At 35.5% G+C, this 115343-nt stretch carries 102 protein-coding genes, 1 pseudogene and 3 riboswitches (2 of these 106 only partly in view); of the genes and pseudogenes, 93 read left to right on the top strand and 10 right to left on the bottom strand.

Translation table 11 applies throughout. From position 1 onward, the window contains the following. The 5 genes from hisA to DFR80_RS01120 all read left to right on the top strand — a co-directional run. On the top strand, positions 1 to 357 hold the end of the coding sequence (hisA, locus tag DFR80_RS01140) for a 1-(5-phosphoribosyl)-5-[(5-phosphoribosylamino)methylideneamino]imidazole-4-carboxamide isomerase (RefSeq protein ID WP_114488981.1). Its footprint begins 372 nt before the window's first position; the window shows 357 of its 729 coding nt (coding positions 373-729); its start codon lies off the left edge, out of view; it ends in the stop codon at positions 355 to 357. Beyond that, positions 350 to 1123 (top strand): imidazole glycerol phosphate synthase subunit HisF, encoded by a 774-nt coding sequence (gene hisF, locus DFR80_RS01135; protein ID WP_114488980.1) that lies wholly within the window; start codon positions 350 to 352, stop codon positions 1121 to 1123. The genes hisA and hisF overlap by 8 nt, the downstream gene beginning before the upstream one ends. Positions 1124 to 1199: 76 nt before the next feature. Next, positions 1200 to 1889, top strand: a complete 690-nt coding sequence (gene hisIE, locus DFR80_RS01130; RefSeq protein ID WP_114488979.1) for a bifunctional phosphoribosyl-AMP cyclohydrolase/phosphoribosyl-ATP diphosphatase HisIE — start codon at positions 1200 to 1202, stop codon at positions 1887 to 1889. 235 nt (positions 1890 to 2124) lie between these two features. After that, positions 2125 to 3627: a GGDEF domain-containing protein gene (locus DFR80_RS01125; RefSeq protein WP_114488978.1), complete on the top strand. Its 1503-nt coding sequence runs from the start codon at positions 2125 to 2127 to the stop codon at positions 3625 to 3627. Between the two features lie 48 nt (positions 3628 to 3675). Beyond that, positions 3676 to 4920, top strand: a complete 1245-nt coding sequence (locus DFR80_RS01120) for an anaerobic sulfatase maturase (RefSeq protein ID WP_114488977.1) — start codon at positions 3676 to 3678, stop codon at positions 4918 to 4920. Between the two features lie 158 nt (positions 4921 to 5078). Here DFR80_RS01120 and DFR80_RS01115 read toward each other — a convergent pair whose 3' ends face one another. Next, complete coding sequence (locus DFR80_RS01115; RefSeq protein WP_114488976.1) at positions 5079 to 6833, bottom strand: glycoside hydrolase family 2 protein; 1755 nt, start codon at positions 6831 to 6833, stop codon at positions 5079 to 5081. Positions 6834 to 7107: 274 nt separating this feature from the next. Here DFR80_RS01115 and DFR80_RS01110 point away from each other — a divergent pair, with 274 nt between their 5' ends. The 24 genes from DFR80_RS01110 (at position 7108) to DFR80_RS00995 (ending at position 35653) form a co-directional block, all read left to right on the top strand. After that, a complete protein-coding gene (locus tag DFR80_RS01110) occupies positions 7108 to 8004 on the top strand; it encodes an AraC family transcriptional regulator (RefSeq protein WP_114488975.1) in 897 nt (298 codons plus the stop codon). A gap of 219 nt (positions 8005 to 8223) precedes the next feature. Beyond that, entirely contained in the window at positions 8224 to 8664 is a 441-nt protein-coding gene (locus tag DFR80_RS01105; protein ID WP_114488974.1) for a cupin domain-containing protein, read from the top strand. Between the two features lie 26 nt (positions 8665 to 8690). Further along, positions 8691 to 9215, top strand: a complete 525-nt coding sequence (locus DFR80_RS01100; RefSeq protein WP_199505746.1) for a cyclophilin-like fold protein — start codon at positions 8691 to 8693, stop codon at positions 9213 to 9215. 192 nt (positions 9216 to 9407) lie between these two features. Then, on the top strand, positions 9408 to 10271 hold the full coding sequence (locus DFR80_RS01095) for an aldo/keto reductase (RefSeq protein WP_114488973.1): 864 nt from the start codon (positions 9408 to 9410) through the stop codon (positions 10269 to 10271). 462 nt (positions 10272 to 10733) lie between these two features. Beyond that, a complete protein-coding gene (locus DFR80_RS01090; RefSeq protein ID WP_114488972.1) occupies positions 10734 to 11456 on the top strand; it encodes an aldo/keto reductase in 723 nt (240 codons plus the stop codon). A gap of 156 nt (positions 11457 to 11612) precedes the next feature. Beyond that, positions 11613 to 12485 carry a LysR family transcriptional regulator gene (locus DFR80_RS01085; RefSeq protein WP_114488971.1) on the top strand — a complete coding sequence of 291 codons (873 nt, stop codon included), beginning with the start codon at positions 11613 to 11615 and terminating at the stop codon, positions 12483 to 12485. 163 nt (positions 12486 to 12648) lie between these two features. Beyond that, complete coding sequence (locus DFR80_RS01080) at positions 12649 to 13689, top strand: LacI family DNA-binding transcriptional regulator (protein WP_114488970.1); 1041 nt, start codon at positions 12649 to 12651, stop codon at positions 13687 to 13689. A gap of 85 nt (positions 13690 to 13774) precedes the next feature. Beyond that, complete coding sequence (locus DFR80_RS01075; protein WP_114488969.1) at positions 13775 to 15730, top strand: glycoside hydrolase family 127 protein; 1956 nt, start codon at positions 13775 to 13777, stop codon at positions 15728 to 15730. Between the two features lie 112 nt (positions 15731 to 15842). Further along, the gene (locus DFR80_RS01070) at positions 15843 to 17093 is read left to right on the top strand and encodes an ABC transporter substrate-binding protein (protein ID WP_114488968.1); all 1251 of its coding nucleotides are present in this window, start codon (positions 15843 to 15845) and stop codon (positions 17091 to 17093) included. A gap of 80 nt (positions 17094 to 17173) precedes the next feature. Continuing rightward, positions 17174 to 18061, top strand: a complete 888-nt coding sequence (locus DFR80_RS01065; protein ID WP_114488967.1) for a carbohydrate ABC transporter permease — start codon at positions 17174 to 17176, stop codon at positions 18059 to 18061. A gap of 26 nt (positions 18062 to 18087) precedes the next feature. Beyond that, the gene (locus DFR80_RS01060; protein ID WP_076544873.1) at positions 18088 to 18924 is read left to right on the top strand and encodes a carbohydrate ABC transporter permease; all 837 of its coding nucleotides are present in this window, start codon (positions 18088 to 18090) and stop codon (positions 18922 to 18924) included. Positions 18925 to 19186: 262 nt separating this feature from the next. Then, entirely contained in the window at positions 19187 to 19948 is a 762-nt protein-coding gene (locus DFR80_RS01055; RefSeq protein ID WP_114488966.1) for a carboxymuconolactone decarboxylase family protein, read from the top strand. Between the two features lie 31 nt (positions 19949 to 19979). Next, positions 19980 to 20966: an aldo/keto reductase gene (locus DFR80_RS01050; protein ID WP_114488965.1), complete on the top strand. Its 987-nt coding sequence runs from the start codon at positions 19980 to 19982 to the stop codon at positions 20964 to 20966. A 49-nt stretch (positions 20967 to 21015) separates the two neighbouring features. Further along, positions 21016 to 21420 carry a MerR family transcriptional regulator gene (locus DFR80_RS01045; protein WP_114488964.1) on the top strand — a complete coding sequence of 135 codons (405 nt, stop codon included), beginning with the start codon at positions 21016 to 21018 and terminating at the stop codon, positions 21418 to 21420. 95 nt (positions 21421 to 21515) lie between these two features. Beyond that, a complete protein-coding gene (locus DFR80_RS01040; RefSeq protein WP_199505745.1) occupies positions 21516 to 22382 on the top strand; it encodes an NAD-dependent epimerase/dehydratase family protein in 867 nt (288 codons plus the stop codon). Positions 22383 to 22840: 458 nt separating this feature from the next. Beyond that, on the top strand, positions 22841 to 24889 hold the full coding sequence (locus DFR80_RS01035) for an ABC transporter substrate-binding protein (protein ID WP_114488963.1): 2049 nt from the start codon (positions 22841 to 22843) through the stop codon (positions 24887 to 24889). Between the two features lie 114 nt (positions 24890 to 25003). Beyond that, a complete protein-coding gene (locus DFR80_RS01030) occupies positions 25004 to 25999 on the top strand; it encodes an ABC transporter permease (RefSeq protein WP_114488962.1) in 996 nt (331 codons plus the stop codon). An 18-nt stretch (positions 26000 to 26017) separates the two neighbouring features. Further along, positions 26018 to 27124 (top strand): ABC transporter permease, encoded by a 1107-nt coding sequence (locus DFR80_RS01025; RefSeq protein ID WP_233493651.1) that lies wholly within the window; start codon positions 26018 to 26020, stop codon positions 27122 to 27124. Positions 27125 to 27138: 14 nt separating this feature from the next. Further along, positions 27139 to 28170 carry an ABC transporter ATP-binding protein gene (locus DFR80_RS01020; protein ID WP_114488961.1) on the top strand — a complete coding sequence of 344 codons (1032 nt, stop codon included), beginning with the start codon at positions 27139 to 27141 and terminating at the stop codon, positions 28168 to 28170. Further along, on the top strand, positions 28170 to 29144 hold the full coding sequence (locus DFR80_RS01015) for an ABC transporter ATP-binding protein (protein WP_114488960.1): 975 nt from the start codon (positions 28170 to 28172) through the stop codon (positions 29142 to 29144). Before DFR80_RS01020 ends, DFR80_RS01015 begins: the two co-directional genes overlap by 1 nt. A gap of 93 nt (positions 29145 to 29237) precedes the next feature. After that, entirely contained in the window at positions 29238 to 31439 is a 2202-nt protein-coding gene (locus DFR80_RS01010; protein WP_114488959.1) for an alpha-galactosidase, read from the top strand. Positions 31440 to 31602: 163 nt separating this feature from the next. Beyond that, positions 31603 to 32646: a LacI family DNA-binding transcriptional regulator gene (locus DFR80_RS01005; protein WP_114488958.1), complete on the top strand. Its 1044-nt coding sequence runs from the start codon at positions 31603 to 31605 to the stop codon at positions 32644 to 32646. A 64-nt stretch (positions 32647 to 32710) separates the two neighbouring features. Further along, on the top strand, positions 32711 to 33841 hold the full coding sequence (locus tag DFR80_RS01000; protein WP_369862540.1) for an alpha-amylase family glycosyl hydrolase: 1131 nt from the start codon (positions 32711 to 32713) through the stop codon (positions 33839 to 33841). A 117-nt stretch (positions 33842 to 33958) separates the two neighbouring features. Further along, positions 33959 to 35653, top strand: coding sequence for an AAA family ATPase (locus tag DFR80_RS00995; RefSeq protein ID WP_114488956.1), 1695 nt, complete (start codon positions 33959 to 33961; stop codon positions 35651 to 35653). Positions 35654 to 35715: 62 nt separating this feature from the next. Here DFR80_RS00995 and DFR80_RS15325 read toward each other — a convergent pair whose 3' ends face one another. From DFR80_RS15325 to DFR80_RS00985, 3 genes are all read right to left on the bottom strand, one after another. Further along, positions 35716 to 36150 carry a hypothetical protein gene (locus DFR80_RS15325; protein ID WP_233493650.1) on the bottom strand — a complete coding sequence of 145 codons (435 nt, stop codon included), beginning with the start codon at positions 36148 to 36150 and terminating at the stop codon, positions 35716 to 35718. 14 nt (positions 36151 to 36164) lie between these two features. Next, positions 36165 to 36599: a hypothetical protein gene (locus DFR80_RS15320; protein ID WP_233493649.1), complete on the bottom strand. Its 435-nt coding sequence runs from the start codon at positions 36597 to 36599 to the stop codon at positions 36165 to 36167. A gap of 141 nt (positions 36600 to 36740) precedes the next feature. Then, the gene (locus DFR80_RS00985) at positions 36741 to 37892 is read right to left on the bottom strand and encodes a sorbosone dehydrogenase family protein (protein ID WP_114488955.1); all 1152 of its coding nucleotides are present in this window, start codon (positions 37890 to 37892) and stop codon (positions 36741 to 36743) included. Positions 37893 to 38092: 200 nt separating this feature from the next. Between DFR80_RS00985 and DFR80_RS00980 the strand changes: the two genes are divergently transcribed. From DFR80_RS00980 to DFR80_RS00950, 7 genes are all read left to right on the top strand, one after another. Then, positions 38093 to 39106, top strand: coding sequence for a GGDEF domain-containing protein (locus tag DFR80_RS00980; protein ID WP_158537665.1), 1014 nt, complete (start codon positions 38093 to 38095; stop codon positions 39104 to 39106). Then, on the top strand, positions 39084 to 39683 hold the full coding sequence (locus DFR80_RS00975; protein WP_114488953.1) for an HD-GYP domain-containing protein: 600 nt from the start codon (positions 39084 to 39086) through the stop codon (positions 39681 to 39683). The genes DFR80_RS00980 and DFR80_RS00975 overlap by 23 nt, the downstream gene beginning before the upstream one ends. 148 nt (positions 39684 to 39831) lie before the next feature. Then, the gene (locus tag DFR80_RS00970; RefSeq protein ID WP_158537664.1) at positions 39832 to 40422 is read left to right on the top strand and encodes a TetR/AcrR family transcriptional regulator; all 591 of its coding nucleotides are present in this window, start codon (positions 39832 to 39834) and stop codon (positions 40420 to 40422) included. A gap of 10 nt (positions 40423 to 40432) precedes the next feature. Then, positions 40433 to 41203, top strand: a complete 771-nt coding sequence (locus tag DFR80_RS00965) for an outer membrane lipoprotein-sorting protein (protein WP_158537663.1) — start codon at positions 40433 to 40435, stop codon at positions 41201 to 41203. A 38-nt stretch (positions 41204 to 41241) separates the two neighbouring features. After that, entirely contained in the window at positions 41242 to 42336 is a 1095-nt protein-coding gene (locus DFR80_RS00960; RefSeq protein ID WP_114488950.1) for a DUF1302 family protein, read from the top strand. 17 nt (positions 42337 to 42353) lie between these two features. Further along, positions 42354 to 44633 carry an RND family transporter gene (locus DFR80_RS00955; protein ID WP_114488949.1) on the top strand — a complete coding sequence of 760 codons (2280 nt, stop codon included), beginning with the start codon at positions 42354 to 42356 and terminating at the stop codon, positions 44631 to 44633. 227 nt (positions 44634 to 44860) lie between these two features. Beyond that, positions 44861 to 45742: a glycine betaine ABC transporter substrate-binding protein gene (locus DFR80_RS00950; protein WP_114488948.1), complete on the top strand. Its 882-nt coding sequence runs from the start codon at positions 44861 to 44863 to the stop codon at positions 45740 to 45742. 78 nt (positions 45743 to 45820) lie between these two features. On the opposite strand, the gene DFR80_RS00945 is transcribed toward DFR80_RS00950, so the two are convergent. Then, entirely contained in the window at positions 45821 to 46153 is a 333-nt protein-coding gene (locus DFR80_RS00945; protein ID WP_114488947.1) for a P-II family nitrogen regulator, read from the bottom strand. A 241-nt stretch (positions 46154 to 46394) separates the two neighbouring features. Here DFR80_RS00945 and DFR80_RS00940 point away from each other — a divergent pair, with 241 nt between their 5' ends. The 3 genes from DFR80_RS00940 (at position 46395) to DFR80_RS00930 (ending at position 49553) form a co-directional block, all read left to right on the top strand. Further along, a complete protein-coding gene (locus DFR80_RS00940) occupies positions 46395 to 47726 on the top strand; it encodes an ABC transporter substrate-binding protein (protein WP_114488946.1) in 1332 nt (443 codons plus the stop codon). A 76-nt stretch (positions 47727 to 47802) separates the two neighbouring features. Then, positions 47803 to 48690, top strand: coding sequence for a carbohydrate ABC transporter permease (locus DFR80_RS00935; RefSeq protein ID WP_114488945.1), 888 nt, complete (start codon positions 47803 to 47805; stop codon positions 48688 to 48690). A gap of 17 nt (positions 48691 to 48707) precedes the next feature. Next, positions 48708 to 49553 carry a carbohydrate ABC transporter permease gene (locus tag DFR80_RS00930; RefSeq protein ID WP_073157220.1) on the top strand — a complete coding sequence of 282 codons (846 nt, stop codon included), beginning with the start codon at positions 48708 to 48710 and terminating at the stop codon, positions 49551 to 49553. A 40-nt stretch (positions 49554 to 49593) separates the two neighbouring features. Here DFR80_RS00930 and DFR80_RS00925 read toward each other — a convergent pair whose 3' ends face one another. After that, positions 49594 to 50058 carry a PTS sugar transporter subunit IIA gene (locus DFR80_RS00925; RefSeq protein WP_114488944.1) on the bottom strand — a complete coding sequence of 155 codons (465 nt, stop codon included), beginning with the start codon at positions 50056 to 50058 and terminating at the stop codon, positions 49594 to 49596. A 258-nt stretch (positions 50059 to 50316) separates the two neighbouring features. Between DFR80_RS00925 and DFR80_RS00920 the strand changes: the two genes are divergently transcribed. The 20 genes from DFR80_RS00920 (at position 50317) to DFR80_RS15245 (ending at position 71410) form a co-directional block, all read left to right on the top strand. Continuing rightward, the gene (locus DFR80_RS00920) at positions 50317 to 51075 is read left to right on the top strand and encodes an ABC transporter ATP-binding protein (RefSeq protein WP_114488943.1); all 759 of its coding nucleotides are present in this window, start codon (positions 50317 to 50319) and stop codon (positions 51073 to 51075) included. Between the two features lie 12 nt (positions 51076 to 51087). Further along, positions 51088 to 51786, top strand: a complete 699-nt coding sequence (locus DFR80_RS00915) for an ABC transporter ATP-binding protein (RefSeq protein ID WP_114488942.1) — start codon at positions 51088 to 51090, stop codon at positions 51784 to 51786. Positions 51787 to 51790: 4 nt separating this feature from the next. Continuing rightward, on the top strand, positions 51791 to 52651 hold the full coding sequence (locus DFR80_RS00910) for a branched-chain amino acid ABC transporter permease (protein WP_114488941.1): 861 nt from the start codon (positions 51791 to 51793) through the stop codon (positions 52649 to 52651). Positions 52652 to 52655: 4 nt separating this feature from the next. Then, a complete protein-coding gene (locus DFR80_RS00905) occupies positions 52656 to 53609 on the top strand; it encodes a branched-chain amino acid ABC transporter permease (protein WP_114488940.1) in 954 nt (317 codons plus the stop codon). Positions 53610 to 53679: 70 nt separating this feature from the next. Continuing rightward, the gene (locus DFR80_RS00900) at positions 53680 to 54897 is read left to right on the top strand and encodes an ABC transporter substrate-binding protein (RefSeq protein WP_114488939.1); all 1218 of its coding nucleotides are present in this window, start codon (positions 53680 to 53682) and stop codon (positions 54895 to 54897) included. Between the two features lie 81 nt (positions 54898 to 54978). Beyond that, a riboswitch (purine riboswitch) is annotated at positions 54979 to 55079 on the top strand. 285 nt (positions 55080 to 55364) lie between these two features. Further along, positions 55365 to 56636 (top strand): phosphoribosylamine--glycine ligase, encoded by a 1272-nt coding sequence (purD, locus tag DFR80_RS00895; protein WP_114488938.1) that lies wholly within the window; start codon positions 55365 to 55367, stop codon positions 56634 to 56636. A 99-nt stretch (positions 56637 to 56735) separates the two neighbouring features. Next, positions 56736 to 57899, top strand: a complete 1164-nt coding sequence (locus DFR80_RS00890) for a 5-(carboxyamino)imidazole ribonucleotide synthase (RefSeq protein WP_114488937.1) — start codon at positions 56736 to 56738, stop codon at positions 57897 to 57899. Between the two features lie 46 nt (positions 57900 to 57945). Continuing rightward, positions 57946 to 58476 (top strand): 5-(carboxyamino)imidazole ribonucleotide mutase, encoded by a 531-nt coding sequence (gene purE, locus DFR80_RS00885; RefSeq protein ID WP_114488936.1) that lies wholly within the window; start codon positions 57946 to 57948, stop codon positions 58474 to 58476. Next, complete coding sequence (gene purB / locus DFR80_RS00880) at positions 58466 to 59875, top strand: adenylosuccinate lyase (RefSeq protein WP_114488935.1); 1410 nt, start codon at positions 58466 to 58468, stop codon at positions 59873 to 59875. The genes purE and purB overlap by 11 nt, the downstream gene beginning before the upstream one ends. A gap of 5 nt (positions 59876 to 59880) precedes the next feature. Beyond that, positions 59881 to 60600, top strand: coding sequence for a phosphoribosylaminoimidazolesuccinocarboxamide synthase (gene purC / locus DFR80_RS00875; protein WP_076545462.1), 720 nt, complete (start codon positions 59881 to 59883; stop codon positions 60598 to 60600). Positions 60601 to 60618: 18 nt separating this feature from the next. Next, on the top strand, positions 60619 to 62097 hold the full coding sequence (gene purF, locus DFR80_RS00870) for an amidophosphoribosyltransferase (protein ID WP_076545463.1): 1479 nt from the start codon (positions 60619 to 60621) through the stop codon (positions 62095 to 62097). Positions 62098 to 62099: 2 nt separating this feature from the next. Next, positions 62100 to 63134 carry a phosphoribosylformylglycinamidine cyclo-ligase gene (gene purM / locus DFR80_RS00865; RefSeq protein ID WP_114488934.1) on the top strand — a complete coding sequence of 345 codons (1035 nt, stop codon included), beginning with the start codon at positions 62100 to 62102 and terminating at the stop codon, positions 63132 to 63134. Positions 63135 to 63147: 13 nt separating this feature from the next. Beyond that, positions 63148 to 63762, top strand: a complete 615-nt coding sequence (gene purN, locus DFR80_RS00860) for a phosphoribosylglycinamide formyltransferase (protein WP_076545465.1) — start codon at positions 63148 to 63150, stop codon at positions 63760 to 63762. Between the two features lie 2 nt (positions 63763 to 63764). Further along, the gene (gene purH, locus DFR80_RS00855; RefSeq protein WP_114488933.1) at positions 63765 to 65342 is read left to right on the top strand and encodes a bifunctional phosphoribosylaminoimidazolecarboxamide formyltransferase/IMP cyclohydrolase; all 1578 of its coding nucleotides are present in this window, start codon (positions 63765 to 63767) and stop codon (positions 65340 to 65342) included. A gap of 312 nt (positions 65343 to 65654) precedes the next feature. Beyond that, a riboswitch (cyclic di-GMP riboswitch) is annotated at positions 65655 to 65745 on the top strand. Between the two features lie 120 nt (positions 65746 to 65865). Continuing rightward, positions 65866 to 67026, top strand: a complete 1161-nt coding sequence (locus tag DFR80_RS00850) for a sensor domain-containing diguanylate cyclase (protein WP_114488932.1) — start codon at positions 65866 to 65868, stop codon at positions 67024 to 67026. A 320-nt stretch (positions 67027 to 67346) separates the two neighbouring features. Continuing rightward, positions 67347 to 67709 carry a response regulator gene (locus tag DFR80_RS00845; RefSeq protein ID WP_076545468.1) on the top strand — a complete coding sequence of 121 codons (363 nt, stop codon included), beginning with the start codon at positions 67347 to 67349 and terminating at the stop codon, positions 67707 to 67709. A 521-nt stretch (positions 67710 to 68230) separates the two neighbouring features. Beyond that, the gene (locus DFR80_RS00840; protein ID WP_076545469.1) at positions 68231 to 68908 is read left to right on the top strand and encodes a DtxR family transcriptional regulator; all 678 of its coding nucleotides are present in this window, start codon (positions 68231 to 68233) and stop codon (positions 68906 to 68908) included. Positions 68909 to 68913: 5 nt separating this feature from the next. After that, positions 68914 to 69144, top strand: coding sequence for a FeoA family protein (locus DFR80_RS00835; RefSeq protein WP_084566176.1), 231 nt, complete (start codon positions 68914 to 68916; stop codon positions 69142 to 69144). Next, positions 69144 to 71192: a ferrous iron transport protein B gene (gene feoB, locus DFR80_RS00830; RefSeq protein WP_114488931.1), complete on the top strand. Its 2049-nt coding sequence runs from the start codon at positions 69144 to 69146 to the stop codon at positions 71190 to 71192. Before DFR80_RS00835 ends, feoB begins: the two co-directional genes overlap by 1 nt. Positions 71193 to 71236: 44 nt before the next feature. Beyond that, entirely contained in the window at positions 71237 to 71410 is a 174-nt protein-coding gene (locus tag DFR80_RS15245; RefSeq protein WP_199505744.1) for a hypothetical protein, read from the top strand. A 109-nt stretch (positions 71411 to 71519) separates the two neighbouring features. Here DFR80_RS15245 and DFR80_RS00825 read toward each other — a convergent pair whose 3' ends face one another. The 3 genes from DFR80_RS00825 to DFR80_RS00815 all read right to left on the bottom strand — a co-directional run bounded on the left by DFR80_RS00825 (position 71520) and on the right by DFR80_RS00815 (position 75541). After that, positions 71520 to 72959, bottom strand: a complete 1440-nt coding sequence (locus tag DFR80_RS00825) for a carbon starvation protein A (RefSeq protein ID WP_114488930.1) — start codon at positions 72957 to 72959, stop codon at positions 71520 to 71522. Between the two features lie 108 nt (positions 72960 to 73067). Further along, positions 73068 to 73835, bottom strand: coding sequence for a LytTR family DNA-binding domain-containing protein (locus DFR80_RS00820; protein WP_114489023.1), 768 nt, complete (start codon positions 73833 to 73835; stop codon positions 73068 to 73070). Continuing rightward, positions 73835 to 75541, bottom strand: a complete 1707-nt coding sequence (locus tag DFR80_RS00815; RefSeq protein ID WP_076545473.1) for a LytS/YhcK type 5TM receptor domain-containing protein — start codon at positions 75539 to 75541, stop codon at positions 73835 to 73837. Before DFR80_RS00815 ends, DFR80_RS00820 begins: the two co-directional genes overlap by 1 nt. A gap of 261 nt (positions 75542 to 75802) precedes the next feature. On the opposite strand from DFR80_RS00815, the gene DFR80_RS00810 reads away from it, so the two are divergent. From DFR80_RS00810 to phoU, 28 genes are all read left to right on the top strand, one after another. Further along, positions 75803 to 76684 carry a cation diffusion facilitator family transporter gene (locus DFR80_RS00810; RefSeq protein WP_114488929.1) on the top strand — a complete coding sequence of 294 codons (882 nt, stop codon included), beginning with the start codon at positions 75803 to 75805 and terminating at the stop codon, positions 76682 to 76684. Positions 76685 to 76727: 43 nt separating this feature from the next. Next, a complete protein-coding gene (locus DFR80_RS00805) occupies positions 76728 to 78569 on the top strand; it encodes an HD domain-containing phosphohydrolase (RefSeq protein ID WP_114488928.1) in 1842 nt (613 codons plus the stop codon). A gap of 232 nt (positions 78570 to 78801) precedes the next feature. Continuing rightward, positions 78802 to 79851, top strand: a complete 1050-nt coding sequence (gene corA / locus DFR80_RS00800; RefSeq protein WP_076545476.1) for a magnesium/cobalt transporter CorA — start codon at positions 78802 to 78804, stop codon at positions 79849 to 79851. Then, the gene (locus DFR80_RS00795) at positions 79842 to 83591 is read left to right on the top strand and encodes a DUF445 family protein (protein ID WP_114488927.1); all 3750 of its coding nucleotides are present in this window, start codon (positions 79842 to 79844) and stop codon (positions 83589 to 83591) included. The genes corA and DFR80_RS00795 overlap by 10 nt, the downstream gene beginning before the upstream one ends. Before the next feature lie 23 nt (positions 83592 to 83614). Then, the gene (locus tag DFR80_RS00790) at positions 83615 to 84535 is read left to right on the top strand and encodes a metal ABC transporter solute-binding protein, Zn/Mn family (RefSeq protein ID WP_233493648.1); all 921 of its coding nucleotides are present in this window, start codon (positions 83615 to 83617) and stop codon (positions 84533 to 84535) included. After that, a complete protein-coding gene (locus DFR80_RS00785; protein WP_076545478.1) occupies positions 84535 to 85308 on the top strand; it encodes a metal ABC transporter ATP-binding protein in 774 nt (257 codons plus the stop codon). The genes DFR80_RS00790 and DFR80_RS00785 overlap by 1 nt, the downstream gene beginning before the upstream one ends. Then, positions 85301 to 86107, top strand: coding sequence for a metal ABC transporter permease (locus tag DFR80_RS00780; RefSeq protein WP_114488926.1), 807 nt, complete (start codon positions 85301 to 85303; stop codon positions 86105 to 86107). The genes DFR80_RS00785 and DFR80_RS00780 overlap by 8 nt, the downstream gene beginning before the upstream one ends. 163 nt (positions 86108 to 86270) lie before the next feature. After that, a riboswitch (cobalamin riboswitch) is annotated at positions 86271 to 86459 on the top strand. Between the two features lie 285 nt (positions 86460 to 86744). Further along, complete coding sequence (locus DFR80_RS00775) at positions 86745 to 88793, top strand: ribonucleoside triphosphate reductase (RefSeq protein ID WP_114488925.1); 2049 nt, start codon at positions 86745 to 86747, stop codon at positions 88791 to 88793. After that, positions 88794 to 89492: an anaerobic ribonucleoside-triphosphate reductase activating protein gene (locus DFR80_RS00770; RefSeq protein ID WP_114488924.1), complete on the top strand. Its 699-nt coding sequence runs from the start codon at positions 88794 to 88796 to the stop codon at positions 89490 to 89492. A 94-nt stretch (positions 89493 to 89586) separates the two neighbouring features. Continuing rightward, positions 89587 to 89718, top strand: a complete 132-nt coding sequence (nrdD, locus tag DFR80_RS00765; RefSeq protein WP_076545482.1) for an anaerobic ribonucleoside-triphosphate reductase — start codon at positions 89587 to 89589, stop codon at positions 89716 to 89718. A gap of 195 nt (positions 89719 to 89913) precedes the next feature. After that, positions 89914 to 92448 carry a diguanylate cyclase gene (locus DFR80_RS00760; RefSeq protein WP_114488923.1) on the top strand — a complete coding sequence of 845 codons (2535 nt, stop codon included), beginning with the start codon at positions 89914 to 89916 and terminating at the stop codon, positions 92446 to 92448. A gap of 142 nt (positions 92449 to 92590) precedes the next feature. Further along, a complete protein-coding gene (locus DFR80_RS00755; RefSeq protein ID WP_073157311.1) occupies positions 92591 to 92794 on the top strand; it encodes a cold shock domain-containing protein in 204 nt (67 codons plus the stop codon). A 279-nt stretch (positions 92795 to 93073) separates the two neighbouring features. Continuing rightward, positions 93074 to 94504 carry an alpha-amylase gene (locus tag DFR80_RS00750; RefSeq protein ID WP_076545484.1) on the top strand — a complete coding sequence of 477 codons (1431 nt, stop codon included), beginning with the start codon at positions 93074 to 93076 and terminating at the stop codon, positions 94502 to 94504. A gap of 2 nt (positions 94505 to 94506) precedes the next feature. After that, entirely contained in the window at positions 94507 to 95139 is a 633-nt protein-coding gene (locus tag DFR80_RS00745) for a nucleotidyltransferase family protein (RefSeq protein WP_114488922.1), read from the top strand. 45 nt (positions 95140 to 95184) lie between these two features. Next, positions 95185 to 95535 carry a winged helix-turn-helix domain-containing protein gene (locus tag DFR80_RS00740; RefSeq protein WP_114488921.1) on the top strand — a complete coding sequence of 117 codons (351 nt, stop codon included), beginning with the start codon at positions 95185 to 95187 and terminating at the stop codon, positions 95533 to 95535. Between the two features lie 145 nt (positions 95536 to 95680). Next, entirely contained in the window at positions 95681 to 96712 is a 1032-nt protein-coding gene (locus DFR80_RS00735) for an ABC transporter substrate-binding protein (RefSeq protein WP_114488920.1), read from the top strand. Beyond that, positions 96713 to 97738: an iron ABC transporter permease gene (locus tag DFR80_RS00730; protein WP_114488919.1), complete on the top strand. Its 1026-nt coding sequence runs from the start codon at positions 96713 to 96715 to the stop codon at positions 97736 to 97738. Continuing rightward, positions 97738 to 98517, top strand: a complete 780-nt coding sequence (locus DFR80_RS00725; protein ID WP_076545488.1) for an ABC transporter ATP-binding protein — start codon at positions 97738 to 97740, stop codon at positions 98515 to 98517. The genes DFR80_RS00730 and DFR80_RS00725 overlap by 1 nt, the downstream gene beginning before the upstream one ends. Before the next feature lie 75 nt (positions 98518 to 98592). Continuing rightward, entirely contained in the window at positions 98593 to 99369 is a 777-nt protein-coding gene (locus DFR80_RS00720; protein WP_076545489.1) for an XdhC family protein, read from the top strand. Then, positions 99369 to 99683, top strand: coding sequence for an XdhC family protein (locus DFR80_RS00715; protein WP_076545490.1), 315 nt, complete (start codon positions 99369 to 99371; stop codon positions 99681 to 99683). Before DFR80_RS00720 ends, DFR80_RS00715 begins: the two co-directional genes overlap by 1 nt. 133 nt (positions 99684 to 99816) lie before the next feature. Further along, positions 99817 to 100590 carry a gamma-glutamyl-gamma-aminobutyrate hydrolase family protein gene (locus tag DFR80_RS00710; protein ID WP_076545491.1) on the top strand — a complete coding sequence of 258 codons (774 nt, stop codon included), beginning with the start codon at positions 99817 to 99819 and terminating at the stop codon, positions 100588 to 100590. A gap of 33 nt (positions 100591 to 100623) precedes the next feature. Beyond that, positions 100624 to 102168 (top strand): ABC transporter substrate-binding protein, encoded by a 1545-nt coding sequence (locus DFR80_RS00705; protein ID WP_076545492.1) that lies wholly within the window; start codon positions 100624 to 100626, stop codon positions 102166 to 102168. Between the two features lie 122 nt (positions 102169 to 102290). Then, positions 102291 to 103229 carry an ABC transporter permease gene (locus DFR80_RS00700; RefSeq protein WP_076545493.1) on the top strand — a complete coding sequence of 313 codons (939 nt, stop codon included), beginning with the start codon at positions 102291 to 102293 and terminating at the stop codon, positions 103227 to 103229. 229 nt (positions 103230 to 103458) lie between these two features. Then, on the top strand, positions 103459 to 104283 hold the full coding sequence (locus DFR80_RS00695) for an ABC transporter permease (RefSeq protein ID WP_233493641.1): 825 nt from the start codon (positions 103459 to 103461) through the stop codon (positions 104281 to 104283). Between the two features lie 62 nt (positions 104284 to 104345). Continuing rightward, the gene (locus tag DFR80_RS00690; protein WP_114488918.1) at positions 104346 to 105074 is read left to right on the top strand and encodes an AzlC family ABC transporter permease; all 729 of its coding nucleotides are present in this window, start codon (positions 104346 to 104348) and stop codon (positions 105072 to 105074) included. Further along, the gene (locus DFR80_RS00685; RefSeq protein ID WP_114488917.1) at positions 105061 to 105384 is read left to right on the top strand and encodes an AzlD domain-containing protein; all 324 of its coding nucleotides are present in this window, start codon (positions 105061 to 105063) and stop codon (positions 105382 to 105384) included. Before DFR80_RS00690 ends, DFR80_RS00685 begins: the two co-directional genes overlap by 14 nt. 84 nt (positions 105385 to 105468) lie before the next feature. After that, a complete protein-coding gene (locus tag DFR80_RS00680; RefSeq protein ID WP_114488916.1) occupies positions 105469 to 106506 on the top strand; it encodes a low specificity L-threonine aldolase in 1038 nt (345 codons plus the stop codon). Between the two features lie 116 nt (positions 106507 to 106622). Continuing rightward, positions 106623 to 107276 carry a phosphate signaling complex protein PhoU gene (gene phoU / locus DFR80_RS00675; RefSeq protein WP_076545497.1) on the top strand — a complete coding sequence of 218 codons (654 nt, stop codon included), beginning with the start codon at positions 106623 to 106625 and terminating at the stop codon, positions 107274 to 107276. A 138-nt stretch (positions 107277 to 107414) separates the two neighbouring features. Here the strand turns inward: phoU and DFR80_RS00670 are convergent, their stop codons facing one another. Further along, positions 107415 to 108323 (bottom strand): P1 family peptidase, encoded by a 909-nt coding sequence (locus tag DFR80_RS00670; protein ID WP_114488915.1) that lies wholly within the window; start codon positions 108321 to 108323, stop codon positions 107415 to 107417. Between the two features lie 161 nt (positions 108324 to 108484). Between DFR80_RS00670 and DFR80_RS00665 the strand changes: the two genes are divergently transcribed. The 6 genes and pseudogenes from DFR80_RS00665 to DFR80_RS00640 form a co-directional block, all read left to right on the top strand. Further along, the gene (locus DFR80_RS00665; protein WP_114488914.1) at positions 108485 to 109999 is read left to right on the top strand and encodes a bifunctional UDP-sugar hydrolase/5'-nucleotidase; all 1515 of its coding nucleotides are present in this window, start codon (positions 108485 to 108487) and stop codon (positions 109997 to 109999) included. 296 nt (positions 110000 to 110295) lie between these two features. Further along, the gene (locus tag DFR80_RS00660) at positions 110296 to 112080 is read left to right on the top strand and encodes a YgiQ family radical SAM protein (RefSeq protein WP_369862538.1); all 1785 of its coding nucleotides are present in this window, start codon (positions 110296 to 110298) and stop codon (positions 112078 to 112080) included. Positions 112081 to 112095: 15 nt separating this feature from the next. After that, positions 112096 to 112914 carry an ATP-dependent sacrificial sulfur transferase LarE gene (larE, locus tag DFR80_RS00655; protein ID WP_114488912.1) on the top strand — a complete coding sequence of 273 codons (819 nt, stop codon included), beginning with the start codon at positions 112096 to 112098 and terminating at the stop codon, positions 112912 to 112914. Next, positions 112907 to 113677 (top strand): nickel pincer cofactor biosynthesis protein LarB, encoded by a 771-nt coding sequence (gene larB / locus DFR80_RS00650; protein ID WP_114488911.1) that lies wholly within the window; start codon positions 112907 to 112909, stop codon positions 113675 to 113677. The genes larE and larB overlap by 8 nt, the downstream gene beginning before the upstream one ends. 1 nt (position 113678) lies before the next feature. Next, positions 113679 to 114970 (top strand): annotated as a pseudogene (gene larC / locus DFR80_RS00645) (nickel pincer cofactor biosynthesis protein LarC). A gap of 203 nt (positions 114971 to 115173) precedes the next feature. Further along, positions 115174 to 115343: the start of a BMP family protein gene (locus DFR80_RS00640; RefSeq protein WP_076545503.1), read on the top strand. 826 nt of this gene lie beyond the right edge of the window; 170 of the gene's 996 nt are visible here — the first part of the coding sequence; its start codon is at positions 115174 to 115176; its stop codon lies beyond the right edge, outside the window.

The following is a 115343-nucleotide window of genomic DNA, read 5'->3' as shown; positions in this document are numbered from 1 at the left end:
ATTCTGGTTAGTATTGATGCCCGGGATGGGAAAGTTGCAACTTCTGGCTGGCTGGAAGCAAGTGAAAAGGATATGCTGGATTTTGCAAAAGAGATGGAAAAATTAGGAGTAAAATACATACTATATACTGATATTGGTAGAGACGGTATGCTGAGTGGCCCGGATTTTAAGGGCCTAAAAAAATTACAGACTGAGACAGATTTAAATATTATTGCTTCTGGCGGGATAAGCTGCAATCAGGATTTATATGATCTGGCTGCAGAAAATTTTTATGGTGCGATTACCGGTCAGGCAATTTACCAGGGAAAAGTTGATTTAAAAGAAGTCTTAGCAAAGCTGGGTGAAAAAGATGCTTAAAAAGAGAATTATTCCCTGTCTTGATATTAAAGATGGTAGAGTTGTTAAAGGTGTTAATTTTGTTGATTTAATAGATGCTGGAGATCCAGTAGAGTCTGCAAAAGAATATAATGATCTGGGGGCAGATGAGCTTGTATTTTTGGATATTACAGCAACTAAAGAAAAGCGTAAGACTCTAGCAGAACTGGTGGAAAAAGTGGCTGCTCAGGTTTTTATTCCCCTTACTGTCGGTGGAGGAATAAGAACGGTAGAGGATATGCAGTTTATTCTCCGGGCTGGAGCTGATAAAGTTTCGGTTAATTCAGCTGCAGTCAAAAATCCAGAGTTGGTTAGGGAAGGTGCAAAGATATTTGGTTCTCAATGTATAGTTGGAGCTGTTGATGCAGCCAAAAAAGAAAATGGAGCAGGCTGGGAAATTTTTATTCATGGTGGAAGTAAAGAGACCGGAATTGATTTAATAGAATGGGTTAGAAGGCTGGAAGAGCTTGGTGCAGGAGAAATTCTGCTGACCAGTATCAATGCTGATGGAACTAAAGATGGTTTTGATCTGGAAATGCTTAAAGCTGTAACTGAGTCAGTTAATATACCAGTAATTGCCTCTGGTGGAGCAGGTAATATTCAGCATTTTAAAGATGTATTTACTAAAACAGGAGCAGATGCTGCTCTGGCGGCTTCTATTTTTCATTTTGGAGAAATAGCGATTAAGGATGTCAAGCAAGAGCTTGCAAAGGCAAAGATACCAGTTAGAATTGAAGCTAAGAAGTAATAGATTTTAATAGAAAAAATAATAACGGATATTAGGAGTTTTTAAAGTTGTTCAGCAGAAAGGATATGGTGGTCGAGTGTTAGAAGTAATTGATAAATTAGATGAGATTGATTTTAAATTTAATCAGCAGGGTTTAATGCCTGCTGTTGTTCAGGATTATAAAACAAAAGAGGTGCTGATGGTTGCTTATGTAAATGAAGAAACCCTTAAGCTCAGCCTGGAAAAAGAGGAAACAGTTTTCTACAGCCGCTCCCGCCAGGAAATCTGGCATAAGGGAGAAACCTCTGGTAATACTCAAAAGATTAAAGAAATATATTATGACTGTGATCAGGATACGATTCTATTTATGGTAGATCCAGCAGGACCCGCCTGCCATACAGGTAAGACTTCCTGCTTTTATCGAAAAATTGCTGAAAACAGTGGTGAAAAGAAAAAATCTCCTGCTTTAGGGCAGCAGGCTCAGAATATTAAAGATGAGTTTGAGGAAGATAAGGTTATTGATTTTCTCTATAACTTGATTTTAAGTCGAAAAGAAGAAATGCCAGAAGGATCCTATACTACCTATCTTTTTGAAGAGGGAATAGATAAAATTTTAAAAAAGGTGGGAGAAGAATCAGCAGAGGTAATAATTGCTTCTAAAAATAAACCAGATCAAGAGCTGGTTCTAGAAACTGCAGATTTAGTATATCATATGCTGGTTTTGCTGGCTGAACGAGGAATCAATCCGGCTCAGATTAGAAATGAATTAAAAAAAAGACATAAATAAAATTTATATTTAGCAGATTATAAGCTAAGATTTTCTATTTGGTTAAAATATAATTTTGCTTAATAATTGAAGGTATCAGCACCTGGATTATTTTTCAGAGCGGCTGGTACCTTACTTTTTTGGCTGCCTTTTTTCTGTTTTTATGCTATAATATAGTAAAATGATTGATTTAATTTACTTTTGTTAATTTTAAGAAGAAAAGTCGGGAAAAGTGTCATCTGTAGGAGGGGAACTGGTGGAAAAATTACTGAGTAGATTTAAGTACATAATAATAATACTTCTGGCCCTGATCATGATTTATATTTTTTCAACTCAATATACTAATATTAGAGAAGTTGTAGAGAGTAAATATAACAGTCAGCAGCAGCTGGTCGAGAAAAATATTTTGCAGACTGTCAATTATATTAATAATGCTTATAAAATTGCCGAGCAGCAGTTAAATGGGGAGATGAAGGAGTATTCTGAGCAGTTGGTGGCAAAATATCGGGAAAATCCAGAGGTAATGAACTGGGATTTAGATAGACTGCAGAATAATTTTGCTGGCTATGATATATATATTGTAAATAAAGATTTAAAAATTATAAAAACCACTTATGAGGAAGATCTGGGTCTTGACTTCTCTAAATTTGGTAGTTTTGCTACTATTTTAAGAGAAAGAATGGCAGGCGACAAGTTTGAAGTCGATAGAATTGATATTTCTACTCAGGCTGGAGAAATCAAGAAGTACAGTTATATGCCAAGTCCGGATAATCAATACTTATTTGAGCTCAGTGTTAGTATTGAAGATCAGTATCCCTCTTTTCATAGTTTGAATCTCTTTAAAGATGCTACTGCTTTAACAGAAGAATATCAGCTGGTAGAAGATATTGCTTTTTACAGTGTAGAGCCTGTTAATCACCAGGTAGCAAAACTCAGAAATAGTAAAAAGCCTTATTTAAATCCAGATGTACCTGAGTTTGAAGAAGAATTGGCAAGAGAGGCTGTGCTCAACAATTCACTTCAACAAAATTCAAAGGAGATAGCTGGTGTTCATTATAGTTATCGCTTTTTTCCGGCGTTAGTTAGTGATAAAAAAACTGAGCAGGGATGGAATTCTTATGTAGTAGGAATTGTATATAATGATCAGATTATGCGAGAAGAAATAAGCGGGCACAGAAATCTATTTGCAGTTAACATAGTTCTACTGGCAGCATTATTTGCCAGTTTTATAGCTATTGTAGTTTACTTGCTAAAGCGATTTGAACATCAGGCTTATCATGACAAACTAACTGGTTTAGCAAATAGAAAATATTTTGTAGAAGAATTTAAAAAATTAAAAGAGAAAGCTGATTTTGCTGGGAATAATATTGGACTTGTTTTTATTGATATTGATAAATTCAAAACAATTAATGACAATCATGGCCATGATATCGGAGATCAGGTTTTGAAAAATATTGCTTTTAGAATGCAAAATAATTTAAAAGAAAAAGACTTAAAAGCCAGAATGGGTGGAGACGAATTTGTTGTTGCCCTGGCTGATTTAAGTTCTAAAGATAAAATAATTAAGATAACTAAAAGACTCATCAAGGAACTTAAGAAGCCATTAATTGTGAACGGAGAAGAAATTTTTATTAATGTTAGTGCTGGTGTTAGTTTTTATCCAGATGACAGTCAGGAACTTGAAGCTTTAATTAAAGATGCCGATTCTGCTATGTATAAAGCTAAAAGAGAGAAAAAAGATATAGAGATTAGTTTTTAATATAATAGTATATTTAGTTTTAGAAAGTCTTAAATTAGGAGCTTTAAAATGTTTAGTAAATATTTCAATGTAATGGCATTTCCTGCAGGTCCAGTCTGTAATTTAGACTGTGAATACTGCTATTATCTTAAAAAAACAGAGCTATACCCAAAGATAGATGATTTTCAGATGTCAGAGGAGACTCTGGAAAAATATATTAAACAGTATCTAGAGGCTCAGCCTGGTCCGTTGGTAAATTTCGGCTGGCAGGGTGGAGAACCAACTTTAAGAGGCCTGGAGTTCTTCCAAAAAGCAGTTGAATTACAGAATAAATACGCACCTGAAGGCTGGAAAGTAGAAAATTCAATCCAGACCAATGCAGTTTTAATTAATGATCAGTGGGCACAGTTTTTAAAGGAAAATAATTTTCTGGTGGGGGTAAGTCTAGATGGACCAGCAGAACTGCATAATAAATACAGAAAAGATAAAGCTGAAAGCGATACCCATCAAAAGGTAATGGCTGGAATAGAAACACTTAAAAACTATGGTGTAGAATACAATATTCTAACAGTAGTTAATGATTTTAATGCTCAAAAACCGGAAGCTGTTTATCAATTTTTTAAAGAAATTGAAGCCGATTTTATTCAGTTTATACCGATTGTAGAAATAGATGAGAATGGAGATATAACTTCTCGATCAGTAAAAGCAGAAGATTACGGTAAATTTTTAATTAAAGTTTTTAATGAATGGCTGGATGATCTGGGTGATATTTATGTACAGATATTTGAAGAGGCAGTCTCAGCCTGGTCAGGATATGGAGCCAATCTTTGTGTTTTCAGTAAAGAATGTGGTAAGGGACCTGTAATGGAGTATAATGGAGATTTATATTCCTGTGATCATTTTGTGGAACCTGAATATAAGCTAGGAAATATTAATGAGAAAAGTATTTTAGAGATGATGAATTCTAATCAGCAGCAGGAATTTGGTAGAGCCAAAAAAGAAAATTTAAATCAAAAGTGCCTTGAATGTGAGTATTTATTTTTCTGTAATGGCGGCTGCCCTAAAAATAGGATAATTGATACAGGAGATAAAAATAAACTTAATTATCTCTGTGAGGGATATAAAATTTTCTTTGCTTATCTAGACCCCTTTATGAATAGGCTGTCCCAAATGGTAAAGCAGAGAAAGTCTCCAGGGTTGATGAAAAGAGAGATGAAGAAAATTTATCAAGAGAAATGGGATACTGGTCGAAATGATCCCTGTCCCTGTGGTAGTGGAAAGAAATATAAAAAATGCTGTTTGGAGTCTCAATAATGATTTTGAAATAAGAAAAAGTCCTCCTGATGCCATTTGAGCAAAAAGGAGGAGTTGATTGTTTTATTTATCTACTGTATAACCTGTTATTTACACTCATTACCATTTTATTTGTAAATATATTTTAAAGACTTAAGCTATCTTTATTAAAAAGACAACTATTTTTCGTCTTTGAAAATCCTTTTAACGGTTTGATAGGCTAATTTAGGTCTGCGGTACTCATCAACAATTCCTTTATTATTTTTACTCCGGGGTCTGGTGTGGAACCAGGCATTACCAGCAGTACCGGGTTCACCCGGAATACCATCTTCACTAACCCGACAGTCAGCAAACTGCCAGATTAATGTACCGACAATTTCATCCTGGTCAAGATAATAGCTGAGCAGTTCATCTAAAAGATCCTGCTGTCTTTCTTCAGTCCACTTAACCCGGCTGGGTTCGCGGAAATTATAAATTGCTCCGGCTCCAAACTCACTGATGATTATTGGTTTATCAGCACCACCATTTTTATCAATCCACTTCTTTTCCCGCTGATAATATTTCGCTGGATCATCTGAAAACCAGTCATACCAGCCGCTGTAGATATTTAAAGATACTATATCAACCAGATCAAGGCAGATATCTTTAAAGTGTTCTCGGGTGGCAAAAGTTAAAGGTCGGCTCTGATCCATTTTTTTAATCTGTTCAAACTGTTTTTTATAAATTTCTCTGCCTTCTTCAGCAGCACTTGCACATTCATTTAAAATACCCCAGACAACAATTGCAGGGTGATTAATGTGGTTTTGTACCATTTCTCTATTGCAATCCGCACACTGCTGATCAAAATTAGGGTTCAGCATCTGCTCTAAGCTTAAACCGCGGGCATGATTTTCTTCCCAGACAAAAATACCGCGTTCATCACAGAGGTCAAGAAATAATTCATCATTTGGATAATGAGAAGTACGCACAGTATTGGACTCCAGATCTTCTATCAGATCAAGGTCTTTTTTCATTAAGGAGAAAGGAATTGCCGCTCCAACCATAGGGTGATCTTCATGGCGGTTAAAACCAAGCAGTCGGATTTCTTTACCATTTAACAGCAGCCTGGTTCCATCAACTTTAATTTCACGGAATCCTACTCTATCAATCAGATCGTCGATTAATTCTCCTTTAACATTTGATTTAGGATCAGACTCATCAGCAGCTAAATAGAGTTTAGCTTTTAATAAATACAGATTGGGATTTTCAGCTGACCAGCTTTTTGCTTCTGGGAAAGCAAAATCTTTTTCTATTTTAAGCTGACTATTTGCAGCAATTTCTGCCTGCTTAAAATCTAAGTTATATTTATCTCCGAGAAGAGCTTCAATATTAATTTTTAAAGAGTTTTCAGTTAAGTTTTCTAAAACAAGAGCAACCTTAGCTTTCCATTTTTCATTTTCTTGATAGGGAATAAATTCTATTCTTTTTATATAAGCTTCATTAATTTCCTCTACAGCAGCGCTTCTAATTAAACCTCCATATGTATAGTAATCATTTGGAGTATGCAGGGCAGACTCTTTAGAAAAAGAATTGTCTACTAAAACTTTTAACTCATGTTCTCCTTTTTCAACATCTTTTAGAATACAGTCAAAAGGTGTATAGGCATTATAGTGGTGAGCTACTTTTTTACCATCAAAGTAAACATCGGCAGTATGGCTGACTCCTTTAAAAAGCAGGCGCAGGTTAGTTTTCTCAGAAAGACTAATATTTTTTCTGTAGACTCCCAGTCCTCTATATGTCAGAAAATCAGGATGGTTTTCCCAGCAGCCAGGTACATTTAATTGATAGTTATAATCTTCCGGCTGTTCCTCTTTATTATCAATAGGGGAAAAATCCCATAACCCCGAAAGTTCTTTCTGTTTTCTAAATTGATGACGATCAAATAATCTTATCATTTTAATACCTCCCAGTATAAAATTTTAAAAATATTATGCTTAATTTTACCTTAATCACATTTTAACATAAATATAAGCTTAAAATCTCCGTATTTTTTTAGTTATTAAAGAAAAATTCTGCATATTTTTAGTATTGACTGCTCTCTTTTTGTTGATTTTTTATATTTTGGAGTATAAGATAAAGATATGCTTAATCTCAGATATATTTTTTGTTATATGATAAATTTTCTGCATATATTTAGGAGGGGTTTTTATCAAAGAATTATATGATCCGATGAATGATAAATCTTTTTGGATGTTAAAGCAAAAATTTAATCAGTCATATGAGATGGAAAATAGGCATTACCACAATCATTATGAATTATATTATTTACTCAAAGGAGAGCGCTATTATTTCATTAAAGATAGGAGCTATCATGTTAAAAGTGGTGATCTGGTATTAATAAATAAAAATGCTCTTCACCATACTTCAAATGCAGATGATTTTCATCACGAAAAAATTATGATTTATTTTAAAGAAGAATATCTCAGCGGCTTATTTAATCCAGAAATGAGCATTGATTTATTCTCTATTTTTAGGAGTAACAATAATATCATTAGTTTAAATATTAAAAGTCAGGAATTGGTTAAACAGATGTTATTGAAGCTTCTGGCTGAGTACAATAGTTATAGGTCAGTTTTAGAAGAAAGCAGGCAGAATATTATTTTTAATAGAGAAGATAATAAGCAGTTTAAAGAATCTGAAAGAGAAAAATCATTTCATCTAAAAATTATGCTGGTAGAATTGCTTTATAATTTGAAAAGAATATTAAAAAAAGAGAAGAAAGACTTTAAACATACAAGCCCTCTTCATAAAACAATATCTGAGATAGCACAATATCTCGGCAAAAATTATGATAAAGATATTAGTTTAGGCTATGCTGCCGAAAAATTTTCTCTGAATTCCTGCTATTTAAGTACGAAATTCAAGGAGATAACAGGGTTTTCTTTTATCGAATATCTCAATTTAACCAGGATAAAAGAGGCAAAAGTTCTGCTTGAAAAAACTGATTTAAATATTACTCAAATTAGTCAAAAAGTAGGTTTTAATACCCTATCTCATTTTGGCAGGATCTTTAAAAAACATAATAATACAGCACCATCAAAGTACAGAAAGTTAAAGACAGATTAAATATAACTTCTTAAACGCAAATATAATACTTTATTTTATGGCTGTCCGGCAAGTAATAATTCGGACAGTTTTTTTCTATTTATTAGTTATAAAACTCATTGAAATCAAACTTGGCTGAGATTATTTTAAAAATAATTGTTGACATAGAGTTAACTCAAGGTGTTATGCTTAATTTAGTCAGCTTGAGAAAGTTTAAATTTGATAAGGAGGAATTCAATAATGAAAATTGAGAACGAAAAAGAATTTGATAAAGAGAATGTGTTTGGAAAAGGACAGGAAAATAAGATGTTTGCCAAGTATTTTGTGGGAGACTCTTTTTTGAATCCGCTAACAAATTATGAGGAAGATCCCGTATTTATAGCCAATATTACTTTTGAACCAGGTTGTAGAAACAACTGGCATATTCATCATGGAAAAAATGGTGGAGAACAAATTCTGATCTGTACTGCTGGGAGCGGTTGGTATCAGGAAGAAGGAGAAGATCCGGTAAGTCTTGAGCCTGGGATGGTAATCACTATCCCTACAGGAGTTAAAAACTGGCATGGAGCAAAGGCAGATTCCTGGTTTAGCCATCTGGCTTTTGGTGTTCCAGGAGAGGATACAGGTAATGAATGGTGTGAAGCTGTTTCTGATGAAGAATATAAGCAATTAGAAGAATAGGCAAATTCAGAAGAGGGTGATTTAAGATGATGCTAAGCCTAGAAAAATTATTATTTGTTCTGCTGCTGTCATTATCTATTGTTTTTCTGAGCGTTTTACTTAGTGGAGTTTTAAGTCAGCAGACTTATGCTCAAACAGCAGCTAAAACAGCCGTGGAACTTAGTCAGGAAAGTACTGACACAACAGCTGAGGAGGAAGAAATGGCAATGAGTATTAGAGTTGAATCAGAGGGAAAGACAATAGTTTTTAAATTAAATGATAGTTCAGCTGCAGAATCTTTTTATGAACAGCTGCCGATGACTGTTGAGGTTGAAAATTACAGTAATAATGAAAAGATTTTTTATCCAGCAAATAAACTTAATGTATCAGACACACCACTGGTCAATGCTAAAGAAGGTACTCTCGGTTATTATGCACCCTGGGGAGATGTTATCATGTTCTACAGTGATTTTGGTTCAGCTTCAGGACTATACGAACTTGGAGAGGTAGTATCTGGTGGAGAAAATATTATCTCATTATCAGGTACAATAGAAATTCATAAAAATAAATAAAATTATTCTTTAAATAATTTGACTTAGAGTTAACTTAAAGTGTTATAGTAATATTAAGGGTAGTTTTAAGAATTCTAAAATGTTTTAAAAGATAATTTACTAACTTAATATTTAACGAAAATCTTTAGAATTACTATGGAGCTGGGGCAGTTTTGCCTTCTGCTTCTAATTATATGAAAGGAGAGATTAATTATGATCTTAGAAGAAAATTATACTCTATCTAATGGAGTGGAAATTCCAAAATTAGGTTTAGGAACCTGGATGATTGATAATGACGAAGTTGCAGAGGTAGTTAAAGACGCTTTAGAAATTGGTTATCGCCATATTGATACAGCTCAGGCATATCAGAATGAAAGTGGGGTTGGTGATGGAATTAAAGAATCTGATATTGTAAGAGAAGATATCTTTGTAACTACAAAGATTGCTGCAGAATTAAAGTCATATGGTGAGGCAGCAGCTTCAATTGATGAATCACTTAAGAAAATGGGGCTTGAATATATTGATCTGATTATTATTCACAGTCCAAAACCATGGGCTGAATTTCATGGTGAAGATCATTATCTGGAAGGAAATAAGGAGGTCTGGAAAGCACTTGAAGAAGCATATCAGGCTGGAAAAGTTAAGGCAATAGGTCTTTCCAACTTTGAAAAAGTTGATGTTGAAAATATTCTGGAATACTGTACTGTAAAACCTATGGTTAATCAGGTTCTGGCTCATATTAGTAATACACCACATGATTTAATTCAGTATTCAGAGGATAATGATATACTTGTTGAAGCTTATTCACCAATGGGACACGGAGAACTATTTAAAAATGAAAAAGTTAAAGAAATGGCAGAAAAATATGATGTTTCAATCCCACAGCTGTGTATTCGTTATGGTCTGCAGCTTGGACTTTTACCTCTGCCTAAGAGCGGAAATCCAGAGCATATTAAAAGTAATGCCGAAGTTGACTTCAGCATTTCCGAAGAGGATATGGAATTTTTAAAGAATATGGAGAAAATTGAGGATTATGGAGATGCCAGTGTCTTCCCTGTATATGGAGGAGAAATGTAGTGAAAATCTTGATGCTATAACTATATAGCTATATAGCTAGAAATAAGTAAATAATATGTGCCTTCTGCTTACTCAGAATGATAAAGCAGTTTAGAACCTCGTTTCTATATTTACTATAGAGGCGGGGTTTTTTATTTTTAGATTATATATTTAGAATTTGATTATTATGATCTAATTATATTGATCTTATATGGTAAAGAAGTTTATAAATAAAAGGGGAGTTTAGAAAAAACTACTTTTTAAAAATTATTCAGAGAAGATTTTATAAAAAATTTCAAAAAAGCTTGACCTGGAGTTGACTTTAAGTGATAAAGTATTAAATAATAAGAAATTAATTTAAGATATAGCTTGACTTTGAACTAACTCAAGCTTATATAATTTTATTAAAGTTAGAAGTTAATCTAGAAAAAACCGAAATTATTACAGCTGAAGAAGAAAAAATTAAGGAAGGTGGGATTATTCATGATTTTAGAAGAAAGCTATACTTTATCTAATGGAGTTGAGATTCCAAAGTTGGGACTTGGAACCTGGTTTATCAGCAATAAGGATGCGGAGCAGGTAGTTAAAGAAGCTGTAAAAATAGGATATCGTCATATTGATACAGCTCAGGCCTACCGGAATGAAAGTGGAGTTGGAGATGGAGTTAGAAACTGTGGAGTTAAAAGGGAAGAATTATTTGTAACTACAAAACTTGATGCAGGAAAAAAGTCATATCAGGAGGCTGCCGTATCAATTGATAATATACTTGAAAACTGTTCTATTAAACCAATGGTCAATCAGATTCTGGCTCATATTAGTAATACTCCAGAAGAATTAATTCAATATACAAAGGAAAAAGATATACTTGTTGAAGCTTATTCTCCAATCGGACATGGAGAACTATTTAAAAATGAGAAAATAAAAGAGATGGCAGAAAAATATAATGTTTCAATTCCACAGCTTTGTATTCGTTATGATCTGCAGCTTGGACTTCTGCCTCTTCCCAAAAGCGAAAATCCAGAGCATATTAAAAGTAATGCAGAAGTTGATTTTACAATCTCTAAAGAAGATATGGAAATTTTAAAAAACATGGAAGCAATTGAGGATTATGGAGCTGCCAGTATAATGCCAGTCTATGGTGGAGGTTTTGATTTAAAATCAATCATTTCTTATATTTTTCAGAGAATTGCATCTATCTTTCGCTAAATTTTAATTGAGAAATAGTATTCAGAGCAGGGTTGATTGTATCAGGTAAAAAAGTGATGAAGGTAATTTTAAAAAATTGATACCGACTAAGATTTATGATATCTTAAAAAAACTACTAGATTTGACGTAACGTAAATTTTGCCTGGAGGTAAAAAGATGAAGATAAGGGTGCTTCGCTATTTTTTAACTGTAGTCAGAGAGGGGAATATTACTAGAGCAGCAGAAACTCTGCATATAACCCAGCCTACTTTAAGCAGGCAGTTAATGCAGCTGGAAGAAGAACTTGATACCCAGTTAATAATCAGAGGGAAAAGAGAAATTAAATTGACAGAAGCCGGAAGACTGCTTGTTAAAAGAGCAGAAGAAATTTTATCATTAGTTAGTAAAACTGAAAGTGAGATCACATCAGATCTGGTAACAGGTCAGGTTTCTATTGGTAGTGGGGAGTCAGTTATGACTTCTCAGGTGCTTTCTAAATTAATAAGAAAGTTTCACAGCAAATACCCAAGGGTTAAATTTGATTTATTTACCGGAAACGCCAGTGATATTAAAGAAAAAGTTGATAAAGGCCTGCTCGACATTGGTCTGTTAATTAATCCTGTAGATACTGAAAAGTATTATTCTATAGAATTAGAAGAAAAGGAAAAGTGGGGAATTCTGCTTTTAAAAGATGATCCTTTAGCTGCAAAAAAAGAGATTAAGGCAGAAGACCTAAAAGAAGCTAATTTAATTATCAGCAGGCGCTCAATCATTGAGAACAAAATGGCTAATTTTTTTGCCAGCAATTTTGCGGATCTTAATTTTATTGCTACCTATAATCTGATATATAATGCGCTGACGATGGTGGAAAGTGGTCTGGGATATGCGCTGGCCCTGGAGAGTTCAATTAAAATTGGGCAGAGTGATCAGATTTGTTTTAGGCCGCTTACTCCAGAATTAAGCTCTTCCTGTGTCTTTATCTGGAAAAATCAGCAGATCTTTAATTCGACAGCATCTGCCTTTATAAAATTGATTAAAAGTGAGTATTAGCAATCTTATTATATTAAAATTGCTAATTTAAGAATAAGCAAACAGGGAAAATTCAATTATATTTTTAGAAATATAAGTTTTTTTCAAAAAAAAAAGAAGGAATTCTTTAAATCATCACTAATATATATAATAGAGTTTATTTAATCGATTAAGGAGAATTATAATGGCAACTATAAAAGATATTGCAAAAAAGGCTGGTGTTTCTACAGCTACAGTTTCTTATGTTTTAAACGACAGTGCCCAGATAAGTAAAGAAACGAGAGAAAAGGTTCTTAAAATTGTTGATGAAATGAACTATAAAAGAAATAATATAGCTAAAAGTTTGAGGACTAATAAAACAAATACAATTGGTGTAATTGTTGAAGATATGACTGTTTTTAATTCTCCTCAAATTATAGATGGGATTAATAGATATGTTGAAGAACATGGTTTTCATATTATTTTAAGTAATTTACGCTTAAACAAAAAAATTGGCAACTCTTTTGAAAAAGCAGCCAAATATTCTGAAGAAATAAGTGAAACTATCGATGTTTTATTAACCAGACAGGTTGATGGAATTATCTATATTGGAGAACACCCAAGAGATGTTAGCGGCATAATTAAAAACATTGACAAACCGGTAGTATATACTTATTGTTATAGTTCAGAAGAAAATTCTTATTCTGTTAATTATAATGATAAGCTGGCATCATATCAGGCGACTAATTATCTAATTAATTTAGGTCACCAGAGAATTGCTGTAATTAGTGGGATGATTAATTCTAGACCTTCACACGAGAGACTGCAGGGATATCAGCAGGCTTTAATTGATAACAATTTAAATTTAGATCCAGCTTTGATCAGAACAGGGAACTGGGAATATGATACCGGCTTTAAGTTAAGTAAAGAATTATTAAAAAGCCAAAATCCTCCAACAGCAGTTTTTGCTTTTAATGATTTAATGGCAGTTGGGGTTATTGATGGTGCTCAGTCTATTGGATATAAAGTGCCGGCTGATTTATCAGTAATTGGTTTTGATAATAGAGAATTTAGTCATTTTTTCAAACCCAAGCTGACAACGATAGATCTTCCTTTAAATAAGATGGGAGAAAAAGCTACTAAAAAGCTCATAGATTTAATTAAGGAAAGAAAAATTAAAAGAAATAGCAGTAAAATAGAATGTAAGTTAATTGAAAGAGCATCAGTTAAGAAAATAAGTAAATAAGTATTGAAACTTAAATTAAAAAAGCTTTAGTTTATTGTTTTACATGTTTTATTTAATCGTTTAAATAAATTTAAGGAGGGGCTCAATGGATAATAAAGAAAATTCATTAAAAGAAATTTCTCTGAAGGACGTAAAAATTGATGATGAATTTTGGAATCAACGTTTAGAGAAAAATCGTACTGTAACTTTGGAACATCAATATCAGCAGCTTATCAAAACAGGACGATTAAAAAACTTTAAAAAGGCAGCAGGAATGGAAGCTGGAAATTTTTATGGAATGTTTTTTAATGATTCTGATGTATATAAATGGCTGGAGGCTGCAAGTTATACTCTTGCTAATATAGATGATTCAAAATTATCGAAAAGAGTAGAGAATGCAATTGAACTTATTGCAGAGGCTCAGGAAGATGATGGATATTTAAATACTTATTTTATCCTGGAAGAACCAGATAAAAAATGGACAAATCTTGGAATGATGCATGAGTTATATTGTGCTGGCCACTTATTTCAGGCAGCAGCAGCTCACTATAACTCTACAGGAAAAAAGAATCTCTTAGATGTAGCCTGTAAATTTGCTGATTTAATTGATAATAAATTTAGATTGTCTGGACATAAAGGAGTCCCTGGGCATGAAGAAATAGAATTAGCTTTAGTAGAATTATACAGAGCTACAGGAAATAAAAATTATTTAAAACTATCCGAATATTTTATAAATAATAGAGGTAAACATTACTTTAAAAAAGAAGTTGAAAACTTGAGAGATGTAGCTGGGGCAGATTTTGAACAAAATATTGAGAATTTTGATAATTTTGAGATGAGTAGATATTATCAGGAGTTCTTTCTGGATGAGAATAATAAATATGATGGAAGCTACGCCCAGGATCATTTGCCGGTTAGAGAGCAGAAAGAGGTTAAAGGTCATGCAGTGCGAGCGATGTATTTATATTCTGCAGTAACAGATATTGTGTTAGAAACAGGAAATCATTCACTTTTAAAAGCTTTAGATAATTTATGGAATAATATGACTAAAAAGAAAATGTATATTACTGGTGGTATTGGTTCTACCCATGATTATGAAGGCTTTACAGAAAATTATGATCTTCCAAATAAAAGTGCATATGCAGAATCCTGTGCAGCAGTTGGCAGTATTATGTGGAACCAGCGTCTGCTTAAAGTCAAAGGAGATGCTAAATTTGCCAGTATAATTGAAAGAACTCTTTATAATGGCTTGCTTTCAGGAGTAGCTTTAAGTGGAGATAAGTTTTTCTATGTTAATCCACTCGCCAGTGATGGAGATCACCACAGAAAGGGCTGGTTTCATGTTTCCTGTTGTCCACCAAATATTGCAAGGCTGCTTGCCTCATTAGAGAAATATATTTATCTGCAAAAAGAGGATGGTTTGTATGCTAATTTATTTATTTCAAGTGAATTAGATACCGAAATTGAGGGCCAAAAAATTACTTTAAAGCAGAGTTCAGATTTCCCCTGGGATAATAATATTAACTACACAATTAATGCAGAAAATAGTGTTAATTTTAATCTTAATGTTCGTTTTCCAGACTGGGCTGAAGAGGCTGAAGTTTTTGTTAATGGTCAAAATGAACAGGTAAAAGTGAAAAATAACTATTTAGTTATAAATAGAAAATGGAAAGATAGTGATCAGATAAAAGTAGTATTCGAAATGTTAGTTAAACAGATAAAATCTCATCCAGCAGTTAAAGAAAATAGAAATCAGGTAGCTTTAATGAGAGGGCCGTTAGTTTATTGTTTAGAAGAAGTAGACAATAATATAGACTTAGATAATATCATTATTCCAGCTGATTCTGAAATCAATGTTAAATTTGAAAAAGCACTTAACGGTTTTAATTATCTTGAGGGTGAAGCATTGATTGAAAACCAGGCTGTCTGGGAAGATAAACTTTATCTTGAAAAAAGTGAGGTAGAATATAATGAATTTAAATTTAAAGCAGTTCCTTATTATCTCTGGGATCACCGTGATCCAGGCCAAATGAGGGTCTGGTTACGAGAATATAATAAATAAGTTTTAGAAGATTATTATCAATTCTAAAACAAATAAATTTAATGGGGAGGGATAAATAACAGGTATTAAGGGTTGAGATAATTGTTGTAATAAAAACTTAAGGAGGGTAATAATGTTTAAAAGAAAAGGCAAGTTTTTAGTAACTTTAGTTGTTTTAGCTATTTTATTGGTTTCGGTTAATTTAGTAACTTTTGCGGCTGATGAATTAATTGTTGGTGTTGGTGGTTGGGCTGTAGAACCTACAAAAAGAGCACTGGAAGAACTTAATTTTACAGAAAAGACCGGTATAGAAGTGACTGTTACTACAAGACCGGGTTCACCTCCAGAATTTATTTCTCAGATGACAAGCTCAATTCTTGGTGGTCAAACCCCATATGATGTAATTGATTTAGAAGATGATGCAGCTATTAACTTTTCACGCTCAGGCTGGTTAGTGGATCTTGATCCGATTTATGACGAAGAATTCTGGGCTGACTGGACACCTGGCATGTTAGAGATGGTGGATACCTGGAATAGATATGAGGGTGAACTTTTTAGAATTCCTCATAACTATGAAACTCAATATTTCTTCTACCGCAAAGATATTTTAGAAGAAAAAGGACTGGAAGTTCCTCAAAGCTGGGAAGAAATGATAGAAGTAGGAAAAGAGCTTACTACAGATGAAATGTACGCATTCTCTGATGGTCTGGCAAAAGGCGGCTATCTGGGAGTTTATGTTTCTTATTTAACCCAGCAGGCTGGAGGAAATCCTTTTGATTTTGGACCAGAACTAAGAGAAGCTTTAAAGTTTATTCATGACATGATCTATGAGTATGAAATTTTCCCAAGTTCTGCCTTAAATAAGGACTTTGACCAGGTTAATAATGACTTTGTAAATGATAGAGTTGCTATGATGAGAATGTGGCCTTACTTCTTTGATTATCAGGAAGCACAGGAAGACTGGTACAGTGACGATAAGGTTGGAGTTGCTTTACCTCCTAAAGGACCAGAAAGTAGAAGTACTTTTGTAGCTTCCTGGGGATGGGCAATACCAAATACATCAGATAAAATTGATGCAGCTAAGACATTTATAGAATTTATGACTTCAGTCGAAAATGCACCTAAACTGGCTGAAATGAATACCTGGTTTTTAAGCCCCAGACATTCTATAATGGAGGAAATTAATGTTGAAGAAAGCAGACTTGCTTCAAACCTAAAGAAATATTCTGATGCAGGTGTAATAGCTTCACGTCCTTTCCATCCTAACTTTAGACAGGCGTCAAGTATAGTAGAAGAACTTTCTTCAGCTTATTTAACCAATCAAATATCATTAGATGAGGTAATTGAAAGAGGACAGCAGCAGATGCAGGCTCTTGAAGAATAACTTTAAATAATGATTATCCTCCCGGAGTAGATTATTTATGCTCCGGGGGATATCAATATTTTTAAGTGGGAGGGATAAAATTGTTTACGAATTACAGTAAATTAAAGAAATATTTGATTTTTGCTATTTTAGTTGGACCAGCAGTTTTACTAAGATTTTCAACTTCGTTATATCCAATTTTTAGAACAATCTATTTAAGTTTTTTTGATCATAATTTGATGGAACAGGTTCACCGTTATATTGGTCTAAATAATTATACTTCTTTACTGAATGATCAAACAATAATTGATGTCATTGGTTTTACTTTAGCCTTTATTACCATTTCGGTGATTCTGCAGTTAGTACTGGGAATGGTTGTTGCTAATTTATTAAATACCAAATTTATTGGGCGAAAAATTGTCAGGACTTTAAATCTTTTGCCCTGGGTAATCCCGGTAATTGTAAGTGGCTATGTATTTAGATGGATGCTTAATGCTGATTACGGGTTAATAACTGACTGGGTTTTCCGCTTAAGTGGAAAAGAAGTTCAATTTTTGATTGATTCTTTTCTGGCCAGAGGATCACTAATATTATTAAATGTCTGGAGAAATACTCCTTTTATGGCAATAGTCTTACTGGCTGGACTTCAAAGTATTCCTGAAGAATTATATGAAGCAGCTAAAATTGACGGGGCCAACTGGTTTCAGAGATTTTTAAATATTACTTTACCTGCAAGCAGTTCTACAATTGTAACATTAGGTCTTTTTAATATAATCTGGCAGATAGCAAATATCGATATAATTTTAGGTTTAACTCAGGGTGGACCTGGAAGTTCCACTACAGTAATTGCTTATAGAATTTATCAGCTGGGTATGCAGTGGTTTAACTGGGGTAGAGCTTCAGCGTTAAGTGTGTATCTATTATTAATTGTAGCCGTTATAAGTTTAATTGCTTTATATTTATATAGAAAATTTGAATTTACTTCATAAAATTGAAAGAATTAGGAGGACTTAAGATGAAGTCTCAGAAAACTCGTAATAAAATACTTTTGTATTTTGGAATTTCAGTTTTTGTATTTATTATACTTGTCCCCATATATTGGTTATTTTTAACAGCTTTAACCCCCAGAACACAGTTATTTAGTGTTCCTCCCAATTATTTTCCGGATTTTACTTTTGATAATTTTATTAATCTAGCATCACAGGTACCTTTTTTATCATACTTAACTAATTCCATGATATTTTCCGTTGGAGCAGTTTTGGTTTCAGTTATTTTAAGTTTTCTGGCAGCCTATGGATTTGCCAGAATTGAAATTCCCGGGAGCAATATTTTATTATTTGCCCTGGTATTAACAATGGCTATACCTGAAATTGTAACAGTTGTCCCACTATTTCAGATACTTAGAAATTTTAATATGATAGATACAATTAGAGGACTTATTTTAGTAATGGGAAGTGTATTAATTCCTTTTTCTGTCTGGGTTTTAGTTACTTTTGTTAAAAGAGTTCCAGTTGAGATCGAAGAAGCAGCAATAGTTGATGGCGCAACTTTACCACAGGTCTTATTTTATATTGTAATCCCGGCAATGAAACCTTCGTTAGTAACTGTAACAATTATTAACTTTATTAATGCCTGGAATAATCTGCTTTATCCGCTTGTTTTTAGCTCTTCAATTAAAGCAAAAACACTGACGGTTAGTATTACCGAAATTTTTCAGGCTAGAACTCCCTATGGTAGACCCTGGGAATTGATTAGTACCTTAGGTGTAACAATGGTTTTACCTATGATAATTTTAGTTTTTGTTGCACAAAAGGGAATAGTTTCGGGATTGACAAGTGGATCTCTAGATTAAGTAATATCTTGATTATAAATGAACTCTATTGTTGAAACTGGGCAATAGAGTTTTATTTTATCTTAATTATACTTTTTAAGCATTATAAACAATAACTAATAAGTATTGGTAATGATAAAGCAAAATTGTTAAAATATAATTAGATAAAAAAACTTTTGACCTGGAGTGCACTTAAGGTCTGAGAGGATTACTTAATAAATTTACTTGGCTATGGCTGCTGTAATAATTTTGACAATGTGAAACTTAATTTGGAGGTAAAAAGATGAAAATTACAGAAAAAGCAGAAAAAGAAGTTAAAAGACTTTTTGGAGAGGATTATCAGGCTGAACTTAAAAGAAAAGATCCAGAAATGATGGAGATATTTGACAATTTTGCTTTTGATGAAGTCTTGGAGTATGGAAATTTAAGTGAAGAAAAGCGAATCTTAGTAATTCTAGCAGCTTTAATCGCTGCTCAGGGTCAGGGCCAATATAAAGATATGCTGAGAGCAGCGGTCAATATTGAAGTAAGCCCGGTTAAAATTAAAGAAGTTGTTTATCATTCGACCGCCTATGTGGGAATGGCTAAAAGCTATGATTTTCTGAAAATCACGAACGAAGTTTTGGAAGCTGAAGGAATAGAACTACCTCTTGCAAAACAGTCGACTACAGATCAGGAGATAAGGTTTGATAAAGGCCTTGAAGTGCAGAAATCTATTTTTGGTGATGTTATCGATAAGATGCATCAAAACGCGCCAGAAAATCAGAAAAATATCCAGAATTATCTTTCGGCAAATTGTTTTGGAGATTATTATACCCGCAGCGGTTTGAATTTAAAAGATCGGGAAATGATAACTTTTGCTATGCTGGCTGCACTTGGCGGCTGTGAATCACAGATTAAGGGACATGTTAGAGGTAATCAGAGTGTTGGCAATGATAAAGAAACTCTTTTAAGTGTACTGAGTCAGCTTGTACCCTATATTGGTTACCCAAGAACCTTAAATGCGTTAAGCTGTGTTAATGAAATAATTCCGGAAGAGGAATAGAGAAAAAAGTTAAAAGGAAGGAGTAAATATTATGAATTATACTACAGTAGGTAGAACAGGGATTAAAGTTTCTAATTTATGTCTGGGAACAATGTCTTTTGGTGGAGATGCAGATAAAGAAACGGCAAGAGAAATGTTTAGAGCCAGTCGAGAAGCAGGGATTAACTTTTTTGATACAGCAAATGTTTATAATGGTGGTAAATCTGAAGAAATACTGGGGGAATTAATTGCTGAAGATAATCGAGATGAAATTATTTTAACCAGTAAGATGTTTTATCCCATGTCTGAGGATATTAATGCTATGGGTGCAAACAGACGTAATATTATTAGAGAGGTAGAAAATAGCCTGCAGAGGTTGGGAACAGACTATATTGATTTCTATTTTGTTCATATGTTTGATCAGAATACTCCAATTGAAGAAACTCTGGCAGCTCTTGATCAGCTGCAGCAGGATGGGAAAATATTATATCCGGCCGTAAGTAACTGGGCTGCCTGGCAGATAGCAACCTCACTGGGTATTTCAGCTAAAGAATCACTGGCTAGATTTGAGCTTATTCAACCGATGTATAACCTGGTTAAAAGACAGGCAGAAACCGAAATACTGCCTCTGGCTGAAGCTCATAATTTAGGTGTTATTTCTTACAGTCCCTTAGGTGGAGGTCTGCTGACAGGTAAATATGGTGTAGATAAAAAGCCAGCCAAAGGTAGGCTGGTGGATCAGAAACGCTATTCTGCCCGCTATCATGATCAGATAAACTATCAAGTAGCAGATAGATTTACTAAGTATGCAGCTGAAAAAGATATTAACCCTGTTACCCTCGCTGTGGCCTGGGTAAAATCTAATCCTGCAATCACTGCTCCTATAATAGGGGGCCGTAATCTTGAGCAGTTAAAAGATTCTCTGGCAGCAGCAGAATTCGAAATGTCAGCTGAAATGAGAAAAGAAATTTCTAATCTTTCCCCAACACCAGCTCCAGCTACTGATCGGGGAGAAGTATTATTTGATGAATTTGAATAGAATCCTCAGTTGGATTTTAAGTACAGCTATTTGAAAGAGGTGAAAAATAATGCAGATTTCAGAGGTTAGTCAGAGGTTAGATTTATCTAAAGACACTCTTCGGTATTATGAAAGAATTGGTCTGATTCCGGATATTAGACGTAACAGCAGTGGCAACCGTGATTATACAGAAAATGATTGTGGTTGGATAGCATTTATAAAATGTATGCGCAATGCCGGGCTTCATATTGATACTTTAAAAGAATATTTAGACCTGTACCAGCAGGGAGATACTACAATTAAAGCTCGAAAAGAATTATTAACAGAAGAGAGAAAAAAACTTGCTTCCAAGATAGACGAATTGCAGCAGACTCTGGAACGTTTGGATTATAAGATTGAGTCTTACGAAAAAGTAATCTTAGATGCAGAGGAAGAATTAATGTCAAGGGAAGAGTTTAAGGCTGCAGTTGGTTAAAATATATTAATAATTTTTAGTGAGGAATGATAAAATAAGAATAGTGTTAATATTTTAATATCATAATATTTAATTTCAGAGAAAGGGGTATTAATATGAAAGTAGTTGTTATTGGAGGAACCGGACATATTGGAACTTATCTTGTACCTGAGCTGGTAAAGGCTGGTTATGAAGTTATTAATATTACCAGAGGTCAGAGTGATCCCTATCTTCAAGATTCAGCCTGGAATAAAGTAGAGCAGGTTATTCTGGATAGAGATAAGGAAGCTGATTTTTCAGAAAAGATTGCAGCGTTCGATGCTGATATTGTTGTAGATTTAATTAATTTTCAGCTCGAGGATACAAAAGAAATGGTTAAAGCTTTAAAAGAAACAAAGCTATCTCACTATCTGTTCTGTTCATCTATCTGGGCTCACAGCAGGACAAAGATGCTGCAGGCTGATCCAAATACAGTAAAAAAAGAAGCTCTGGATGATTATGGATTAAATAAATTTTACAGCGAACAATACTTAAAAGAGCAGTACCGCCAGAATGGTTTTCCTGCCACAATTATAATGCCAGGACAGATTTCTGGACCAGGCTGGCTGATTATCAGCCCCTTTGGTAATATAGATCCAGAAGTATTTGAAAAAATAGCCAGGGGCGAAAAAATATATTTACCTAACTTTGGTATGGAAACTCTGCATCATGTTCATGCAGCAGATGTAGCTCAGATGTTTTTCAAAGCCATTACCCATAGAAATCAGGCTCTTGGAGAAAGCTTCCATGCAGTTGCTAAAGATTCTTTTACGCTATATGGTTATGCAAAGGCAATGTACGAATTTTTTGGTCAAAAAGCAGATATTGATTTTTTAGACTGGGAAAAATGGTGTGATTATATAGATGATGAAGAACAGACAGAACAGACTTATTATCACATTGCCAGAAGTGGATTTTTCTCAATTGAGAATGCCAAAAGTTAATTGATTATCAGCCCCAGTATTCTACAAGAGAGACTGTTGAACTAAGTATTAAAAGTTATCTGGAAAGAGAAGTTATTGAGATTTAACTGTTTGCACCTGGCTAAAAATAAATATTTCACAATTGGTTCTGCTGTAAATAGTATAATTTATAGTAACTAAAAAAATAAATAATTTTAATTAGATCCAGCCTTTTTTCATTAAGGGGCTGGATTTTTTTATTGCCAAAGAATGCTTAAATGGCAGTCTTTCATAAATTTTCATGAAAATAATTAAAAAAATTTCATGAAAAAAGAAGGGTTTTTCAATTAAGCCTTGAATAATAAAAATAGAGAAGCAAAAAATTATAATAATAAGTTTATAAGATTATAAGATTGCCAGAGGGAGAGTGGTAAATTTTCTGAAGATAAAAGTTTTTCAAATTCTTTAATTAAAAACTCAAAAATCTCGAGGAGGAAAAAATGTTTAATAAAAAATCATTAATCTTATTTATTTCACTAATTATTATTTTATCTACAGTAATGGTGGGAGCACAGGAAGGAAAATTTGCCGGTCAGTTTACAAAAGAAGAGATGTGGGTTCAGGAAAGTCTAGATTCTTATAATGAAGCTCCAGAATTAAAAGAACTTGTAGATGCGGGTAAATTACCTCCAGTTGAAGAACGCTTACCAGAAGTTCCGAGAGTAGTGAAGTCAAATATAATGGCCAATGGAATAGGGGAATATGGTGGTGTCTGGCGTGATACCTTTGCTGTTCCAGTAGCAAGCTGGAACTGGGGAGCACAGAAAACCCAGGGCTGGTTTGGTATTAATCAGATGGTACAGGAGTCTCTTCTAATTTCTGGTCCGATGTGGATGCTTGAACAGCCTGATCCACTGCCAAATCTAGTAACTGACTGGGAATGGTCAGAAGATGGAAAAACTTTAACTATGAATTTGTTGGAAGGTGTTAAATGGTCAGATGGTGAAGCATTTACTGCTGATGATGTATTATTTACCTATAATGATTTAATTTTAAATGACAACATACCAACCTTTGGCAGTAAAGAAGCCTGGGTATATGGTGGTCAGCAGACTGAATTGGAAAAGATAAATGATTATAAAATTAAATGGCATTTTGGTGTGGAAAGACCTGTCCATGCTTTTTATAATATGGATTACTTAGATTTTGCTGTTTCCCCAAAGCATGTCTATAAACACTTCCACCCGGACTATAATCAAGATGCCACATATGATGATTTTGTGAGTGCAACCCCACCGGATGATCTGCCTGTAGTTACCTTGGGTCCCTGGATTCCAACAAAATATGAGGCAGGACAGCAGCTGGTGATGGTTCGTAATCCTTATTACTGGCAGGTTGATGAAGAAGGAAATCAGCTTCCATATTTAAGTGAAGTTCGTTTTAATGAGGTAGAATCTGGAGATATCAGAACTATGAATTTAATTGGTGGTTCAGCAGATAGAACAAATCTGGAAAATCCTGAAACATTCAGTATGGTTAGACAGGCTTCTTTAGAAGAGGATGCACCTTTTAAAATTGAATTTGGGCCATTTGGTATTGGCTATCATATTTCAATGAATCTTTCTCGTTATTTAAGTGTGGAAAATGACCGTGATGCAGAATTAAGAGAATTATTTAGAGAAAAAGCTTTTAGAGAAGCAGTTTCTCATACAATCAGCAGAGATGCAGTTGCAAATGTTGCTTTCCCTGGCCCTTTAACTCAGGCCTGGTATGGAGGCTATCCTAGTGGTTCTTCATATTATGATGAAAATAGTGTAGTTAAATATGGATATGATCCCGAAGCTGCAAAAGAAAAATTAGCCTCACTTGGTTTTGTAGATACAAATGGAGATGGTATCTTAAATTGGCCGGCGGACAGCAAGATTGCCGGTGATGAACTGGTAATTGAAATGATGATCAATCAGGATCAACAGGCAAGTATTAATGCAGCAGAAGCAGTGCAGCCAATGTTTAGAGAAGTGGGAATTGACTTAAAAGTAAGGTTGGTATCTGCTAATAATGTGGCAACTAAAGTTGGCGGTGGAGATTTCGAAATGTACTTTAACCGACTTGACTCAGCCATTCCATTTATACAGATGGAGCTTTTTGGACCATTCAGAAATAACTCTCCTGATTGGCATTATGCAGCTTCTGAGGGTAAAAGAGATCTTCTGGGTTTTGAAAAAGAAATTCAGCAGATTATGCAGGAAGCCCGTTATGTTGCAGATGCAGCAGAACGTAAAGAAATGTTTAAGGAGATATTAAATCTATATACAGAAAATGTATATACTGTTGGCGTTTATGAGGTGAGAAGAGGTACTGGTCTGCATAAAAGAATTAGAAACTGGCAGCCTGATATTCCTCCCTATATGTATAACTGGACAATAAATAGTATCCCAGTTCAGATTTTATATGTAAATCAGGAAGATCAGCTGGAGACAATGTTTTTAGACAGTATTCCAACAGAAGAAGATTATTCAAATCGTTCCTGGCACTTGCCTTTAGACTAAAAACAATAACAATGGGGAGAGTGCAATATTCTCTCCCTCAAATTATAAACTTATTATTAAATTATAGAAAATAAATTTCAATAATTTTTCTTAAAAATTTAAGGAGGAATACAATTGATTAGTTATGTAATTAGAAGATCACTGCTTGCTATTCCAATGCTGCTCTTAGTAAGTCTAATAGCCTTTTTTATTCTCACTCTTCCACCTGGAGACTATATGACATCTTATCAAAATCAATTAACCAGTCAGGCGGGACTTACAACTGCGGAAGCAGAAGAAATGGCTGATGAAATGAGGCAGAAATATGGACTGGACCAACCGTTTTTAATTCAGTATTATAATTGGATTAAAAACATTGTTACTAATGGTGATTTTGGTTATTCATTCTTTTATTCTAAGTCTGTCTCGGCAGTTATCTGGAGCAGAATGGGTTACACACTTTTAATTGCAGGTCTCTGTCATTTTATCTCTGTTTTTGTAGGAGTTATTATTGGTATATTTTCTGCCACTCATAAATATTCTTTTGCAGACTATATCTTTACAGTTTTAGCTTTTTTAGGTGTTTCTATTCCTGCTTTTTTTCTGGCTATTTTTATGATGTATATCTTCTCATTTGAGCTTGGTATGGGGGTAGGAGGACTATTTTCAGATGAATATATTATGGCTCCCTGGAGTTTAGCTAAAGTCTGGGATTTAATTAAACACCTCTGGCTGCCGGTAATAATAGTTGGCTTTGCTGGAACCGCACGAAATATGCGGGTTATGCGTTCAAATTTATTAGATGTGCTGGGGCTTCAGTATATTCAGACTGCCAAAGCCAAGGGGCTAAAAAACAAAACAGTAGTTTATAAACATGCAGTTAAAAATGCTATAAAACCTATAGTTATGTCAATGGGCTCTGCTTTACCATTTTTAATTACCGGAGAAATGATTACCAGTATTGTGCTCGATCTACCAACAACAGGTCCTGCATTTTATAATGCTTTAGTTAATCAAGATATGTATTTAGCTGGGAGTTTTTTAATGATGATTGCTGTAATTCTTGTAATTGGTAATCTGCTGGCAGATATTGCTCTGGCCTGGGTTGATCCAAGAGTCAGGTATAACTAAAGGAGAGAGGTGTAAAAGTTGAAAAAAGAAGAAAAGAAAAAAGGAAAAAAGTATTTAAGTAATAAAGAAAAAATATGGCGCCGCTATAAAAAACATAAGCTGGGAATGATCGGTGGAACTATAGTTGTTTTACTTCTAGTTTTAAGCATTTTCGCACCGTTTTTTAGCCCTTATGATTATAAAAAACCGGATTATGAAGGGGCATATATGCCACCTCAGCCGTTAAATTTTACAGATGAAGATGAAAATTTTAGCATAGTACCTTTTACTTATGGGGTAGAACAGGGGATGGATCCTGAAACCTGGGCCAGAACATTTGAAATTAATCCAGAAGAAAAGTATAAATTAAGCTTTTTTGTGGAGGGCTGGGAATACGAACTATTTGGAATTTTTGAATCCAATATTCATCTTTTTGGTGTTGAAGAAGGTGGAACCTTTCACCCGTTTGGAACAGATAAGCTGGGAAGAGATATTTTTAGCCGGATAATTTTTGGCAGCAGGATTTCAATATTTATTGCTTTTTTTGGTTCACTTCTTTCAGCTGTTGTTGGTTCTTTAATCGGTGGAATTTCCGGATATTTCTCAGGTAAGATTGATTTATTTATTCAGAGAATCATAGAAATGTTTCAGCTTTTTCCACAGCTGCCGCTGATGATGGCTTTAAGTGCTGCTATTCCAACTACCTGGCCGCCTATTTTAATTTTTGTTGGTATAGTTATTGTTTTGTCTTTAATTCAGTGGACTTTTCTGGCTCGAGAAGTCAGAGCGATTGTTTTAAGTTATCGAGAACAGGAATTTGTTAAAGCAGCGCAGGCTTTAGGTGCCAATCACTTATACACAATCTTAAAACATGTGATCCCCAATTGTTTCAGCCATATTATTGTAGTTATGACTCTAACTATTCCCCGCTTAATTTTGGCTGAAAGCACTCTGAGTTTTTTAGGGCTTGGTATTCAGCCTCCTATGGTCAGCTGGGGTGTTCTTTTACAGGAAGCAACAAATATTCAAACAATAGGTCAGCATCCCTGGATTATGATTCCGGGAGCCTTTATATTCTTTACTGTTCTGTCAATTAACTTCTTTGGTGATGGGGTAAGAGATGCTCTGGATCCAAAGAGCAATTAAGGTGGGTGAATAATTTGAGTAAAGAAGCATTAGTAGAAGTGAAAAACTTAAAAACTTATTTTTATACAGAAGAAGGAGTAGTTAAGGCGGTAGATGGAGTCGACTATGAGATCTATCCCGGCGAAACTTTAGGAATTGTAGGAGAATCCGGCTGTGGTAAAAGTGTAACCTCTTTATCAATAATGCGGCTGGTAGAATCTCCTCCTGGGAGAATAGAAGCTGGAGAGATTAATTTTCAGGGAAAAGATTTAACAAAACTGCCTGAAAAAGAGATGAGAAAAATTCGCGGTAACGATATCTCAATGATTTTTCAGGAGCCGATGACTTCTTTAAATCCTGTTTACACTGTTGGTGATCAGATTATAGAGGCAATTATGCTCCATAAGGGTGTAGACAGAAAAGAAGCAAGGCGTCAGGCTATTGATATGCTGCAGAAGGTAGGTATTCCGCTGCCGGAACAGCGTGTAGACGAATATCCTCACCAGCTGTCAGGTGGTATGAGACAGAGGGTAATGATTGCGATGGCCTTAAGCTGTGATCCTAAATTACTGATCGCAGATGAGCCGACAACAGCACTTGATGTAACTATTCAGGCTCAGATTCTGGAGCTGATGAACTCCTTAAAAGAAAGTTATGGAATGTCAATTATGATGATTACCCATGACTTAGGAGTAATAGCTGAAGTTTCAGACAGAGTAGCAGTTATGTACGCCGGTAAGGTGGTAGAATATACAGATGTAGATACATTATTTGAAGATCCCAAACATCCTTATACCTGGGGTTTGATGAATTCAATTCCAAAGTTAGATAAAGATGTTGACAGATTAGAAGCGATTCCAGGTAGTGTACCTTCACCACTGAACTTTCCAGAAGGATGTAAGTTTAATACCCGCTGTCCTTTAGCAGAAGGTAAATGTTTTGACCAGGAGCCACCATTAGAAGAAGTGGCAGATGGACATAAAGCAAGATGCTGGAGATATAAAGAGCTGGAAGAAATTAAAAAGCGCGGAGAAAGAATTTACGAGGATCGAGGTGTTCAGAAATAATGGCTGAGAATTTATTAGAAGTTAAAAATCTTAAAAAATATTTCCCTGTCAAAGAAGGAGTTTTTAAAAGAACAGTAGCTCATGTAAAAGCTGTTGATGATATCTCCTTTGCAGTAAAAGAAGGAGAAACACTCGGCCTGGTAGGAGAATCAGGTTGTGGTAAGTCGACAACAGGTAGAACAATTCTTAGATTATTAGAGGCAACAGCTGGAGAAATAATTTTTAAAGGCCAAAACATTTTAAATCATGATCGAAAAGAAATGCGGAAGTTAAGAAAAGAAATGCAGATTATTTTTCAGGATCCCTATGCTTCACTTAATCCCCGGATGACAGTTGGTGATATAGTAGGTAAGGCTATTGATCTCCATAACTTAGCTGAAAACAAAAAAGAGAGAAATGAGATGGTGAGAGAACTTTTAGAGAAAGTTGGGCTTGGTTCAGAGTATATGCAGCGTTACCCCCATGAGTTTAGTGGTGGTCAGCGCCAGCGAATAGGAGTAGCCAGAGCTTTAGCGGTAGATCCTAAGTTGATTATAGCCGATGAGCCGGTATCTGCTCTTGATGTATCGGTTCAGGCACAGGTAGTAAACCTGCTGCAGGATTTACAGAAAGAATTTGGTTTGACCTTTCTTTTTATTGCTCATGATTTGAGTGTTGTTAAGCATATCAGTGATCGAGTAGCAGTAATGTATCTGGGAAAGATTGTAGAATTAACCAGTAAAAATGATTTATATAATAATCCCCAACATCCCTATACTCAATCATTATTATCTGCAATTCCAGAGGCTGATCCAAAGAAGAAAAAGGACAGAATAATCTTAGAGGGAGATGTACCTTCACCAGTAGATCCACCTTCTGGCTGTAGATTCCATCCCCGCTGTCCAAAAGCATTTGCTAAATGCTCAGAGCTAGAACCAGAATTTAAGGAATATGGTGATGGTCATTTTGCTGCCTGTCATTTGTTAGAAGAGTAATAAGAATTAAAAATATATAGAAATATGGTCATATTTCTATTTGCGATATAAATTAAATAAACAAAGTTATATATTTTGAGTGGAGGTTTTAAAATGTCAATCAAATATGATCAAAAAAAGAAAATATTTCATTTAAAAAATAAGGAAATAAGTTATGTAATTAAAGTACTAAAAAATGAGCAGTTGGGTCACCTCTACTGGGGTAAAAAAATTGAAAAAGCTGAGAGAATGGATCGTTATTCAAGCTCTCAACTAAGGCCCTATGAGGCATATGCGGACGAAGATGATACCGGCTTTATTTTAGAAAATATAGCCCGAGAATATCCATCTTTTGGTCAGTCTGATTTTAGAGAGCCCGCCTATCAGATAGAAGCAGAAAACGGCTCGATTATCAGCGATTTAAAATATCAGGAGCATCAAATTTATGCAGGCAAGAAAAAACTAAATGGACTACCTGCAGTTTATGTTGAGCAGAAAGAGGAAGCAGAAAGCTTAGATATAACTCTTTATGATGAAGCTTTAGATTTAGAAGTGACTCTAACTTATACAATCTTTAGAGATTATCCGATAATTACCCGCTCAGCTCACTTTAATAATAAAGGTGAGCAGAAGATTAATCTTAAGAAAGTTTTATCAATCAGTGTTGATTTTGAGAATAGAGATTTAGAACTGCTGCAGTTATCAGGTGCCTGGGGCAGAGAAAGAGATATTATCCGTCGGCCCCTGGAGCAGGGAATCACCATAATTGACAGTAAGAGAGGCGGCAGCAGCCACCAGCAGAATCCTTTTGCAGCTCTGGTAGAGCCAGAGACTGATGAGTACAGCGGAGAAGCCTATGGATTTAGCCTTGTCTATTCTGCCAATTTTATTGCTCAGGCAGAACGTAATCATTACGGAAAAACAAGAATGACTATGGGAATTAATCCCTTTAACTTTAACTGGCTGCTGGAAAAGGGACAGAGCTTTCAGACACCGGAGGTAGTGCTGAATTATTCCGATCAGGGTTTAAATAAGATGTCCCATAATTATCATCAGTTATATAGAAGTAGACTGGCCAGAGGAAAATATCGTGATCAGGAAAGACCTGTTTTAATCAACAACTGGGAAGGTACCTATTTCGATTTTGATACAGATAAAATCTTAAAAATGGCAGAAGCTGCTGCAGAAGTTGATATTGAACTCTTTGTCCTTGATGACGGCTGGTTTGGGGAAAGAAATGATGATACTTCCTCACTTGGTGATTGGTATGTAAATGAGGATAAACTGCCGGAAGGTTTGGGATATTTAGCTGAAGAAATAAATAAGCTGGGCATGGATTTTGGGCTCTGGTTTGAGCCGGAGATGATTTCTCCAGACAGCGATCTATATCGGGAGCATCCAGAATGGGCAATTCAGGTTGAGGATCGCCAATCAACACTTTCCAGACAGCAGTTAATACTGGATTTAAGCCGTAGAAAAGTTCAGGAATATATTATTGAGAGAGTTTCTACAATTTTAACTAAGGCAAATATCTCCTATGTTAAATGGGATATGAACAGGCCAATGACTGAATTTGGATCTTTAGAGCTGGAGGCCGATCATCAGCGTGAGTTAAATCACCGCTATGTTCTTGGACTATATAGAGTTTTAGAAGAAATCACATCCAGATTTCCTGAAATTTTATTTGAAAGCTGTGCTGGTGGTGGAGGCCGTTTTGATCCAGGAATGCTCTACTATATGCCCCAGACCTGGACCAGTGATGATACAGATGCTGTAGAAAGACTAAAAATCCAGTATGGGACTTCAATGGTTTATCCAGCATCAGCTATGGGAGCTCATGTTTCAGCAGTTCCCAACCATCAGGTTGAGCGAAGCACCTCTCTAAAAATGCGCTATGATGTGGCAAGTTTCGGTAACCTGGGCTATGAGCTAGATATTACAGAATTAAATAAAGAAGAAATAAAAGCTGTAAAAAGGCAGGTTAATAACTATAAGGAGATAAGAAGCTTAGTGCAGTTTGGAGACTTTTATAGACTTAAAAGTCCTTTTGAGAGTAATTTTGCCGCCTGGTCTTATGTAGGTGAGGATAAAGAAGAAATACTTGTTGGTTTTTATCAGGTTTTAGCTTCTCCAAATCCAAGAGAACAGAAGTTAAGGTTAAAAGGCTTAGATGCTGATCAGGAGTATAAGGAACTGGAAAGTGGAGAAATCTATGGTGGTGATGAACTAATGAATTATGGTATTAAAGTTCCTCATCTAAAAGGTGATTTTTCTTCCGTAGTTTGGAGATTCAAAAAATATATACCCTCTAAATAGTAATTATTCAGCCTTTGCAGAATTATATTATAAGAAATTGTGCTTTCTCTATGATATTTAGCTAAAATTAAAAGTGAACTGTGAAGGCTGAACTAAATACTATTTAATCTCTGCCTAAATAATGCTATAATGTAAATAGAGTTTGTTATAAGGAGGCTTTAAAATGGGAGTAACACTTAAAGATATTGCAGAAAAAGCGGGGGTTTCTATTTCTACAGTTTCACGTGTGATAAATGATGATCAGGAAAGTCCTGTTAATGAAGAAACTAAACAGAGAGTCTGGAAGTATGTTAAAACCTTAGGCTACAGCAAGAGCTCAAAAAGCAGTGTTAGCTCTAAAAAAACTAAGGAAATTGGTTTAATCTTTAACATGACACCTGATATTTATAATCATCCCTATTTTTCTGTGATTTTGACAGCGATAGAAAATGAAATAAAAGAACGGGGTTATGATCTGGCTTTTTCACTTTCAGAAAGTGATATCCAGAAGCGATCTACCAGACATCAAATAATTTCGTCAGATTTAGCTGGAATTATAGTTGTTAGTGATTTTATTGAAGAGGGACTTCTGAATGATTTAAAAGAAAAGTTTAAAAATCTAGTTTTTATTGATTCTTATAAAAAAGATTTATATAGAGACATAATTTTAGTGGAGAGAGAAAAAGCGGGTTATGATTTAACTCAATATTTAATAGATAAAGGACATCGAGATATAGCTTTTATTGGAGGGTCTTTTGCAGAAAAAGAAGCGCCTGATTTTTATCATGAAAAAAGGTTTTTAGGTTTTAAGAAAGCAATGAAAGCAAATAATTTAGAGTGGAAAGATGAGTGGATTATTGATGGCAGCTGGGAGAAAGAACCTGCTTATATAGCTGCCCAAGAATTATTAAAGCAAAAAGAGCTGCCGACAGCAATTTTTGCAGCAAGTGATCAAATGGCTATTGGAATCATGCGTGCTATTCACGAAGAAGGTTTAACTATTCCAGAAGATATTTCAATAATTTCTTATGATAATATTGATATGGCAGCCTATACCAATCCACCACTGACTACTATGAATATTCCTAAAACAGCGATTGGAAAGCTGGCAGTTAAGAGATTGATCGAGAGAATTGAAGGGCTGGATGAAGATTTAGATATTCCAATTAGGTTTTTTGTTTCTACTAAGTTGATAGAAAGAGATTCTGTAGCTGAACTGAAAAAATAAAATAATAATTAAACTTCAGCAAAAAAATTTATTATAATCTTGTTATTTAAAATGACTTAAGGATCTGGCCTTTAATTCTATAAAGGCTGGCTTTAGAGTTGATGCCATTAGTTTTATCAAAAAGAGAGAGTATAAAGATTTAAAGCCTGATGGAGAAGACGATCTGGCTGAAATTCATTCCCTTACCGCCAATCAGGAGGGAATACTTGACTATTTAAATGAACTAAACGAAAAGTCTTTTTCAGATTACAAAATTGTGACTGTTGCTGAAATTTATCCTGATAAAAGTGAAAGAATGAAAGAATTTGTGGGTGAAGGCGGTCCTTTTGACTTTATCTTTGATTTTAGACACACTGATTTAGTGATGAGGCCTGACAGCAGCTGGATGCAGGAAAAAGAATGGGATTTAATGAAACTAAAAAAAGTTTTTAATAAAATTCAGCAGACATATGATCAGGACAGTCGGGTGGCTCTCTTTTTAGAAAATCATGATCAGCCGCGCAGCTTGAATAAATATCTGGATGACAAAGACATTAATCGGTATTCAGCCAAAATGCTGGCAGCTTTATTTATGCTGATGCGGGGAGTTCCCTTTATTTATCAGGGACAGGAAATAGGGATGACCAATGTTAAATATGATTCGATTGAGGATTATGATGATGCAGCTTCAATCGGAAAATATAAGATGGCTTTAGAAAATGGTCATCAAAAAGATGCGGTTTTGAAAGCTGTCTGGAATAGGAGCAGAGATAACAGCAGAACTCCTATGCATTGGGATGGCAGTAAAAATGCGGGTTTTAGTTCTGGAACTCCCTGGCTTAAAGTTAATTCCAATTATAAAGAAGTTAATGTTAAAAAAGCATTAGATGAGCCTGATTCTTTATACTATTTTTATCAGAAGCTGATTAATTTAAGAAAAAAGGGTAGTTATTCAGAAACTTTAATAAATGGCAGGTACGAGCAGCTGCTGGAAAACAATCAGGATTTAATGGTCTATTTGAGAATAGGGCCAGAGAAAAAAGTGCTGGTGATTGCCAATTTTAGAGACAGGAATGTAGAGTTAAATCTGGATTATGAATTAAGGAAACTGATTTTAAGCAATTATACTGATAGTGAAAAAAGATTAAAAGTAGATCGAGATGAGATTAATTATACGTTTAGACCTTTTGAGACGCTGGTGCTGGAAGTTGAATAAAGTTAAACGTCCTTCTTTTTAAAATATGCTTATGCTATATTTTTCTTTTAACTTTCATTTAAGTTGTTGATAATATATAATAGAGTTAAGCATTAAAGAAAAAGGAGGCTGCTCAAAATGTCCAGAATACCATATGGTTTAAGCGATTTTTCTGATCTGAGAAATGAAGACTATTTTTATATTGATAAAACAAAACATATTGAGACTCTGGAGAGTTATGGTGAAAAGTATATATTTTTCTTAAGGCCGAGGAGATTTGGGAAGACACTTTTTCTATCAACTTTAGAACACTATTATGATATTCAGGAAAAAGAAAATTTTACTGAGCTTTTTGGAGACTTATATATTGGCCAGAATAAAACTAAGCTTGCCAATAATTATTATATACTTAAATTTGATTTTTCTGGGGTTGAAACTTCAGAGCCAGAAAAGATATATGATAACTTTAACCATTTAATTCTGGAAGCAATCAGTACTTTTATTAATAAATATCAAATTGAAGTTGAATATCGAGAGGCACCGGGGAGTGCAATAGCTACCCTATCAAGTTTTTTAGAAGCAGTACAATATGAAATTGACAATAAAATATATCTTTTAATAGATGAGTACGATCATTTTGCCAATGAAATTTTAAGTTTTACCTCAATAGATAGATTTGAAGATACAGTTAGCAAACAGGGATTTTTACGTAAATTTTTTGAGGTCATTAAAAAGAAAACAGGTTCAATAATTGATCGTCTTTTTGTTACCGGTGTCAGCCCGATTACCTTAGACAGTATGACCAGCGGTTTTAATATAGCTAAAAATAAGACTATGGACAGCAATTTAAATACAATGATGGGCTTTACTGAAAAAGAAGCTCGCTATTTGATTAAACAGACTCTCCCTGATTATGATCTCAACTCAATGCTGCAGAAGTTAAAGGAATACTATGACGGCTATTTATTTACTCCCCGGGCTAGTGAACGGGTTTTTAATACAGATATGCTTTTATATTATGTCAGCGAATATCTAATTGATAATACGGAACCTTCAGATTTGATTGACAGCAATATTTCGAGTGATTACTCCAAACTGCAGAATCTTTTCAGTCTTAAAGATAGAAAACAAAATTATGCTATTTTAGAAGATATTCTGGCTGGAAATGATCAGAGGGGAAAGGTAACAACAGAATTTAATCTGCAGCGGAAATTTACCAAAAAGGATTTCCTGTCTTTATTGTTTTATCTTGGATTTTTAACCATAGATCGAGAAGAAGATGGATTCATCTACTTTAGAGTTCCCAATTATGCTGTTAAAGAAATTTACTTTGACTATTTTAATTCAATTATCAGTGAGGAAACTGAATTTGATTCACTGGAGATTGAAGCTTCAGTCGTAGAAATTCTAAAAAATGGAGATATCAATCCATTTATTGAGAAAGTCGAAGCCACTCTGGCTGCACTTTCTAACAGGGATTATATTAAATTTGATGAGAAATATATTAAAGTTTTAATTTTTTCCTATCTTAATCTAACCCAGCTTTCGATAGTCAAAAGTGAGTATGAGGTAGAAGAAGGATATCTGGATTTAGCTTTACTGAGAAGAAATAAGGGAAAAGGTAATTATGATGCTTTAATAGAGCTTAAATATATTAAAGCTGCTGATTATAAAGAAAAAGGAGAAGCTTTAGTTGAGCAAAAATTAAAGGAAGCTTCTGCGCAGCTGGAGCGTTACGGTAGAGTAGCTGAGTTTAAAGATAGAAAAGACTTAAAGAAATGGGCACTGGTCTTTGCCGGTACAGATGCAGCTGCAGTAAAAGAAATTAGATAAAAAATTAAGCCTTCTTTGAAGTTATGTTTATAATTATAACTTCAAAGAAGGCTTTTTAGATATTAAAGCACATTCCCCGCAAAATATTCAACGGCCTGAATCACGGCCATTTTTTTAACTTTATTATCGTTAATTTTTTCTGATTTATAAAGTCCCAGTGCACAGTAGAGACCGGTATAGTAATGTGGATTCCAACCAGGGTTATAATATTCGGCAAATAAGCGGTGGAGATAATTGACAGTTTCCTTATAATTCTGATCCAAGTTATAAAAAAGAAAATCTAGCTTATCCTTATAATTTGCTGGAGAAAAATTATCTTTAAACTGCTGATAACTTTCTGCGATTTGAGTTTTTTCTTTATTATTTGAATCAACAAGTTTCAGGCGTTTTTGATCAATGTTTTTACTGCTAAAGTAATTTTCCAGGATACGGTAGGGAGGAATTTTCTGATAAAATGAGCTGTCTTCCAGCATAAAAAAGGTATAATAAGTGATCATATGGTGCAGATTAACTATTCCACTACCAGAAGCTGCTTTTCCAGAATTCCAAGAGCATAATAAAAGGCGTTATGAGAATTCCCATTATTAATTTCTTCGCCCAGTTTTGTATAGGTTCTTTGATTAACCGATTTTTCTTTATAGCCACTGCTGTCTGCTTCTAGATTAATAAAATGTCTTTCAGATAATCCAAGCACTACAACTCTTGCAATTTCCAGTTCTGATTCTCTGCTAAAATAATTCTTTTGCGAAAGTTCTCTCAAAAAAAGACTCATTTTGACAAAATGAAAAGACCCATAGCGCAGGCTGCATTCCATCAGCATTAATGGTATTAAATCTTCAATCAATGAGGCCAGCGAAAAACTGTTGTCGGTTTCTAATTCTTTGAGGTATTCTTTAATCTCCTTCTGGTTGTGATTAATTATCGCTTTTTTGAGTTGGGAATCCATTGTTTGTTTACTCCTTCTGATAATTAGTTTTTGACTTTATACTTATATTCTATCATATCTAATACAGAGATAAAATTCCCAACTCTCTAAGCAACATCTCTTTAGCTGTCATTAAAATTTACATCTAATTGTAATTTGTAGTTATTCTTCTAGCCTAAATCTCAAAATCTGATCATCATTTTCTCGCGGTCTACCTCGGCCATCACGATTATTGGTTAAAAAGTAAAGATAACCATCAGGGCCCACAACTGCTTTTCTAATCCGACCGTAAGTTGCACTTCCAGCCCCATCATTAAAGAGATGTTCAATACTTTCTACATTATATTCATCCTTGTCTCGATTCAGTCCTATTCGAACCAGAGATTGGCTGCCTAAAGTTCCTACATATAAATCTCCGCGATAAAAAGTCATTCCGGAAGGTGGAACAGTATCTTCCCACATAATGAGTGGATTTGCATATTCTCCATCTTCAAAATAACCAATTTTATCCGGCCAGCCGAAATTGCTTCCTGCTTCAACAACTTTGATTCGATCCTTTGCTCTTAGACCATCTTCACCAGACGGACCGTGGTCAGAAATAAAGAGATCTCCTGTTTCTGGATGCCAGGCAATTCCCTGTGGGTTGCGGTGACCTAAACTGTAGACAGGAGAGTTTCCAAATGGATTATCATCAGGAATTGTACCCTCTGGAGTAAGGCGCAGAATTTTTCCTCCCAGATTGTCTAAATCCTGTGCAATTTCGCGGTTAAAAGTTTCTCCAGTTGTAATATAGAGCATTCCATCCGGTCCAAAGGCAATACGTCCTCCATTATGGTTGTTCCCGGCAGGAATCTGATCAATGATAATTTCTTCTTCAACTGCCTGGTTCCCCTGATCGGTAAATCTAGAAACTCTATTATATAACTGGCTGTTACTGCTGGTGTAAGTATACATCAGATAAATATATGGTGTTTCTGGAAAATCTGGATGATGGACCATTCCCATTAAGCCACCTTCTCCTCGAGAATCAATATCTAATTCTAAATAAGTTTCACTTTTTAGATTTCCGTTTTCAACCTGCAGTACTCTGCCATCTCTTTCGCTAATTAAAGCTCGATTACTTTCTGGCAGAAAAACTAACTCCCAGGGGACATCAAGATTCTGCTGCCAGGCTTCAATTTCAATAGTATCCGGATTCAGTACATATTCATCTTCTACATTCTGTGGAAACTGACCGACTCTAATTTGCGCCTGAACTGAAAGTGATAAAGCAAAAATCAAGATTAGTCCGAGCAAAAACACTTTCTTTTTCATATCTATTACCTCCACATTTAGGGATTAAAAATCAAACTTTTCTTCTGTCTTAATTGTATTATTTATAGGAATTGATTTCTAAAAAGCATTTAACATTTTCAGAAGATTATTTACAGACTGTTAATTTCTAATTTACACTATCGTAATAATAGGGTGATATGATTGAGTTAAGGAATAATTTAGGAAAGGAGAAGTGGATTTTGCTTAAAGTAGGTGAGGAAATGAAATCAATAAAAGTAGGAGCTGTCTTTAGGGAAAACAGAGGAGTGACAGTGTCAGTTTCTGCCAGGACCAAAAATCTGGTAGACATTTTTAATCTCAATAATATCCAGAGTATTGTTGTACTTAAAGAAGAGCGGGCAGTCGGTCTGGTGATGCAAGACAAACTTTTTTATCGTCTGGGCAGCAGATTTGGCTATAACCTTTATATGCAGAAAAATGTGGAGGTAGTAATGGATTCAGAGCCACTTATTATAGATTTTGAAGAGTCTATTTTAAAAGTTTCAAAAATAGCGATGAAGCGCCCACAGGAAAAAATTTATGATTCAATAATAATTACTAAAAATAATAAATACTACGGCATTCTGTCGATTAAAGACCTGTTAATAGAAGTTTCAGAATTAAAGATAAAAACTGCCAGAAATGCTAATCCCTTAACTGGTTTGCCGGGTAACTTAACCATTGAATCTGAAATTAAAGAAAGAATAAAAATCGAAGAAAAGTTTTCTGTTCTTTATCTGGATCTTGATAATTTTAAAGCCTATAATGACAGTTATGGTTATCAGAAAGGTGATCAGGTAATTAATTATACAGCAAAAGTACTTAATAATTGTGCTCAAAAAATGGTGACAGACACCTTTGTTGGCCATATTGGTGGAGATGATTTTGTAATTATCACTGCTGCAGCAGATGATGAATATCTGGCAGAGTTGATTATAGAAGAATTTGACAGGGGGATTCGTAATTTTTTTAAAAACAAAGATTTACTAAGGGGTTATATAGTTTGTTTTGATCGGCAGCATCAGATAGTTAATACTCCTCTGACTTCAATTTCGATTGCAATAGTTTCAAATTGTGATGGAAAGTTAAAAAATCATCTAGAAATTAGTGACCGAGCTGCAGAATTAAAGAAAAAAGTAAAAGAAATACCGGGAAGTAATTTTATTAAAGACAGGAGGATGGAAAAGACGAATGGAGAGTTTGAGTTATGCTAAAAATATAAATTTTGATTACAGTTATTCCAGTCTCTTGAAAAAGATGATTAAGGAAGCTGATTATAATACATATTTACACAGTCAGCGTTTAAAAATGCCCGCTTTGCTACTGGGGGAAGAACTAGAGCTTGAGAAAGATGAGCTGGAGAATTTGATGCTGCTGGCTGAGCTTCATGATCTGGGAAAAATAGTTATTTCGAATGATATTTTATTTAGTGATGGTCCTTTAAATGAAAGTGAGTGGCAGCAGATCAAAGAACATCCGGTGACAGGTTTTCAAATTGCCTATACTTCTTTAGATATGGTCGATGTAGCGGAAGGAATATTAACTCATCATGAGTGGTGGGATGGAAGTGGTTATCCTCTGGGTTTAAAAGGGGAAGAAATACCTCTGGCAGCCAGGATAATTGCCTTAGTTGATGCCTATGATGTAATGAAATATGGACGAAATTACAAAAAGGCAATGAGTGATCAGGAAATTATCGAAGAGTTAACGGTAAGTTCCGGCATTCAGTTTGATCCACTTTTAGTAAAAATATTTATTGATTTAATTTCAACTAATTCACTTAAAAACTAAATAAGTTATAATCTTAAGACAGTTTCTATTTTCAGATGGAACTGTTTTTTAATATTGACAAACTAACAATCGTTAGTTATAATTAAAATATGATATATGAGCGAAGCAAATTAATTATTAGATAAGATTTTCAACTGGAGGTGAAAGAGTGGCTTCTACTAGAGAAAAAATTTTAAATGAGTCCCTAGATTTATTTGCAGAAAATGGATACCATGGGACTTCAATGCGAGAGATAGCTAAAGCAGTTGGAATTAAGGGCAGCTCAATTTATAATCACTTCAGCGGCAAAGAGGAAATTTTTTCAGAATTATTTAATTATCTGGCACCTCTGGATTTGAAATCCGAAAAATTCAGGACTAAATTTCAGGCAGCAGAAGCTGATCCACTCGAAACTCTTAATTATTTTGGCAGCATTGTAATTGAAGAAATGAAGAACCCAAAAAAAGTTAAACTTCTGAAGATGATGCTTAGGGAAAATAATAATCCTGTGGTTAAAAAAAGGCTGCAGCTCAGAATGGAAAATAATATAGAAAGAATCACCGCTTTTTTTCTTCGCCTTAAGCAGGAGGGGAAAATCAAAAGCAATTTAGATCCAGAATTTACAGCAAACGAATTTGTCGGGGATTTGATTTATTACAGAATGCGGTATTTACTTTTTGAACTCGACAGTTTTGAAGAATTGAAGGCAGCTACAAAAAAGCATATCAGTTTTTTCTGGGAGAATGTCAGGGTCAATTAAGGAGGAGAAAATGATTAAAAAAATTACGATTTTCTTTTTGATATTATTCTTTTTTAGTGCACAGTTCAGTCTGGCTCAGGAATTAGATGGGGAACAGGTTTTAAAAAATTTAGAAACATCCAGGCAGGCTGAAAGTCATCAGATGAAAATGGAAATGGAATTATACAGCAGCTCCGGTGATATGAGGAGCAGAACCCTTAACAACTATCGACTTGAAGGAGAAATTGAACGATCTCTGATGCAGTTTACTGAACCTGCAGACATCAGCGGCACCTCGTTTTTACTATTAGATGATCAGGCCAATAATCAGGAAGATATGTATCTATATTTACCAGCACTGGGCTCAGTCAGGAAAATATCGGGAAGTCAAAAAAATGGTAATTTTGTTGGCTCAGATTTAACCTATAATGATCTCAGCATTTTTAGCGGAGCAAATTTTAGAGATAATTATCAGGCAGAAATGATATCGGAAGATAATGGGATAATTGAGCTGCATCTGGAAATTACAGATCCGGATATTGACTACAGCTATGGTAAAATGTGGGTTAAAAAAGATCTCTGGCTGGCAGAAAAAATAGAGTATTATGATCACCAGGAGAAGTTATTAAAGGTTATCACTCTAAGTGACTTTGACGAAATTGATGGTAATCGACTGGCCCGTAAGATAGAGGTGGAAAATGTTCAGAGAGAAAGCAGAACAATTTTAAAGCTGGTGGAAGTAGATTTTGATCCAGAACTTGACCCCAGTATCTTTACAACCCGCTATCTGCAGCGTCAGTGAGTCAATTAGTCTGCAGAATTTAGAGGAGGTAAGCAGTAATGACAAATATCAGGCAAAAAAACAAACTAAATAATTTGCTTTCCATTTTAGCTTTGACTTTAATTTTAAGTCTTATCCTTACATTTAATCTGAGTGCAGCTTCCTACAGCGGAAAATTGAGCACTTCCGTAATCTATGAACAGGGATCAGAACAGTGGCAGGATCAGAGCCTGCTGGAATTCGACTTTCAGCAGGATTTAAGTTCTGATTTAAACTATTATTTAAAAGGTGCTTTAACTTTAGAAAGCTATTATCAGCAGGATCAAAAAGAGAGAGAATTTGAGTTTGAATTCAAAGAAGCTTATCTAAATTATTATACAGCTAAGATTGACTGGAGGCTGGGGAGACAGAATTTTAGTTGGGGCAGTTCCTATAATATTAATCCTCTCAATTATTTTAATCCAATTGATCAGGGTGCAGTTGATCCTTTTCAAAGTAGAAAGGCTGTTGATGGAATCAGAGCAGCCTACTATCCTAATTTTAATTGGCAGCTGACAGGGGTTTTAACTGAGCATGCAGAAATTGATGAACTGCAGTCTGCAGTTCAGTTAATCCGCAGGCGCTGGCGGGGTTATGATCTTGCTGCCTCTGTTTTTAGCGGCAACAGCCTGCAGGCAGTGCCAGGGGCAGGTAATTTTTATCCCGAAGTTAACAAAATTGGATTTGATTTTAAGGGAGATTTCAGCAGCAAAAATATAGGGCTCTTTTCCGAATTTGTCTCCAGTGATTATCAGAACGCCCGGCTGGAAAATACCAATGAGTTAATCATTGGTCTGGATTATAAATTTGAGAATAATCTTTATCTTCTGGGACAGTATTACTATCAAGAATTACCTTCTGCTCAATCTGAAACAAATCAATTGTTAATTTTGAGGGCTGAAAGACCTTTCGCATATTTTCATAACTGGGAGCTTAATTTGATTACTGACCTCAAAAAAGGAATGTCTCTAGTTCGACCCAGAGTTATTTTTTCTTTAAAGGAAGGTCTTGATTTAGAAACTGGAGCAGTTATCAAGCTCAATCAGAAAAAAGAAAGCAGTTTAAACTACTTAAATCAGGAACTTATCTATCTTTCTTTAAGTAAATACTTTTAGCAGAGGAGCTGATCTGAATGCTGCAAAAAATAATAGAAAAAGTTTCTTCTCTGGCAGTTAAACATCCGCTTCCAGTAATTTTGATCTTTATTTTAATAACACTTTTTTCACTTTATAATTTACAGGCAATAGAGGTTGATACGGCAATTAAAAGCCAGATTCCGGAGTCTATGCCTTCCCGGACTAGAATAGAAGAGATTGAAAATATTTTTGGTGGAACAGAAATGATTATGCTGACAGTGGAGGCAGAAGATGTGCTGGAGGCAGAGCTGCTGAGGAAACTCAGGTTTATTTCAGATGAATTGGGTAAATTAAGAGAAGTTGATCAGGTAAACAGTCCGTTTACAGTAAATATTATTGAGGGGAGAAAAGATGAACTGCTGATAGAGAGTGCAGTCAGCACTATTCCAACAGATGAAACTGAAAAAGAAAGTCTGCGAGAGCGGCTTGCAAATAGCGAACTGGTAATGGGATCAGTTTTTTCCAGAAACTTTAAGGCGGTTAATATCGCTGTTATACTGGCTGAAGACTTTGATGATGCAGAGGTCAAGAAAAAAATCAACGCTATTTTGGCAGAGGCAGACGAAAAATTTTCGGCTGAAGAAAGTATATTAAAGTCCGGTCTGCCAATCATAAGAGCCTTAAATGCAGAAATTATGCAGCACGATATGAGGCTTTTAATGCCTCTGGGATTAGTGATTATGCTAATTTTTCTCTTTCTCTGCTTTAAACAGTTGCGGGGTGTATTTTTACCTTTTCTAGTTGTTGTGATGTCAATAATATTTTCTCTATCTCTGATTCCAATTATAGGTTGGAAGTTCCAGCTGCTGACAGTTATTTTGCCGGTAATCTTAATTGCTGTGACCAATGATTATGGGATTCATATTATTGCAGCCTATCAGGAGCTGGCAGTTGAAGAGAAAGATTCAGTGCAGGTCAGTAAAAATTCGGTTTTAAAGCTTGGTGCGCCAGTAATAGCTGCTGGGGTTACAACAGTTGTTGGTCTGCTCTCACTTTCCACTCACCTGATAGTACCGGCCAGAGAGCTGGGGGTGCTGGCAGGGGCCGGAATCACCTTTGCTCTTTTTGCCAGTCTTTTATTTATTCCGGCTGTTTTGTCGTTGCTTAAAGTTAAGACTCCACTGCAAGATTATCAGACTGGGGCTGAAAATTGTAAAGAAAGTGGAAAAAAAGGAATTATAACCACTGTACTTTTTAAAATTGCCAGGCTGGTTGGTAGAAAAGCTAAACTGATTTTAATTGTCAACTTTTTAATTGTTCTGGTTATTTCTGCAGGAATTTTTATGCTTAAAGTTGACACTAACCCAATTAATTTCTATGACGAAGAGTCTGATATTGTGCAGGCTACAGAAATAGTTAATCAGCATTTCGGAGGTGCAAATTCTATTTCTGTAGTTGCCAGAGGTAATATTACTCAGTCTGAAATGATGCAGAAAATTAGTGATTTTGAGCTGGCAATTAAAGAATTTGAAAATGTAGGAGAAGTAAGCGCAGTTTCCACAATCATTAGGACTATCAATAAAGAACTCCACAATGGTCAGCCAGAATTCGAAAAGATCCCGGCTGTTGATTCTGCTTTATCACAGTATTTACTGTTATTTTCGATGTCTGGTGACCTTGATAAAATGATTGATTTTAAAGAAGAAAATGCACTTATAACTGCCCGAATTAAAACAAATAGTACTGAAGAAATTAGAGAGATTCTCAATAAAATTAAAAATGAAACTCAAAATTATGGAGCAGGAACCTTTCCTTTAATAGGTGGTTTTGGAGATCTGCTGTCTGAGCTGGTTAATGCGGTTGTTCGGGGCCAGGTAGCCAGTCTTTTTCTATCAATAATTCTGGTTGCAGCTGTAGTTATGCTTTTATTTAAATCTTTTACAGCCGGTGTTTATACATCAGTTCCTTTGATAACTGCTTTAGTCTCTTTATTTTCGCTGATGGGCTTTTTAAATATAAAACTCGATATGATTACCACTATGCTTTCTTCGATAATGATCGGTGTTGGAGTTGATTATACCATTCATTTTCTCTGGCGCTATCGCGAAGAAAGGAAAGATTTAGCTAAAGAAGAGGCTCTGATCGAAACACTTACAACTTCAGGCCGGGGAATAACCTTTAATGCCCTGTCTGTAATAGTTGGATTTTCAGTTCTTTTTGTTTCTGGATTTTTACCAGTTAAATTCTTTGCTTTTTTAGTAACAGTTTCTATTGCCACCTGCTTAATTGGAGCACTGGTGATTCTTCCGGCCTTAGTCCTGGTTTTTGAACAATAGGTACCAGGTACCGAAAACGATTTCTGGTACCTGGTACCTATTTATTTACCTATTTATTAATAAACTTGATATTATTCTTAGCTTTGTTATAATAAAAAGTGGTTGAAAGAGAAAACAGGAGCAAATTATTCTCTAAAAGAACAAATCGCTTCTAATCAAAGCACAATCTTATACAAGGTCAAAAATGCTCAAAAAGGATTATAAACTTTTAAGGAGGGTTTTTACTTATGGAAAGAATTAGAACGATTTTTGCTTCACTGATGATTATAACACTGCTGATGACAGGAATGGCTTTGCTGCCAACAGAAACACAGGCTCAGGATAATACAATTGAGCTCGGTTATGTAAACTGGGCGGGTACAGTTGCTGAGACACAGGTTGCTGTGGTAGTACTGGAAGAAATGATGGATTATAATGTAGAGACAACAATGGTTGGAGTCGGTCCGATTTACGCAGCTCTGGCTGAAGGTGATATTGATGCCTTTATGGGAGTTTGGCTGCCCCAGACACACGAAAGTTATATTGAAAGATATAAAGATGACATTATTAAAACCGGTCCGAACTATACAGGAGCGAGAATAGGACTTGTGGTCCCGGAATATGTTGATATTGATTCTATAGAAGAATTGAATGAACATAGAGATAAATTTGATGGACAGATTACAGGAATTGAACCCGGTGCTGGAGTAATGGAGGCAACTCGGACTGGTATTGAGGAATACAATTTGGATTTTGATCTCTTAACAAGCAGTGGCCCGGCAATGACCGGTTCTTTAGAAAGTGCAATTCAGAACGAAGAATGGATTGTTGTAACAGGCTGGCGTCCACACTATAAATTTGCAAAGTTTGACTTAAAGTTTTTAGAAGATCCAAATAATGTTTATGGTTCTAAAGAAAATGTTTATACATTCCATAATCCACAGTTAGCTCAGGAACATCCGGAAGTGGTAAGCTTTTTCCATGACTTTAGAATGACCACCGATGAAGTAGGTCAGGTTATGGCCTGGATTGAAGATGGAATGGAAGCAGAGGAAGCTGCGCAAAAATGGGTTGAAGAAAATGAAGAAAAAGCTCGCGGCTGGACTAATCCGGTTGTAGTTTCAGAATAAAATTATATATTATAAATCTTAGAAATTAGAATATATCATAGAAAACCCCTGCCTTAGTTGGCAGGGGTTTAATTTGTTTTAAGCTATTGATCTTTGTCCCTCTTCCCCTGTACTAATTTTAACAGAATTTTCGATATCACTGACATTAATTTTCCCATCACCAGTTTCGCCTGTTTGAACAGTGTTTTTAATTACATCTACATATTTATCTACTTCAGTATAGTCAACAACGAATTCTATCTTAACCATAGGGGTAAATTTAATTTTCAAATCACTATCTGCTAACTTAATTGAATCCTGGTTAAAGTTTTTTGCTTCCAGAATATTTAATTCCTTCAGCCCCATAGAATTTAATTTTTTAACTAGTTTATTTAACTTATCTGATCTAATAAAAGTTTCAATTTTTTTCATTTCAACCCCTCCTTTAGTTAATATTAAGAATTTTTCTATAATTTAATTATAATTCAAAAAGAGTTAAATGTGAATAGTTTTAAAACCTATTATAATAGTATACAGGGATATTTTTTAATTTACTTAAACTTAACCTTTTGGAAATCTAGATTTAACTTTACAATGCTAATATTACTAATAGAGACAATCTGTTTAGTAGTTCTCTAATCTCATCAAATTGAAAAAGGAGTGGAAAATTTCTATGAAAAAAACTGTTTTGTTAGTTTTGGTAGGCCTTTGCTTTATGGTTAGTTTTTCAGCAGCAGCAGAAGAAGTTACAATTGATTTCTGGCACGCAATGGGTGGGCATAATCTAGAAGTAGTAAACACTTTAGTCGAAGAATTTAATAGTAGTCAGGATCAAGTTGAGGTTAAAGCTCAGTATACAGGTTCTTATAATGATACTTTGACTAAAACTCAGTCAGCAGTTCAGACCGGAACTGCACCACATATTATTCAGATTTACGAAATTGGAACTCAGATGATGCTGGACAGCGGCATAATTATGCCGATAGAGGATCTGGGCAAAGAGGTAGCGGGAGATAATAGTTTTGACTGGGACAAATTTTTAGTTCCGGTTTCAAATTATTATACAATTGACGGCAAATTGAATTCTATGCCTTTTAACTCATCTACACCAATTTTATATTATGATAGAGATGCTTTTAAAGAAGCGGGTTTAGATCCTAATAGACCACCTCAGACTTTTGCCGAACTAAAAGATTATGCTCGAAAATTAACAATTAAAAATGATGATGGTACAGTTGAACGCTATGGATTCACCCTGGGAATTGTCGGCTGGTTTGTAGAACAGATGGTTGCAAATCAGGATGCAACTCTGGTTAACAATGATAATGGGCGTAGTGCTAGAGCAACAGAGGCTAATCTAAACGAAGAAGCAGCAGTTCGGTTTGTTAAACTCTGGAAAGAAATGGTTGATGAAGGTATTATGCTTAATCCGGGTCGAGGCTGGGATGGAGCAAATCAGGCATTTTCTTCCGGAAGAGCAGCAATGTTGATAGAATCTACTTCTTCAGTGGCCGGGTTTACAGAAAATGCTGAGGCAGCAGGATTTGAACTGGGAACCGGATTTTTGCCAAGACCAGCAGCAGCTAAGCGTGGTGGAGTTATTATTGGTGGTGCAAGTCTCTGGACAATTGCTGACCACCCAGAAGAAGAATTGAAAGCTACCTGGGAGTTTCTAAAGTGGCTATCAGAAGAAGAACAGCAGGTTTACTGGTTTGAAAATACAGGCTACTTCCCGGTAACCAAAGCAGCAGTTGAAAGAGAAATGAATAATAAGTTTTTTGCTGAGAATCCAAATTATTTAACAGCATTTTTACAGTTACTATTGAGTAAAAAAGCAGTTTCGACTCAGGGAGCACTAATCGGTACTTTCCCTGAAGTTAGACAGATCGTGGAAGAATCAGTTGAAAAAACATTAGAGGGAAACCTGACTCCTCAAAAAGCAATGGATGAGGCAGCAGAGAGAGTAAATAAATCACTTAAAGAATATAATCAACTTAATAAATAAGAAGTTATATAGTTGATTATTGACAGCTGTCCCTTCCTGAAAATCAGGAAGGGACATTATTATTGGAGGTGTATTTTTGCAAAAATTAAATTATCGATCCCATTCACTTGTTCCCTATTTACTTCTTTCCCCCACTTTTATTGTTTTGTTATTGTTTTTATACTGGCCCAGTATTAATTCAGTGTTTTTAAGCTTATTTAAACAGGCACCTTTTGGACGTAAAAGAATTTTTGTAGGAATCCAGAATTATATAAATTTATTTCAGGATCCAGCTTATCTCAACAGTTTATTGAGATCTACATTTTTTATTATTTTCACCATTACTATTGGGCTGGTATTTTCTCTGCTGCTGGCGGTTATTTTGAACCAGAATCTAAAAGGTATAAAATTTTACAGGGTTATATTTTTTATTCCTTATGCAATTTCTCCAACTGTGGCTGGTTCACTCTGGGTTTTTTTGCTGAATCCGGTAGCAGGCCAGGTTAATTATTTATTGGATATTGCATTTAATATTCAGGTTAACTGGTTAACTAACAGTTTTTTTGCCTTTTTAGCGATTATTATAGCAACTGTCTGGAAGAATATGGGCTTTAACATAATATTTTTTCTGGCAGGTCTGCAGGCGATACCGGATAGTGTTTATGAGTCTGCAAAGATTGATGGAGCAGGAGCTATAACTATATTTAAAGATATTACAATTCCCTTATTATCTCCTACAACTTTTTATCTAATCATTATGAACATAATATTTAGTGTGTTTGAAAGCTTTGGGATTGTAGATATTATGACCCAGGGTGGACCTGCTGATTCTACAAATATTGTGATCTATAAATTATATCGGGAAATGTTTATTAATTTCAGGCCGGGAATTGCAGCAGCTCAATCTGTAATTTTATTAGCTCTGGTAATTATAGTGACTATTTTTCATTTTAAATATGGTGCAAATAATGTACATTATCAATAAGAGAAAGGTGATTAAATATGTTTGATTTAAATAGAGGTCCCTATAGTATTTATAAAAAAATAGCACTACATCTGGTCTTGATTATCATTTCCTTCATTGTCTTAATGCCGATTATTTTTGGCATCAGTGTCAGTATGCAGCCCAGAGCACAGATATTTTCTTATCCACCATCATTTTTACCTGACAGATTATATTTTGATAATTATATTAAGGCCTGGAATTTAGTCAGCCTTGATAAAATTTTGGTTAACAGTATTCTGGCTTCTTCTGTGGTGATGTTAGGGAAATTGGGGCTGGGAGTTTTGAGTGGTTATGCATTTTCGCATTTTGAGTTCAAATACAAAAAGTTTTTGTTTTTTGCAGTCTTATTCACTTTAATGCTGCCGATGCAGGTGCGGGTAGTTCCTCTGTTTGAGTTTATAAGCAGATTGGGACTGGGAAATTCTTTTTCAGGTCTGGTTTTGCCGTTTCTGGCAAGTGCCACTACAACTTTTTTGATGAGGCAGCACTTTTTGACTATACCTAAGTCTATTATGGAATCTGCTCAAATAGATGGCTGTGGGCCTTTTCGGTTTTTATTTCAGATTCTCTTACCCTTATCTGGAGCTAATCTTGCTGGATTGGCTGTAGTTAACTTTTTAGTGATGTGGAATGCCTATCTCTGGCCGCTAATCATTATTAATGATGATCAAAAAAAGTTAGCTCAGCAGGGAGTAAAAATGCTTTTTGCCAGTTCTTCAGAACGGGACTGGGGAATTATTATGGCAGGAACTATCATGGTGGTAATTCCAACTCTAATTGTATTTTTACTGGCCCAAAAGTTTTTCGTAAAAGGAATTGCTACCCAGGGTATAAAAGAATAGATATTATTTTTATGTTTAAGTTCTGGTGAAAGATCTGCTGTTATTTAGTAGATCTCTCTTTTTTTCTAAAAAGCTCTATAAACTCTGTTTTTTCTTTGGCATTAAGCAGCTCATTTCTAAAATCATCCTCTCTCAACCAGCTGACCAGAGTCGAAACTAATTTTAAGTATTCAGGTGAATAATCTGGATAATCAGCTACCATGAATATCAGTTTAACTTTTTTTCCATCCAGACTGTGATATTCAATTCCTGCTTTTGATCTGCCAATGGCCAGGGATAATTGATTAACTGTTTCGCTTTTACCATGGGGGACCGCAATTCTTCTCCCAAAGCCTGTGCTGCCTTCTTTTTCGCGCTCAATTATTTTTGTCAGAAATTTATCTTTCGCCTTAATTTTACCTTCTGTTTTTAATAAATTGACCATTTCTCTTAAAGTTTCTTCTTTATTACTGGTATTGAGATCAAGATTAATTAAGTTTTTCTCTAATAATTTACTTATTTTCATTTTATTTACCCGCCTTTCTACTGCCTAAATTATATAATGATGCTGACAGACAAGTCAATTGAAAACAGCTAACTAGGCCCAATAATTAATTTTATTAGAATAAATTGGATATTCACAGGTGATGTATGCCTGGATAATGGGATTAAAAACTTAATTGTAACTGGACTACTTGACACCTGCCGTAAAAAGGATTAATATTAAAACAAATTAACATAAAGCTAATAAATTGAGTAGCTGAGTAGAAAGGAGAGATGTTTTATGTTAAAAGTAAAAAGTGCAGTCAAGGAATTTAGTGGATTTAGGGCAGTAGATGAATGTTCTTTTGAGGTAGAAGAAAATACGATAACTGGACTGATTGGTCCAAATGGAGCCGGAAAAACAACTATGTTTAATTTAATTGCTGGTTCTTTAGATCTCGATCAGGGAGAGGTTTATTTTTCAGAGCAAAAAGTAAACAACTTCGCTCCTCATCAGATTGCACGTCTTGGTCTGGCCAGAACTTTTCAGATTCCAAAAACTTTAAAAAAGATGACAGTAATGGAAAACCTAATGCTTGTTCCTTCAGGTCAGAGTGGAGAAAATCTCTGGAACAGCTGGTTTAATTCAGCCAAAGTAAGTAAAGAAGAAGAGACAGTTGAAGCAAAAGCCTATGAAACTTTAGAGTTTCTGGAGCTGACTCATCTGGCTGACGAGATGGCTGTTAACCTATCAGGTGGGCAGAAAAAACTGCTTGAACTTGGTAGAGCATTAATGGCAGATCCAGAATTAATTATGCTGGATGAACCTGGAGCCGGTGTTAACCCAACTTTATTGAATAAAATAGCTGAAAATATTCTTAAATTAAAAGAAAGAGGAAAGACTATACTTTTAATCGAGCATAACATGGATTTAATTATGAATATCTGTGACCGGGTTATTGTAATGAATGATGGTAAGCATTTAGTTGAAGGAACTCCGGCTGAAATCAAGAGGAATCCCCGGGTCTTAGAAGCTTATCTGGGAGAAAAAACGGCTTAAGGGGTGGTTTGATTGTTAAGAATTAATGATATATATGCCGGCTATGGTGAAATAGAAATAATCCATGGTATTACTCTTAATGTTGAGCAGGGAGAGATTGTTTCCATTGTTGGGCCTAACGGTTCTGGAAAGTCCACTCTTTTAAAATCAATTTTTTCTCTTGTTGATATTATGGGAGGAGAAATTAATTATCTGGGCAGTGATTTAACCAACTCTGCAACTGATCAAATGATAAAAAAAGGACTTTCTTTTGTACCACAGACTGATAATATTTTTCCGACTTTAACTGTGGCAGAAAATCTGGAACTGGGAGCCTATGTTTCAAAGCAGAAACTCAGTGATAGATTTGACTTAATTTATAGTCTGTTTCCACCATTAGTAGAGAAAAGAAAGAAAAAAGCAGGTACTTTAAGTGGTGGCCAACGCCAGATGGTGGCCTTTGGTAGGGCCCTGGTAATGGAGCCGAAATTACTGCTGTTAGATGAACCAACAGCCGAGCTGGCACCAATGTTTATTGATTTAATCTTGGAGAAAGTAGAAGAAATAAACAAAACAGGAGTTTCAATTTTAATGGTAGAACAAAATGCAAAAAAAGCTTTAGCTATGTCAGACAGAGGATATGTTCTAGCAGCAGGCGAAAAAAAATACGAAGATAGTGGGAGAGGCTTACTTGAGAATGAAGAAGTAGCGCAGCTCTTTTTGGGAGGATAAGTCTATGGCCTTACAGTTATTTTTGAACGGAGTAATACTCGGATCAATTATAGCGCTGGGTGCAATTGGATTATCACTGATTTATGGAATCTTAAAGTTTGGACATTTTGCTCATGGTGATTTAATGACACTCGGTGCTTATTTTGCTTTTTTATTTAAAGTACAGCTGGGCCTGCCTTTCTGGCTGGCTTTTGTTTTAGCAGCAGCTTTAACTGCAGGTGCGGCAATACTTTTAAATCTTATATTATACAGACATTTAAAGAAAAGAGATTCAGTAATTGTAATGATTTCTTCTGTTGGAGCCGCCTTGATAATCAGAAATTTAGTCTTATTATTCTGGGGACCGCAGAATCAATTTTATGAGAAAGCTATCCAGATGCCGATTGTTTTGGGTGACGGATTATTACGAATTAAAGAAAATCAGATCATAATTTTAGTGCTGGCTTTGACACTGGTAATTGCTGTTCATCTATTTTTGAGCAAAACAAAATTAGGCAAGGCAATGCGGGCAATGTCTGATAACATTGATCTGGCTCAGATAACAGGGATTAATACCGAAAGAGTAATCATCTGGACCTGGGCAATGAGTGGGGTGCTTACAGCAGCTGCAGGTATTCTGCTTGCTTTTGATACCCACCTGACACCGGTAATGGGCTGGAATTTACTATTACCCCTATTTGCAGCGGTTATTCTGGGAGGAATTGGCAGTCCTTATGGTGCAATGTTTGGAGGACTGGTAATTGGTATCTCACAGGAGATGTCAACTCTAATTATTTCTGCAGCTTACAAACCTGCAGTTGCCTTTACGATTATGATTCTAATGTTAATTATTAAACCTTCTGGTTTAATGGGAAAGAAGGTGTAAATAGATGACTTTTGCAGGTGTTTTTTCTTATCTGGTTTTCTTTTTGATTTTCGGCGGTATTTATGCAGTTATGACTCTGGCTTTAAATATGCAGCGGGGTTTTGCAGGACTTTTTAATATAGGAATTGCAGGATTCTGGGCGGTTGGTGCTTATACATCAGCAATTATGACCAAGGGGCCTTCTCCTGATCATCTAGGTGGATTTGGAATGCCTTTTATAATAGGCCTGCTGGCAGCAGGTATAATATCCTCACTGCTGGCTTTTCTGGTAGGGATCCCAACGATTCGTCTGCGGGAAGATTATCTTGGAATTGCAACAATTGGTATTGCTGAGATAATCAGACTGGTAATTAAAAATGAAGCCTGGTTGACTAATGGTGTTAGAGGTATTTCGGCTATTCCTAAACCGCTGGCCGGTGTTTTTGGTTCAAATTACAATTTGTTTTTTCTTTTGATTGTGATTATAGTCATTGCTATTTTTTATTATTTAAGTGAAAAGGGAATCAATTCTCCCTGGGGCAGAGTTTTACGAGCAATTAGAGAAGACGAAGAAGTAGTTAAAGCTGCCGGGAAGAATGTGGTTCGTTATCGAATGGAAGCTTTTATTTTAGGTGCTTTTATGATGGGAGTTGGAGGCGCACTTTATGCTCACTTTACTTCCTTTATTTCACCGGAGGCCTTTAGACCGATGCAGGCTACATTTTTAGTCTGGATAATGCTGATCATTGGTGGCAGTGCCAACAACTTTGGTTCTATTATTGGAGCTTTTTTAACCTGGGGAATCTGGACCGGAACTGAATTTTTAACTGGAATGCTTCCAGCTGCTTATACAACTCAGGCCGCTGCTGTTAGAGTAATTTTGATTGGTATCTTTTTAGAAGTTATACTTTTGAGTCGACCACAGGGGTTATTTGGTGAAAAGAAATATAGCAGTCAATCAACTGCCAATACTAAATAAAGTAGTTAATAATTTTACTCTTAATTGAGTATTTTAAATATGAGTAGCGAGAAAATGAGGAGGAAAAATAATGTTTAAAAAGAAAATATTTATCACAATGCTGGTTATGTTGTTTCTGTCACTGACTGTTAGTGGTGTTTTTGCTCAGGAGACTGTTAAAATTGGTACTTTAATGCCGCTTACAGGTGGACTTGCTTCCTATGGTCAGTTTACCCGGAACGGGACTCTGCTGGCCCAAAAAATCATTAATGAGCAGGGAGGTCTGCTGGGTGGAAAAGAGCTGGAACTTGTCAATGTTGACACTCAAACTAATCCTCAGGCTGGTGTTGATGGAGCCCAGAAATTGGTGTCTGTAAATGGAATTAATGCAATTGTAGGAGCTTTATCAAGTGGTGTTACAATACCAGTTGCTGAAAGTGTTGCAGTTCCTGGTGAGGCAGTTTTGATTTCACCATCTTCTACTTCCCCGGTACTAACTACTTTAGAGGATAAAGGCTATGTATTTAGAACAGTACCTTCAGATAGTTTACAGGGAGTAGTTGCAGGAAACCTGGCAGCAGATTTAAACAATGATAAGCTGGCGATAATCTATGTTAATAATGATTATGGTCAGGGTTTAAATGATGCAGTAATCGAACAGTTTGAAAAAAGAGGAGGAGAAGTAACTGCCTCTATTGCTTTTGAACCAAACAAAGTATCATATAGAAGTGAACTGATGGACGCTGCTTCCGAAAATCCTGATGCATTATTACTAATTGCTTATACTGATGATGGTGGAATTACAATTATCAGACAGGCTCTAGAAAATGGTTATTTTAATAAATTTATTTTTACTGATGGACTTAAAGCTCCCGAAATTACTGAAGGTGTGGAACAGTATTTAGAAGGAATGTATGGTACCGCACCAACTTCTATGCCTGGTGGAAACGGGCCGGAATTATTTACTGAACTTTACGAAGAAGAGTTTGGTGAAATTCCACCTAAACCCTATATTGATACCAGTTTTGATGCTACCTTTGTTCTGGCTTTAGCTATTGAAAAGGCCGGCAGTACAGAAGGTCCAGCCATTAGGGATGCGATTAATGAAGTCTTGGCGGAAGATGGAATGGTAGTCAACATTAATGAATGGAACAAGGCTAAAGATCTAATTGCAGCTGGAGAGAAAATACGCTATGAAGGAGCATCTGGTCCGGTTATCTTTAATGACGTTGGAGATAGTATGGGAGCAATCGGTATCTGGAAGATCGAAGATGGAGATATTGTTAATGAGAGCGTAAAAATACAATAAGTTAATGTTCTTTCTGAATAATAAGACATTTTAATCCCGCTTGACTTTAAAAATTCCATCTGTTAAGATTGAGTTGTAAAGTCAAAAATTAAATTTGTACCTCATATAATAGTGGGAATATGGCCCACAAGTCTCTACCGGACACCGTAAATTGTTCGACTATGAGGGAAGTGTACCTAGGTTTCCGCAGTATTAGAGGGATAATTTATAGTCTAATTTATTCTGGTTAGGATTTATTCTAAATATACTGGCTGGTCCGAGCGGTACAGGTATGGATATATCACACCGAAGGGATAAAAGCCCAGGCGGGGAGGTTCTACTCATTGAATGTAGAGTCTTCCTACCTGGGCTATTTTTATTTGTTTAATTTTTTAAAACCAGAGCTCAAAATGAGGTTAATAGATTGAATCTTTGAGTATACGATAATCCAGTTTAAGGCTGGAAATATAAAAATGGGAGTGGATAGAATGAACATTCTTCTCATCGGAAGTGGTGGAAGAGAAAATGCACTCGCCTGGAAGTTAGCACAGAGCAGTAGAGTAAAAGAATTATATATAGCAGCAGGTAATCCAGGTACTGCAGAATATGGTGAAAACCTTGAATTTGATGAAAGTAATCAGGAAGCACTATTAGAATTTGCCTTAAAAGAAAAGATTGATATTACAGTAGTTGGGCCTGAAGCACCACTGGCAGCAGGAATAGTCGATTTATTTGAAGAACATGGCTTAAAAGTTTTTGGACCTAAAAAAGCAGCTGCCCGGCTGGAAAGCTCAAAAGCATTTTCTAAAGAACTAATGTACAAATATGGGATTCCAACTGCAGAATACAGAAGTTTTACTGAGGCAGCAGAGGCAAAAGCTTATATTGAGGAAAAAGGAGCACCAATTGTAGTTAAAGCTTCTGGCCTGGCAGCAGGAAAAGGTGTTATTGTCGCTCAAACAGCAGAAGAAGCAGAAGAAGCAGTTGAGACAATAATGCTCAATGATAAATTTGGAGAAGCTGGCGAAAAGGTTGTTATAGAAGAATTTTTAGAAGGTGAAGAAGCAACAATACTTGCTTTCTGTGATGGAAAAACAGTAGTTCCGATGATACCTTCTCAGGATCACAAGCCTGCTTATGATGGTGGTAAGGGTCCGAATACTGGTGGAATGGGAGCTTATGCTCCAGCACCTGTAGTCACAGATGGAATTATGGAAGAATTTAAAAGAGAAATTATGAAACCGACCTTAGAAGCCCTGCAGAGTGAGGGACTTGATTTTAAAGGTATAATATACTTTGGTCTGATGATTAAGAATCAAAAAGCAAAGGTTTTAGAATATAATGTTCGTTTTGGTGATCCAGAAGCACAGGTTGTACTGCCTCTTTTAGAAACAGATCTGGTAGCTATAATGGAAGCTGTATTAAAAGAAGAGCTGGATCAGGTGGAAATTAAGTGGAAAAACCAAAAAGCACTATGTGTGGTTATGGCTTCTGGCGGTTATCCGGTTGAATATGAAAAAGGTAAGGAAATTACAGGAATTAAAGAAGCAGAAACTGGTGAAGATATAATTGTCTTTCAGGCAGGAACAAAGATGGAAGCTGGTAAACTGCTAACAGATGGCGGCAGAGTAATTGCTGTGACTGCTCTGGGGGATAGTTTTAAAGAGGTAATTGACAAAGCTTATGCTGGAGTAGCAAAAATTCATTTTAAAGATTTTCATATCCGAAATGATATAGGCTATAAGGCACTGGCTAAGTAATTATAATTCAATCTTTTATTAGGATGAAGAATTTTGAAAGTTAAGATACAATTTAATTAAGAGCTAAGAGAATCAAAGTTGTAACTGGGAGGTTATAATTTGAAATTTAATGATAAAACCAGACAGAAAATTGGAATTATCGGTGGTGGGCAACTGGGTAAGATGATGATTCTGGAAGCGAAAAAAATGGGCTTTTATGTTAGCATTTTAGATCCCACAGAAGCCTGTCCTGCTGATAGTATTGCTGATGAGCATCTTATTGCTGATTTTGATGATCAGCAGGCAATTAGAGAACTGGCCCAGAAATCTGATTTAATAACCTATGAATTCGAACATATAGGTGTGGATGTTCTAAAAGAGCTGGAAGCTGAAGGATATAAGATTTATCCTACTGCCAGCAGTCTTGAGATTATTCAAAATAAATATGACCAAAAAAATATTCTTAAAAATAATAAAATTGCTGTACCGGATTTTATTAAAGTAGAAAGTCCAGCAGATATTAAAGAAGCAGCTAAAAAATTTACCTATCCATTAATGCTAAAAAGCTGCACAGGTGGCTATGACGGCAAAGGTAATGCAGTTGTTAACAATGAAGAGGAAGTAGAGAGTTCATTTAAAGAACTTGGAGCAGGTAGTACACCGTTAATGGTAGAAAAATTTATTCCATTTAAAAAAGAGATTTCTATAATTGCAGCCCGGGGTTTAACTGGTGAGATGGAGGTTTATCCGGCTGGCGAAAATGATCATCAGGATAATATACTTTATGAAACAAAAGTTCCAGCAGAAATTTCAGCTGAACTTGAAGAAGAAGCAGATAAATTTGCTCAAGAAGTACTGGAGGTTTTCAAAGGGATAGGAATTTTCTGTGTAGAAATGTTTGTAACTGAAGCTGATGAACTGTTGATTAATGAGATAGCACCAAGGCCGCATAACTCCGGCCATTACACAATTGAAGGGTGTGTGACCTCTCAGTTTGAACAGCATGTCAGGGCAATTACAGGTCTTCCACTCGGAGACACAGCTTTAGTTAGGCCTTCAGTAATGCGCAATATACTGGGTACTGGTGAGCAGGGTAAGGCAGAAGTAGTTGGTCTTGAGCCAGCACTGGCAGTAGAGGGAGTTAAAGTTCATGTTTATCAGAAGAAAATTTCCAGGCCAGGACGAAAAATGGGACATCTTACAGTGACTGCAGAAAACTTAGAGCTGGCAGCTAAAAGAGCTCTCAAAGCAAGTCAGCTGGTTGAGATAAAAGGAGAAGTTTAGAATATATTTGGAGTGAATTTGTTAAAAATTTGGGAGGTAAAATTTTATGAAGCCTAAAGTAGGAGTGATTATGGGCAGTGATTCAGATCTGCCGGTAATGAAAGAGGCGGCAGAAATTTTAGATCAATTTGAAGTAGAATATGAGCTGACAGTTGTTTCCGCTCATCGGACACCGGATAGACTTTATAATTACGCCGAGACCGCAGAAGAAAAAGGTCTGGATGTAATTATTGCTGGAGCTGGGGGAGCAGCTCACCTACCTGGAATGGTAGCAGCTGTAACAACAGTACCTGTAATTGGGGTACCGGTAAAAACCTCAAAGTTAAGCGGACTTGATTCACTTTATTCTATAGTCCAGATGCCGCCGGGAGTTCCAGTTGCAACTGTTGCAATTAATGGAGCTAAAAATGCTGCTTTACTGGCAGTACAGATTCTGGCCCGCAGTGATGAAGAATTGAATAAAAAGCAGAAAGAATACAGAAAAGACATGAAAGAAAGTGTTTTAGATACAGCAGAGAAATTAGAAGAACAGGGATATGCAGAATACCTTGAGAGGAGCGAAAAATTTGCAGACTAGAGATATTTTTGCCAATATAAGTCCTCTTGATCACCGCTATTCAAGAAGGAAAGAAAATTTTGAAGAGCTAAGAAAATACCTTTCGGAAAATGCAACTATTGAATTTCAGGCTGAAGTAGAGCTCGCACTGGTTAAAGTGCTTGCTGCCAGGGGAATGGCCCCGAAAAAAGCACCGGCTGAAGTAGAAAAAGCGATCAAAGAGTTGACTACCGAAGAAGTTTATGCAGAAGAGGCTAAGACTAAACATAATATTCGGGCCTTAGTTAACTGTATTCAAAAAAAGGTAAGTGAGGAAACCCGCCCCTATATTCATTTTACAGCTACTTCTTATGATATTGTTGATACAGCAAATTCCCTCCGCTATCAGAAGGCAGCTAAAGAATTAATTCTACCTAAACTAAAAGAATTACATAAGAGCTGGGCAGAAATTGCCTTACGGGAAAAAGATAGAGTTCAGATCGGAAGAACTCACGGCCAGCATGCAGTGCCGGTAACCTTTGGTTTTACAATAGCTGAATATGTGGCCCGTCTGGGAGAAAGAATAGCAGAGATTGAAGCTAAATCGGAAAAATTGGTTGGTAAATTTGCCGGAGCTGTGGGAGCCTATAATGCCAGCGGTATCTTTTTTGAAGATCCGGAAGAGTTTGAAAAAGAGGTATTAGCTGAACTGGGTTTAAAGCCGGGAGAGCATTCAACTCAGATTGTCCAGGCTGAACCTATGACAGATTTTGTCCACGCTCTTGTTTCAACTTTTAGTGTGCTGGCGGCTTTTGCTGATGATATGCGCCATCTGCAGCGCTCAGAAATTGCAGAAATTGGTGAGCATTTTGGCAAAGACCAGGTTGGATCTTCGACTATGCCTCACAAAAGGAATCCAATAAATTATGAGAACGTAAAAAGTTTGTGGAAGGCTTTTATGCCCCAGATGACAACAGTTTACATGGATCAGTTATCTGAACACCAGCGGGATTTAACAAATTCAGCTTCATCCCGTTTTATACCGGAATTAATAGCCGCTCTGCTTTCTGCAGCTGCCAGATTAACCAGGGTAAGCTCTAAGATGGCAGTAGATCAGGAAAATATAAAGAAAAACTTTGAACAGAACAAAAAGATGATTGTAGCAGAACCTTTATATATACTTTTAGCAGCAGCCGGTCATCCTGATGCCCATGAGGCAGTACGGAAACTAACTTTAAAAGCTCAAAAGACAGACCTTTCTTTAAGAGAATTAGTTGATCAGAGTGAGGAACTCAAGGGATACTGGGGTAAATTCACTGAAAATCAGAAAGAATTAATTTTAGAACCTGAAAAGTACACCGGAATTGCGGCTCAGAAAACAGAAAAGATAGTTAAGAACTGGCAGCGCAAATTCAATTATGATCTCAAAACGGAGGTTTAATTAAGATGAAAAAAAAGGAAATGATCTATGAAGGAAAGGCAAAGCAGATTTTTAAGACTGACAAAAATGATCAGGTGATTGTCCACTTTAAGGATGATGCAACAGCTTTTGACGGTCAGAAAAAAGGTCAGATTGCAGAAAAGGGAATGATTAATAATAAGATTAGTAATTTCTTTTTTAAGCTTTTAGAAGAAAAAGGCATTAAGACTCATTTGATTGAAGAACTCAATGAGCGCGATTCACTGGTTAAGAAGGTTGATATTATTCCTCTGGAAGTTGTAATGCGCAATGTGGCAGCCGGAAGTCTGGCAAAAAGAATTGGTCTTGAGGAAGGGACTCCACTTAAGCAGCCGGTAATCGAGTTTTATTATAAAGATGATGATCTGGGAGATCCTTTAATCAATGTTTCGCATATTGAACTTCTTGGTCTGGCTGGTAGGGAAGAGCTGGAGCGTTTAATCGCACTTGGGCACAAAATTAATGATATTTTAGTTAAGTTTTTAAAAGAGCGAAATGTAGATCTAGTTGACTTTAAACTTGAGTTTGGAAAAACTGCTGAGGGAGAAATAATTTTGGCTGATGAAATTACTCCTGATACCTGCCGCTTTTGGGACAGTGAGACTAAGGAAAAGCTGGATAAAGATCGTTTCCGTCGTGATCTTGGTGATGTGGAAGAGGCCTATCATGAAATGTATAAGCGGATTACCGGCCAGGACTGGAAATAAGCAAAGGGAGGAAAATTGATGAGAGAAAGTTGTAATTTCTCTAGTAAAAATATTAATCAAGATAAGCAGGGTTCAGCGGATTTGAATTTAACTCAAGCTGAATTTAATGAAGATAAAATGAGCGAAGAATGTGGGGTTTTTGGCGTTTTTAATGCTGATGGAGAAAGCAGTGCGGCTGAACTTAGTTATCTTGGTCTAATTGCTCTTCAGCATCGCGGCCAGGAGAGTGCCGGTATCTGTTCAAATCACAACGGAGATTTTAATCTTCATAAGGGCATGGGTCTTGTTGAAAGTGTTTTTGAGGAAAAAGATATGGAAAGTTTAAAAGGGGAAATGGCAATTGGCCATGTCCGCTATTCAACCAGTGGCTCCAGTAAGCTTTCAAATGCTCAACCAATTTTAATTAATAGTATTAAAGGGGATCTGGCACTGGCCCACAATGGTAATTTAGCCAATGGAGCAGAACTCAGAAATAATCTGGAGCAGAATGGATCCATTTTTCACTCTACTTTAGATACAGAAGTAATAGCCCATCTTGTGGCTCGTTCGTTTGAAGATAATATTGTTGAGGCTCTGGTTCAGAGTCTGCACCAGTTAAAAGGAGCTTTTTCTCTGGTGGCAATGACAGAAGATAAGTTGATTGCAATTCGTGATCCTCGTGGCTTTAGGCCACTTTCTTTAGGAAAAGTAGATAACACTTATGTGGTTGCTTCCGAAAGCTGTGCCTTTGATGTGATTGGGGCAGAATTTATTCGGGATGTAGCCCCGGGAGAAGTAATTGTAATTGATCAGGATGGAATTAAAAGCAGGCGCTATACCGGAGAGAATGGGACCAGTCTCTGTGTTTTCGAATATATATATTTTGCTCGACCTGACAGCAATATTGCTGGTCAGAATGTACTTTTGGCCAGAAAAGAAATGGGAAAACAGCTGGCCCGGGAGATGGATGTAGAAGCAGATATTGTTGTTCCGGTTCCAGATTCCGGTATTGCAGCAGCTCTTGGTTTTGCTGAAGAATCAGGTATTCCCTATGCTCAGGGGATTTTGCGGAATCGCTATATGGGCAGAACATTTATTCAGCCAACTCAAGAAATTAGAGATTTAAAAGTTAGATTAAAATTATCGCCGATTAAAGAAATTATAAAAGATAAAAAAGTAATTTTGATTGATGATTCTATTGTCAGAGGAACAACCAGCAAACAGATTATTGGACGAATAAAAGAGGCGGGGGCTAGAGAAGTTCATATGGCTATTTCATCTCCTCCAGTAGAGCATCCCTGCTATTTTGGGCTCGATACCTCTCGCAGACAGGAATTAATTGCCAGTAGAAATACTGAAGAAGAGATTGGCGAAAGTATTGGTGCAGACAGCCTGCATTATTTATCACAGGCGGGAATGCTTAAATCAATCAAAACTGATGTAGAACTTGGTTTCTGTACTGCCTGTTTTGATGGAGATTATCCAGTTGACAGCAGGTACTTAAGTGAGGAGGAATAATTTTGGGCTTAAATTATAAAAAGGCCGGAGTTGATATAGATGCCGGCAATAAAGCTGTAGAATTAATAAAAAAAGATGTACAGTCCACCTTTGGTCCGGAAGTTATGACCGGATTGGGGGGATTTGGTGGACTTTTTAAACCTGATTTAAGTAAGTATAAAAATCCAGTTTTGGTTTCTGGAACTGATGGTGTGGGTACTAAACTAAAACTGGCCTTTAAACTTGATATTCATCACACAATTGGTATAGATCTAGTTGCAATGTCAGTTAATGATATTCTGGCTCAGGGTGCTCAGCCTTTGTTTTTTCTTGACTATCTGGCAACAGGAAAACTGGAGCCGGAAAAAACTGCAGAGATTGTTAAAGGAATTGCTGCTGGCTGTAAAGAGTCAGGTGCAGCTTTAATTGGTGGAGAAACTGCAGAGATGGCAGGTTTTTACCGGCCCGGCGAATATGATCTTGCAGGTTTTGCAGTGGGAATAGTTGATCAGGATCAGATAATTACCGGAAGTGAAATTAAAGAAGGAGATTTAGTGATTGGCCTTCGCTCAGATGGCCTGCACAGCAATGGTTTTACTCTTGCTCGAGCCGCTCTATTTGATAAGGCGGGCTATGACTATACTGCAGAAGTTGAAGGTTTAAAAAATAATTTAGGGGAAGAATTGCTTATTCCCACTAAAATTTATGTTAAAACTGTAATGGCTCTGCTGGAGGAATTTAAGTTAAAGGGAATTGCTCATATTACAGGTGGTGGCTTAATTGAGAACTTACCCCGAATTCTGCCAGACGGTTTAAAAGCTGAAATTAAAAAAGACAGATGGGAGCCACAGCAGATTTTTAAGCTTATTCAGCAGGCAGGAGAGATTGAAGAAAGAGAAATGTATCGAACATTTAATATGGGAATTGGAATGACCCTTGTTATTGATAAAAATGATAAAGAAAAAATACTGAAAGAACTCACAGAAATGGGAGAAGAAGCCTACCTGATTGGTGAAATTAAAGCAGGAGCTCAAGACACATCTCTCGAAATAAAATAAAGAAGGTGCAAAAATGCTTAAAATAGCTGTTTTTGCCTCAGGTAGAGGCTCAAATTTTCAATCAATAATTGATAATATAAAAAGTGGAGACATTGAAGCTGAAATAAAGATTTTAATTAGTGACCGCCAGGATTCTGGAGCCTTAAAGAGGGCTGAACATGAAGGAGTGGAGAATGTTTTTATAAATCCTTCCCACTTTGAAACTAAGGCTGATTACGAAAAAGAGCTGATTGATCTTTTAAAAGAAACCAGTGCAGATTTAATAGTTCTTGCTGGTTATATGCGAATTTTATCACCATTATTTGTTAAAGAATTTAAAAATCAGATCATTAATATTCATCCTTCACTCTTACCTGCATTTAAAGGTCTGAATGCCCAGAAACAGGCAGTTGATTATGGGGTCAAATACAGCGGCTGTACAGTTCATTTTGTTGATCAGGGGATGGATACAGGTCCTATTATTTTGCAGGAAGTAGTGGAAGTAAAAGAAAATGATAGTGCTGATGATCTGGCAGCAAGGATTTTAAAAAAAGAACATAAGATCTACCCTGAAGCAGTTAAGTTAATTGCAGAGGGCAGAGTAAAAATTGAAGGACGAAAAGTTAGAATCTTAAAGGAGGAAAAATAACTTTGTCTAAAATTAAAAGAGCATTGTTAAGTGTATCAGATAAAAAAGGTATTGTAGATTTTGCAGCAGGTCTAAAAGAATTTGGAGTAGAGATTATTTCAACAGGTGGAACTGGTAAACTCTTAAAAGAAAATGATATTGAGGTAACTGATATTGATCAGGTTACTGATTTTCCAGAGATGATGAACGGAAGAGTTAAGACTCTCCATCCAGCAGTTCATGGTGGGATTTTAGCAGTCAGAGATAATGATGAGCATTTAAAAGAAATCGCTGCTCAAAACATTGAACCCATAGATTTAGTTGTCTGTAACCTCTATCCTTTTGCAGAAACAATTGCTAAAGATGATGTTACTTTAGAAGAAGCAATAGAAAATATTGATATTGGTGGACCAACGATGATCCGTTCTGCTGCCAAAAATAATAATGATGTAGCTGTTGTGGTAGACCCGGCTGATTATGATGAACTTTTAGCAGAGATGAAGGTTGGCAGTGGTGCTTTAACAAAAACTAAAAAATTAAAGCTGGCCTATAAGGCTTTTCATCATACAGCAGAGTATGATCAGAGAATACAGAAGTATTTAGGTGAAATTGTAATGGACGAAGAAGAAAAACAGCAATTACCTGAGACACTTCTTGACCGTTATGATAAGAGAGAAGATCTTCGCTATGGAGAAAACCCTCATCAAAAAGCTGCATTTTACTTAGAAGCAGAGCAGAATGAACCTTCAATTTCGACAGCAGAAAAACTGCACGGCAAAGGAATGTCCTATAATAATATTAATGATACAGATGGTGCTTTAGAACTTGTAAAAGAATTTGAAGCTAAGCCAGCAGCTGCCGTAATTAAACATGCTAATCCCTGTGGTATGGCAACAGCTAATACGCTTAAAGATGCTTTTGTTAATGCCCATGCAGGAGATCCATTATCTGCTTTTGGTTCAATTGTGGCAGTAAATAGAAAAATTGATACTGAAACAGCTAAAGAAATTGCTGATCAGGATAAGTTTATAGAAGTTGTTATAGCTCCCGATTATGAAGAAGAGGCATTAGAAATTCTTAAAGCTAGATCTGAAAAAATGAGGATTTTAAAAACCGGTGAGCTTTCTATTAATAGAGAAAAACCTGGCTACAGTATGAAAAAGGTAACAGGGGGTCTTTTAGTTCAGGATAGAGATTTAGCTCAGACTGCTGCTGAGGATCTTAAAGTAGTGACCGAAAAAGCTCCAACTGAAGAGCAGATAAAAGACCTATTATTTTCCTGGAAGGTAGTTAAACATGTTAAATCAAATGCAATTGTAATGGCTAAAGATGAGATGGTAGTTGGTGTTGGTGCCGGTCAGATGAGCAGAGTTGACTCAATGATTATTGCCGGCCGTAAAGCTGAAGGCCGCCAGGAAGGTGGAGTTGTTGCTTCTGATGCGTTTTTCCCATTCCCTGATGCAGTAGAAAAAGCTGCCGAACTTGGCATTAAAGCAATAATTCAGCCGGGGGGTTCAATCAGAGATGAGAAGGTAATTGCAGCCTGTAACAAATTGGGAATTGCAATGGTCTTTACTGGCAAAAGGCATTTTAGACACTAAATTCACTTTATTTTAGATTAAATTTATTTTGTTGTTATAAGTAGTTATTTGGAAAAGATAATTATTAGAAAAACCCAGTTTATGCTGGGTTAATATAAATTTCCCTAATCAATTCTCCATTCTTTTTAATGGTCCCTACTCAGCCATTAAGATAAGAATGGGGAATTTTTATTTTTGTTTAAAAGTTATTAAAAATAATGCTTTATAATGATATAAATATTCATCTTTAGAAAAAATTGACTTTTAAAAAGGGATTTTTATTTTAATCTTGAATATTTATATAATAGTAGTAATTACTTTAAAATCTAATAATTTATTTAAAGGCAAAATAGTCGAAAGGCTGTGACGCAAAAATCTGAGTCTAAGGATGTTAATATTATCTATGATTGTCAGATCTGCCTCGGGAATTAATAGCCAGTGATTTTTATTGCTGGCTATTTTTGATTAAATAATAAAAATTTAATTTTTTTACTGAACTTATTGTTTTAAGTTGAGTGGATATTGAAGGAGGTCCATTTTTTTAATGAGTAAAAGAGCAGTAGATAATTTGATCGAAAAAAAGGTTAATGAAAATATTGTTAATAATCTTGAACAGAAAATCTGTTATTATAAAGACCCATATACTTATAAAATGGCAAATTTGAGTTATGCAAAATTTCTGGGAAAAGATCCTGGTGATGTAGAAAATATTTTTTGTCAGGCAAAAGATATTACAAATCACAATATTTTAGAGAATGAACTCAGGCGTAACCGAGATAGCCTGAAGCGAATAATAGTAAGTGTGAGAGATATTTCTGAGCGTAAAGAGAATAGTTTAAAATTAAAAAAATTATCCAGGGAATACGAAACTATTTTATCTAATGTTGAGAATGCAATTTTTCTAATTAATGTTGAGAGTGGTAAATTTAGATATCAGCGTTTAAACAGCTTTCATGAAAAAGCAACAGGGTTAAAAACTAAAGAAGTTGCTGGTAAAACACCGATCGAAATTTTTGGGGAAAAGGTAGGACCTGAATTAGAAAAAAAATATAGACGCTGTTTGGATAAAAAAAGCAGTATTAGTTATGAAGAAGAGCTTACTCTACCAGCGGGTAAAAGAGTATGGTTAACTAAACTAACGCCAGTAATTAATAAGGGAGAGGTAGAAAAAATTGTAGGTTCTTCACTAGATATTACAGAGAATAAAAAAAAGGAAAGAGAAATTAAATATCTTTCTTTACATGATGAAATGACTGAACTTTATAATAGAAGGTATTTTGAAAATGAAATGGAGCGCCTGGATTCGAGCAGAAAGTTACCGGTAGCAATTTTAATAGCTGATCTTGACAATTTAAAATATGTTAATGATAATTTTGGCCATCAGCAGGGTGATAATTATATAATAACTGCAGCTCAGATGATTAAAGAATCAATTAGAGGGATTGATATCGCTGCAAGAATTGGAGGAGATGAGTTTGCTCTTATTTTACCGGAGACCGACTCCGATGAAGCTGAAAAAATATGTAATCGAATTAAAGAAAAAGAAAGCGATTATTTAAAGCAAAAAAATCTAATAGAAATTTTTTCTATTTCGATTGGATATGCAGTAAAGAAAAGTGAAGAGATATCTTTAGAAGAAGTTTTTAGAAAAGCAGATAAAAGAATGTATGCTAATAAAGCAAAAAACAAATCAAAAAAGAAATAAATTTAATTGAAATCATCCCCCACTTATATCGAAAGTTTTATATAATCCTGATATCAGTAAAGAAATTTTATGTAAAATGAAAAAACTCGCCTCGGGAAAAAGGCGAGTAAAACAAGGAGAAAAGTATCTATTACTTTTATCTATGCTTAAAGCTGTCCTCTGCAACAGCTTAAAAAGGGGATAAATAAAGTATTTATCTTTTCTATATTTATAGTAACAATTATTTATTAAAAAACCTTTAAAGTAAGATTAGAAATAGATTAAATTGGAGAAATTATTTAATCTATAACTATATAACAATAAGAATAGGAGTGATTAATTTGGCAAAGGTAATGGTGGTAGATGATACAGCATTTATGCGTTTAAAGCTCAAACAAATTCTAAAGGAATTTGGACATGAAATTGTTGGTGAAGCAGAAAATGGGAAAATAGCAGTTGATAAATATAAATCACTGGATCCCGATATAGTTTTTATGGACATCACGATGCCCGAAATGGATGGTATTGAAGCGGTCAAAACGCTAAAAAAAATTGATTCTGATGTTCAAGTTGTAATTTGCAGTGCAATGGGGCAAAAAAAGATTGTACTGGAAGCAATAAAATCTGGAGCTAAAGATTTTATAGTTAAACCATTTAAAAAAGGAAAAATCGAAGAAACAATTAATAAATTAAATATACAGTAAAATATTTAAATTAGTTCTCTATCTTTTATTTAATAAATATAAAGATAGAGAATTTTTTTTAAAATGAAAAAACCCACCTCGGGAAAAAGGTGGGTAAAACAAGGAGAAAAGTATCTATTACTTTTATCTATGCTTAAAGCTGTCCTCTGCAACAGCTTCAAAAAGGGGATAACAAAGTTTATTTCTTTGCTACAATTATATAATACCAGTGGATTATTAAAAAAACTTTAAATAAAGATTAGAAAAAGATTAAAAACATATTTTAAAACTTTTTTGCGCTTCAGCATCAAATTGTAACAGGAGATTTAAAACATTTGCAGCTATCAGTAATAATTACTGATAGCTGCAATAACAGGCCTGATAGATATTTTTTTATAATATATTCTTGACAAAAGTAATTTGTTTATATATAATTTTACTTGAAGTTGAGAATCGTTTTCATTTAAAAATAATAAAGTATATCCAGTTTCATAATTTTTTTAGTATATTTTTAGGTTAACCTAAAAACGGGGGAGAAAAAATTGGAAGTAAAGTTGAATCTATCAGAATCACTGGAAGATTATTTAGAAGCTATTTTCGATTTAATTAAAGAAAATGGCTCAGCTAGAGTGACAGATATTGCAAACAGACTGCACATAGCAGCATCTTCTGTTAATCAGGGTTTAAAAAAGCTGAATCAGGAAGGTTTAGTAAGTCAGGAAAAGTATGGCCCTATAGAATTAACTAATGCTGGTTATCGTGCTGCAGAAAAAATTCGTTGTAAACATCAAATAATTTACTTATTTTTAAACCGAACACTCGGAGTAAGTGAAAAAAAAGCTGACAATGATGCCTGTGGTATAGAGCATGCTTTAAGTGAAGAAAGTTTTGAAAAAATGGTTGATTATTTAATCAAAAATAATTATTTAGCGGAACAAAATTGTGCTTTTAAACTGAAGGAGAATAAGGAGGAGAAAAAAATGACAGCAGAACAGATTATGTTAGATAAGATAAGTGTCGGTTCTAAAGCAAAGATCTTAAAGGTTCAGTCTAAAGGTCGTTTAAAAAGAAAATTAATGGATATGGGTTTAAATAGAGGAGCTCTGGTTGAAGTGAAGGGTAAAGCACCAATGGGTGATCCAATTGAAATCAGGGTCAGAGGTTACAGTTTAAGTTTACGCCAGAATGAAGCGGCAGAGATTCTGGTTAAGGAGGTTTAAGGTTGATGCCTTTAGCAATGTTAAGAGTGGGTGAGACAGCCTGTATTAAAGAAATAGTTGGCGGTAGAACTGTAAAGGGTAAATTAACGGATTTAGGATTTGTAAGTGGTAAAAAAATTAAGATTCATAGGAGTTCAGGTGGACCACTGATTGTTGCTATTGGTGATAATCGTGTTGCACTGGGACGGGGAATGGCTCATAAAGTAATAGTAGATAAAGAAGGGTGTGAAAATTAATGGCTTTAAATAAAAGTAAGAGAAAAAATAATGAAGTTAAAATTGCTCTGGCTGGCAACCCCAATTCTGGAAAGACCACTATGTTTAACGAATTGACAGGGTCCAGACAGCATGTTGGTAACTGGCCAGGGGTAACAGTTGAAAAGAAAATGGGTAGAGCTTCCTATCAGAATTACTCACTGGAGGTTATTGATCTACCGGGTACATATTCTCTGGGAGCATATTCGGATGATGAGGTAGTGGCAAGAGATTTTTTGACTACAGGAGATTATGATGTCGTTTTGAATATTATTAACTCCTCTAATCTGGATCGAAATTTATATTTTACGGTTCAGCTTTTAGAAATGGGAGTAGATTTAATTGCCGTTTTAAATATGGCTGACGAAGCTGAGAAGAAGGGAATTAAAATCAACAAAAATAAACTTGCTAAGATGCTTGGCACACCGGTTGTAGAAACAGTTGCCAGTAGAGGTAGAGGGATTGATAAGCTTCTAAAAGAAACTGTTCAAAATCGAGATTTATCTGAGGCAGCTTTAAAAATTGATTACGGCAGTGAGATAGAGGATTTAATTGCTGAGGTTCTTTCAATGCTTAGAGAATTTAATTTTACCGATCAGATTAATCAGCGCTGGGCGGCAGTTAAATTAATTGAACATGATCCAGAAGCTGTAAAACTATTGGAGAGAGAAGTAGGAGCTTCTAAAGCCAAAAAGATTAAGAGCTTAATTGCAGGGAGAGAACTTAAAGCTGAAGATGATTTTGATAATATTATAATTGATAAAAAATATGAATTCATAAATCAAGTAATTGCTGAGAGTGTTAGCAGACCTGCATTTGATCAGGAACCAGAGAATATTTCTGATAAAATTGATAAAGTTATAACAAATAAATATCTTGGTATACCAATTTTCATGGTAGTGATGTGGAGCATTTTCAAATTCACTTTTACTCTGGGTGATCCACTTATTGGTTATATTGAAACTTTTTTTGAAGCTGCAGGTGGCTGGATTGGTAGTCTGCTGGCAGGTGCAGGAGTTTCTCCACTAATTTCTTCTTTTATTACTGATGGAATTATCGGTGGTGTAGGTTCTGTACTGGTTTTTATACCAAATATTTTTCTTTTATTCCTGGCAATAGGTATTTTAGAGGACAGCGGTTATATGTCAAGAGCTGCTTATGTTATGGATAAGGTAATGAGCAAACTAGGTCTGCATGGAAAGTCATTTATCCCGATGATTGTTGGTTTCGGCTGTAATGTACCCGGGGTAATGGCAACCAGAACCTTAGACAGCAAGCGAGATCGGATTATTTCTATTTTGATTAATCCTCTGATGTCCTGTTCAGCCAGATTACCTGTTTATGTAGTCTTTGCCGGCGCTTTGTTCCCCAATCATGCAGGCACAGTTGTTTTTTCCCTTTATGCACTGGGGATTGTAATGGCTGTAATAATGGCGGGAGTATTTAATAAAATATTATTTAAAGGTGAGAGATCACATTTTGTTATGGAATTACCGCCTTATAGAATTCCGACTTTAAAAGGTGTATTTATTCATATGTGGGAAAAAGTAGGTGCTTTTATCAAAAAAGCAGGAACAATTATTTTCTCAGTTGTAGTTTTAATCTGGGTCCTTGCTAATTTACCACTTGGAGTAGAATATGCTTCTGCAGAAAGTCTAATTGGTCAGTTTGGTCAGCTGATAGCTCCACTTTTCAAACCATTAGGATTTGGCAGCTGGCAGGCGGCATCTTCACTGGTTTTTGGTATCTTAGCTAAGGAGGTAGTTGTTGGTACACTTGGTGTAGTTTACGCAGCCGGAGAAGGGGGTTTGAGAGCAGCTTTAACAACTAATTTCAGCCCGCTGGCAGCATATTCATTCTTAACCATGGTACTTTTATATACTCCCTGTATAGCAACCCTGGGAGCAATTAAATCAGAAACTCAGAGCTGGAAATGGACACTGGTTACAGCTTCTTATCTTTTTGTTTTAGCCTGGATAGTAGCCTTTGTAGTTTATCAGGGTGGAATGCTAATTGGTTTAGGAGCTTAAATAAATTAAACTGAATTTAAGCAATTTAGCTTAAGGAGGTCATTATGGAGTATTTATTTTTAGGAGTTTTAGGTGTTGGTAGTCTTTATTATATAGGAAAGAAAATTTATGGTGGAATTAAAGGAACAGATAGCCCCTGTGCTGGCTGTAGTGATCAGAGCTGTCCGGTAGCAGGTGGTAAAGAATATAACTTCGATGATATTGTGATTGATGATTAATTTTTTTAGCTTTAAATCTGAGTACTTTAATCAAGAAACGCAGACCCGAACTTTAGCTTCAGGGTCTGCGTTTATAGTATTCTCAGTAATTTCTAAGCAGCAGTTATTGTTATACCGCCTGTTTTTGAACCATTATTTCTTCTTCAAATTGAGTGCTGTTAATCTTTTTGATATAAATACCCATAGTTACAACTGCAATTATAATTCCGGCTGTAACTGAGAAACTGTAAGGCAGCTGGAATCCCTCTGGTGCATAGAGAATATAGGTTGAAGAAACACCGGTCATAAAGAAAGCTGGAATAGAAGCAATCCAGTGGTTTTTACCATGTTTGGCAAGCCACATTGCTCCGGCCCATAATACAACCATAGCTACTGTCTGATTTGACCAGGCAAAATAGCGCCATAAAGCATCAAAGTTGATCTGAGATAAGGCTCCCCCGACAATAAAAATTGGGATAGCAAGAATCAATCTATTTTTAACAGATTTCTGTTCCAGTCCAAAAATATCAGATAGTGTTAATCGCACACTTCTAAAAGCAGTATCTCCAGAAGTAATTGGAGCTGCAATTACCCCAAGCATTGCCAATACTCCACCGACAACTCCCATCATTGTACCTGTAATTTCGTGAACAACTCCAGCCGGGCCACCAAGAGAAGCCAGAGCTTCATTTAAGCCGCCAGTTCCCTGGAAGAAAGTCATAGCTGCAGCTGCCCAGATTAAAGCAACAATACCCTCAGCAACCATAGCACCATAGAAAATTTTACGACCTTCTTTTTCATTTGTAGTACAGCGAGCCATAATTGGTGACTGGGTTGAATGGAAGCCACTGATTGCACCACAGGCAATGGTTACAAATAATAAGGGCCACATAGGTAATTCACCCGGATGCAGATTATTTAAAGCAATATTTGGAATGTTGTAATCTCCAAAGATCAAACCTCCCCCGACTCCCAGAGCCATAATTAAAAGTGCCAGTCCAAAGATAGGATATAATTTACCAATAATCTTGTCTACCGGTAGGAAAGTTGCAATAAAGTAGTAGCCAAGAATGATTATCAACCAGACATTAACTCCCATAAAACCCGGTGTTAGATTTGATAAAAGTAAAGCTGGTCCGGTCATGAAAACTGTTCCAACTAAAACCAGAAGTACAATACTAAAGACTCTCATGATCTGTCTGATTGTGCCCCCAAGATTTTCCCCGATAATCTCAGAAATTGAAGCTCCTCCCGAGCGAATAGAAAGCATTCCAGAAAGATAATCGTGGACACCACCAGCAAAAATCGTACCAAATACTATCCAGAGAAAAGCAGTTGGTCCCCATAAGGCACCGGCAATTGCTCCAAAAATTGGTCCCAGGCCGGCTATGTTTAAAAACTGAATTAAAAATGCCTTTTTCCAGTCCATTGCCATGTAGTCCACACCATCTTCCATTGTCACAGCAGGTGTCTCCCGTTTTTCTTCGGAACCAAAAATTCTGTCAACAATTTTCCCGTATGTAAAATACCCAATAATTAAAACAGCTAAAGAAATAAGAAAAGATGCCATAAAAATATAACCCCCTATAAGTTTTTTTAATACATTCTAATTATATCTGGATCCGGGGATTATAAAAGCTTTTTTAACTGAATTGCAAAAATATTATACTCAATTACATTATTTAAGATTTAAGAGTTTATTAATTTGATCAACTTTGGAGCGGCTAACCGGTATTTTGTGTTCTGAGTAATCTTCCATTAAGACCTGATATTTACCTTTAAACCAGGGAATAACAGCCTTAATGTGTTTTAAATTAACAATATAGCTTTTGTGAATTCGAAAAAATTGCTCAGGCAGCATCCGCTCTAACTCCTTTAGTTGAAAGCCAGTCATATAAGAATTTTTGTGGCAGTGAGCCCAAACTTTTTTCTCTCTGGTAGAAAAATAATAGATATCTTTAAAATCAAGCATTAAATAATAATCTTTTTCCATAACAGCAATTTTGTTTAAAGATTTGTCTCTTTTGTCGGGTCTTATGCTGGCAAATAAGTTTTCCAGCTGTTGATTTATGTTATTATTTTGTTTAATTTCTTTTTTTATTTTTATCAGGCTTTCTTTAAAACGCTGATCACTGATTGGTTTTAAAAGATAATCGACTGCTGCCAGCTGAAAGGCTTCTACGGCATATTCATCATAAGCGGTGGTAAAAACAATATAAGGAGAATTCTTTTTCTCTTTTAGTATTCTGGCTATTTCCATACCACTGATACCCGGAATTTTGATATCTAAAAAAAGCAGATCTACCTGATTTTTATTTAAAATTTCTAGAGCCTTTTTACCATCCCCTGCTTCAAATAGGACCTTAAAATCTTTTTCTTGATTTATTAAGTATTTTATTTCTTCTCTAGCTGGTTTTTCATCTTCTACAATCATTGTTTTGATCATCAATTGGCTTTTCTCCTCTCAAAAAGAAATTCTTTTGGGATTTTAATTATATTTTTTGTACCTGATTTGGAGTCTGATTCGATTTTAAAATTAGCTCTGCTGCCGTAAATGGAGTTCAGTCTTTCTATGACATTGTTCAGGCCAATTCGGTCATTCTGGCCTGCAAAAATAGCTTTTATCTTTTCTTTTTCGATTCCACTTCCACTGTCAGATACTGTGATAATTAAATTTTGATCATTTTCCACAGCCGAAATAATTATTTTCCCACCTTTTTCTTGGGGATGGATTCCGTGTTTAATAGAGTTTTCAATTAGAGGCTGAATGATAAAAGGAGGAATTACAGTGTCCATTAATTCAGCACTGATTTTCCATTCAACTGCAAGTCTTTTATCAAGTCTGGCTTTTTCGATACTCAAATAGTCACGGCAGAATTCAATTTCTTCTGCCAGAGTTATCTGGTGAACATCTCTTTTTAAAGTTCTTCTAAAAATACCGGCCAGTTTGATTAAAAGTTCTCGGGCCTGGTCAGGTTTTGTTCTACAGGAAGCAGCAATTGCATTTAGAGAATTAAAAAGAAAATGCGGGTTGATCTGAGCCTGCAGGGCTTTTAATTCTGCTTCACTTTTTAATTCTGCCTGTTTGGAAAGTTTGGCCAGTTTAATCTGTGTTGCCAGCAGATCGGCGATTCCTTCAGCCAGTTTAATATCTAAAACAGTAATTTTTTCTTTGCTGCGGTACAGTTTAAGCAGACCGTAAACACTATCCTTTATTTTGAGAGGGGTTATAACAGCATCTGTTAGCTGACAGTTATTATGATTACAATTAATATCTTTTTTATGATCGACAAGAATTGTCTTTTTTTCCTGCATTGCTCTGTGGCTGGCTTCAGTTTTTATTTTTTCTCCCCTACGGTGATGGTCTGCACCGAGGCCGGAGAAAGCCAGAATTTTTTCGGTGTCTGTAATTGCAACTGCATCTACCTGACTTTCCTTTTTAATCATAGAAATTATCTTGGCTGCAGAGTCTGAGTCAAGACCATTCTGCAGTAAAGGCAGTGAACGGTCAGCAATAGAGAGAACTTTTTCTGCCTGTAAAGCTCTTATTTTTTGGTTATCTTCTTTAACTTTGTTTAAAATACTAATAAAAATTGAGATTCCCAGACTGTTGCTTAAAATCATGGGAATAGCAATAATACCTACCAGTTCCAGAGCCAGATTTAAGGGGCGGCTGAAAATTATAACAATTATCATCTCAATAGTTAGAGCAGCAGCACCAATTAAAAAACCATTTTTAAAATTTATTTCATTTTTTTTATATTTTTTGTGAAATAGCCCTCCAATTAAGCCAGTAGTGGTAGTACCAATTGCACAGGCGAGAGCAGTAAACCCTCCCAGAGAAAATCGGTGCAGTCCTGCTATTAAACCGGCGCTCATTCCTACTAATGGTCCACCTAGAAGACCGGCCATTAAAGCACCGATGGCTCTAATATTTGCATAAGCATCCATAATAATAATACCAAGAAAGGTACCCAAAATGGAAAGCACGGCAAAAAAGATAGTTAAAAATATTTTTTCATAACGATTAAAATTCTCTGAAAAAACGTGTTTAACACTGCTGAGACGGCTTAAAATATAGGCAAAAGTTACTATTACACTCATACTTTTAAATAAAGTAAATAATAATTCCAGGATTCTGTTGTTATACATACTGCACTCCTTTAAAAAGACTGATATTTTTATAAATAAATTAATAATTATCTAAGTAAATAATACTACAATAAATTTACTTATTCAAATAGTGGAAAAAATTGCTGGTTTTTGATAAAGGTTTGTAACTAAATTTGACTATAAGCAGCTTTTAAATGCCTGAAATTATAAGCGATTGCTATTAAGCAACTGACTTGATATAATTAAATTTAAAGTAAATAATTGATAAAATTTAGTTTTATATATTCTGGAGGGATAAGAATGAGTGAAGAAAAGACTCGTTATGAGTCAGGTAGAAGGATTTCTATAATAAGTCTAATCAGTAATAGTTTACTTGCTTTGTTAAAGATATTGATTGGTTTTTTTGCCAGCAGTACAGCTTTGATTGCAGATGGTTTTCATTCTGTTTCGGATATGGCTTCTACAATTATTGTAATGATCAGTATAAAATTTTCGGAGACTCCGGCTGATAAAAATCATCCCTATGGACACGAAAAGGCTGAAGCTCTTGGGACAAATATTCTGGCTGTTATTTTAATCTTAACGGCTGTTTTCCTTGGCCGGGATGCATTTTTGACAATATTAAGTGGAAACATAGCTGAACCGGGAAGTTGGGCACTGGTTGCAGCATTTATTTCTATAGTTGTGAAAGAAGTTCTTTACCGTTATACAATTAAAATAGGTAGGGAAATAAAAAGTAAAGGTCTGATTGCAGATGCTCATCATCACCGTTCTGATGCTTTTTCATCTATTGCAGCTCTGATCGGTATTGGTGGCGCCAAACTGGGTTTTAGATTTCTTGATCCTCTTGCTGGTCTGGTAGTGGCATTTTTAATTTTAAAAGTTGGTTATGAGATAATGCGGGACACATCCTATGAATTAATGGATGGCAGGCCTGCTAAAGATAAAATTGAGGAAATTAGAGAACTGGCAGACTCGATTGAAGGGGTAATGGGAATTTATGATATTAAATTGCGCAGTTATGGCCCCAGTTATATTGTAGATTTAAAGATTGTTGTCAAGGATCAGCTCTCTGTAGTTGAGGGACACAATATAGCCTGTCAGGTGGAGAATGAAATTATCGATAATAGTGATAATATTAAAGATGTAATGGTTCATGTCGATCCAGCTTCTATCCATTAAAATTGAGCAACAGATTTGAATTAATACAGGGGAGAATAAAATTTTGTTAAAAATAGTTATAGTTATAAATGATGTAATAGAAAAAAATAAAGTCAAATCACATCTTAATCGTGCTAAAAGAAAGTTCACCGGGATAGAATTTGAACTGGTAAAGGAGTTTGATGATAACCGTCAGGCTGTAAATTTTCTTTATCAGAATCCTGATATTGATATTTTGATTATTGAAAATGCAATAGGAGAAATTTTTTCTGGAATTGATTTAATCACTCTTGCAGAGAGTGAATTTCCAAATACTGGCGTAATTCTTTTAACTGGACCCGGTGAAGAACTAAATTTAGAGCAGTGTAGTGTTAATAATTTGCATTCCATAATCAAAAAAAGAGAAGATTACAGGATTTTTAAAGAAAATCTACTGCTGGCTCTTTTAAAACAGCGTCTAAAAAATAAAGAGCAGAGGAAAGCAAAAGAAAGATTAAATGATTACCGAACAATTATTGATCATACACATGATGCTATTTTTTTACTTGAAGTTGACTGTGATGAAAATATCTATTATAAAAGAATTAATGGTACTCATCAGCGCTTAACCGCTATGAGTAATGAAGAAATTAAAGGGAAAAAAGCGGAAGAAATTTTTAAGGAAGAGGTAGCTCAGAAACTGGAAGCAAATTACCGGCGATGTTTGCGCAAAAAAAGCCGGATAAATTATACAGAGAAAATCAAGTTTCCGGCCGGCAAAAAATTCTGGCAAACCACTTTATATCCAGTTGTAAGAAACGGAAGAGTAGAAGAAATAGTGGGTGCTTCTTATGATATTACTGATATGGAAGCCAAACAGCAGAGATTGGATTATATGAAAAGACATGACAGGCTGACCGGTCTTTATAACAAAGAATATTTTAATCAGTTATTTGAAGAATTAAATAAAAATGAAAAAGATGATTTAGCCTTAATCATGCTCAATGTTGAGAACTTTCATTTAATAAATAAGATTTTTAGCTGTCAAAAGGGAGATCAGATTCTAAAAGAAATTGCTTCCATCCTGGCTCAAATCTCGGATAATAATAAAATAGCAGCTCATCTATGTGCAGATCATTTTGCAGTCATTTTGAAAAATCAGAGTTTGCTTGAAATAGAAGAAACTCTTAATTTTATCAAAAAAGAAGTGGCAAAACTTAATATTAAAGGGATTTATATTGATGTTGATGCAGTATTTCTTGAAAAAACAAATGATAAAATTAGTGCCCGAGATTTTTTTAATGATGGAGTTGCAAAAATTAATTTAAAGAGATATAAAACAAGTAAGGAAAGTAATTTTTACTGTTCTTTAGTAAATTATATAAAGAAGGATAATTATAAAAAACTGAGACAGAATAATCAACTCATAGAATTAACTCGAGAAACTGCAGATTTTTTTGAATTAAGTAAACAGGAAAAGAAAAAAATGATGCTTTTAGCCGGCCATCATGATCTTGGCAAACTGGCTCTGGACAAGAATATTCTTAAAAAAGGTGAAAAATTTACGGCTAAAGAATGGCATGAGTATCAAAAGCACGTTCTGATTTCTGCAAATTTTGTTAGTTACTATCATGATCTGGCTGAAATAACAAATTTAGTATTAGCCCATCATGAACATTTTGATGGTACAGGCTGGCCTAAAGGTTTAAAAGGGGAAGAAATACCTTATTTAAGCAGGCTGTTTGCAGTAATTAATTTTTATAGCAATTTAAATTCAAATCTATATTTCCCTTTACTTCAAAATAAGTATTATTTTGGAGCTTTAGAAGACAGAGAAATTATAAAAGAGTTAAAATATTACCAGGGAAAACTTTTTGATCCCCAAATTGTGGATAAATTTATTTTATTCCTTAAAGACCTGGATTGAGTGGATAATTACAGCTCAGACGACAGTTATCCACAAACTACCCACAAAACAGGTGTTTTATCCACAGTTGTTAACAATTAATCAACAAAAATTGTGGATTAAATACCGCAGTTACCAACAACTTATCCACAAATTGTGGATATTAAAAATGATTATTATTTATAATAAGCTTAAATAAATTTTATTCAGAAGCAAATCAGATTTAAAATATAAAATTTATAAGGAGGTTAAAATGAGAAAATTTTCGCGAATTAAATCGAGTGAGATTGGTCATACTCCTGGAACTTTGCATGGAATTGAAGAAGAAATCAATGCCGAAATAGAAATAATTCAGTTTAATGAAGAAACAGTAAAAAGAAAAGCTACTGAAAAATTTACACTTTCTTTAATTGAGTCAGGTTTTATAAACTGGATCAATATTACTGGAATTCATGATGTTGAACTTGTTAAAGAAGTAGGAGAAGCGATTGATCTGCATCCACTAACATTAGAGGATATTACAAACACCAGACAGCGTCCAAAAAAGGAAGAATTTGATAATTATATTATTACAATTCTCGATATGTTAAGCTATCAGGGAGAATATATCCAGTCAGAACAGGTAAGTTTAATTTTGCTGGAAAATACAATTATCACTTTTCAGGAAGCTCATGGTGATGATTTTAATCCTGTGCGAGTTAGAATAGAAGAAAATAAAGGCCAGATTAGAAAAAAAGGTGCAGACTATTTATATTATGCTTTACTTGATGCAATAGTAGATAATTATTTTAATATTTTAGAAAGAAATGAAGAGGTATTGGAAGATTTAGATGACCTGGTAGTTGCAGCTAAAACTGGCCCTGATACTTTAGAGATAATTCAGAACTTAAAACAGGAAATTGTTTTTCTCCGTAAAACTATCTGGCCTTTAAACACGATTTTTGGTAATCTTTACCGGGTTGAATCACCTTTATTGTCTAAAGAAACCGACTATTATTTGCGTGATGTGTATGATCATATTGGTCAGTTGATGGATGAAATTGATGTGGCGCGTGATATGCTTTCCAGTATGCTGGATATTTATCTTTCTAATAAAAGTAACAAAATGAATGAGGTCATGCAGTTTTTAACCGTAATTTCAACAATTTTTATTCCCCTAACGTTTATTGCCGGAGTTTATGGAATGAATTTTAAATTTATGCCGGAGCTTGATTACAAAATTGCCTATCCTGCGGTAATGTTCTTAATGTTAATTATTGCAGTGGTGCAGTTAATTTATTTTAAGAGGAAAAAATGGCTTTAGATCTACTAGCAATTATTTCCGCGGCAGGAACAGGGGCAGTAACCGGCTATTTAACAAACAATCTGGCTTTAAAAATGATTTTCAAAGAGTATGGCCCACTTGGGGGAGTGGTAATTAAGACTAAGGATGAGTTTATTGACAGTATCTCCGAGCTTGTAGAGAGAGATCTGATTAATCATCATACTCTTGAGGAAGAATTTTCGCGTCCGGAATTTAAAGAAAATTTTGCTCGAAGTTTAAGTGATTTTCTAAATATCTATCTAGATCAGAGAACTGAATCCAGTCTGTTAAGTGATATTCCAGCCTGGAAAGAAAACTACGAACTTTTTGCTTCACTGCTTGGCAGTAGTTCAGTTGAGATTATGCAGAAGAGTACTGAGAAATTAACTGAGGAGAAACTGGAAAAAATAATTGCTCAACCTGAGCTGCAGGCTTTACTGAAGCAAATATATCTTAAGATTATAAATGAGGCAGAGAATAAAAACAGTCTAAAAAATATTAGTTCCGGGCTCTATCAGGAACTTAAAAATAAAAGAATAGATCAGCTTTTAAGTAAAGAAATTCAGCTTAAGTTAAAAGATTTTATCAAAGAAATAATTAGTTATTTTGCTGAAAATTATCAGAGTCTGGATCAGGAAAATAAAGCTGAATTTAAAGAAAAAATATTTGACCTTTTTAATCTGGAGTCTCTGGTCAGGGACTTAATGACAGAATTAAAAGAAATTAAAGTTGGTGATATATTTAAGAAAAAAGAAGAACTGGAGAAGTTGAGGCAGAACAAACTTCTGCAGCAGACTCTGAATGAGATCCTCTTGAATTTTAAAATTGAAATTGATAATTCTGATTTAAAGATTGCAGATTTATTAACTGAAGAACTGGAAGACTCTCTGCTCACAGACCTGGCTGCGGTTATTAGTAAATCAGAAGATGAGATTTTAGCACTGCTGACTGCTGAGGAAGAAGAGCTAAATAGTCTCATTTTAGAGGCTGTAGAAGCAGAAATTGAGGCAAGCAGCGGGTTTAAAGCTATGAGTCGCCAGGGTATTTACAGTAAGTATCAGGAGAACATAGAAGATTATGGTTTTCCTATTGCACATTTAAAGAGTTATATTTCAGAAAAGATTAATTCTGATAACCGACAGCTGGCAGAAACAGCTCTCGCGAAAATTAAAGACTATAAATTAAAGCAGCTGCTTAGAGGAATTGAATTTAAGGATATTTCGCTAAAATTAGAAAATATTATCTGGGATTTTTATCAGGTGAATCAGGATAAAAAAGTTATTGATCTTTTTTCAGAAGAACTTTTTCAGCAGCAGGTGATTGAAGACAAATTAACTGATCTTATTTTTTCTTTAATCAAAAAACTGGGAAGTTCTCCGGATTCAGTTGATATGCTGCTTGACTATTTGGCTGGATTTGAAATGCAGGATTTGATTAGCGAAGAGAATTTAATTAAAAAAGTGGAAGCTAACTCGGGACTAATTTATCAGCAGTTACGGCAGAATGATTTTGTAACTAAGGAGTTAAGTAAGTATCTAAATGATGAATTTTTTGCTCTGCTTAATTCGGAATTAAATCTTGGCCAGGATGGGTTTAAACAGGAAGCGGCAAATTACTTTAAAGAGGTGGAGAAAAATTTTGCCGACAGAGAATTAAAAGATCTTTATCAATTATTTAAGGGAGAGGATACTGTTGTTAAGTTAACTGATTCAATTACAACTTTCTTTTATAATAATTTACCTGAGCTGATAGAAGGTCGAGTAGCTCAGGCAGCAGCAGCGAATCTACATCAGCTATCTGATCAGGAAGTTCAGCAGGCGATTGAAGATTTTATGGGGAAAGAACTAAAGCCAATTACTTATTTAGGTGCACTTTTAGGTGCTGGAGCCGGCTTGCTATTTTCTTTTAGTGGGGCGGAGGCGGCGATTTTTAATTCTGCTCCCATCTGGCTTAATTACTTGACTGCTGCAGTTTTGTATGGTGGTGTGGGCTGGTTGACAAATGTACTTGCTATCTGGATGATTTTTCATCCTTATGAGGAAAAGCGAATTGGCACTATTCAGCTTCCATTTACCCCTGGAGTTGTGGCTAAAAACCGGAGTCGCTTTGCTGATTCTATGGGAAAATTTGTGGAAAAAGAACTGCTTAAAGCCGATTCGGCAGCAGAGATAATTGAAAATAATCGCAGTCAGATTAAAGAAACTATACTTGGATATTTTGAGCAGAATGATTATCAGCATTTTTTCGATTTAATTAAAGATAATAATGAGTTTCTGGCAGCTGAAGTATTTGCCAAAATTGATGAGATAATTTTAAATCTTGATTCAGATGATTTAACAAGACTTAAGGGTCCTTTTAATCAAAAACTAAACCAATTTTTGGATAAAAAGCTCTCTCAAATTAATTTTGTAGAAATGAGTAAAGATTATTTTGCAGATAACGAATTAGATTTTAGCGGGCTGCAGGACAGGCTTATTTCAAAGCTTGATTTAAGTAAGATAATTAAAGCTGCAGGCGGCAAATTTGACTTTGAGCTTAATTCTGCTCAATTAAAAAATCTGCTGCAGAATAAGGAATTGTATCCTTTTATGAAATTTATTATTCCCGAACTTCTAAATACAGATCTCAATTATGATTTTCAGGCCAGATTGCGACAGATTTTGGAAACTAATTCTGAATATTTTCTGGACCAGGGGATTGATTTAATCGACAGCCAGCAGCAAAAAATAGCTCAGCTGATTAATTTCAAAAAAGATGAGATTATTGAGGCAGAAAAAGAGAAAAAAGGTGGACTTTTAAAAAACACTCTGATTTCGGGAGCTATTTATATGGCGGATCTGGATGAATTTGTCGATTCTGTAACAGCAAGGGTTTTTAAGCGATTAAGAGAGGAATATTTTGTAGAAAAAAGATCCAGGTTAAAAGAACTTTATTTCAAATTACTGCAAATAATAGATGAGAGTGAGCTTTTAAGTAATGAAAAAATAGCATTAAGTCAGCTCTTAACCAATTTATCTGCCTCCCCTCGGGGATCCCAGCTAATAACAGAGGTTCTTTATCTGAGTGAAGCCGAAATTAATGAGCTGCTCGAAAAATGTTTGAAGGCTGAACAAGAGGGGTTAATGAACTTTAAGCTGGAAATAAAGGCAGCTAATCTTGAATATTTAGTTAATCAGAACTTAAAGCTGGAGCAAAAATTACAGCTGCTGTTGAATTTAAAAAGTCTGCTTACAGCAGAAGTAATTGAAGACGAGATAGCTCAGCTTTTAGCTGAGACTGATCTTCAGGAAGTTAATAAAGAACTCAGAGAACTAATTAATAGCTTAGATTTGATTTCTTTAGACTTAGAAAATGATCAGCAGTTAAAAGAAATATTAAATAAGCTTTCAGAATTAATTAATAATCCGGAGTTAAAGCAGGTGATTTTAACTCAGACAGCGTCAGATATTAGTGAGGGAGCAGTTATTCTGGAAGAAAAGCTGGACAGAGAAAGCTTGAAATACCTACTGGAATTATTTATAGAAAGTGGTGTTGATAGCTTTAAGGCTAATTCCGAATCTTTGCTCAGAAGTTTGGAGCTGAAGAAACTAACAGCCGAAGAAGTAAGAAAAATGAATCCGGCAGAGATTGAGGAAGTTTTTGATAGTTTTGCCGGCAGATATTTTACTCATCTTAAACAGTATGGCTGGTTTGGTGGTATTTTTGGTCTGCTGCAGCTTTTAATTAGAAGTATAGTTTAAAAAAGCAAAAAGAGGTGATAAATTTGAAACAGCAAATAAGATTAGTTTCGCTTTCTCTATTTTTGCTCATATTACTTTTAGTACCTTTTACTGCAGCAGCAGCTGAGGCGACTGTGGCAGTTACAATTGTACCTCAAATAGAGATGGTTGAGGCGATTGTTGGAGATAAAGTGGAAGTAGTAGAAATGATTCCAAAAGGGTTTAGCCCTTCTAATTATGCACCCTCTCCTGCGGAGATGAGGGCTTTTAATAAAGCAGGTATTTACTTTTCAATGGGAGTACCAGCGGATATACAGAACATTTTACCTCGGGCGGAAGCAGTGTCAGGACTCAAAGTTATAAAGTTATTTGAAGAAATTGAAGCTGAGTATCCTAACCGCTATTTTGGAGAGAGAAAGGAGCAGCCTGAGGATGAGGCTGCTAATGAACACAGTCACCAGGGAGGTCGTGACCCTCATATCTGGTTATCTCCGGACCGGGTAAAATATATGGTGCAGATTATGCGTGATGAATTAATTAAAATTTTACCTCAGTATGAAAATGAATTTAAAGAAAATGCAGCTCAGTATCTGAGCGAACTGGCTGCCGCTGACCAGGAAAACAGCAAATTGCTCGCCCCCTATCAGGGAGAGTCAATTTTGGTTTATCATCCTTCATTTGGCTATTTTACTGAACATTATGGCTTGGAAATGATGGCTATTGAAGAGGAAGGCAAAGATCCTGGTCCCCGTCATTTACAGGATATTATAAAAATGGCAGCTGAAAAGGGAATTAAAAATGTTTTTTATCAAGCGGAAATTGACAGTAGAAAAACAAGAGCCGTTGCTGAAGAGTTAAGTGGGGATATTGTAGAGCTAAACCCTTTAGCTGAGAACTATATTCAAAACTTAAAAGTTATGGCTCAAAAAATGGCAGCAGAGCTTGCAGAAAGAGATGATAAGTAGTGACTTATGCAGTAGAATTAGAAGATATTTCTGTAAATTATGGAGAACTGGAAGCACTAAAAAATATTAATCTCAAAGTTGAGGAAGGAGCCTTTTTGGGGATTATTGGCCCTAATGGAGGTGGTAAGACTACACTGCTTAAAGTTATTTTGGGACTTATTGAGCCGCAAAAGGGAACTGTAAAAGTGCTCGGCTATCCTTTAAATGAAACAATTGATCAGATCGGCTATGTTCCTCAGATCTCTAATTTTGATCGTAACTTTCCAATTAGTGTTTTGGATGTTGTTTTAATGGCAAGGTTGGGTGGTCGAGTTAGATTTTTTCATCAATATCATAAAGAAGATGTTAAGAAAGCAGAGGCTGTTCTGGATCAGCTTAATCTACTGCACCTAAAAAAAAGGCAGATCGGAAAGCTTTCAGGTGGCCAGCTGCAGCGGGTATTAATAGCCAGAGGACTGGCAGTGGAGCCTAAAATATTGCTTTTAGATGAGCCTACAGCCAGTGTGGATGCAAGCTCTACCTCTCAGATTTATGAATTATTAAAGGAATTAAATAAAGAAAAGACTATTATAGTAGTTACTCATGATATGGCAGCAGTTTCCTCTTATTTTGACAGTCTTGCCTGTTTAAATGAAAAATTATATCACCATGGAGATAAACATCTGGACCCGGAAACTACAGAACAGGTTTTCGGCTGCCCGGTTGATCTAATTGCTCATGGTCATCCTCATCATGTATTTGCACCACACGGAGAGGAGGCCAAAAATGATTGAAGCAATTTTTGATTTTAATTTTATGCAAAATGCCTTTGCTGCAGCTGTACTTGCAAGTATTGCCTGTGGTCTGATTGGAACAATCATTGTCGAAAAGAAGCTCGTAATGTTGAGTGGAGGCATTGCGCATACGTCATTTGGTGGGATTGGTCTTGGTTATCTTTTAAATATAGAGCCTATTTATGGAGCTTTTGCTTTTGCGGTAGGAGCTTCTCTGGCCATTGCTTCTATTCGCCGTAAAATAGGAACCGGATCTGATACTTTGATTGGAATGTTCTGGTCACTGGGGATGGCGCTGGGGGTTTTATTTATTGGCTTTACTCCTGGATATCCACCGGATATTTCTTCTTATTTATTTGGAGATATACTTACAGTTAGAAGAGTAGATGTCTGGATGATGGGAGCGCTGACAGTCTTTATGCTGCTGGCAATTATTAGTTTATTCAATTATTGGAAAGCTTATTTATTTGATGAAGAGTTCTTGCGAGTATTGGGAGTTAAATCAACTCTGCTCGAAAATTTTCTCTTTATTATGATTGCGCTCGCAATAGTAATTTTAATTAGAGTTGTGGGGATAGTACTGGTCATTGCTCTTTTAACAGCTCCTCCGGCAGCAGCCAGATTATATACAGAGGATTTAAAAAAGATAATGGGGCTTGCAGTTGTTTTTGGACTTATTTTTTCTTTCAGCGGTCTAACTTTCTCCTATTATTATGATCTGCCTTCAGGGGCAGTTATTATTATTACAGCTGCCTTATTTTATTTTGGTTCTGTAGTAGTAAGAGGAAGTAATGAATAAAATATTTCTCAAAAACAAAAAGTTAGTATTTTAAAGAAATTGCATCTTTAATTGGGGCTTAGCTTTAAATTTGTCTGGAGATTAGAATTTAAATATTTGTGATTTGTGCTCAGATGTATTAAGATAAAAATAGTTAATTAAAAATTGAATAGTTTTAAATAAGGGTTTCAGTCATTATTTTGGTGTTACAGCGGAAATAAATGGCTGGATTAAAATGGGAAAGAGGTGAAAAACCTCTGCGGTCCCGCCGCCGTAAGGTTTAAAGATAATCAAAACTGCCACTGGGAAAACCGGGAAGGCTAATTATTAACTAAACTGAGCCGGAAGACCTGCCTTTATTTGTAAACACCATAATCTCACGGGTCATGAGGGGGTGTTAGAGCAGAAATTTATTTAAGTTGGATTGATTAAACTGCTGCCAGTTAAAGCTGAAATGTAAATTCTTTAGTTTATTATCTGACAATTGCAGTTTATCCAGTTTAAAAGTGAGTATCTGATTTAAATAAATTCTGACAGCTAACTTAAAGTATTAATCCCTTTCGTACAGAGCCTGTGTGGAGGGATTTTTTATTTATATAGTTTTTTAGATTAAAATAATAAAATATAGCACAAATATAAGTTCGTAAAGGGAGGAATTATGAATTTAGATTATGTAAAAAAACGTGATGGGAAAAAGGTAGAATTTAAATCGGAGAAGATTGAAAATGCAGTGACAAAAGCAGCTGCAGCAGTAGATCAGGCTGATCCTCAAATTGCTTCAGAGATAACAGCTGAGGTAATATCTTATTTAAAGATATTTTTCAAAAACGGAGGTACAGTTGAGGTAGAACAGATTCAGGATCTGGTGGAAAAAGTTTTAATCGAAAAGGGCTATGCCGAGATTGCAAAGGCGTATATTCTTTATCGGGAACAGCACAGCAAGCTTAGAGACAGCAAAAAGCTTTTTGCAGATGCAGTTAATATTATGGATGACTATTTAGACCGCAGTGACTGGAAGGTCAATGAGAATTCGAATATGAGTTATTCACTCCAGGGACTAAATAATTTTATTGCCTCAGAAGTAACCGGTCAGTACTGGCTGCAGGAGATTTATCCCAAAGAAACTGCGGAGCTGCACAGTAGTGGTGATCTGCATATTCATGATCTGGGTAATTTAAGTGTTTATTGCTGTGGCTGGGATTTAGAGGAGCTTTTAAGAACAGGTTTTAGGGGAGTTCCCACTAAAATTGAAAGTGCTCCCCCCAGACATTTAAAGACTGCACTTGGGCAAATTGTAAATTTTTTCTATACACTTCAGGGTGAGAGTGCGGGAGCTCAGGCCTTTTCCAATTTTGATACCTATCTGGCACCCTTTATCGCCTATGATGACCTTAATTATGAAGAAGTTAAGCAGTCTATGCAGGAATTTCTATTTAATATTAATGTACCAACTCGGGTTGGATTTCAGACTCCCTTTACTAATATTACTATGGATCTTGAAGTTCCCTCTTATTTAAAAGACCAGTCAGTAATTATTGGGGGAGAATATCAGGATAAGACTTATGGTGAATTCCAGCCAGAAATGGATATGTTTAATCAGGCTTTTGCTGAGCTGATGATGGAAGGTGATGCAAAAGGCAGAATGTTTTCTTTTCCAATACCTACTTATAATATAACAGAAGATTTTGAGTGGGACAACGAAAAGCTTGATCCAGTCTGGAAAATGACAGCTAAGTTTGGTATACCCTACTTTTCTAATTTTGTTAATTCTGATATGGATCCAGAAGATGCAAGAAGCATGTGCTGCAGATTACGTCTGGATAATAAGGAGCTGCGTAAAAGAGGTGGAGGCTTATTTGGTGCTAACCCAATGACGGGTTCAATAGGTGTAGTGACCTTAAATATGGCCCGGATCGGTTATCAGTCTCAAAATAAGGAAGAGTTTATGGACAGAGTATATTATTTGATGGATCAGGCAAAAGAGAGCTTAGAAGTCAAGCGCAAGGTCTTAGAAACTCTAACTGATCAGGGTCTATATCCATATGCTAAATTTTATTTAAGAGATATCAAAAAACGCTTTGATCAGTACTGGAAAAATCACTTTAATACAATTGGTTTAAATGGAATGAATGAGGCTTTACTGAATTTTATCGGCAAAGATATTTCAACTCCCGAAGGTCAGAAATTATCACAGGAAGTAATGGAAAAAATGAGGGAGAAACTGCAGCAGTATCAGGAAGAAACAGATAATCTATTTAATCTGGAAGCAACTCCAGCTGAAGGTACAGCTTACCGTTTTGCTCGACTGGATAGAAAGCAGTTTGGAGACAGAATAGTTGCTGCCAATCAGGAGCGCGTTATTAAAGAAAATTCAGACCCCTACTACACCAACTCTACTCAGCTGCCTGTAGGTTTGACAGACGATATTTTTACAGCTTTAGAGCTGCAGGATGAACTGCAGTCACTTTATACTGGTGGGACAGTTCTCCATGGATTTCTGGGAGAAAAGATAGATTCTATTGAGGCCACCAAAAAACTGGTTAAAAGAATTGCAGAAAACTTTAAACTGCCCTATTATACTCTGACTCCATCATTCAGCATCTGCCCGGTCCACGGTTATTTACCGGGAGAACACGAATACTGTCCTAAGTGTGAGGCAGAATCTGCTGCTGAGGAAATAGAGATGGCAGAAAGTGCTGTGAATTAAATGAGATTAGCGGGTTTGCAGAAGACCTCGGTGATTGATTTTCCCGATCAAATTTCAGCTGTTGTTTTTACTCAGGGTTGTAATTTTCACTGTCCTTACTGTCACAACAGTCAGCTCATTAAAAGGGAACTTCCTCCTGAACAGGAACTAATGCCAGAAAAATATTTCTTTAATTTTTTAGAAAATAGAAAAAAACTACTGGATGGAGTAACTATTACAGGTGGAGAACCCTTACTGCAGCAGGATTTAAAAGAATTTATGCTGAAAATAAAAAATGATTATAATCTGCTGCTTAAGCTGGATACTAATGCATCCAGTTTTAAGAAACTCCAGGAAATAATCGAAGCAGGAATCATTGATTATCTGGCAGTTGATATTAAGTTTGACTGGGCTAGATATCAGGAGCTTGCTCCTTTAACTGTGATAGAGGATATTAAAAAATCAGTAGAGTTAATTATTAATTCTGATTTGAATTATGAATTTAGAACTACTGTAGTTCCGGGCCTTCACAATCAGAGTCAAATCCAAAAAATTGCAGCCCAGATTAAAGGAGCCGATAAATACTTTATTCAAAATTTTCGACCTGTTAATACTCTGTCACCAGACTTAAGGGAGAGAAGGAGTTTTGCTCCTTCTAAACTCCAGGAATTCAAAAAGACTGCAGAGGCATATTTGAGAGAAGTTCATATAAGAGACTAATTTTAGTTCAGTTCTTAAACCGCTGGTGCTTATTATTTTTGCGGCTGTCAGCAGACAGCATATAATTATTAATTTATAGATGGAGGTATAAAAAATGGCTAAAAAACAAAAATGTGAGGTTTATTCGCGAGTTGTTGGTTATCTTTCTCCTGTATCAGAATGGAATAAAGGTAAAAAAGAGGAATTTAAAGATCGGAAGACTTTTAAGTACAGCGAAAGTAAATAATCCGGTTTAGCTGTTGATAAAAAGAAAATATAATTATGAAACATAATTTAAGGACTATCATAGTGATAGTCCTTTTATTTTTGGTCTTATTTGCAGGAATTTACATATTTAGCGAGAAAAGAACTAAGTGGAAGTAATTTTTGTAATAATAGAACAACTTAGAGGTCTTTAGTTTTTAGTGGAAGGGTGTAGAGATTGCAGGTAGAGAGAAAAAAATGTCAGGATGCCGAAGAATTAATAGAATTTTTTAAATCACTGAAGGATTCGCCGGCTCAGATAATTCAACTTTTTTCATCCAGATCTGAGAAAATTAACAAAAAAATAATAACTGCTTTTAATCGCTATTTACCTCTTTCCACTTTAATGGGGGTAACTGCAGAAGAAGTGATCTCTGAAAATCAGGTGCAGTTAAATCATTTGAATGCTGTGGCACTGCGTTTTGAAAAAAGCAGTTTTAGGTTGTTAAGAACAGAATCAGACAGTGTAGAAAATGCCAGAAAAATTATGAAGTCAATTGAGGCTGATACTAAAGCAATAATAATTTTCTCTGATGACCAGTTTAATAATGGTGATCAGCTTGTGGAAGAGTTGAATAAATGCAGTTCGGAGCTTATAATTGCCGGCGGACAGGCTGCACCTGGTTTTGAAAATGAGTCAGGTTATGTTTTTGACAGATCTGGGATAATTAAAAAGGGAAGCCTGGCTCTTATTCTTAATGGAAGTCAGCTGAAGGCAAAGTGGAGTTACAGTATGGGCTGGGATAGTATCAGTCGAGAAATGGAAATTACAAGAGCAGAAGATCAGGTGGTTTATGAGCTTGATGGTAGAAATATTTTTCAAGTTTATTCTGAATTTCTGGGCGAGGATATAAAAAGCAAACTACCTTCTATAGCTGTTACAAAATTCCCCCTGGTATTTAACCGTGGTTTTAAAAATGCTCGTTCTGCAATTGAAGCAGTAGGGGATGGCATTAGATTTTCAGGAGAACTAAAAGTTGGAGATCGAGTTAAGATTTCATATGGTAGTTTAAATAAAATTTTAGCAAATTCAATGCGGCTGCAGAAAAATCTAGATTTTCATCCGGAGTTTTCCTTTGTTTATTCCTGTTCTGGAAGAAGTCAGTATTTAAAATCTCTTAACTCAAATTTGAGTGAGGAAATTAAGGTTGTTCCATCTCCTAAAGCGGGATTTAGTACCAAGGGAGAATATGGAATAATAGATAATAGCTATGAATTCTTAAATATTACGACCACTGTGCTTTACTTAAGTGAAAAAAAAGAAGTTGTACATAAAAAAATTGAATTTGATACCGAAAAACCAACTGTGAAAACAGAACATTTATTTCATCTTTCCAAGAAAGTAGTTTCTGAACTGGAAATGATTAATGATAAAATGCGAAAAGCCAATCAGGCTACTGGAAACCATAAGGTAGAAGAAACAGCTGCCAGCCTCTTTAAAATGATTTTTGAGGAGCGTAATTATACGGGCGGCATAGTTATAAAAGAAGCAGAAAATTTGACCAAAATTTATCTTGATGAGAGCCTGGGAGCTGCTGCTTATGATATTTTTAAAAGTTTTTGGCAGCAGAGACCAGAGAAAATAAGTCGAAAAGAGAATATTTTGGGATTTGAAAATGCTTTTTTAATCCCCCTAACTAAAGAAGTTGAAGCACTGATGATTATTTTAAGTAATGAAGTTGACCTGTATGATATCAAAAAAAATCATCTTTTTATTGAACAGATTCCAAATTATTTAAAAAAGGCAATTTTATATGAGAGTCTGGAAAGAAACCTGGCCAGTCTTTCAACACTGGAACAAACGTCTGACTTTTTATACTCAACACTGGATCTGGATTTGCTCTACGAAAGAATTCTGGACATAATCGTTGGAACTATGGGAATGTCTGCTGCAGTCATTTTCAAAAAAGACGAAAACAAATTAAAGATGATGAAAAATATAAATGTAAGAGAAAACAGTGAATTATATTTTTATTTGAAAGGTCATTATAGAGATATTGCAGCCTCTGATCAGATTCTGATAGAAAATGAAGTTGATCTTTTTGAAAATATCGAAACATTAGTTGCGATTCCAATAAATTTAAATGATTATCAGGGTATTTTATATGCAATGCAGTCTAAATATCAGCAGTTAATAAATGAAAATCAGAAAAAGTTTATCAGAACTCTGGCCAATCAAATCAGAGTCAGTATTCGCAATGCCTTAAACCATCATAAAGTAAAAAGACTGTCCGTTACTGATGGGCTGACAAACCTCTATAATCATTCTTATTTTCATAAGCAGCTGCAGCAGAAAGAGGGAGAAAAATTTTCTGTGGCAATTATGGATATTGATAATTTTAAGGATTTTAATGATCAATATGGACATCAGGCTGGAGATCAGGTACTGCGAAAATTATCTGAAGTTTTAAAATCTGAAATTAGGGAAGATGACATTGTTGCGCGTTATGGTGGAGAAGAATTTGTAATCTACTTTAATCTGGTTGATCAAAATACCCTCTCAAGAGTAATTAATCGGCTGATGCAAAAAATAAGGAAACTTGAAGTTAACTTTGATGGTGAGATACTTAAAATTACAGTTTCAATTGGGGTTGCTGTTAATTGTGACGGCAAATATTCTCCCGAAAAATTAATCAAGCAGGCAGATACAGCTCTTTATATTGCTAAGGGTGCAGGTAGAGATATGGTCAAGTTTTATAGAAATCTTGCATAAATCAGCTGGCAATTTGTTGAGAAACTGGCAGTAATAAACCCTTGAAATGGATTTTTTCTTATGCTATAATAGTCATCGATGGGTGAAGTTTTAACTGAACGAACCCCAAATATAGAATTATTCCTAGGGGGAATGAATTAATATGATTTACACAGGTAAAGTAAAATGGTTTGACGCGAAAAAAGGTTATGGTTTTATTGAAAGAGAAGATGGCGACGATGTATTTGTACACTTCTCAGCTATTCAGGACGAAGGTTTCAAGACACTTGAAGACGAACAAGAAGTAGAATTCGAAATCGTTGAAGGCGACCGCGGTCCACAAGCTGAAAACGTTGTTAAGTTATAGAGTTTAAAACTGTATAAACTGCAACAACTTACCCCGTCCAGGGATCTGGGCGGGGTTTTAATAGTTTACAGGTGTAAAGGTGCCGTGTACCACCCGAATTATGTAGAAAAATGTCTAAATGTTTATAGCGGATAAAAATTTTCTCCGGCAAATAGAATTTAATGTAAATAAGATTAAATTTATGATAAGATAATTAGTAAGTAGAAGCTAATTTTATTAAATTTTTAGATAATTCAAATAAAAGCTCGAACACTGAACTAGTTATCTGGAGGGATAATAGTGGAGAATCCTGTTATTTTACAGACTTTTTACTGGGAGATGAATACAGGTCAATATGCAGAAGAATATCCAGAAGAGGCGAATTTATGGCAGCTTTTATCTGAAAAAGCAGCTGAGATTGCAGAAGTAGGTTTTAACTTTCTCTGGCTTCCCCCGGCAAATAAAGGAGCTGCTGGAGTTGAAGATGTGGGATATGGAACCTATGATCTTTGGGATCTGGGGGAATTTAAACAGAAAGGGACAAAAAGAACTAAATATGGAACTAAAAAACAGTTAGAAAAAGCAGTAAAAAAACTGCATCAGAATAATTTAAAACTTCTTTATGATGCTGTATTAAACCATCGTTTAGGAGCAGATGCTAAGGAAGAAGTTAAACTTAAAGATGACAGTAAGGCAGAAGTCTGGACAGTTTTTAATTTTAAAGGTAGAGAAAATAAATACAGCGATATGAAACTGGACTGGCGTGTTTTTGATGGTGTAGACTGGGATGAGAGAACTCAGCGTGCAGGAGAATTTCTCTTTAAATCTAAAGAATGGGATGACTCTTACGAAGAAGATTATTTGATGGGGGCGGACATAGATTATGAAAATCCGGAGATTAAAGAAGATGTAATTAACTGGGGTAAATGGATAGTAAATGAGATTAATTTTGATGGTTTTCGTTTTGATGCAAGCAAACATGTGGATAATGGGATGATCCATGATTTTATTGAAGAAGTTAACTTGAGCACAGAAAAAAACCTTTTTTTTATTGGTGAAGCCTGGGTTAATAATGCTGAAACTCTTGCAGATTATCTAAATACTGTTGGGCAGGAAAAATTACATGTTTTTGATTTTCCTCTGCGAGAAAGTTTTGTGGAACTGATGCAGGGCAATCTCGATATGCGCTGGCTAGGAGAAAAAGGACTGGTCAATCAGGATGATTTTAGAGATAGGGCGATCACTTTTGTTGAAAATCATGATACTGAACGTGATGGGACAAATGAATATGGGACTGAAGCAATTGTCCAGAGAAAAATGCAGGCATATTGTTATATTTTAATGCGAAGAGATGGAGTGCCGACAGTTTTCTGGAAAGATTATCACAGTCATGGACTAAAAGAAAGACTGGACAAACTGATTGCTGCCCGGAAAAAATTTGCTTATGGAGATGCTTACGAAAGTGAATCTAATGATAAAAACACCTATTCATATATTCGAACTGGAGATGATGAGCATCCCGGCAGTGGAATGGTCATGATGATTACTCAGCATGAAAATGAAGAAATTATAGAAAAAACTGTTAATACCGGGCGGGCAGAAACAGTTTATTATGATTATACAGGTCATATAGAAGCAGAAGTCGAAACTGATGAAGATGCTAATGGACTTTTTAAAGTTAAGGGTAATGCTGAGGAAGGTTATTCTGTCTGGGTTCCGGTGGAATCATAATTATGCTAACAGCAGTAATTCTGGCGGCCGGAGAAGCCAGTAGGATGGGAGAATTAAAGCAGCTTCTGGAATGGGAGAATAAGAATACTATTCTGGGAAAAACAGTTGACAATCTGCTGGCAGCAGAAATTGTGGATGAAGAGCTACAAATTGTTGTTGGTGCTCAAAAGTTGAGAGTGGTAAATTATCTGCAGAAAAAGTACAGATCTGAGTTAAACAGTGGAATTATCAGAATTATTGAAAATGATAATTATCAAAAGGGAATGATGTCTTCAGTTAAAAAATCTCTTAATAGTCTTTTGGAGAGTAATCAGCATTTGCTTTTTACGCTGGCAGACAAGCCTTTTATTGGACCAGGTATATACAGGGAGTTTTATCAGAAGTACCTTGAGCTTAAAGCAGATATATTTGTACCAGAATATCATGGTCAAAAAGGACATCCTGTTATAATTAAAAACAGCTTAAAAAATATAGCTTTAAAATTGGAAGGAGAAGGTGGACTGCGCAATCTTTTTGCTGTGATGCCTGACAGGATTCATTATCATTTATCTAATTATCAGGAGATTACAATTGATATAGATCTCAAACAGGACTACTGGAAGTACAGAAATAATGATCATAAATTTACAGATTAATAGAAGCAATTTAAATTTAATTTTATTGTAGAGAAGGGAGAAATAATGCGTTTAAATTATAAATTATGGCTGGAAGAAGATGAGCGGCTTTTTGGTGATGGCCCCTGTCAGATTCTCGAACTGGTTGATCAGCTGGGCTCATTACGTCAGGCAGCTGCTGAAATCAATATGTCGTACAGTCAGGCCTGGAAATTAATAAAAAAACTCGAAAAAAGGCTGGGTTTTAAACTGCTTAATAAAAAAGTTGGTGGCAGCAGTGGTGGTGGTTCTGAGTTGACAGAGAAGGGAAGAATTTTAACTGAAAGTTTTTCTGAGTTTAGAAAAGAAGCAGCAGGCTGTCTTTCCGGACTGGAAAAAAAGTATTTTAATCAGGAATTTAAAGATAAATTAAAATAATAATAATTTTTTAGAATCATTGTAACTGGCAGATTGCTGACAGGCTGCCAAATAGTCTTTTACAATACTGTCTGAATTAATTGAATTTTTATGTTATAATATAATCGTTATATGAGGTCGCACATAATGAAAGGAGAGTGGTTTGATGTTAAAAAAAGAAAATTTAAAAGTTAGCTGGAAAAGAAACTTGTTAATTTTTAGTTTAAGCATAATGATTATCTTAAGTCTGGTCTTTAGGGTGGGAGCTGCTCGCAATTTTACTGATATGGTGGGCAGACAAATAACAGTTCCCGCCAGGATTAACAGGGTTGTAACTACATATAAATCTGCCACTCAGTTTGTGCTGGCACTGGATGCAGGAGAAAAATTGGTCGGAGTTTCGGCTAAAACAGATAAGCAGCCTCTGTTTATTAAACTTCAGCCGGAACTGGCAGAGCTGCCACAGGTTGGTTCAAAAAGAAATGGAATTAACCTGGAGACTACCCTGAGTCTGGATCCGGATCTAGTTATTTTATATCCTCATCGCGATGCACTGGAAACAGCTGCTAAACTTGAAAGACAGGGAGTAACAGCAATGATTATTAATCCGGAGAGTCTGCAGTTGATTAAAGAAACTACTGAACTTTTAGGAAAAGTGTTAGATAGAGAAAAACAGGCAGCAAAAGTTCTGTCTGCCTATAACAGGATTGCTAGTTTAACAGCAGAAACAGCCAATTTACCAGAGGCGAGAAAGAAAAAGATATATTTTGCCAATTCAGAGTTTACCGATTCTGTTGGAGCAGAAATGATGCAGACTGCTATGATAGAAAATGCTGGCGGTATAAATCCGGCAGCTGAACTGAAATCTGGTTTTATTACAGTGTCATCAGAAAAAATTTTAGAATGGGATCCTGAGGTTGTAATTGTATCTCAATATTTTAATGGTAAGTTAAATAAATTGTCTCAGGAGAAGAAGTATCAGAATGTCAGTGCCTTTAAAAATAATAAATTATATCGAATTCCATCTCAGTTAGAACCCTGGGATTTCCCTTCTCCTTCTAGTTTTATTGCTCAACTCTGGCTGGCCCAAAAAACTTATCCGCTGGAATATAAAGATTTAAATTTCCAGAAGGAGCTTAATGATTTTTATCAGGATTTATATGGGAAAACATTTACCGAATTGGGAGGAGAGTTTTAGTTGACTGGTAAAATAACTGCTGCTCAAAAATTATTAATTATGGGACTGTTTTTGATAATACTTGTGGGTGCTTCTCTATTGATTGGTAATTATAATCTCGGTTTAACTAAACTGATTGCTATTGGTAGAGATTTACTGGGAGCAGATTTTAGACTTCTGTTTAATAATCCTGACTGGTCTGTTCTTTATTATATCCGTTTGCCCAGGATTTTAACAGTGGTACTTGTAGGATCAGCTCTTTCAGTTAGTGGAGCTGCCTATCAGAATATCTTTCGTAATCCACTTGTATCACCCGATATATTAGGAGTTTCGGCGGGGGCAGGTCTGGGAGTAGCTCTGGGTCTTCTTTACAGTAGTGGTTCAATTTTTTATGTTTATCTAATAGCTTTTATTACCGGTATAGCAGCAGTCGGCCTAACTTACTGGTTAAGCCGACTTGCTGGTGGTGAGAATACAACGTTTATGGTTCTTGCTGGAATAGTTGTTTCTTCTCTGGCCAATGCTCTAATCTCTCTGTTAAAGTACCTGGCAGATCCTATGCAGAATCTACCAGGAATAGTGTTTTATTTAATGGGAGGTTTTGCTCGCAGTGGCTGGCAGGAATTTTATCTCTTATTGCCGGTGGTTATTATATCGCTGACAGTAATTTTATTTTTACGCTGGCAGATCAATATTTTTTCTTTAGGAGAAAAAGAAGCAGCAGCTCTCGGAGTCAATACAGATAAAATTAGGTTAATTGTAATTGTTTTTTCAACAATTATGGTGGCAGCAGCTACTGCTGCTGCAGGCCAGGTTAGCTGGATAGGCCTAGTTATTCCTCATATAGCAAGATTTATGGTGGGCAGCAAATATAAATATTATTTGCCTGCTTCAGCACTTATGGGAAGTTTAAGCCTTCTTTTAATGGATAATCTGGCTAGAACCGTAAGCGGGGCAGAAATTCCGATTAGTATTATTACTGCTTTAATAGGAGCTCCATTTTTTGCCTATTTACTGATTACAAAAAAAGAGAGCGGGTGGAGGTAATGATAACTGGCACAGGACTTAGTTTTTCTTACACAGATCATAGAGTATTAAAAAATATTAATTTTAAGGCAGAGAAAGGAGAATTCATTTCAATACTGGGGGCAAACGGATCCGGAAAAACCACATTTTTTCGGTGTATGCAGGGATTATTGGTTCCTGATGCAGGAAAAATACTGCTGGATGGAGAAAATATAAAAAAGATGAGCAAAAAAGAAATTGCTCAAAAAATAGCTGTAGTGCCACAGGAGAGTCAGAACGTTTTTGATTATCAGGTTCTGGATATTATTTTAATGGGAAGTAACCCCTGGCTTTCATTTGCAGAATCTCCCGGGGCTATAGAACTGCAGGAAGCAGAAGCAATCATGGCTGAACTGGAGATATTAGACTTAAAAAATAAGAGTTTTAATAAAATTTCTGGTGGAGAAAGACAGCTTGTATTGATAGCAAGGGCATTGATGCAGAAAAGCAGTTATTTATTTTTAGATGAACCAAATTCTCATCTTGATTTTAAAAATACTCATCTTAGTTTAAAAATTATGAGAGATCTTACTGCTAAAGGAAAAACTTTGATTACAGCTCTTCATGACCCAAATCTTGCCTACCAGTATTCTGATAGGGTAATTATTTTAAAAGCTGGAAAAATTATTGCTTCCGGTCAGGTGGAAGAAGTAATGACAGCTCAAAATTTGAGCCGGGCTTACGAAATTGAAATTGTTCGAGAGAATTCAGGATTTTTACTGGCTTTTCAACAGGATAGATTATTTAAACAGAAGGCCTGAACTTCATTGAAGCAGATTTAAATTATTTGAATAATAATTTTAAGTTAAAATTTAGGCTGAAGGGATGTGGAATAAATGGAAGATTTCTTTAAAAAAATTTATAAAGAATTACAGGGTAGCAAAAAGATCCTTACTGCAGTATTAACAGATATTGAGAGCGAAGAAATATCTCAGAATTTACTTGGTGAAATGTTTTTATTTGATGAAGAGGGCTTTATTGAATTTTCATCTGAAAAGCTTGAAAATGAACTGGAAAAGTTTTTTCTAAATGAAGATATTAAAAATCAGATTCTTGCTGTTGGGGAAGCCAAAAATGCTGATTCACAGTTAAAAGAGTTTAATTTGGATTCAAATAATAAACTTGAATTTTTTCTGGAACCAGTTGTTAATCAGCCTCATTTAACAGTTTTTGGGGCAGGTCATATTGCAGAGCCGCTTGTAAAAATCTGTAGTCTTTTAGATTTTAGCATTACAGTTGTTGATGATCGGGAGGAATTTTTAAACTTTGATAGATTTCCAACAGCAGATCAGCTGCTGCGTTTACCTTATAAGGATTATTTTACCAGTGCCAGGATTAGGGAGAATGATTATCTGGTAATTGTTACTCGAGGTCATCAGCATGATTATCAGGTTTTAAAAGAAGTTATTGATTCTCAAGCAAGCTATATTGGAATGATTGGCAGTTCTCGTAAAATAAAAACAGTTTACGATCAACTTATAAAAGATGGAATAAATGAAGAAAAACTGGCGAGAGTACATGCCCCAATAGGACTTGATATTGGCAGTGAGACACCTGCAGAAATCGCAGTGGCAATTGCAGCAGAGATAGTTGCTGTCAGGAGGGATAGGTAGTGAAAAAGGGGATCCTAGAAAAAATTATTAATTTAAAAGAAGATAATGTTAGGCTGGCCAGAGCATTTATTGTCCAGGCAAAAAGTTCTTCCCCCCGCAATACAGGAACTGAAATGATAATTACCGAAAATGGTGACACTTTTGGTAGTATTGGTGGAGGTAAAGATGAAAAGACTGTAATTGAAAAATCTCTGGACTTAATGAAAACAGGCAGGTCTGAAAAATTGAAATTAACATTAACTCGTAAAGAAGCTGCTGAAATTGGCTGGGTCTGTGGGGGACAGGTGGACATTTTTATTCAGGTTATTTCTTAATCCCCTGGATTATGAACAGATATTCAAAGTTGACACATTTACTAAAGATTGGTATAATTTTTATATAAATCTCCAGCTTAAATTTCAAAAAAGTGGTTTTTAAAGAAAATATTGATCTGGATGGAGGAACAATATGTACCCAAAAATTTTAATCACATCATTTAAAATTCCAACAGAAAAAATGGGGGAGCAGTATAAACTGGAGGGAGTTGAGTTTTCTCTGGTAACTCAGGATTACTCTGAAGCTTTAAGTATGGCAGGTGCTTTACCTATGATTATGCCCTATATTGAATCGAGAAGTGAAGATGAGCAGTATATTAGAGAATTTCTGGATGAGGTTGATGGAGTAGTCTTACCTGGTGGTAGCGATATAGATCCGGCTTTATATAATTCATATCCTCAGAAATATTTGGGCAATATTTCCCCTGAGCGTGATCGCTGGGAGTTGAAAATTTTACAAATGGCTATGGAAATGAAAAAACCAATTTTAGGAATTTGCCGGGGCTTTCAACTGTTAAATATCCTCTATGGAGGTTCCTTAAAGGTTGATGTTTGTGGTAATAATGCTGACAGTAAAATACCACATATGGCTTTAATGGTTCCTAAATATTATAAAACTCACAAACTAGAAATTAAAGAAAATACAAGACTGGCTCGAGTTTTTGCTGGAGAAGAAGTTGCAGTAAATTCCTATCATCATCAGGCTGTAGATAAGGTTGGTGATGGCCTAAAAGTTTCAGCTGTAGCTCCTGATGGTTTTGTGGAGGGGATTGAGGATCCTAATTATCCTTACTTAGTTGGAGTGCAGTGGCATCCAGAAATGATGGCTGCCAATGACCCGGTTCAGTTAAATTTATTTAAAGATTTTGTTGAATTTGTTAATCAGGCTAGAAAAGAAAATAAGTAAATAATCAAACGAGTACTTTAAGGAGGAAGTATAATGAAAAATAAGTTTTTAGTCTTATTATTAGTTTCTTTATTTATCTTTTCGTTCTTTACTGCTGTACAGGCTCAGGAAAAGGTGACCGAAGAATTTGTGATGGGAATCGAGGATGAGGTAAGTAATCTTGATCCTGGAGAAACAACTATCTCTGTTAATGAAAGAGTAGCATCCTTAATTTTTGATGGTTTAGTAGAATATGGAAAGGCAAATAAAATTGTTCCTGGAATTGCTAAAGATTGGACAGTTTCGGAAGATGGTCTTGAATATACATTTGAGTTACGCCAGGGTGTAAAATTTCATAATGGTCAGGAATTAACAGCTGAAGATGTCGAGTATACCTACCAGAGAATTCTTGATCCTGATTATGGTTCTGGTTTGAGAGCTAAAGTAGAGTCAATTGAATCAATAGAAGTAATTGATAATTATACGATTAAATTTACTTTAAGTGAACCATATTCTCCCTTTATTCTGGGGATGACCTTTGGTATTGTACCAAAAGAATATGCCGAAGAAGTAGGGGACGAAGAGCTCGGCCGTAATCCAATTGGAGCTGGACCTTTTAAGATGGAAGAATGGGATGCAGGTAATCAGATAGTTTTATCTGCCTTTGAAGATTACTGGAATAAGGTACCAAATATCAAAAAATTAGTAATTAGATCCATCCCAGAATCTGCAACTCAGGCAATGGAACTCCGTAGCGGCGGAATTGACTTTGGTGTAAATCTGGATGTAGGACAGCTGGAATCTTTTATAGATAATCCTGATTATCAGGTTAAGTCGGCTGCAGGTGCAGGTATTAACTTCCTGGGCTTTAACTTTGATATGCAGCCAACTCAGGAACGTAAGTTTAGAGAAGCTGTATTACAGGCGGTTCCTTTTGACCAGATAATACCTCAGATTTTCGGTGTTTTAGGTGAGAGAGCTTATTCAATGCTGCCGCCCACACTCTGGCCAGAAGACAGGGAGTTCTTAAAAGAAAATGCTGTTGGTTTTGATCCAGAAGCAGCAGCTCAAAAGTTTGAAGAACTAAAAGCTGATGGTGTAATTCCTGCAGATTATGTGGCTCAGGTTTATGTATCAAACAGCAGGCCAAACCAGGTTAAAACTGCCGAAGCAATGGTTACTGCTTTAAGACAGGCAGGACTAAATGCTGAAGTTAATGCTATGGAATTTGGAACAATGTGGGATATGCTGGGACGGGGAGAAATTGGAATGTTTTTCTTAAGGTTTGTTTCCGATCCAGATCCTGATTACTGGTTATATAGATTCTTTAAATCTGATGGTTCATTAAACAGAGCCTTTTATGAGAACGAGCAGGTAGATCAGTGGTTGGAAGAGGCCAGAGCAACTTCTGATCAGGCAGAGCGAGAGGAACTTTATAATAAGGTTTTAAGAAAAGTTCTAATTGAAGATCTTGTGTTCCACCCGCTTGCTCATTCAACTCAGATATATGTTATGCAGGATAACGTAAAAGAACTTGAACCAGGAAATTCACTTTTAATTCCGTTAGTTACTCCCACAGCAAATGTATATAAAGAGTAAGATTTTAAATAAAGCAGAGAATTAAAAGAAAGTGATTTTGTAAATAAAAAGATAAATTATTTAAATTACTATGCAGATAGTTGAATCTATCTGCATAGTCTTTTTAGAAAGAGGTGAATAATTTGTTTGCTTATATAATTAAAAGACTGCTCTGGTTAATACCTGTTGTAATTGGTGTTTCCTTAATTTTATTTGGAATTATGCAGCTTGTTCCGGGCAATCCAGCGGCTATTATGCTGGGAACTAATGTAACACCTGAGGCTATAGCAGCTTTAAATGAAAAATTTGGTTTCAATGAGCCCTTTCACATCCGTTATTTTTTAATGCTGAAGAATTTTCTGACTGGAGAGCTGGATTCAATCTATTATGGTGATCAAGTTATTAATATAATTGGTCGTCGCTTAACAGCTACTATTGAATTAGGTTTACTCTCTCTAATTATTGCTGTTCTGGTAGCAATACCGACTGGAGTGATTGCCGCGGTTAAAAAGAATTCTTTATTTGATCTGATGAGTATGTTTATTGCAACGATCGGTATTTCTGTTCCAGCCTTTTTTACAGGTATTATTTTTATTTATATATTTTCAGTTTATTTTCCTATTTTACCTTCATCCGGGTATGGGGGCCGAATTTGGACTTTAAGTGGGTTAAGGCATTTAATTTTACCAGCTTTTGCCTTAAGTACAGTAATGATTGCTTCTACCAGTCGAATAACCAGATCTTCAATGCTGGACACAATGAAAGAAGATTATCTGGTAACAGCTCGTTCTAAGGGTGTTGCTGAAAAAATTATTATTTTGAAACATGCTTTTCGTAATGCTTTGATCCCAATTATAACTAATATTGGGAACCAGCTGGCTATGATGTTTGGAGGAGCAATTCTAATTGAATCAGTTTTTGCCTGGCCTGGTGTAGGAAGACTGGCTGTCAAAGCTGTGGAGTCCAGAGACCAGCCTTTAGTTTTTGGGTCCATTTTAATTTTATCGATACTTTTTGTTCTGGTAAATTTACTGGTAGATGTCATTTATGTATTTATTAATCCCCGGATTAGTTATAAATAGCAGTGGAATGAGGTGTTGAAATTTGAAAAAGAAATTTATTTTATTTATACTATTATTGATTCAACTTTATATAAATTATAAAAACTGGTTTATAGAGAGTAAAATTTGGAGTAGTCTTGAATATAAATTTGCTACTGTTTTTTCGATAATTCTAATTTTTGTTTTGTTATTACTGTTAGTTAAAAAGAGTATATTCATTAAGTTACGAGAAAATGCACTTTATGCAAAAATGTTTAAAGAATTTAATAAAGGTTATGGGGGTAAGATTGCAGTAATTATCCTGGCACTTATATTCTATGCTGCTTTTATGGCACCTTTTATTGCTCCTTATTCACCAACGGAAATTGATTACAGTAATATGACTTATTCAGCACCTTCTTTAGAGCACTGGTTTGGTACTGATGATTTTGGAAGAGATATGTTTTCCAGAGTTCTTTATGGAGCAAGAATTGCTCTGGGGGTAGGATTTGCTGCTGTTTTAGTTAATGCCAGCCTGGGTGTTAGTCTTGGTCTGCTTGCTGGTTATTATGGTGGTAAAGTGGATATGATAATTATGCGACTGGTAGAGATTTGGAATTCGATTCCATTTATTTTGCTGGCTCTGGCTATAATTTCCGCACTGGGAACAGGAATTTTTAATATTATAATTGCTGTTGGTGTTACTGGTTTAATTAATTTTTCAAGACTAACTCGCTCTGTAGTTTTCCAAATTAAAGAAAAAGAATATGTTTCTGCTGCTAAGGCACTGGGAGCAAGTGACCTGCGAATTTTATATAACCATATTTTGCCCAATTCGATTTCTTCTTTAATAGTACTTTCTACTTTAAGAATTGGTATTTCAATTCTGGTTGTGGCGGGTTTAAGTTTTCTGGGGCTTGGTATTCAGCCTCCAACTGCTGCCTGGGGAACAATGTTAAATAGAGGACAGGAATATTTGATCCAGGCTCCCTGGATGTCAGTTTTTCCGGGACTGGCAATAATTATTACAGTTCTAAGTTTTAACTTGCTTGGTGATGCCTTAAGAGATGCACTTGATCCACGTCAGCTGGATTAAAGTGCAGCTTTGATTTTTAATAATATTTTTAAATAAGATTTTGAAAAGAGGTAAAAATTACTATGTCACAACAGGAGAAAAAGATAGATGATCAGGACTATCTTCTGGCAAAATTAAATGATTCAAGTTTAAAAGCTGGAATAAAAGATGCTTTTCCAATAATTTTGGGTTACCTTCCAATTGGCCTCGCTTATGGAATGCTGGCTGTTAATAAAGGTTTAACACCACTGCAAACTACAGCTATGTCCCTTTTTGTTTTTGCAGGATCGTCTCAGCTGGTTGCAATAGAAATGATTGCTGCGGGGGCCGCTGTGGCAGCTATAGTTGCAATGACTTTTCTTGTTAATTTACGTCATCTTTTGTTATCTGCTTCTTTAAGTCTTCATTTGCGAAATTTACCTTTTTATTATTATCCTTTTTTAGGATTTTTGGTAACTGATGAGTCGTTTGCAGTTTCAATGAGTAAACTGGAGAACCAGAAGAATAAACAGAGATATTTTGTTGGACTTGGTTTTACAGCCTATCTGGGCTGGGTCTTTAGTTCCGCGGCAGGAGCTTTTTTAACTGAGTTTATTAATTTTGGTAGCGGAGGTGCCCTGGATTTTGTTCTTCCGGCAATGTTTGTGGTTCTTTTGGTAATGCAGATCAGTTCCAGCAGTGAAATTATTGTTGCGGTTTTTTCTGGTCTTTTATCACTGTTTTTTGCGCTGGTTATTGATGGAAGTTGGAATATTATTTTAGCTACTGTACTGGCAGCTTTTTTAGGGGTGTATATCAGTGGAAACAGTTAAATTTATAATTATGGTGGCCGGAATGGTTATTGTAACTTTTTTACCGAGAGTACTGCCGCTTTCAATACTTGGAAATAAGGAACTTCCCGAACGAGTAGTACTCTGGTTAAGCTTTATCCCTGCGGCTGTACTGTCTGCACTTCTGGCGCCCTCTATCCTGCTCAAAAATGGAAGCATTTATCTAAGTTTGGACAACACGGCTTTAATTGCTTTTTTTCCAACTTTATTTGTGGCATATAGAACTAAAAATATATTTTATACAGTCAGTGGAGGTTTGATTTTTTATTTCATCTTAATGCTTATTTTTTAAGAGCTTTAATGAAGATTATAAAGTAGGTTTCGATTATTTTTACTGTCTGATATTTTTCAAAAAATTTGAATTGGGGGATTTAAAATGGAAATTAAAGTTGACTTATTTAGTGATACTGGAACCAGACCATCTCAGGATATGAGGAGATTTATGGCTGAGGCTGAAGTGGGTGATGAGCAGTTAGGCGAAGACCCGAGCGTTAATCGTCTCTGCCGAATGACAGCAGAAATGCTGGGTAAGGATGATGCAGTATATTTACCTTCCGGGCTGATGGCAAATCAGATTTCTTTTGCTGTTCATACCAGTCAGGGTGATGAAATAATAATGGATCAAACCGCGCATCCGATTCATTATGAGAGTGCGGCTCTTGCTGTCATTTCGGGGGCTTCAATTAAGCCGCTGGCTGGAGAAGGTGGAATTTTTACTGCCCAACAGGTTAAAGAAGCAATTAGAGAAAAAGACTATCACAGTCCGCAGACAAAAGTAATATCAATTGAACAGACCACCAATCTTGGTGGTGGACGTATCTGGCCTTTAGCAAGAATCAAGGAAATAGCAGAAGTCGCTGGGGAAAGAAATTTAAAGATGCATATGGATGGAGCTAGAATGCTAAATGCTGCTGTTGAAGCAGAAGTAGATCCTGCTGAATATGGTCAATATTTTGATTCAATCTGGATTGACTTAAGTAAAGGACTTGGAGCTCCAGTTGGCTCAGTACTTGCTGGTTCGGCAGAATTTATTGAACAGGCTCGTTACTGGAAGCAGAGGCTGGGAGGAGCAATGAGGCAGGCAGGAATTATAGCAGCAGGTGGAATTTTTGCTTTAGAGCATAATGTTGCTAGATTAAAAGAAGATCATAAACATGCTAAAATGCTGGCAGAAACAATTGCAGATCAAAAAGGTCTGGATATTGATCCAAAAACAGTTGAAACTAATATTGTTCTTTTTTCTGCTGCTGAAGGTAAAGCAGATTTATTTGCAGACGAACTACTTAAAAAAGGAATTAGAGTTAGCAGGCTTGAGGGCAAATTACGTGCTGTAACTCACTTAGATTTAAGTTTAGAAGATATTCGCTATGCAGTAAAACATATTGAAAAAACAGCCAGAGAAGTTTTTGTTTAAATTAAATTTTAAAAAAGGCAGGATTTTAGATTTCTGTCAAGAATAATTTAATATGACTTAATTAATTATATCGATAAACTTAACTTTATTAAATTTAAAAGAGGAGAGTGAGTCCAATGGAACAGGTGTATGAAAAAAAGCGTGAACAACTTCTTGATGATCTCAGTGATATGAGTGAAGTTGCAGAGGAAATGCTGCAGAATGTTATTAAAGCAATGGACGATTTGAATGTAGAAAAAGCTCACGAAATAATTGAACGAGATGATGTTTTAGATAACTACCTAATCACAATAGAAGAAGAAGTTTCGCGCTTGTTGACTCTGGATCAACCCCTGGCTTCCGATACCTGGTTTAGTATTGCTATGATTAAAATTGCAAATGATTTAGAAAGAATTGGGGATCAGGCAACTAATATAGCAGAAATCTTACTTGAATTAAAACATGATGGAATTATGAAACCACTTGTTATGATTCCGGAACTGGCTGATATTGTAACTGATATGCTGGATGTAGTTTTAGAATCATTTTCTACCAGGAATTCTGACCTGGCAGAGGCGGCCTGCAGAATGGACGAAAAAGCAGATAATCTTTATGAAGATATTTATCATAAAGCTATTAAAATGATAAGTCAAAAAGAAGATAAAGATGAAATCAAACAGATAGTTCAACACATCAATTTAGCTAAGTCGCTGGAGCGTGTAGGTGATCATGCAACTAATATTGGTGAGGAGACTATCTTTATTGTTACAGGTAAAAGAGTTAAGTATTAAATATATTATTTATTATATTGAAGTATAGTTTAGTATAGAGGATTAGAACAAAATTGCTTGTATAAATTGAATAAACTAAAACGGCCTGTTTTTACAGGCCGTTTTTTCTAAATAGAGGTTAAACATAAAGGTTTAATTTTATCGGGCAGAATTTAAAATAGCCTCTTTAACAACTTCAGCAGCTATTATTCCAATTTGATTGGTATCTGCTTTTATTTGATTAGAAGCCAGAGTAAAAATGCTGTCTCCATCCAAAAGAGTGTGAACAGGATAAATAGTACGGCTTAAACCACTCTGTGCCATCATTGAAATCCGGTTTGCTTCCGCTTTGTTTAAAATAGCATTAGTTGCTACTACTACCAGTGTTGTATTTTCTCGTAAAAATCCAAGATTAATTTCTGGTTGGTTAATAATCATTTTTTCGGTATCGATATAATTTCCCTCATTATCCCTGGCTCCAGCAATTATTTTTGAAATTTCGGGGTTTTTGATATCACCAAAAGCGTTGACAACTGACATTGCAGCTACAACAAGATCTCCGGTCTTTTTAGCTGCATGCCCCAGTGCTGTTTTGCTGGCGTTATTCATTCCATTTATTTTACCACAGGTTGCTCCAGTTGCTGCCCCTATACTTTCATTTTTCTGTCTGGAACTATCAGCACTAAGACAGGCCTGATAAGCCATTTCTGAATCTGGATATTTATTGCTTTTATATTCCAAATCATAAATTACTGCTGCAGGAACTATAGGCACAACTCCACCGCCTGTCTGGAAACCAGTATTTTTTTCTCTTAAATATTTCATAACTCCACCAGCTGCATCAAGACCATAGGCACTGCCACCACTTAAAAAAACAGCATTAGCTTTATCAACTGCAGCCCGGCTGTCAGTTAAAGCAATTTCCCTGCTTCCTGGTGCACCCCCACGAACTTCCGCTCCAATAGTAAAATCTCCTTCAGCCAGGATTACGCTGCAGCCAGTTCCCGCCTTTTGATTATCAGCATGACCAATTTTTATACCCTCAATAGCTGTTAAGTCATTATTCATTTTTCGCCCTCCCTGTGATGTTTCGTTATGTCAAAAATCTTTTCTTAAAAAAATTATAACATTTTTAGATGATTTTTTTTAGTTTGGCAGGAAAATTAATTCTTATATCAAATATTATAAATAGAAGTAATAATTTTCAAAAAAATATGGAGGTGGAATTTGTGAAGTTCAAAAAACTATCTATTACCTTTTTGACTCTGATTTTAGTTATGACTCTATCTTTTACTATTCTGGCGGAAGAGGTAGACATAAGGATTTATCATGTAAATGATGTTCACTCCAGAGTAGAAGATGATGATTATGCTGGCAGTATAGGTTATGCTAAAATGGCAACCTTGATTAAGAAAGCCAGACGAGAGATGGGAAATGTGATGTTTCTAGATGCTGGTGATAGTTTCCATGGTCAAACTATTGCCAACATAAATGATGGAGAAGCTATTAGCAATATCCTTGATTTGATGAATGTAGATGCTCTAACTCTGGGTAATCATGATTTTAACTATGGTCAGGCCCGATTAGAAGAATTGGCTAATATGAGCAACTTTCCTTTTTTAGCTGCTAATCTGGTTCGAGAAGATGGAGAAGAGATTCCCTATAAAAAAGATTATATTATAAAAGAATATGATGGGGTAAAAGTAGGAGTTTTTGGTCTGGTAACTCCAGAGACTGCTTATAAAACACACCCCAAAAATGTTGAAGGACTTGTATTTGAAAACCCAATTACTACTGCTAATGCTGTGGTAAATGAGTTAAGAGGTAAAGTTGATGTTATTGTTGGATTAACTCACCTGGGAATTAGTGAAGGAAGTAAATATACCAGTAAGATGGTAGCAGAAGAAGTACCAGGGATTGATTTAATAGTTGACGGCCACAGTCATAATGTTTTAAAAGAAGGTATGATGGTTAATGATACAATGATTGTTATGGCTGGAGAATATTCTAAATTCTTAGGTTATGTAGATTTAACTGTAGATAATGGAGAACTCACAGATATTAAAGCCAATTTAATTACTAGAGAAGAGACTGCAGATGTAGAAAAAGACTTTATTATTTCTACAGTTGTTGACCGTATTAATAGAGCCAATGCTGCTATAACTTCTCAAACAGTAGGAGTTACCAGGGTTGAACTTAATGGTGAACGAGGAAATGTTCGGACAGGTGAAACCAATCTTGGTAATTTAATTACTGATGCTATGAGAGCAAAATTAGATACTGATGTAGCAATCACCAATGGTGGTGGAATTAGAGCCTCTATTGACAGAGGTGAAATTACTCAGGGAGAAGTTATAACCGTTCTGCCCTTTGGTAACACAGCTATGGCGATTGAAATTAGTGGAGCTAAACTAAGAGCCGCCCTGGAACATGCAGTATCTGAGTATCCTGCTACTGAAGGACTTTTCCCCCAGGTATCCGGGATTAAATTTACATTTAATGGTGATGCGGAGCCAGGTAATAGAGTCCAGCAGGTCTGGGTTGAGGGAGAAGAATTGGAACAGGATAAGATGTATACAGTTGCTACTAACGATTTTATGAAAGCGGGTGGAGATGGTTATACAATGTTTACTGATGCTCCAATCGTAAAAGAAGCTGGAGGCTTAGAAGAAATAGTAATGGAATATATTGAAGCTAACTCTCCTGTAGCTCCTGTAACAGAAGGCAGAATAGTGGCTGAATAAAATCGGTCGTCACCGGAATTAATCGATATTCGTTGAAAAAGTTGAATAAATTAAAAAAACCTTCTGCTGATTTTTTAGATAGCAGAAGGTTTTTTATCTTAAGATATGTGAAAATAATCATTTGGATTAAGATTCGATATAGATTGGTTTTTCTGCTATAATAATGAGTAGATTGCTCAGTTTAAATTAAGCAGGAAAGATAAAGGAGTTACTGATAAGTTAAAATGAAAAAACAGAATGAGGCTTTAAATAAAAGAAAAAAAGCGAAAGAATTAGAAAATCCTAGAGATCAGTTTATGGTTATTTCAAAGAGAGATATGAAAAAAAGAGGCTGGAAACAGCTAGATTTTATTATTATTAGTGGTGATGCTTATATTGATCATCCATCTTTTGGCACAGCCATTATTGCCAGAGTACTGGAAGATGCTGGTTTTAAGGTTGGTATAATAGCTCAGCCAGACTGGCGCTCGACTAAAGATTTTAAGCAGCTGGGAGAACCCAGATATGGATTTTTAGTAACTGCAGGTAATATGGATTCAATGGTTAATCATTTTTCAGTTTCTAAACATCGCAGGAATTATGATAATTATTCTCCGGGAGGAGAAAGTGGTTATCGTCCTGATCGGGCAACTATTGTTTACAGCAATCGTCTGCGGGAAGCTTATGCTGATATTCCAATTATTATTGGTGGAATTGAGGCCAGCCTGAGGCGGTTTGCTTATTATGATTACTGGGATGAAAGTGTGCGGCGCTCAATACTATTTGACAGCCGAGCTGATCTTTTAGTTTATGGAATGGGAGAAAAACAGATTTTAAAAATAGCTGAAAATTTAGAAGCAGGGCTGGAGATAAAGTATATAAATTATCTTCCAGGAACAGCATTTATTGCTGATGGGCTCGATTCATTATATGATTTTGAAATTTTACCTTCCTATGAAGAAGTGAAAAATAGTAAAAAACAGTATGCCTATGCTTACAAAATAGAATACTTAGAACAGGATCCAATTAGGGGCCAGCAGCTGGTACAGCAGCATGGTAATCGCTATCTAGTGCAGAATCCACCGGTTGAACCTTTAAATCAGGAAGAATTGGACCATATTTATAGTCTTCCCTACCAGCGAGATTATCACCCTGTTTACGAAAAAGACGGTGGAGTACCGGCAATAAAAGAAGTTAAATTTAGTCTTGTTAGTTCTCGTGGTTGTTTTGGAGCCTGTTCATTTTGTGCAATTTCCTTTCATCAGGGCAAAATGATGACAGCTCGCAGTAAAGAATCACTAATTCAAGAGGCTAAAAAAATTACTGAAATGGAAGATTTTAAAGGTTATATTCATGATCTTGGAGGTCCAACTGCTAATTTTCGCAGGCCTTCCTGTACATCTCAACTTTCTCAAGGTATGTGCCGGGGCAAAGAATGTATGTTTCCTGCTCCCTGCAGTAAGCTGGAAGTTGATCATAAAGAGTACTTTGAAATTTTAAGAGAGCTGAGAAATATTCCTGGTATTAAAAAAGTATTTATTCGCTCAGGTATTCGTTTTGATTATTTACTACAGGATGAAGAGAGTCGCAAATACTTAAAAGAACTGGCAGAACATCATGTCAGCGGCCAACTTAAAGTTGCTCCTGAGCATGTTTCAGACAGTGTATTAAGTTATATGGGAAAGCCGGGTATTGAAGTTTTTGATAAATTTAGAGAAGCTTTTTATCAGGTTAATAACGAAATTGGTCTGGAGCAGTATTTAATCCCGTATTTTATTTCCAGTCATCCAGGAAGTCGTCTGGAAGATGCGGTTGAACTGGCAGAGTATTTAAGAGATATAAATCACCATCCAGACCAGGTTCAGGATTTTTACCCTACTCCAGGAACGATGGCTACAGCAATGTACTACAGTGGCTATGACCCGAGAACAATGGAGGAAGTTTATGTGGCCCGTTCAAAAGAAGCAAAAAAAATGCAGAGAGCTCTGCTGCAGTATCATAAAAAAAGAAATCATCAAATAGTGCGTAAAGCTTTAAAAATGGCAGGCCGCAGGGATTTAATTGGCTATCATAAAAAAGCACTTGTGCCACCAACGCACTAATAAGGAGGAGTTTTAATGTCTACAGTAACAACAACAGATAAATATAATTTACTACTGGAGAGTTTAACTGAATTAGAACCACTTATAATTGCCTTTTCCGGTGGAGTTGACAGTACTTTTTTGGCTGCTGCGGCAACAAAAGCAGGAGTGGATTTTGAAGCTGTCACAGTCAATACTCCCTTTGTTCCGGAAAGAGAAATTAAAGAAGTAGCAGAATTGGTAGAAAAATTAGATTTAAAACATCAGCAGCTGGAAATAGAACTCAGAGAATTAGAAAAAGCTGTTGAAAATAATTCTGATCGCTGTTATCACTGTAAAAAAGTTATTTTCAATAAAATTATAGATTATGCGGCTGGGAAAACTGTAATTGAAGGTTCAAATGTAGATGATCAGGGAGATTATCGTCCTGGTCGGAAAGCTCTCAAAGAGCTGGGAGTTAAAAGTCCAATGTTAGAGGCTGGATTAACCAAAAATGAAATTAGAGAGCTTTCAAAAAAACTTGGCCTCTCAACCTGGAATAAACCCAGTATGTCTTGTCTGGCGACCAGAGTTTCCTATGATGATAGGATCAGTGCAGATAAGCTGGAAAAAATAGAAATTGCTGAGGAATTAATGCATAGAATGGGTTTTGAACAGTTTAGAGTTCGAGACCACAGCAATCTGGCCCGGATAGAATTGTCAGAAGCTGATAGAGAAAAAATCTTGGATTTAAAATTAATGGATAAATTGTCTGATAAATTACAGAAATTAGGCTTTCAATATGTTACCTTAGATCTATCAGCATATAAAAGTGGGAGCATGAATAAGGAAATTTTGGAGGCAAAAGATGAATAAAGAGGACATAAAATTATTATTAGAGAAAGTTAAAGAAGGGGAAATAGAGGTTGATCAGGCAGCAGCTTCATTAAAAGATCTTCCTTTTAAAGATCTTGGTTTTGCCAAGGTAGACAATCACCGTAGTTTACGCAACGGATTTCCTGAAGTTATTTACTGTGAGGGAAAATCTCTGGATGAGATTGAAGGTATAGTTCGGGAAATGCTCAAACATGATAATAATATTTTAGCAAGTAGAGCTGGCAAAGAGGTTTATCAAAGAATCAGAAAAATTGCACCAGAGGCAGTCTATCATGAGCGGCCACAGATGATATTTATAGAAAAACAGCCATTAGAAAAAACTAAAAGTAAAATCTTAGTAGTTAGTGGTGGAACTTCCGATATTCCAGTGGCTGAAGAAGCAGTAATAACTGCTGAAGCACTTGGTAATTCTGTTGAACGTTTATACGATGTCGGTGTAGCCGGAGTTCACCGTCTTTTAGGTAATTTAGAGAAGTTAAATGCAGCTGAAGTTATTATCACAGTTGCTGGTATGGAAGGTGCTCTGGCGAGTGTAGTTGGGGGTCTTGTTGATAAACCAGTAATTGCCGTACCAACAAGTGTCGGATATGGTGCTAATTTTGGTGGAGTTTCAGCACTTTTAACAATGCTCAATAGTTGTGCCAGCGGGATAGGTGTTGTCAACATCGATAATGGCTTTGGTGCCGCTTATTTAGCCAGTACAATTAACTTACAGATAGAAAAAGCCAGGAAGGAAGGATAAGATGGAAAATATATTATATTTTGATATAAATTCAGGAATCAGTGGAGATATGACAATTGCATCTTTACTAGATTTAGGATTGGAACAGGATAAATTTTTAAAAGAGTTAAAGAAGTTAAACCTTGCAGGTTATGAAATTAAGATTTCTACTGTTCAGAAAAATGGAATTACAGCTACCGATTTTAAAGTTATTCTGGAAGACGAGAGTCATCCTGATCATCATGAACATAGTCATGAGCATAGTCATGGGCACAGTCATCATCATAATGATCATCAAGATAATGATTCTGAACATCATCATAAAGGTGGCTGCCAGGGATGTGGTAATCATGATCATATTCATCGTAATTTCAATGATATTAAAGAATTAATTAAAGAAAGTGAGTTAAATGAAAATGTACAGGAACTGGCAATTAATATTTTTGAGAAAGTTGCCAGAGCCGAAGCAAAAGTTCATAATAAAGAAATTAATCAGGTTCACTTTCATGAAGTAGGTGCGGTAGATTCTATAGTTGATATTGTAGGAACTGCAATTTTAATCGAGATGATTAATCCTGATCATATTTATGCTTCTCCAGTATCATTAGGAACCGGTTTTGTAGATGCTGCTCACGGCCAGATTCCAGTTCCAGCGCCAGCAACAATAGAAATTCTGCAGGATGTACCTGTTTATTCGACTGGAGTTAGAGGGGAGCTTGTTACTCCAACAGGGGCAGCTATTATTAAAACACTGGCCGAAGAGTTTCTGCCTGTACCTGAGCTTAAAATTACTAAAATAGCCTATGGTGCTGGTAAGAAGGATTTTGAAATTACTAATTTATTAAGAGTATATCAGGCCAAAAAAAAAATGAAGAAAAACTATTAATTCTGGAAACAAACATTGATGATATGAGCGGAGAAATTTATTCCTATCTCTTTCCCGAATTACTGGCTGCCGGCGCCAGAGATGTTTATCTAACTAATATTATGATGAAAAAGAATCGACCGGCCCAAAAACTTACTGTTCTGACACCTGCCTCCTGCCGTAAAAAAATAGAGGAAATTATTTTTAAAGAAACAACAACTCTAGGGATCAGGCGCAGGCAAGTTGAGAGAAGCTGTCTGGAACGTAAATATTTAAAGTTGGATTCATCATTAGGAGAAGTAACAATTAAAGCCGCTTATTATGAAGGGGATTTAGTTAAGTTTGCACCTGAATACGAAGAGTGTCAAAAAATTGCCCGAAAAAAAGGGATAAGATTACAGGAAGTTTATGATCTGCTTAAAAGAGAGGCAGCGGAAAAATTGTTTTAGAAATTGAATAACTAGATTAAATGAGAGTGAGTGATGTCTAATTGCTCACTCTTTTTTATATTTATTTTTCAAATTAAGCAGGAATTTCGACAAAAATAGATAATTTTATATATAGATTTAATTAAAAATTTCGAATCTTTATTCAATAATCAAATTTAGCATTCTTTGGCTGTATTTATCAAACAAAATAAGGAGGAGTATTTATGAAATTTAAAAGTTTTGTTCTGGCAGGTATCCTGGTTCTGGCTTTATTGTTAGCAGTATCAATGCCAACTTTTGCTCAGTCTGCTGAAGATTATAAGATGGTATTGTTATTGCCTGGTTCAATCGATGATCAGAGTTGGAATGCTACAAACTACAGTGGTCTTGTTGC

The sequence above is a fragment of the Halanaerobium sp. ST460_2HS_T2 genome, assembly GCF_003337665.1.
GTDB lineage: Bacteria > Bacillota > Halanaerobiia > Halanaerobiales > Halanaerobiaceae > Halanaerobium > Halanaerobium kushneri.
This window is presented reverse-complemented; position numbering and strand designations above follow the sequence as displayed.

What these genes read in the sequence shown, in the direction of transcription:
- DFR80_RS00690 (WP_114488918.1), top strand. Translation starts at nt 104,346, where the DNA reads ATGTCACAACAGGAGAAAAAGATAGATGATCAGGACTATCTTCTGGCA.
- DFR80_RS00950 (WP_114488948.1), top strand. Translation starts at nt 44,861, where the DNA reads ATGGAAAGAATTAGAACGATTTTTGCTTCACTGATGATTATAACACTG.
- DFR80_RS00925 (WP_114488944.1), bottom strand. Translation starts at nt 50,058, where the DNA reads ATGAAAATAAGTAAATTATTAGAGAAAAACTTAATTAATCTTGATCTC.
- DFR80_RS00770 (WP_114488924.1), top strand. Translation starts at nt 88,794, where the DNA reads ATGAGATTAGCGGGTTTGCAGAAGACCTCGGTGATTGATTTTCCCGAT.
- DFR80_RS00820 (WP_114489023.1), bottom strand. Translation starts at nt 73,835, where the DNA reads ATGATCAAAACAATGATTGTAGAAGATGAAAAACCAGCTAGAGAAGAA.
- larE (WP_114488912.1), top strand. Translation starts at nt 112,096, where the DNA reads ATGTCTACAGTAACAACAACAGATAAATATAATTTACTACTGGAGAGT.
- DFR80_RS01115 (WP_114488976.1), bottom strand. Translation starts at nt 6,833, where the DNA reads ATGATAAGATTATTTGATCGTCATCAATTTAGAAAACAGAAAGAACTT.
- DFR80_RS00940 (WP_114488946.1), top strand. Translation starts at nt 46,395, where the DNA reads ATGAAAAAAACTGTTTTGTTAGTTTTGGTAGGCCTTTGCTTTATGGTT.
- DFR80_RS01075 (WP_114488969.1), top strand. Translation starts at nt 13,775, where the DNA reads ATGGATAATAAAGAAAATTCATTAAAAGAAATTTCTCTGAAGGACGTA.
- feoB (WP_114488931.1), top strand. Translation starts at nt 69,144, where the DNA reads ATGGCTTTAAATAAAAGTAAGAGAAAAAATAATGAAGTTAAAATTGCT.
- DFR80_RS00975 (WP_114488953.1), top strand. Translation starts at nt 39,084, where the DNA reads ATGGAGAGTTTGAGTTATGCTAAAAATATAAATTTTGATTACAGTTAT.
- DFR80_RS00775 (WP_114488925.1), top strand. Translation starts at nt 86,745, where the DNA reads ATGAATTTAGATTATGTAAAAAAACGTGATGGGAAAAAGGTAGAATTT.
- DFR80_RS00900 (WP_114488939.1), top strand. Translation starts at nt 53,680, where the DNA reads ATGTTTAAAAAGAAAATATTTATCACAATGCTGGTTATGTTGTTTCTG.
- purD (WP_114488938.1), top strand. Translation starts at nt 55,365, where the DNA reads ATGAACATTCTTCTCATCGGAAGTGGTGGAAGAGAAAATGCACTCGCC.
- DFR80_RS00995 (WP_114488956.1), top strand. Translation starts at nt 33,959, where the DNA reads ATGTCCAGAATACCATATGGTTTAAGCGATTTTTCTGATCTGAGAAAT.
- DFR80_RS00755 (WP_073157311.1), top strand. Translation starts at nt 92,591, where the DNA reads ATGATTTACACAGGTAAAGTAAAATGGTTTGACGCGAAAAAAGGTTAT.
- DFR80_RS01090 (WP_114488972.1), top strand. Translation starts at nt 10,734, where the DNA reads ATGATTTTAGAAGAAAGCTATACTTTATCTAATGGAGTTGAGATTCCA.
- DFR80_RS00835 (WP_084566176.1), top strand. Translation starts at nt 68,914, where the DNA reads ATGCCTTTAGCAATGTTAAGAGTGGGTGAGACAGCCTGTATTAAAGAA.
- DFR80_RS01040 (WP_199505745.1), top strand. Translation starts at nt 21,516, where the DNA reads ATGAAAGTAGTTGTTATTGGAGGAACCGGACATATTGGAACTTATCTT.
- DFR80_RS00660 (WP_369862538.1), top strand. Translation starts at nt 110,296, where the DNA reads ATGGTTATTTCAAAGAGAGATATGAAAAAAAGAGGCTGGAAACAGCTA.
- phoU (WP_076545497.1), top strand. Translation starts at nt 106,623, where the DNA reads ATGGAACAGGTGTATGAAAAAAAGCGTGAACAACTTCTTGATGATCTC.
- DFR80_RS01015 (WP_114488960.1), top strand. Translation starts at nt 28,170, where the DNA reads ATGGCTGAGAATTTATTAGAAGTTAAAAATCTTAAAAAATATTTCCCT.
- DFR80_RS01100 (WP_199505746.1), top strand. Translation starts at nt 8,691, where the DNA reads ATGATGCTAAGCCTAGAAAAATTATTATTTGTTCTGCTGCTGTCATTA.
- DFR80_RS01110 (WP_114488975.1), top strand. Translation starts at nt 7,108, where the DNA reads ATGAATGATAAATCTTTTTGGATGTTAAAGCAAAAATTTAATCAGTCA.
- DFR80_RS15245 (WP_199505744.1), top strand. Translation starts at nt 71,237, where the DNA reads ATGGAGTATTTATTTTTAGGAGTTTTAGGTGTTGGTAGTCTTTATTAT.
- DFR80_RS00930 (WP_073157220.1), top strand. Translation starts at nt 48,708, where the DNA reads ATGTTTGATTTAAATAGAGGTCCCTATAGTATTTATAAAAAAATAGCA.
- DFR80_RS00850 (WP_114488932.1), top strand. Translation starts at nt 65,866, where the DNA reads ATGAGTAAAAGAGCAGTAGATAATTTGATCGAAAAAAAGGTTAATGAA.
- DFR80_RS01085 (WP_114488971.1), top strand. Translation starts at nt 11,613, where the DNA reads ATGAAGATAAGGGTGCTTCGCTATTTTTTAACTGTAGTCAGAGAGGGG.
- purN (WP_076545465.1), top strand. Translation starts at nt 63,148, where the DNA reads ATGCTTAAAATAGCTGTTTTTGCCTCAGGTAGAGGCTCAAATTTTCAA.
- larB (WP_114488911.1), top strand. Translation starts at nt 112,907, where the DNA reads ATGAATAAAGAGGACATAAAATTATTATTAGAGAAAGTTAAAGAAGGG.
- DFR80_RS00670 (WP_114488915.1), bottom strand. Translation starts at nt 108,323, where the DNA reads ATGAATAATGACTTAACAGCTATTGAGGGTATAAAAATTGGTCATGCT.
- DFR80_RS00905 (WP_114488940.1), top strand. Translation starts at nt 52,656, where the DNA reads ATGACTTTTGCAGGTGTTTTTTCTTATCTGGTTTTCTTTTTGATTTTC.
- DFR80_RS00725 (WP_076545488.1), top strand. Translation starts at nt 97,738, where the DNA reads ATGATAACTGGCACAGGACTTAGTTTTTCTTACACAGATCATAGAGTA.
- DFR80_RS00815 (WP_076545473.1), bottom strand. Translation starts at nt 75,541, where the DNA reads ATGTATAACAACAGAATCCTGGAATTATTATTTACTTTATTTAAAAGT.
- DFR80_RS01105 (WP_114488974.1), top strand. Translation starts at nt 8,224, where the DNA reads ATGAAAATTGAGAACGAAAAAGAATTTGATAAAGAGAATGTGTTTGGA.
- DFR80_RS01035 (WP_114488963.1), top strand. Translation starts at nt 22,841, where the DNA reads ATGTTTAATAAAAAATCATTAATCTTATTTATTTCACTAATTATTATT.
- DFR80_RS01050 (WP_114488965.1), top strand. Translation starts at nt 19,980, where the DNA reads ATGAATTATACTACAGTAGGTAGAACAGGGATTAAAGTTTCTAATTTA.
- DFR80_RS00965 (WP_158537663.1), top strand. Translation starts at nt 40,433, where the DNA reads ATGATTAAAAAAATTACGATTTTCTTTTTGATATTATTCTTTTTTAGT.
- DFR80_RS01095 (WP_114488973.1), top strand. Translation starts at nt 9,408, where the DNA reads ATGATCTTAGAAGAAAATTATACTCTATCTAATGGAGTGGAAATTCCA.
- DFR80_RS00825 (WP_114488930.1), bottom strand. Translation starts at nt 72,959, where the DNA reads ATGGCATCTTTTCTTATTTCTTTAGCTGTTTTAATTATTGGGTATTTT.
- corA (WP_076545476.1), top strand. Translation starts at nt 78,802, where the DNA reads ATGAGAAAATTTTCGCGAATTAAATCGAGTGAGATTGGTCATACTCCT.
- DFR80_RS00920 (WP_114488943.1), top strand. Translation starts at nt 50,317, where the DNA reads ATGTTAAAAGTAAAAAGTGCAGTCAAGGAATTTAGTGGATTTAGGGCA.
- DFR80_RS01080 (WP_114488970.1), top strand. Translation starts at nt 12,649, where the DNA reads ATGGCAACTATAAAAGATATTGCAAAAAAGGCTGGTGTTTCTACAGCT.
- DFR80_RS00960 (WP_114488950.1), top strand. Translation starts at nt 41,242, where the DNA reads ATGACAAATATCAGGCAAAAAAACAAACTAAATAATTTGCTTTCCATT.
- DFR80_RS00945 (WP_114488947.1), bottom strand. Translation starts at nt 46,153, where the DNA reads ATGAAAAAAATTGAAACTTTTATTAGATCAGATAAGTTAAATAAACTA.
- purE (WP_114488936.1), top strand. Translation starts at nt 57,946, where the DNA reads ATGAAGCCTAAAGTAGGAGTGATTATGGGCAGTGATTCAGATCTGCCG.
- DFR80_RS00735 (WP_114488920.1), top strand. Translation starts at nt 95,681, where the DNA reads ATGTTAAAAAAAGAAAATTTAAAAGTTAGCTGGAAAAGAAACTTGTTA.
- DFR80_RS15325 (WP_233493650.1), bottom strand. Translation starts at nt 36,150, where the DNA reads ATGATCACTTATTATACCTTTTTTATGCTGGAAGACAGCTCATTTTAT.
- DFR80_RS00955 (WP_114488949.1), top strand. Translation starts at nt 42,354, where the DNA reads ATGCTGCAAAAAATAATAGAAAAAGTTTCTTCTCTGGCAGTTAAACAT.
- DFR80_RS00795 (WP_114488927.1), top strand. Translation starts at nt 79,842, where the DNA reads ATGGCTTTAGATCTACTAGCAATTATTTCCGCGGCAGGAACAGGGGCA.
- DFR80_RS00695 (WP_233493641.1), top strand. Translation starts at nt 103,459, where the DNA reads ATGTTTAAAGAATTTAATAAAGGTTATGGGGGTAAGATTGCAGTAATT.
- DFR80_RS00720 (WP_076545489.1), top strand. Translation starts at nt 98,593, where the DNA reads ATGGAAGATTTCTTTAAAAAAATTTATAAAGAATTACAGGGTAGCAAA.
- DFR80_RS00740 (WP_114488921.1), top strand. Translation starts at nt 95,185, where the DNA reads ATGCGTTTAAATTATAAATTATGGCTGGAAGAAGATGAGCGGCTTTTT.
- DFR80_RS01010 (WP_114488959.1), top strand. Translation starts at nt 29,238, where the DNA reads ATGTCAATCAAATATGATCAAAAAAAGAAAATATTTCATTTAAAAAAT.
- purC (WP_076545462.1), top strand. Translation starts at nt 59,881, where the DNA reads ATGAAAAAAAAGGAAATGATCTATGAAGGAAAGGCAAAGCAGATTTTT.
- DFR80_RS15320 (WP_233493649.1), bottom strand. Translation starts at nt 36,599, where the DNA reads ATGGATTCCCAACTCAAAAAAGCGATAATTAATCACAACCAGAAGGAG.
- DFR80_RS00780 (WP_114488926.1), top strand. Translation starts at nt 85,301, where the DNA reads ATGATTGAAGCAATTTTTGATTTTAATTTTATGCAAAATGCCTTTGCT.
- DFR80_RS01045 (WP_114488964.1), top strand. Translation starts at nt 21,016, where the DNA reads ATGCAGATTTCAGAGGTTAGTCAGAGGTTAGATTTATCTAAAGACACT.
- DFR80_RS00745 (WP_114488922.1), top strand. Translation starts at nt 94,507, where the DNA reads ATGCTAACAGCAGTAATTCTGGCGGCCGGAGAAGCCAGTAGGATGGGA.
- DFR80_RS00710 (WP_076545491.1), top strand. Translation starts at nt 99,817, where the DNA reads ATGTACCCAAAAATTTTAATCACATCATTTAAAATTCCAACAGAAAAA.
- hisF (WP_114488980.1), top strand. Translation starts at nt 350, where the DNA reads ATGCTTAAAAAGAGAATTATTCCCTGTCTTGATATTAAAGATGGTAGA.
- DFR80_RS00985 (WP_114488955.1), bottom strand. Translation starts at nt 37,892, where the DNA reads ATGAAAAAGAAAGTGTTTTTGCTCGGACTAATCTTGATTTTTGCTTTA.
- DFR80_RS01120 (WP_114488977.1), top strand. Translation starts at nt 3,676, where the DNA reads ATGTTTAGTAAATATTTCAATGTAATGGCATTTCCTGCAGGTCCAGTC.
- DFR80_RS01055 (WP_114488966.1), top strand. Translation starts at nt 19,187, where the DNA reads ATGAAAATTACAGAAAAAGCAGAAAAAGAAGTTAAAAGACTTTTTGGA.
- nrdD (WP_076545482.1), top strand. Translation starts at nt 89,587, where the DNA reads ATGGCTAAAAAACAAAAATGTGAGGTTTATTCGCGAGTTGTTGGTTAT.
- DFR80_RS00910 (WP_114488941.1), top strand. Translation starts at nt 51,791, where the DNA reads ATGGCCTTACAGTTATTTTTGAACGGAGTAATACTCGGATCAATTATA.
- DFR80_RS01060 (WP_076544873.1), top strand. Translation starts at nt 18,088, where the DNA reads ATGAAGTCTCAGAAAACTCGTAATAAAATACTTTTGTATTTTGGAATT.
- DFR80_RS00705 (WP_076545492.1), top strand. Translation starts at nt 100,624, where the DNA reads ATGAAAAATAAGTTTTTAGTCTTATTATTAGTTTCTTTATTTATCTTT.
- DFR80_RS01005 (WP_114488958.1), top strand. Translation starts at nt 31,603, where the DNA reads ATGGGAGTAACACTTAAAGATATTGCAGAAAAAGCGGGGGTTTCTATT.
- purF (WP_076545463.1), top strand. Translation starts at nt 60,619, where the DNA reads ATGAGAGAAAGTTGTAATTTCTCTAGTAAAAATATTAATCAAGATAAG.
- DFR80_RS01070 (WP_114488968.1), top strand. Translation starts at nt 15,843, where the DNA reads ATGTTTAAAAGAAAAGGCAAGTTTTTAGTAACTTTAGTTGTTTTAGCT.
- DFR80_RS00810 (WP_114488929.1), top strand. Translation starts at nt 75,803, where the DNA reads ATGAGTGAAGAAAAGACTCGTTATGAGTCAGGTAGAAGGATTTCTATA.
- DFR80_RS00680 (WP_114488916.1), top strand. Translation starts at nt 105,469, where the DNA reads ATGGAAATTAAAGTTGACTTATTTAGTGATACTGGAACCAGACCATCT.